The sequence below is a fragment of the Novosphingobium sp. SG919 genome (genome assembly GCF_012932495.1).
Lineage (GTDB): Bacteria > Pseudomonadota > Alphaproteobacteria > Sphingomonadales > Sphingomonadaceae > Novosphingobium > Novosphingobium rhizosphaerae.
The window spans coordinates 2,063,244-2,178,586 of the sequence record NZ_JABCNG010000001.1; the positions used below are offsets into that span (position 1 = coordinate 2,063,244).

General features: G+C 65.6%; 100 protein-coding genes and 1 pseudogene (2 of these 101 cut by a window edge). 40 read left to right on the forward strand and 61 right to left on the reverse strand.

Features of this window, described 5'->3' with window-relative positions:
- Both FHT19_RS09180 and FHT19_RS09185 read left to right on the forward strand, forming a co-directional pair.
- Positions 1–1,435, forward strand: partial view of a TonB-dependent receptor gene (locus tag FHT19_RS09180; protein ID WP_169474677.1) — the 3' portion only. It extends 1,004 nt beyond the left edge of the window; 1,435 of the gene's 2,439 nt are visible here — the last part of the coding sequence; its start codon lies beyond the left edge, outside the window; it ends in the stop codon at positions 1,433–1,435.
- Between the two features lie 101 nt (positions 1,436–1,536).
- A complete protein-coding gene (locus FHT19_RS09185) occupies positions 1,537–3,030 on the forward strand; it encodes an aldehyde dehydrogenase family protein (RefSeq protein WP_211184736.1) in 1,494 nt (497 codons plus the stop codon).
- Between the two features lie 13 nt (positions 3,031–3,043).
- On the opposite strand, the gene FHT19_RS09190 is transcribed toward FHT19_RS09185, so the two are convergent.
- The 5 genes from FHT19_RS09190 to FHT19_RS09210 form a co-directional block, all read right to left on the reverse strand.
- Complete coding sequence (locus FHT19_RS09190) at positions 3,044–6,637, reverse strand: ABC transporter permease subunit (RefSeq protein ID WP_169474678.1); 3,594 nt, start codon at positions 6,635–6,637, stop codon at positions 3,044–3,046.
- A gap of 19 nt (positions 6,638–6,656) precedes the next feature.
- Positions 6,657–7,550, reverse strand: a complete 894-nt coding sequence (locus FHT19_RS09195; protein ID WP_169474679.1) for an ABC transporter ATP-binding protein — start codon at positions 7,548–7,550, stop codon at positions 6,657–6,659.
- 162 nt (positions 7,551–7,712) lie between these two features.
- Positions 7,713–8,303 (reverse strand): TetR/AcrR family transcriptional regulator, encoded by a 591-nt coding sequence (locus FHT19_RS09200; RefSeq protein WP_169474680.1) that lies wholly within the window; start codon positions 8,301–8,303, stop codon positions 7,713–7,715.
- Entirely contained in the window at positions 8,303–9,706 is a 1,404-nt protein-coding gene (locus FHT19_RS09205; protein WP_169474681.1) for an efflux transporter outer membrane subunit, read from the reverse strand. Before FHT19_RS09205 ends, FHT19_RS09200 begins: the two co-directional genes overlap by 1 nt.
- A gap of 13 nt (positions 9,707–9,719) precedes the next feature.
- Positions 9,720–11,318 carry a DHA2 family efflux MFS transporter permease subunit gene (locus FHT19_RS09210; protein ID WP_248290348.1) on the reverse strand — a complete coding sequence of 533 codons (1,599 nt, stop codon included), beginning with the start codon at positions 11,316–11,318 and terminating at the stop codon, positions 9,720–9,722.
- A 106-nt stretch (positions 11,319–11,424) separates the two neighbouring features.
- Between FHT19_RS09210 and FHT19_RS09215 the strand changes: the two genes are divergently transcribed.
- The gene (locus FHT19_RS09215; RefSeq protein ID WP_248290349.1) at positions 11,425–12,588 is read left to right on the forward strand and encodes an HlyD family secretion protein; all 1,164 of its coding nucleotides are present in this window, start codon (positions 11,425–11,427) and stop codon (positions 12,586–12,588) included.
- Positions 12,589–12,610: 22 nt separating this feature from the next.
- Complete coding sequence (locus FHT19_RS09220) at positions 12,611–13,417, forward strand: SDR family oxidoreductase (protein WP_348981747.1); 807 nt, start codon at positions 12,611–12,613, stop codon at positions 13,415–13,417.
- A gap of 75 nt (positions 13,418–13,492) precedes the next feature.
- On the opposite strand, the gene FHT19_RS09225 is transcribed toward FHT19_RS09220, so the two are convergent.
- A complete protein-coding gene (locus FHT19_RS09225) occupies positions 13,493–14,113 on the reverse strand; it encodes a LysE/ArgO family amino acid transporter (protein WP_168555232.1) in 621 nt (206 codons plus the stop codon).
- 75 nt (positions 14,114–14,188) lie between these two features.
- Between FHT19_RS09225 and FHT19_RS09230 the strand changes: the two genes are divergently transcribed.
- Complete coding sequence (locus FHT19_RS09230) at positions 14,189–15,106, forward strand: LysR family transcriptional regulator ArgP (protein ID WP_169474683.1); 918 nt, start codon at positions 14,189–14,191, stop codon at positions 15,104–15,106.
- Here the strand turns inward: FHT19_RS09230 and FHT19_RS09235 are convergent.
- Positions 15,103–15,660 carry a DNA-3-methyladenine glycosylase I gene (locus tag FHT19_RS09235; protein ID WP_169475023.1) on the reverse strand — a complete coding sequence of 186 codons (558 nt, stop codon included), beginning with the start codon at positions 15,658–15,660 and terminating at the stop codon, positions 15,103–15,105. The two genes, FHT19_RS09230 and FHT19_RS09235, sit on opposite strands and share 4 nt — an antisense overlap.
- A gap of 301 nt (positions 15,661–15,961) precedes the next feature.
- Between FHT19_RS09235 and FHT19_RS09240 the strand changes: the two genes are divergently transcribed.
- Positions 15,962–17,140 (forward strand): MFS transporter, encoded by a 1,179-nt coding sequence (locus FHT19_RS09240; protein WP_169474684.1) that lies wholly within the window; start codon positions 15,962–15,964, stop codon positions 17,138–17,140.
- A gap of 56 nt (positions 17,141–17,196) precedes the next feature.
- On the opposite strand, the gene FHT19_RS09245 is transcribed toward FHT19_RS09240, so the two are convergent.
- Together FHT19_RS09245 and FHT19_RS09250 are read right to left on the reverse strand one after the other, a co-directional pair.
- Positions 17,197–17,880 carry a TetR/AcrR family transcriptional regulator gene (locus FHT19_RS09245; protein WP_169474685.1) on the reverse strand — a complete coding sequence of 228 codons (684 nt, stop codon included), beginning with the start codon at positions 17,878–17,880 and terminating at the stop codon, positions 17,197–17,199.
- A 147-nt stretch (positions 17,881–18,027) separates the two neighbouring features.
- Positions 18,028–20,235 (reverse strand): TonB-dependent receptor, encoded by a 2,208-nt coding sequence (locus tag FHT19_RS09250; RefSeq protein WP_169474686.1) that lies wholly within the window; start codon positions 20,233–20,235, stop codon positions 18,028–18,030.
- A 385-nt stretch (positions 20,236–20,620) separates the two neighbouring features.
- Here FHT19_RS09250 and FHT19_RS09255 point away from each other — a divergent pair, with 385 nt between their 5' ends.
- The 4 genes from FHT19_RS09255 to dld are packed head-to-tail and all read left to right on the forward strand — an operon-like array spanning position 20,621 to position 24,681.
- Positions 20,621–21,475 (forward strand): fumarylacetoacetate hydrolase family protein, encoded by an 855-nt coding sequence (locus tag FHT19_RS09255; RefSeq protein ID WP_169474687.1) that lies wholly within the window; start codon positions 20,621–20,623, stop codon positions 21,473–21,475.
- 4 nt (positions 21,476–21,479) lie between these two features.
- On the forward strand, positions 21,480–22,211 hold the full coding sequence (locus FHT19_RS09260) for an SDR family oxidoreductase (RefSeq protein WP_169474688.1): 732 nt from the start codon (positions 21,480–21,482) through the stop codon (positions 22,209–22,211).
- Positions 22,208–22,972: an SDR family NAD(P)-dependent oxidoreductase gene (locus FHT19_RS09265; protein WP_211184735.1), complete on the forward strand. Its 765-nt coding sequence runs from the start codon at positions 22,208–22,210 to the stop codon at positions 22,970–22,972. Before FHT19_RS09260 ends, FHT19_RS09265 begins: the two co-directional genes overlap by 4 nt.
- Before the next feature lie 38 nt (positions 22,973–23,010).
- A complete protein-coding gene (dld, locus tag FHT19_RS09270) occupies positions 23,011–24,681 on the forward strand; it encodes a D-lactate dehydrogenase (RefSeq protein WP_348982486.1) in 1,671 nt (556 codons plus the stop codon).
- Positions 24,682–24,765: 84 nt separating this feature from the next.
- On the opposite strand, the gene FHT19_RS09275 is transcribed toward dld, so the two are convergent.
- Positions 24,766–25,431, reverse strand: a complete 666-nt coding sequence (locus tag FHT19_RS09275; protein WP_248290350.1) for a TetR/AcrR family transcriptional regulator — start codon at positions 25,429–25,431, stop codon at positions 24,766–24,768.
- A 292-nt stretch (positions 25,432–25,723) separates the two neighbouring features.
- Between FHT19_RS09275 and FHT19_RS09280 the strand changes: the two genes are divergently transcribed.
- On the forward strand, positions 25,724–26,638 hold the full coding sequence (locus FHT19_RS09280) for a DUF1080 domain-containing protein (RefSeq protein ID WP_169474689.1): 915 nt from the start codon (positions 25,724–25,726) through the stop codon (positions 26,636–26,638).
- 118 nt (positions 26,639–26,756) lie between these two features.
- Here FHT19_RS09280 and FHT19_RS09285 read toward each other — a convergent pair whose 3' ends face one another.
- Positions 26,757–27,164: a DUF6379 domain-containing protein gene (locus FHT19_RS09285; protein WP_169474690.1), complete on the reverse strand. Its 408-nt coding sequence runs from the start codon at positions 27,162–27,164 to the stop codon at positions 26,757–26,759.
- Positions 27,165–27,202: 38 nt separating this feature from the next.
- A complete protein-coding gene (locus FHT19_RS09290; RefSeq protein ID WP_168555240.1) occupies positions 27,203–28,108 on the reverse strand; it encodes a TIM barrel protein in 906 nt (301 codons plus the stop codon).
- A gap of 215 nt (positions 28,109–28,323) precedes the next feature.
- Here FHT19_RS09290 and FHT19_RS09295 point away from each other — a divergent pair, with 215 nt between their 5' ends.
- Genes FHT19_RS09295 through FHT19_RS09310 form a run of 4 tightly spaced genes read left to right on the forward strand, consistent with a single transcriptional unit; the run spans position 28,324 to position 31,721 of the window.
- Positions 28,324–28,830: a heme-degrading domain-containing protein gene (locus FHT19_RS09295; RefSeq protein WP_169474691.1), complete on the forward strand. Its 507-nt coding sequence runs from the start codon at positions 28,324–28,326 to the stop codon at positions 28,828–28,830.
- Positions 28,827–29,852 carry a Gfo/Idh/MocA family oxidoreductase gene (locus FHT19_RS09300; RefSeq protein WP_169474692.1) on the forward strand — a complete coding sequence of 342 codons (1,026 nt, stop codon included), beginning with the start codon at positions 28,827–28,829 and terminating at the stop codon, positions 29,850–29,852. The genes FHT19_RS09295 and FHT19_RS09300 overlap by 4 nt, the downstream gene beginning before the upstream one ends.
- 22 nt (positions 29,853–29,874) lie before the next feature.
- Positions 29,875–30,918, forward strand: a complete 1,044-nt coding sequence (locus tag FHT19_RS09305; protein ID WP_169474693.1) for a Gfo/Idh/MocA family oxidoreductase — start codon at positions 29,875–29,877, stop codon at positions 30,916–30,918.
- Positions 30,915–31,721, forward strand: coding sequence for a hypothetical protein (locus FHT19_RS09310; protein ID WP_169474694.1), 807 nt, complete (start codon positions 30,915–30,917; stop codon positions 31,719–31,721). The genes FHT19_RS09305 and FHT19_RS09310 overlap by 4 nt, the downstream gene beginning before the upstream one ends.
- 58 nt (positions 31,722–31,779) lie before the next feature.
- On the opposite strand, the gene FHT19_RS09315 is transcribed toward FHT19_RS09310, so the two are convergent.
- The 4 genes from FHT19_RS09315 to FHT19_RS09330 form a co-directional block, all read right to left on the reverse strand.
- Positions 31,780–32,310 (reverse strand): hypothetical protein, encoded by a 531-nt coding sequence (locus FHT19_RS09315; protein ID WP_169474695.1) that lies wholly within the window; start codon positions 32,308–32,310, stop codon positions 31,780–31,782.
- Between the two features lie 38 nt (positions 32,311–32,348).
- Entirely contained in the window at positions 32,349–33,764 is a 1,416-nt protein-coding gene (locus tag FHT19_RS09320; RefSeq protein ID WP_282435864.1) for an NAD-dependent succinate-semialdehyde dehydrogenase, read from the reverse strand.
- A gap of 65 nt (positions 33,765–33,829) precedes the next feature.
- Positions 33,830–34,840 (reverse strand): dihydrodipicolinate synthase family protein, encoded by a 1,011-nt coding sequence (locus FHT19_RS09325; protein ID WP_169474697.1) that lies wholly within the window; start codon positions 34,838–34,840, stop codon positions 33,830–33,832.
- Between the two features lie 13 nt (positions 34,841–34,853).
- Entirely contained in the window at positions 34,854–35,855 is a 1,002-nt protein-coding gene (locus FHT19_RS09330) for an ornithine cyclodeaminase family protein (protein ID WP_169474698.1), read from the reverse strand.
- 146 nt (positions 35,856–36,001) lie between these two features.
- Between FHT19_RS09330 and FHT19_RS09335 the strand changes: the two genes are divergently transcribed.
- A complete protein-coding gene (locus FHT19_RS09335; RefSeq protein WP_168555250.1) occupies positions 36,002–36,667 on the forward strand; it encodes an FCD domain-containing protein in 666 nt (221 codons plus the stop codon).
- Positions 36,668–36,743: 76 nt separating this feature from the next.
- On the opposite strand, the gene FHT19_RS09340 is transcribed toward FHT19_RS09335, so the two are convergent.
- The 3 genes from FHT19_RS09340 to FHT19_RS09350 form a co-directional block, all read right to left on the reverse strand.
- Positions 36,744–38,456 carry a tannase/feruloyl esterase family alpha/beta hydrolase gene (locus FHT19_RS09340; RefSeq protein ID WP_169474699.1) on the reverse strand — a complete coding sequence of 571 codons (1,713 nt, stop codon included), beginning with the start codon at positions 38,454–38,456 and terminating at the stop codon, positions 36,744–36,746.
- A gap of 35 nt (positions 38,457–38,491) precedes the next feature.
- Positions 38,492–39,691, reverse strand: coding sequence for an MFS transporter (locus FHT19_RS09345; protein WP_169474700.1), 1,200 nt, complete (start codon positions 39,689–39,691; stop codon positions 38,492–38,494).
- 72 nt (positions 39,692–39,763) lie between these two features.
- On the reverse strand, positions 39,764–42,235 hold the full coding sequence (locus FHT19_RS09350; RefSeq protein WP_169474701.1) for a TonB-dependent receptor: 2,472 nt from the start codon (positions 42,233–42,235) through the stop codon (positions 39,764–39,766).
- 171 nt (positions 42,236–42,406) lie between these two features.
- Here FHT19_RS09350 and FHT19_RS09355 point away from each other — a divergent pair, with 171 nt between their 5' ends.
- A complete protein-coding gene (locus FHT19_RS09355) occupies positions 42,407–43,039 on the forward strand; it encodes a response regulator transcription factor (protein WP_169474702.1) in 633 nt (210 codons plus the stop codon).
- A 21-nt stretch (positions 43,040–43,060) separates the two neighbouring features.
- Here FHT19_RS09355 and FHT19_RS09360 read toward each other — a convergent pair whose 3' ends face one another.
- The 4 genes from FHT19_RS09360 to FHT19_RS09375 form a co-directional block, all read right to left on the reverse strand.
- Positions 43,061–46,435 (reverse strand): ATP-binding protein, encoded by a 3,375-nt coding sequence (locus FHT19_RS09360; protein ID WP_169474703.1) that lies wholly within the window; start codon positions 46,433–46,435, stop codon positions 43,061–43,063.
- 182 nt (positions 46,436–46,617) lie between these two features.
- Positions 46,618–47,598 (reverse strand): nitronate monooxygenase family protein, encoded by a 981-nt coding sequence (locus FHT19_RS09365; protein ID WP_169474704.1) that lies wholly within the window; start codon positions 47,596–47,598, stop codon positions 46,618–46,620.
- Positions 47,598–48,758, reverse strand: coding sequence for an acetyl-CoA C-acetyltransferase (locus FHT19_RS09370; RefSeq protein ID WP_169474705.1), 1,161 nt, complete (start codon positions 48,756–48,758; stop codon positions 47,598–47,600). Before FHT19_RS09370 ends, FHT19_RS09365 begins: the two co-directional genes overlap by 1 nt.
- Positions 48,759–48,818: 60 nt before the next feature.
- On the reverse strand, positions 48,819–49,595 hold the full coding sequence (locus FHT19_RS09375) for an enoyl-CoA hydratase-related protein (protein WP_169474706.1): 777 nt from the start codon (positions 49,593–49,595) through the stop codon (positions 48,819–48,821).
- Between the two features lie 119 nt (positions 49,596–49,714).
- Here FHT19_RS09375 and FHT19_RS09380 point away from each other — a divergent pair, with 119 nt between their 5' ends.
- Complete coding sequence (locus tag FHT19_RS09380; protein WP_169474707.1) at positions 49,715–49,858, forward strand: hypothetical protein; 144 nt, start codon at positions 49,715–49,717, stop codon at positions 49,856–49,858.
- Positions 49,859–49,933: 75 nt separating this feature from the next.
- Positions 49,934–51,460: an acyl-CoA synthetase gene (locus FHT19_RS09385; protein ID WP_169474708.1), complete on the forward strand. Its 1,527-nt coding sequence runs from the start codon at positions 49,934–49,936 to the stop codon at positions 51,458–51,460.
- A gap of 16 nt (positions 51,461–51,476) precedes the next feature.
- Here the strand turns inward: FHT19_RS09385 and FHT19_RS09390 are convergent, their stop codons facing one another.
- Genes FHT19_RS09390 through FHT19_RS09405 form a run of 4 tightly spaced genes read right to left on the reverse strand, consistent with a single transcriptional unit; the run spans position 51,477 to position 56,924 of the window.
- Positions 51,477–52,583, reverse strand: a complete 1,107-nt coding sequence (locus FHT19_RS09390; RefSeq protein ID WP_169474709.1) for an NAD(P)-dependent alcohol dehydrogenase — start codon at positions 52,581–52,583, stop codon at positions 51,477–51,479.
- Positions 52,584–52,597: 14 nt separating this feature from the next.
- Complete coding sequence (locus FHT19_RS09395) at positions 52,598–53,458, reverse strand: AraC family transcriptional regulator (protein ID WP_168555262.1); 861 nt, start codon at positions 53,456–53,458, stop codon at positions 52,598–52,600.
- Positions 53,459–53,469: 11 nt separating this feature from the next.
- A complete protein-coding gene (locus FHT19_RS09400) occupies positions 53,470–54,699 on the reverse strand; it encodes a cytochrome P450 (RefSeq protein ID WP_169474710.1) in 1,230 nt (409 codons plus the stop codon).
- 2 nt (positions 54,700–54,701) lie between these two features.
- A complete protein-coding gene (locus tag FHT19_RS09405) occupies positions 54,702–56,924 on the reverse strand; it encodes a TonB-dependent receptor (RefSeq protein WP_248290352.1) in 2,223 nt (740 codons plus the stop codon).
- A 255-nt stretch (positions 56,925–57,179) separates the two neighbouring features.
- Between FHT19_RS09405 and FHT19_RS09410 the strand changes: the two genes are divergently transcribed.
- The gene (locus FHT19_RS09410) at positions 57,180–58,610 is read left to right on the forward strand and encodes an aldehyde dehydrogenase family protein (protein WP_169474712.1); all 1,431 of its coding nucleotides are present in this window, start codon (positions 57,180–57,182) and stop codon (positions 58,608–58,610) included.
- A gap of 97 nt (positions 58,611–58,707) precedes the next feature.
- Here the strand turns inward: FHT19_RS09410 and FHT19_RS09415 are convergent, their stop codons facing one another.
- The gene (locus FHT19_RS09415; RefSeq protein ID WP_248290353.1) at positions 58,708–59,046 is read right to left on the reverse strand and encodes a hypothetical protein; all 339 of its coding nucleotides are present in this window, start codon (positions 59,044–59,046) and stop codon (positions 58,708–58,710) included.
- Between the two features lie 369 nt (positions 59,047–59,415).
- Between FHT19_RS09415 and FHT19_RS09420 the strand changes: the two genes are divergently transcribed.
- From FHT19_RS09420 to FHT19_RS09445, 6 genes are all read left to right on the forward strand, one after another.
- Positions 59,416–62,241: a TonB-dependent receptor gene (locus FHT19_RS09420; RefSeq protein WP_169474714.1), complete on the forward strand. Its 2,826-nt coding sequence runs from the start codon at positions 59,416–59,418 to the stop codon at positions 62,239–62,241.
- A 143-nt stretch (positions 62,242–62,384) separates the two neighbouring features.
- The gene (locus tag FHT19_RS09425; RefSeq protein WP_169474715.1) at positions 62,385–63,275 is read left to right on the forward strand and encodes a LysR family transcriptional regulator; all 891 of its coding nucleotides are present in this window, start codon (positions 62,385–62,387) and stop codon (positions 63,273–63,275) included.
- A complete protein-coding gene (locus tag FHT19_RS09430; RefSeq protein ID WP_169474716.1) occupies positions 63,275–64,603 on the forward strand; it encodes a citrate:proton symporter in 1,329 nt (442 codons plus the stop codon). The genes FHT19_RS09425 and FHT19_RS09430 overlap by 1 nt, the downstream gene beginning before the upstream one ends.
- Before the next feature lie 11 nt (positions 64,604–64,614).
- Complete coding sequence (locus tag FHT19_RS09435) at positions 64,615–65,940, forward strand: acyclic terpene utilization AtuA family protein (protein ID WP_169474717.1); 1,326 nt, start codon at positions 64,615–64,617, stop codon at positions 65,938–65,940.
- Positions 65,940–66,248, forward strand: a complete 309-nt coding sequence (locus FHT19_RS09440; RefSeq protein WP_168555271.1) for a hypothetical protein — start codon at positions 65,940–65,942, stop codon at positions 66,246–66,248. Before FHT19_RS09435 ends, FHT19_RS09440 begins: the two co-directional genes overlap by 1 nt.
- Positions 66,241–68,214: an alpha/beta hydrolase domain-containing protein gene (locus FHT19_RS09445; RefSeq protein WP_169474718.1), complete on the forward strand. Its 1,974-nt coding sequence runs from the start codon at positions 66,241–66,243 to the stop codon at positions 68,212–68,214. Before FHT19_RS09440 ends, FHT19_RS09445 begins: the two co-directional genes overlap by 8 nt.
- Before the next feature lie 141 nt (positions 68,215–68,355).
- Here FHT19_RS09445 and FHT19_RS09450 read toward each other — a convergent pair whose 3' ends face one another.
- Positions 68,356–70,125 carry a tannase/feruloyl esterase family alpha/beta hydrolase gene (locus FHT19_RS09450; RefSeq protein ID WP_169474719.1) on the reverse strand — a complete coding sequence of 590 codons (1,770 nt, stop codon included), beginning with the start codon at positions 70,123–70,125 and terminating at the stop codon, positions 68,356–68,358.
- A 107-nt stretch (positions 70,126–70,232) separates the two neighbouring features.
- Between FHT19_RS09450 and FHT19_RS09455 the strand changes: the two genes are divergently transcribed.
- Positions 70,233–70,661: a MarR family transcriptional regulator gene (locus tag FHT19_RS09455; protein WP_169474720.1), complete on the forward strand. Its 429-nt coding sequence runs from the start codon at positions 70,233–70,235 to the stop codon at positions 70,659–70,661.
- A gap of 47 nt (positions 70,662–70,708) precedes the next feature.
- Here the strand turns inward: FHT19_RS09455 and FHT19_RS09460 are convergent, their stop codons facing one another.
- The 4 genes from FHT19_RS09460 to FHT19_RS09475 all read right to left on the reverse strand — a co-directional run bounded on the left by FHT19_RS09460 (position 70,709) and on the right by FHT19_RS09475 (position 75,570).
- Positions 70,709–72,994 (reverse strand): TonB-dependent receptor, encoded by a 2,286-nt coding sequence (locus tag FHT19_RS09460; RefSeq protein WP_168555275.1) that lies wholly within the window; start codon positions 72,992–72,994, stop codon positions 70,709–70,711.
- Between the two features lie 161 nt (positions 72,995–73,155).
- Positions 73,156–73,998, reverse strand: coding sequence for a sigma-70 family RNA polymerase sigma factor (locus tag FHT19_RS09465; RefSeq protein ID WP_169474721.1), 843 nt, complete (start codon positions 73,996–73,998; stop codon positions 73,156–73,158).
- Positions 73,995–74,447 (reverse strand): carboxymuconolactone decarboxylase family protein, encoded by a 453-nt coding sequence (locus FHT19_RS09470; protein ID WP_169474722.1) that lies wholly within the window; start codon positions 74,445–74,447, stop codon positions 73,995–73,997. The genes FHT19_RS09465 and FHT19_RS09470 overlap by 4 nt, the downstream gene beginning before the upstream one ends.
- A gap of 211 nt (positions 74,448–74,658) precedes the next feature.
- A complete protein-coding gene (locus tag FHT19_RS09475; RefSeq protein WP_169474723.1) occupies positions 74,659–75,570 on the reverse strand; it encodes a LysR substrate-binding domain-containing protein in 912 nt (303 codons plus the stop codon).
- Positions 75,571–75,692: 122 nt separating this feature from the next.
- On the opposite strand from FHT19_RS09475, the gene FHT19_RS09480 reads away from it, so the two are divergent.
- Positions 75,693–76,388, forward strand: a complete 696-nt coding sequence (locus tag FHT19_RS09480; RefSeq protein WP_169474724.1) for an SDR family oxidoreductase — start codon at positions 75,693–75,695, stop codon at positions 76,386–76,388.
- 142 nt (positions 76,389–76,530) lie between these two features.
- Here the strand turns inward: FHT19_RS09480 and FHT19_RS09485 are convergent, their stop codons facing one another.
- Positions 76,531–77,562, reverse strand: coding sequence for an aldehyde reductase (locus tag FHT19_RS09485; protein ID WP_169474725.1), 1,032 nt, complete (start codon positions 77,560–77,562; stop codon positions 76,531–76,533).
- Between the two features lie 97 nt (positions 77,563–77,659).
- Between FHT19_RS09485 and FHT19_RS09490 the strand changes: the two genes are divergently transcribed.
- The gene (locus tag FHT19_RS09490) at positions 77,660–78,589 is read left to right on the forward strand and encodes an AraC family transcriptional regulator (RefSeq protein ID WP_211184734.1); all 930 of its coding nucleotides are present in this window, start codon (positions 77,660–77,662) and stop codon (positions 78,587–78,589) included.
- 108 nt (positions 78,590–78,697) lie between these two features.
- Here FHT19_RS09490 and FHT19_RS09495 read toward each other — a convergent pair whose 3' ends face one another.
- From FHT19_RS09495 to FHT19_RS09515, 5 genes are all read right to left on the reverse strand, one after another.
- A complete protein-coding gene (locus FHT19_RS09495; protein WP_169474727.1) occupies positions 78,698–79,450 on the reverse strand; it encodes a DNA-binding domain-containing protein in 753 nt (250 codons plus the stop codon).
- Complete coding sequence (locus FHT19_RS09500) at positions 79,447–80,274, reverse strand: DUF692 domain-containing protein (RefSeq protein ID WP_248290354.1); 828 nt, start codon at positions 80,272–80,274, stop codon at positions 79,447–79,449. Before FHT19_RS09500 ends, FHT19_RS09495 begins: the two co-directional genes overlap by 4 nt.
- Positions 80,275–80,350: 76 nt before the next feature.
- A complete protein-coding gene (locus tag FHT19_RS09505; RefSeq protein WP_169474728.1) occupies positions 80,351–80,617 on the reverse strand; it encodes a hypothetical protein in 267 nt (88 codons plus the stop codon).
- A gap of 84 nt (positions 80,618–80,701) precedes the next feature.
- Complete coding sequence (locus FHT19_RS09510) at positions 80,702–81,343, reverse strand: DUF1109 domain-containing protein (protein WP_169474729.1); 642 nt, start codon at positions 81,341–81,343, stop codon at positions 80,702–80,704.
- 1 nt (position 81,344) lies between these two features.
- On the reverse strand, positions 81,345–81,881 hold the full coding sequence (locus FHT19_RS09515; RefSeq protein ID WP_169474730.1) for a sigma-70 family RNA polymerase sigma factor: 537 nt from the start codon (positions 81,879–81,881) through the stop codon (positions 81,345–81,347).
- Between the two features lie 178 nt (positions 81,882–82,059).
- Between FHT19_RS09515 and FHT19_RS09520 the strand changes: the two genes are divergently transcribed.
- From FHT19_RS09520 to FHT19_RS09530, 3 genes and pseudogenes are all read left to right on the forward strand, one after another.
- Positions 82,060–82,326, forward strand: a complete 267-nt coding sequence (locus FHT19_RS09520; RefSeq protein WP_169474731.1) for a DUF2282 domain-containing protein — start codon at positions 82,060–82,062, stop codon at positions 82,324–82,326.
- 73 nt (positions 82,327–82,399) lie between these two features.
- On the forward strand, positions 82,400–82,861 hold the full coding sequence (locus tag FHT19_RS09525) for a DoxX family protein (protein ID WP_169474732.1): 462 nt from the start codon (positions 82,400–82,402) through the stop codon (positions 82,859–82,861).
- Between the two features lie 35 nt (positions 82,862–82,896).
- A pseudogene (locus FHT19_RS09530) lies at positions 82,897–83,097 on the forward strand (IS3 family transposase); the annotation flags it as partial.
- A gap of 17 nt (positions 83,098–83,114) precedes the next feature.
- Here FHT19_RS09530 and FHT19_RS09535 read toward each other — a convergent pair.
- From FHT19_RS09535 to FHT19_RS09545, 3 genes are read right to left on the reverse strand one after another with little or no spacing between them, the layout of a single operon-like run.
- Positions 83,115–84,176, reverse strand: a complete 1,062-nt coding sequence (locus tag FHT19_RS09535; RefSeq protein ID WP_248290355.1) for a hypothetical protein — start codon at positions 84,174–84,176, stop codon at positions 83,115–83,117.
- Entirely contained in the window at positions 84,092–84,565 is a 474-nt protein-coding gene (locus tag FHT19_RS09540; protein WP_169474733.1) for a DUF2269 domain-containing protein, read from the reverse strand. The genes FHT19_RS09535 and FHT19_RS09540 overlap by 85 nt, the downstream gene beginning before the upstream one ends.
- Positions 84,558–85,778 carry an SDR family oxidoreductase gene (locus tag FHT19_RS09545; RefSeq protein ID WP_169474734.1) on the reverse strand — a complete coding sequence of 407 codons (1,221 nt, stop codon included), beginning with the start codon at positions 85,776–85,778 and terminating at the stop codon, positions 84,558–84,560. The genes FHT19_RS09540 and FHT19_RS09545 overlap by 8 nt, the downstream gene beginning before the upstream one ends.
- 268 nt (positions 85,779–86,046) lie before the next feature.
- Here FHT19_RS09545 and FHT19_RS09550 point away from each other — a divergent pair, with 268 nt between their 5' ends.
- On the forward strand, positions 86,047–87,783 hold the full coding sequence (locus tag FHT19_RS09550) for a sensor histidine kinase (RefSeq protein ID WP_248290356.1): 1,737 nt from the start codon (positions 86,047–86,049) through the stop codon (positions 87,781–87,783).
- Positions 87,780–89,105 (forward strand): sigma-54 dependent transcriptional regulator, encoded by a 1,326-nt coding sequence (locus FHT19_RS09555; protein ID WP_169474735.1) that lies wholly within the window; start codon positions 87,780–87,782, stop codon positions 89,103–89,105. The genes FHT19_RS09550 and FHT19_RS09555 overlap by 4 nt, the downstream gene beginning before the upstream one ends.
- Positions 89,106–89,367: 262 nt before the next feature.
- Here the strand turns inward: FHT19_RS09555 and rlmJ are convergent, their stop codons facing one another.
- Both rlmJ and FHT19_RS09565 read right to left on the reverse strand, forming a co-directional pair.
- Entirely contained in the window at positions 89,368–90,198 is an 831-nt protein-coding gene (gene rlmJ / locus FHT19_RS09560) for a 23S rRNA (adenine(2030)-N(6))-methyltransferase RlmJ (protein ID WP_169474736.1), read from the reverse strand.
- Between the two features lie 334 nt (positions 90,199–90,532).
- Positions 90,533–91,096, reverse strand: coding sequence for a MarR family transcriptional regulator (locus tag FHT19_RS09565; RefSeq protein WP_169474737.1), 564 nt, complete (start codon positions 91,094–91,096; stop codon positions 90,533–90,535).
- A gap of 150 nt (positions 91,097–91,246) precedes the next feature.
- Between FHT19_RS09565 and FHT19_RS09570 the strand changes: the two genes are divergently transcribed.
- The 6 genes from FHT19_RS09570 to FHT19_RS09595 all read left to right on the forward strand — a co-directional run bounded on the left by FHT19_RS09570 (position 91,247) and on the right by FHT19_RS09595 (position 100,217).
- Entirely contained in the window at positions 91,247–91,744 is a 498-nt protein-coding gene (locus FHT19_RS09570; RefSeq protein WP_168555283.1) for a DUF3237 family protein, read from the forward strand.
- A 26-nt stretch (positions 91,745–91,770) separates the two neighbouring features.
- Positions 91,771–93,417, forward strand: coding sequence for a CocE/NonD family hydrolase (locus FHT19_RS09575; protein ID WP_169474738.1), 1,647 nt, complete (start codon positions 91,771–91,773; stop codon positions 93,415–93,417).
- A gap of 2 nt (positions 93,418–93,419) precedes the next feature.
- Entirely contained in the window at positions 93,420–93,914 is a 495-nt protein-coding gene (locus FHT19_RS09580; protein ID WP_169474739.1) for a DUF3237 domain-containing protein, read from the forward strand.
- A 96-nt stretch (positions 93,915–94,010) separates the two neighbouring features.
- Complete coding sequence (locus FHT19_RS09585) at positions 94,011–96,938, forward strand: TonB-dependent receptor (protein WP_169474740.1); 2,928 nt, start codon at positions 94,011–94,013, stop codon at positions 96,936–96,938.
- A gap of 67 nt (positions 96,939–97,005) precedes the next feature.
- On the forward strand, positions 97,006–98,604 hold the full coding sequence (locus FHT19_RS09590; RefSeq protein WP_169474741.1) for a carboxylesterase family protein: 1,599 nt from the start codon (positions 97,006–97,008) through the stop codon (positions 98,602–98,604).
- Positions 98,605–98,636: 32 nt separating this feature from the next.
- Positions 98,637–100,217, forward strand: coding sequence for a tannase/feruloyl esterase family alpha/beta hydrolase (locus FHT19_RS09595; RefSeq protein WP_169474742.1), 1,581 nt, complete (start codon positions 98,637–98,639; stop codon positions 100,215–100,217).
- Here FHT19_RS09595 and FHT19_RS09600 read toward each other — a convergent pair.
- From FHT19_RS09600 to FHT19_RS09680, 17 genes are all read right to left on the reverse strand, one after another.
- On the reverse strand, positions 100,181–100,597 hold the full coding sequence (locus FHT19_RS09600) for a nuclear transport factor 2 family protein (protein WP_169474743.1): 417 nt from the start codon (positions 100,595–100,597) through the stop codon (positions 100,181–100,183). The two genes, FHT19_RS09595 and FHT19_RS09600, sit on opposite strands and share 37 nt — an antisense overlap.
- Entirely contained in the window at positions 100,594–100,992 is a 399-nt protein-coding gene (locus FHT19_RS09605) for a nuclear transport factor 2 family protein (protein ID WP_169474744.1), read from the reverse strand. The genes FHT19_RS09600 and FHT19_RS09605 overlap by 4 nt, the downstream gene beginning before the upstream one ends.
- Positions 100,989–102,374, reverse strand: a complete 1,386-nt coding sequence (locus tag FHT19_RS09610; RefSeq protein WP_169474745.1) for an MFS transporter — start codon at positions 102,372–102,374, stop codon at positions 100,989–100,991. The genes FHT19_RS09605 and FHT19_RS09610 overlap by 4 nt, the downstream gene beginning before the upstream one ends.
- 165 nt (positions 102,375–102,539) lie before the next feature.
- Positions 102,540–104,069: a carboxylesterase/lipase family protein gene (locus FHT19_RS09615; protein ID WP_169474746.1), complete on the reverse strand. Its 1,530-nt coding sequence runs from the start codon at positions 104,067–104,069 to the stop codon at positions 102,540–102,542.
- A gap of 74 nt (positions 104,070–104,143) precedes the next feature.
- Entirely contained in the window at positions 104,144–105,262 is a 1,119-nt protein-coding gene (locus tag FHT19_RS09620; protein ID WP_211184814.1) for an NAD(P)-dependent alcohol dehydrogenase, read from the reverse strand.
- 51 nt (positions 105,263–105,313) lie between these two features.
- On the reverse strand, positions 105,314–106,771 hold the full coding sequence (locus tag FHT19_RS09625) for a benzaldehyde dehydrogenase (protein WP_169474747.1): 1,458 nt from the start codon (positions 106,769–106,771) through the stop codon (positions 105,314–105,316).
- A gap of 1 nt (position 106,772) precedes the next feature.
- Positions 106,773–107,570 carry a 3-oxoadipate enol-lactonase gene (pcaD, locus tag FHT19_RS09630; RefSeq protein ID WP_169474748.1) on the reverse strand — a complete coding sequence of 266 codons (798 nt, stop codon included), beginning with the start codon at positions 107,568–107,570 and terminating at the stop codon, positions 106,773–106,775.
- Positions 107,567–108,769: a 3-oxoadipyl-CoA thiolase gene (gene pcaF / locus FHT19_RS09635; RefSeq protein ID WP_169474749.1), complete on the reverse strand. Its 1,203-nt coding sequence runs from the start codon at positions 108,767–108,769 to the stop codon at positions 107,567–107,569. Before pcaF ends, pcaD begins: the two co-directional genes overlap by 4 nt.
- Positions 108,766–109,440, reverse strand: coding sequence for a 3-oxoacid CoA-transferase subunit B (locus FHT19_RS09640; protein WP_169474750.1), 675 nt, complete (start codon positions 109,438–109,440; stop codon positions 108,766–108,768). The genes pcaF and FHT19_RS09640 overlap by 4 nt, the downstream gene beginning before the upstream one ends.
- Positions 109,440–110,150, reverse strand: coding sequence for a CoA transferase subunit A (locus tag FHT19_RS09645; protein WP_169474751.1), 711 nt, complete (start codon positions 110,148–110,150; stop codon positions 109,440–109,442). Before FHT19_RS09645 ends, FHT19_RS09640 begins: the two co-directional genes overlap by 1 nt.
- 11 nt (positions 110,151–110,161) lie before the next feature.
- A complete protein-coding gene (gene benD / locus FHT19_RS09650) occupies positions 110,162–110,938 on the reverse strand; it encodes a benzoate diol dehydrogenase BenD (protein ID WP_169474752.1) in 777 nt (258 codons plus the stop codon).
- Positions 110,935–111,957, reverse strand: coding sequence for a benzoate 1,2-dioxygenase electron transfer component BenC (gene benC, locus FHT19_RS09655; RefSeq protein WP_169474753.1), 1,023 nt, complete (start codon positions 111,955–111,957; stop codon positions 110,935–110,937). Before benC ends, benD begins: the two co-directional genes overlap by 4 nt.
- A 28-nt stretch (positions 111,958–111,985) precedes the next feature.
- A complete protein-coding gene (benB, locus tag FHT19_RS09660; RefSeq protein WP_169474754.1) occupies positions 111,986–112,492 on the reverse strand; it encodes a benzoate 1,2-dioxygenase small subunit in 507 nt (168 codons plus the stop codon).
- Entirely contained in the window at positions 112,489–113,877 is a 1,389-nt protein-coding gene (locus FHT19_RS09665) for a Rieske 2Fe-2S domain-containing protein (RefSeq protein ID WP_169474755.1), read from the reverse strand. The genes benB and FHT19_RS09665 overlap by 4 nt, the downstream gene beginning before the upstream one ends.
- Before the next feature lie 13 nt (positions 113,878–113,890).
- Positions 113,891–114,796: a dioxygenase gene (locus tag FHT19_RS09670; RefSeq protein ID WP_169474756.1), complete on the reverse strand. Its 906-nt coding sequence runs from the start codon at positions 114,794–114,796 to the stop codon at positions 113,891–113,893.
- 52 nt (positions 114,797–114,848) lie between these two features.
- A complete protein-coding gene (catC, locus tag FHT19_RS09675; protein WP_169474757.1) occupies positions 114,849–115,139 on the reverse strand; it encodes a muconolactone Delta-isomerase in 291 nt (96 codons plus the stop codon).
- A protein-coding gene (locus FHT19_RS09680) for a muconate/chloromuconate family cycloisomerase (protein ID WP_348981744.1) crosses the window boundary here: on the reverse strand, positions 115,139–115,343 show its 3' end. Its footprint extends 956 nt past the window's final position; only the last 205 of its 1,161 coding nucleotides appear in the window; its start codon lies beyond the right edge, outside the window — the gene reads right to left on this strand; its stop codon occupies positions 115,139–115,141. The genes catC and FHT19_RS09680 overlap by 1 nt, the downstream gene beginning before the upstream one ends.

A 115,343-nucleotide genomic window follows, 5' to 3' on the forward strand; every position in this document is an offset into this window, starting at 1 on the left:
CACCTCGTACGCGAACTATACGAGCGGCGGCAATTACACCTCCGGCCTGCCCAAGGTGTACCCCTTCACCCTGTTTCCCAACCTCCAGGTTGCGCCGGGCGGTTTTTCCACCAGCCCCAAAAGCGCGGTGAAAAGCTGGGGCGCGGTGGGCACGATCGACTATGCGCTGTCCGACGCACTCTCGATCAAGTCGATCACCGGCTACCGCTCGGCCAAGGGCACCAGCGGCATCGATCTTGATGGCTCTCCACTGGCGATCCTGCTCCAGGAATTCGGTTATGAACACCGTCAGTTCACCCAGGAACTGCGCCTCTCGGCCAAGTTCGGCAGCCTCGCCGACCTGACGCTGGGCGGCTACTATTACGATGCGCGCGACCATCTCACCGGGCGGGCGCAGATCCCCAACGTGGCCTTCGACTTCCGCACCGACGATCCCGTCAGCAACGTCAGCAAGTCGGTGTTCGGGCATCTCGAACTGCACCCGATCGCAGACCTGACGGTGATTGGCGGCCTGCGCTATACCAATGACCGCAAGACCTACACATTCGGTCGCCGCAATCCCGACGGCAGCGCAATTTCCCCGGCCAATTTCCCGCTCAACATCCTGCTGCTCGGCCTCGACGGGGCTAGCTCCACCTTCCGCGGCGAGCGGGTCGACTATCGTATCGGCGTCAACTACCGCTGGAGCCCGGAATTGATGACCTATGCCCAGGTCTCAACCGGCTACAAGGGCGGCGGCATCAATCCCCGCCCCTATTTCGCCAGCCAGGTGCAGCCCTTCAACCCAGAAACGCTGACGACCTACGAAGCGGGCTTCAAGTCGGATCTGCTGGGTCGTGCGCTGCGCCTTAACGGCGCTGTGTTCTATAACGATTACAAGAATATGCAGATCCAGTTGCAGGTCTGCCCGGCCTTCACCGATCCATTTCCGTGCGCGGCGATCGGCAATGCCGGCAATGCCCACGTCAAGGGTGTCGAACTGGAAGCCACCTTGCGCCCGGTGCGCGGCCTGACGATCGATGGCAACGTCGGCTATCTCGACTTCCAGTATGCCTCGGTCAATGCCAACACCGGCATCAGCCGCAGCATGAAGGCCCCGTTCAACAACAAGTGGCAGGCGTCCGGCTCGGTCCAGTACCAGGCAGACCTCGGCAGCGCGGGCACGCTGACCCCGCGCCTCGATTGGACCTACCAGTCGAGCTTCTATTACAACGCGGTCAACACGCCGCTCGATCTCGTCGCCGGGCGCAGCCTGTTCAACGCCCGCCTGACTTACGAAGATGCCCGCAAGGCCTGGTCGGCAAGCCTTGGCGTCACCAACCTCGGCAACAAGTTCTATTACCTCGGCACCAGCTACAACGCCACGTACGGCGTTGCGAGCGGCGCCGTGGGCCGGCCGCGCGAATGGTCGCTGACCTTGCGCCGCACGTTCTGACCGGGCGGGGAGACGCGGGCGGGGTATCGACACCGCCGGCCTCCAGCCCGCGTTTCGCGTCATCTCCCAGCCTCGATTCCGATACGCAAGGAATGCCCGACATGCCCCATGCTCCCGTCCTGCCGCACCTGCGCCATCCCCATCACCTGTTTATCGACGGTGCGTGGCGCGAGCCCAGCGGCCGGGAGCAGACGCACGTGGTCTCGCCCACCACGGGCGCGGTGATTGCCACGCTGGCAAGCGGCGATGCCGACGATATCGCCGCCGCTGTCGACGCCGCACGGGCCGCTTTCGATCACGGCCCCTGGCCGCACCTCTCCCCAGCAGAGCGGGCCGCGTACTTGCGGCGGATGGGCGATTTGCTGCGCGCGCGCATCCCTGACCTCGCCAATGCCTGGATCGAGCAGATCGGCGCACTTGCCGGGGTCGCGCCGCTTGTGGTGGGCGGTGGCGTCGCCTGGTTCGACAGCTATGCCGACTTGGCCGACCGCTATGCCTGGAGCGAGACGCGCGCCCTGGCCGATGCGCCGGGCACAGCCCTGGTGGTGCGCGAGCCGGTCGGCGTCGTTGCCGCGATCGCGCCGTGGAACAATCCGTTCGGGATCATGGCGGGCAAGATCGCCCCGGCCCTGCTCGCCGGGTGCACCTTGGTGATGAAGCCCGCGCCCGAAACGCCGATCGAAGCCTGGATCATCGCCGAAGCCGCGCAAGACGCCGGCCTGCCGCCAGGCGTGCTCAACCTCGTCGTTGCCGATCGCGCCGCGTCCGACGGCCTCGTGCGCCATCCGGGCATCGACAAAGTGAGCTTCACCGGTTCCGTCGCGGCCGGCACGCACATTGCCGCGGTCTGTGGCGCGCGCATGGCGCGCTGCACGACGGAGCTGGGTGGCAAATCGGCTGCCATCGTGCTCGACGATTTCCCGATCGAGACGGCGGCGCGCACGCTCGCGCGCACTATCACCATGTCGGCGGGGCAAATCTGCGCCGTGCTGAGCCGCGCGATCGTGCCCGAAGCCCACCGTGCGGCCTTCGTCGCTGCGGCGGCGGACGAAATGCGCCGCGTGCGCATCGGCCACCCGCGCGATGCCGCGGCCGAGATGGGCCCGCTGGCCATGGTCCGCCAACGCGAGCGGGTCGAGGCCTTCGTTGCCCAGGCGATCGCCGAAGGTGCCACGTTGGCCACCGGCGGCGCGCGCCCCGCCCACCTGCCCGATGGCGCCTATTACGAACCCACGCTGCTGACCGATGTCGGCCCCGCCAATATCGCCGCGCGCGAGGAAATCTTCGGCCCGGTGCTCACCGTCTTGGGCTATGACACGCTCGATCAGGCGATCGCGCTGGCCAATGCCACGCCCTATGGCATCTACGGCACGGTCTTCACCCACGATCCGGCGGCTTTTTCCCGCGTGGCGCGCGGCGTGCGCAGCGGCACCCTTACCCAGAACGCCTTTCGCTTCGACAGTGCCCTGCCCTTCGGCGGCTTCAAGCTGTCTGGCTGCGGGCGCGAGGGCGGGAAGGAAGGGCTAGACAGCTTTACCGAATACAAGGCGGTCATTCCCGCTGCAGCAGCACCGGCCGGTCATTCGGTGCTGTAACGCGGTTTGCGCTTCAGCCGCCGGTCACGGCCACCACGTTGTCGTCGCTCTTGCGATCGATAAAGGTGTTGTAGGGATCGACCCCGGCATAGGCCGGCTTGCGACGACTGGTCAGCACGATCGTGGCGGTACCATCGCGCAGGCGATGCCGTTCCATGGCAATGACGTCGGCCGCCCCAAACGCACCCTCGCCCGGCTGCGCGGCGAACAGCCCGACGTCGACATCCTGGTTGAGCGGCGTGGGCGTGCTTGCCCCCTTGCCATCGTCGCGTGCCATGCTCGCCGTCAGCGTCAGCGTAGTCTGCCAGGTCCCGTCGGGCAGGCGGCGGGTCACGGCGCGATCGGCCTTGAAATCCCACACCGTGATGGTTTCCAGCAAGTCGTGCACCAGCGCATGTTCCTGCGCGGTACGGGCCAGCGCATGGAAGCCGCGCACAAGGTCCATCGAGGTGGCATAAGGTGGCCCCTGGAAGCGATAGCGTGCGAGGATCTGCCGAAGCATGCCGTTGACCCGCGCTTCGCCCAGCCGATCCTGCAGCAGGTAGAGCGCCACGGCACCTTTGCGATAGTGGATGTAGGGCTGGTCCTCCACCCGCGCCAGCGGCACTTCCTCCACCGCTTCGCGCCCGCGCGAGGCAAGGTAGCGATCAAGCTCGTAGCGCAGGAAGCGGCGGATCTTGTCGGGCCCGTACAACTGCTTCATGACCATCAGCGCCGAATACTGCGCCAGCGTCTCCACCATCATCGTGCCGCCCTGCATCTCGGCGCTGATTTCCTGGTGGCCCCAGTACTGGTGCGACAGCTCGTGCGCAGCGACATAGGTGGCGTAGTCGATCTTGTCGGGATCGCTGAAGTCACCCAGAAAACCGATCGATTCCGAGAACGGCATGGTGCCGGCAAAGGCCTGGGCAAAGCTGGCATAGCCCGGAAATTCCACGATGCGGGCATAGCCGAACTGATAGGGGCCGAATTCGCGGCGATAGTACCCGAGCGCCACGCGCGCGGCGCGCTGCAGCCGGTCCACGTTATAGGCGTGGCGCGGATCGAAATAGATCGAGACTTGCACGCCATCGGCATCGCGCTTATCCACGCCATAGCGGGCAGACTGGATCGACCAGAAGTTGAGGATCGGAACGCGCGAGACGAAGCGCGCGGTGCGCCATCCGCCCTGCACCGTATCGGCAACCTTGTCACCGGGCGCCAGCGGCACCTGGTCCGCCGCTGTGGTCACCGTGATGTCGCTGGTCACCCAACTGGCGTTCGACAGGTAATTGAAATGCCGCGCGCCCTGATCTTCCAACTTGGCCATGCGATGCTCACCGGGCAGGCCATGTTCGCGGCGCTTGACCGGATCACTCAACATCGCCGCCCGCTGGATGCCGATCGTGGGCGCGATCTGCGTGGAATCGAGGAACGTGCCGTTGGCAAGCAGGCGGGTATCGTCGCCCAGCGGATTGAGGCCCGGCTGCCAGCGCTGCACCTTGAAATGCATCAGCGTCGTCTGCCCCGGGCGCAGCGGATGGTCGAACGTGAAGAAGCGCACCTGGCGGCGGTCGTCATCGTGGGCGGCGCGGGCACCGTCGATCGTCAGTGCGAGCACGTCGCGGTCGTGCTGGGGCAGCATCAGGTGCACGGTGCTGAGCGGCGCACCGGTGGCATTGACCAGGGCATATGTCCCTTCGGCTTCCATCCGCGGCTGCGCCGGATCGATCGTGACCTTGAGCGTGACATGCGTGACGCTCGGTTCGGGCGCATGCTCATAGCGGGCGTAGAGCTTTTCGAGATCGGCGGCGTCGATCTCCTGCTGCGCACCGTTCTCGTAGTGGTTGCGAACGTCCATCTGGTAATAGAGCCAGGCCCCCGTGGCGGCCATGCCTGCCAGTGCGGCAAGGATCAGCACCCCGGCCGGGCTACGCAGCCGGCGCAGCGCCTGGCGGCTGCGCACGCCGACGCCATCGTTGGCACCGCGTGGCCACAGCAGGTGCGCCGCGGCCATCAGCGCCACGAGCAGAAAGCCCCAATAAAGGCGCAGCCACCAGTTGGTCACCCAGCCCACCCGCGCACCGTTCATATCGGTCAGCGGGTTGGGCACGCTCGACGCGTATTGGTAGAGCGGATGGTCCCAATGCATCGCCGACGCCACGATGCCGAAGACGAACCACACCAGCAGCAAGCCCCAGCCAACATACTTGCTGGGCGAAACGACCTGCAGGAACACGGCAAGGCCGGCGAGCAGCACCATGTCCATCGCCGTCGGCACAAGGTACCACCACAGATACTGCCCAGGTTCGATCGCCGTGAAGCCGCTTGCCAATTGCACGCCGATGCCGACCAAGGCCCCCAGCGCCACGGTGACCACCATGACCAGTGCGAGCGCCAGCACCTTGGGCAGCAGCAAGGCCCAGCTTGGCAAGGCGCTGGCATCGATGATCGCGCTGATCCGGCGCTCGCGATCGCGCCAGACGAGTTCGCCTGCATAGAACGCGGCGATCACGATCGGGCCGAGCGTGAACGCGCCGCGCAGCGCCGTGATCTGCAGGAAAGTCGCCGGGTAGCTTTTGCTACCATAGAGGCTGTCGCTCAGGCTGAGTGCGGCAAGCGCGTTGATCGCCCCCACCGCCACCAGCACCAGGAAGGCCGGACTGCGCAGGATCATCCGCGCTTCGAACGCGATGCGTGCGAACAGACGCGGCCAGCGCGCGCGGGCCTGGTCGGGATCGGGCAAGCGCGCGACCCGGCTTGGCGTCGCCACGGCGAGCTTGCGCGCGCGTTTCGCCTCGCGCCGCAACTGGCGCTTGCTGGCGGCAGGCGCGGTAAAGCTGAAACGCCACCACGCCGTGGCAAGCGCCGCGATCGTCACGGCCAGCCAGATCGCACGGTTTTCGAGAAACAGCGTGGAGAACGGAAAAGGCCGTGTGTTGATTTCGGCCAGGGTCCAGTACCGGGTTTCAAGCGAGATGGCGACGACGCCGAACGGATCGGTAAGCGCCGCCAGCGTGCGCAGGTCGGGATGGCTCGACAGGATGCCGCGCGTCACGCCCCAGATCAGCAGGCTGGCAACCACTGCAACATACGTCGCCATTATCGAGCGCGTGAGCGTCGCCACCGCGAAGAAAAACGCGGCGCACAACAGCAACGTGGGCATCGCCACGATCACAAAGGGCCGCAAATAGGCGTCGATCCGGTTGGGACCGATCGTTTCAGGGTCCAGCCAGGGCATCAGCGAACCCACGAAGCTGCCCAATGGCACCGCCGCGAAAACCAGCAGAGAGACCAGGTAAGCGCCAGCGAAACGGCCCAGCAGATAGTCGGCCTTGCGCACCGGCGTGGCGCGGACCAGGGGGCCAAAGCCGCTGTCATCATCCCTGACGATCACGTTCGCGACAAAGGCCGTCGTCGCAAACAGCGCGAAAATGGTCATCACGCCCTGGGTCATCGCCAGCGACAGCGTGCCGTTTTGCCAAGCGTTGTCGGGCGTGCCGCCGATCGTCAACTGGCTCGATGCCATGGCGCCATAGGCCAGCAGGAAGAACAGGGCAAACACCACCCAGAACACCGGGCTGCGCAGCTGATAGCGGATCTCGAAGGCGGCGATGCGGCCGAGCATGGCGGTGCCCCTTACTGGTTCAGGCGCCGACGGCCGGCGCGGCGGTGCGCGCAGCAAGCAGGGCGGAGAAATAGACGTCCTCGAGCCCACCGGGAACAGCCACGAAGCCGTCGCCAGGGGTGGTCTCGGCAATCACGTGCACGACCGTGCGCCCGCCGCGCAGGCGGGTGGAAATCACGCGATGTTCGGCACTGACCGCGGCGAGGTCAGCCCGGTCGATCGCGCGTTCCCACACCTGGCCGGACAGCGCAGCGATCAACGTGGCCGGCGCGCCTTCGAGCAGTATCTGCCCCTGGCCCAGGATCGCCATGCGCGGGCAAAGGTCGGTGACATCGTCGACGATATGGGTCGAAAGGATCACCACCACGTTCTCGCCGATCTCGGCCAGGAGGTTGAGGAAGCGATTGCGCTCTTCGGGATCGAGCCCGGCGGTCGGTTCATCGACGATGACGAGCCGAGGATTGCCGATCAGCGCCTGGGCAATGCCGAAGCGCTGACGCATCCCGCCGGAATAGCCGGCCACCGCCTTGCGCCGCACATCCCACAGATTGACTTGCGCAAGCAGCGTTTCGACCGTGTCCCGCCGTTCGCCGCGCCCGGCGATGCCCTTGAGCACCGCCATGTGGTCGAGCAGATCATAGGCGCTTACGCGCGGATAGACGCCAAAGTCCTGCGGCAGGTAGCCAAGCTGGCTGCGGATCGCCTGGGGATCGGCGATCACGTCGATGCCGTCGAACGTGATGCGCCCGCTGCTGGGGATCTGCAGCGTGGCAACCGTGCGCATCAGGGTAGACTTGCCGGCGCCGTTGGGGCCGAGCAGCCCGAACATGCCCTTGGGAATTGTCAGCGTGACGCCGTCGAGCGCACGGGTGCCGTTGCCATAGACGTGCGAAACCCCCTGAAGTTCGAGCATGTTCTCAAGTGCCTCGCTGCCATGGTCGGACGAGCGCAGGCTAGGCGGCAGGCAGCGCGATGGCAAACGCGGCTCGACGAACGCCTTTTGACGGGCGGTTCGGGCCGCAACGCCACGCGCAATCGTGCGTCCTTGAGCTTTGCGAGACCAAGCCCGCGATCATCACAGCGCGGTCGGCAAGCCGATCCGCCGCTTGAGCTGCTCTCGCGAAGCGCGCAACGCAATCGATGCCGTCTCGTCGTCCAGCGTTCGGGCCAGGGTCATGGCGCCGACCATCTCGGCCAGGACCGAGGCCGCCAGCACGTCCGGTTCGGGCGCGCCAAGCCCGGCCAGGGCCTTTGCCAGCGCGGCGCGAAACGCGGCGATGCCTTGGGCAAAACGCTGGCGAGCGGCCTCCGGCATGCGGCTCGATTCACCCCCCAGGCTGGGGATCGGGCAGCCCACATCGGTCCGCCGCCGCGCTTCCTCGGAAAGGTAATAGTCGATGAGCAACGACAGGCCCCTCGCCGGCTCGTTCCCGGTGAGATATCGTCTTACCATCGCATCGCTATCGCCAAACATCCGGTCCACCGCATGGGCAACCAGATCGTCACGGTTTTCGAAATGCGCATAAAAGCCGCCATGCGTCAGCCCTGCGCGCTTCATCAGCGCGGCAACGCCGATCCCGTCGGCACCCTTTTCGCGCATCGCCTTTGCCGCTTCATCCAGGATGCGCGCGCGCGTGCGCTCCTTGGGCGTCATGGTCTCGCTCATCAGCTTCGTGGCTCCCATCCTCCGCCCAACGCACGAACGGCCGAAACGGATGCGCGCGCTGCCTGGGCGCGTGCCTCCGCAAGGTGGTCGGCGGCATCCAACAGCGCGCGGTCGGCATCCAGTACGTCGATCAAGGCCAGCGCGCCACCCTCGTAACCCTGCCGCGCCTGATCGCGCGAACGGGTCAGCGATGCAACCTGCTGCTGGCGCAACGCGATTTCCGCCCGCGTTTCGGCAAGGCGGGTGATCGCGGTTTCCACCTCCTCGGTCGCCTTGAGCACCGAGCCGCGAAGCTGCGCCAGCGCCTCGGCCTCTTTGCCGCGTGCCTGCGCCACTTCCGCATCGACACGGCCGAAATCGAACAGGCGCCACCGCAGCGCCGCGCCGCCGCTCGCCTGCAGGGCATTGCCGGCAAACAGGCCGCCGGTGCCGATACTGGCAAAGCCGAGCAGGCCGTTGAGGGACAGACGCGGGTAATAGTCGGCCATGGCCGCCCCGGTCCGGGCGCTGCTCGCGGCCAGATGCCGTTCGGCTGCCACCAGATCGGGGCGCCGGCGCATCAATTCACCCGGGATCGCGCTGCCGCTGGGATCGGGCGCATCGGGCACGGGCTTCGCCGCAGCCACATGCAGCAGGTCCGATCCGGCCTGCTGGCCGGTCAACACGTCGAGGCGGTTGATCTGGCCGGCGATCGCCGCGCGTAGCGGCGCCAGCGTCGCCTCCAATCCAGCGCTTTCGCCCAAGACCCGCTGGTGTTCGCGTTCGGCAACCAGGCCCTGCGCCGCCTGTTGGCCCAGAAGGTCGGCCAACCGGCGTTCGGTCGAAAGTTCGTGCGAGACGACATCGTACCGGGCCTGCAACCCACGCAACTGCAGATAGGCATCGGCCGTTTCTGCAGCAACGCTCAGGCGCACGGCGTCCTCGCTTGCCGCCGCGGCGGCAAAGTCGGCCCGCGCCGCCTCGCGCCCGCGCCGCAAGCCGCCGAACAGGTCGATTTCCCACGATGCCTGCGGGCCCACGGTATACAGAGAATAGTCGCGCGGCAGGTCCAAGCGACTGGACACCGCGCCAACGGGCGTGCGCAGCGACTGGCGCGTGCGTTCGGCCGAGGCGGCAAGGCCTGCCTGGGGCAGCAGCGCCGCACCACTTTCCTGCACGGCGGCGTGCGCCTGGCTCACCCGCGCGGCCGCGGCGGCCACATCGAGATTTTGCGCCAGCGCCATCTCGATCAGGGAATCGAGCACAGGATCGCCGAAACGGCGCCACCATTGCGCATCCGCCGCGGCGATGGGCACAGGCGCATGATAGGCAGGGGACAGGGCAATCTTGGGAGGAACATAATCCCGGCCGGCGGTGCAACCAGAAAGGGCCGAGACGGCAAGCAGGATAGCGGCAAGGCGCATGGCAAAGAACTCCTCAGTGCGCCAGATCGGGCGACGGCGGCGTGGCATTGGTGGGTGGGCGGCAGAACGGCACCATCACCAGCGCGGCGATGAACATCCAGGCGAGCAGCCGGAAGACGTCGTTGAAAGCGATGGTCAACGCCTCGCGGCCAACGATTTGGGCAAACAGATCTTGTGCCATCGCCAGGGCCTGGTGCGGATCGGGGGTGGCTTGCGCCAGGCGCCGCGCGATGCCCGCCACCATGTCCGACGCCGCGCCGGGCTGATGGCCAAGCGCTTCGCCGATCCGGCTTGACGCGATGCGGGCATGGTCACGCAGCAGGGTATTGACCACGGCAATGCCGATGGCGCCGCCCAGATTGCGCATCAGGTTGAACAGGCCAGAGGCATAGCGCAGTTCGGCTGGCTGGAAGCCCGACAGCGCCATGCTCACGCTGGGCACGATGCACAGCATCAGGGCAAGGCCACGCACGGCTTGCGGGAAAAACAGCTCCCAGAACCCCCACGCGCTGGTCATGTTGGACGTGAGCCACAGGCTTGCGGCGAACAGCGACAAGCCAACCGTGATCATCCAGCGCATGTCGACCCGCTGGCTGAGATAGGCGCTGACGACCACGCTCAACAGCTGCGTCACGCCCACCACGAACACCGTGGTGCCGATCTGCAGCGAATCGTATCCGCGGATGCGTGCCAAGTAGACCGGCACCAGATAGATCGCCGAATACATGCCGATGCCGATCACGAAATTGAACGTGCAGGCGAAGGCGAAGGTCGGCCGGCGGAACGGCTGCAACCGCACCAGCGGATTGCCGGACCGGAAGGAACGCTCAAGAAACAAGACGAAAGCGACGGCCGAGCACCAGCCGGCGATGGCAATGGTGGGATCGCCGAACCAGTCCTTGCGTGGTCCTTCCTCCAGCACATATTCAAGGCCGGCAAGGAACACCGCCATCGCCACAAAATGGCTCCAGTCGATCCGGCCGAACATCGATGGATTGGCCCGATCCACGCGAAGAATCTGCCAGGCCAGCAATGTCACCACGATGCCGGGGATGATGTTGATGAAGAACAGCCATCGCCAGTCGAGCGCCTGGGTGATCGCGCCGCCGGCACTGGGCCCCAACGTTGGCGCCAGCACGCTGACGGTGCCCAGGATGGCCGGGATCAGCGCCCGTTGCGCGCCGCTGAAGATCGTGAACCCCACCGCGAAGACCAACGGCACCATCGCCCCGCCGGTAAACCCCTGCAGCGCGCGGAAGGCGATCATCGATTCCATGTTCCACGACAGCCCGCACATGAGGCTGGAGAAGGTGAACATCCCCGCCGACATGACAAACAGCCAGCGGGTCGACATCGCCCCGGCAAGATAGCCCGACAGCGGGATCATCACGAGTTCGGCCATCAGATAGGCTGTCTGCACCCAGCTCACTTCATCCGGGCCGGCAGCGAGCCCTGCCTGCACGTCGCTGAGCGAGGCAGACACGATCTGGATATCGAACAGCGCCATGAACTGGCCGAACGCCATCACTCCAAAGATCAGGAACTTGCGCGCCGTCGGCATCGCCGAAGGGTCTGCCGACCAGTCCTGACCAAGCTCCATCAGCCATCCCACGAACCCGCTTCCTTTCCGATCGCCGAAATATGACTCGACATATGATGAACGTCATACAATATGATGTTCATCATATACGCAAGCAATCTCTGCAAGGAGGCGCGCGGTGAGCGCAAAGCCAATGGATGAACAATCGGAAGGACAGCGGCAAAGCGAAGGCTTGCCGCCAGCTGCGCAGAGTGCCGGCGCGCCCGCGAAGGCGCAACGCCGAGGGCCCGGCGGCCGCACGTTGCTGGTTTCGGCACTGGCGCTGGCGGCAGCGGCAGGCGGCGCCCTGTGGATCATGGCGCGTCCATCGGTCGAAGCGACCGACGATGCTTATGTCGCGGCCGATTCAACCACGGTGGCGCCGAAAGTTCGCGGCCTGGTTGGCGCCGTGTTCGTGCGCGACAACCAGGTCGTGCACGTCGGTGATCCCCTCGTGCGGATCGATTCGGAAGAATTCGATGCCAAGGCGGCGAGCGGGCGTGCCGATCTGGCGGATGCGGAAGCCGATGTCGCCGCAGCGCGCGCGGCGCTCGTCAGCCTTGACGCAGAAGAGCGGTTGGCCGCAGCGCAGGTTACCGCGGCGCGCACCACGATCCGTTCGACCGCCGCCGAGGCTGAGCGCGCGGAAACCGATCGCCAACGCTATGACGCCCTGGTTGCCACAGGTGCTGTCGCACGCCGCGATGCCGAGACCTATCGTGCCACGGCGATCGACGGCGCGCAGGCGGCCGCCCGTGCCAAGGCACTGCTGGCCGTGTCGCGGCAGCAGGCGAGCGTGACAGCGGCACGCCGCCCCACCTTGCTCGCCGCGCTCGAAAAGGCGCAGGCAACACGACAGCGCGCGATCGCCGCACTCGATCTCGCGCGTCAGGATCAAGCCCATACGATCATCCGCGCCGCTGTCGATGGCGTGGTGGGCAATCGCCAGGTCCACGTTGGGGATTATGTTCAGCCCGGATCGCGTCTGCTCACGCTGGTGCCCATGAACGCCCTTTATGTGACGGCGAACTTCAAGGAAACACAGACCCGCGACATGCGGGCCGGGCAACGCGCGACGATCAGCGTCGACGCGCTCGACCATGCGCTCTCCGGCCGTGTCGAAAGCTTTGCACCGGGCACCGGCTCCAGTTTCTCGCTGCTGCCGTTCGAACCCGGCACCGGCAACTTCACCAAGATCGTCCAGCGGGTGCCGGTGCGCATCCGCTTCGACCCCGGGCAAGCCGCCAGCCCGGTGCTGCGGCCCGGCCTGTCCGTCACCGCCAAAGTCCGACTGTCCAACTGACTCGCTTTACAGGAGAATGACCATGTCCCTCGGAACAGCTCTCATCACCGGCGCATCCACCGGCATCGGCGCCATCTATGCCGACCGCCTCGCCCGCCGTGGCCACGATCTCGTCCTCGTCGCGCGCGACGTCACCCGGCTTGAAGCGCTGGCAGCGCGCCTGCGTTCGGAAACCGGCGCCCGTGTCGACGTGCTGCCCGCCGATCTGAGCGATCGATCGCAACTCGCCAAGGTCGAGGCGCGCATCGCCTCGGACGAAACGCTCACATTGCTGGTCAACAACGCCGGCATTTCGCTTGAAGGCACGCTGATCGACACGCCCGCGGTGACGATCGAGCACCTGATAGCCATCAACGTAACCGCGCCAACCCTGCTTGCCGGCGCAGCGGTGCGGGCATTTGCCCCGCGCGGTGCGGGCGGGATCATCAATCTTTCGTCGGTGCTCGCCCTCGCGCCGGAAATGTTCGACGGCACCTATAGCGCAACCAAGGCCTTCATCCTGAACCTGACCCAGGGCCTGGCGAAGGAAGTTGCCGACAAGGGAATCCGCGTGCAGGCCGTCCTGCCGGGGGCAACCCGTACCGAAATCTGGGCGCGGTCGGGCAAGGACATCGATTCCTTCCCCGCCGAATGGGTGATGGACGCCAGCGACCTTGTCGATGCGGCGCTGCTGGGCTTCGATCGTGGCGAGACAGTCACCATTCCGCCGCTCGCCGACGAGGCAAAGTGGCACGCGATGCAGGAAGCGCGGCTCGCCATGGCGTCCGAACTTTCCCGCCGCGATGTGGCACCGCGCTATCGCGTATCCGCAGAAAGCGCGGCGGTATAAAAACGGCGCAAGGCCGCGGCACGGGGGCGCAGGCCGCCTTCGGCCGCGGTAGCCCAACGTGCCAATCCCGTGCCGTCAGTGGAAGGCGGTCACGACCAGCATCGCGGCCATGGCCAGCATGGTCATGCCGACAATGGCATCCAGCACGCGCCATGCGGCGGGCCGGGCAAAAAGCGGCGCCAGCAGCCGCGCGCCATAGCCCAGCAGGGCAAACCAGCAGGCACTGGCCGAGGCCGCCCCGGCAATGAAGAATGGCCGCAGGGGAGCGGGATGGGTCGCCCCTGCCGCACCCATCAACAAGACCGTGTCGAGGTAGACGTGCGGGTTGAGGAACGTGAACCCGGCAAGCGTGGACAACACCTTGCCCAGAGACTGCGCGCTTCCCGCGTCCACCGAAACCGCCTCGCCCTGCGCCATGCGGCGAAAGGCGAGAAGGCCGTACCAACCCAGGAACATCGCCCCGCCCAGCGAGAGAATGCGCGTCAGTTGCGGCATGGATTTGAGAAAGGCTGCAACGCCGCTGACGCCCACGGCGATCAGCGACGCATCGGCCGCAATGCAGAAACCAACCACTGCAAGCACGTGGCGCCGCAGCAATCCCTGCCGCAGCACAAACAGATTCTGGGCTCCAATGGCAACGATCAGGGCTGCGCAGAGCGCGAAGCCGGCGGAATAGGTGGCGATGATGCTGTTCATGGCAGGCGCTATGGCCAAGTCTCAATCTTAAGAGAAACTTGATCTCCTTATCCAAATGAAGCTATGCTTCATCACATGCTCGACTATGCGGCGCTCTCGGTCGTGGCGGCGGTGGTGCGCGAAGGTACGTTCGAACGCGCCGCCGCCGCGCTCCACATCTCGCCTTCGGCCGTTTCGCAGCGGGTGCGGGCGCTGGAAGAACGGCTGGGCGCGATCCTTGTGCAGCGTAGCCAGCCATGCCAGCCCACCGCGCTCGGGCGACGTTTGTGTGCCCATTTCGAGGCCGTGCGCCTGCTCGAAACCGACCTGCTCCCCGACATGGGCGCCCCGCAGACGTCTGCCTCGCCGCCCGTCACGCTCAAGATCGCGGTCAATTCGGATAGTCTGGCCAGTTGGATGGCCCCTGCCATCGTCGGATTCTCCCGCGAAACCGGCCTTCTGGTCGAACTCGTCGTGGATGACGAGGCGCACACCGCCGATCGTCTGCGCGGCGGGGATGTTGTGGCCGCGATCACATCGGAAAGCGCACCCGTGCAGGGATGCCGCACCACCCGCTTGGGCGCCTTGCGCTACCTTGCCTGCGCCAGCCCTGATTTCGTCACGCGCCATTTTCCCACCGGCGTGACCGCACAAGCGCTCCTGCATGCCCCGGTGATGCGCTTTGACCGGCGCGATGATTTGCAGGCGCGCTGGGCGATGGACCATGTCGGGGCGCCCGTGGGCAACCAGGTGCACTGGATCCCATCGACCCGCGCGTTCCTCGATCTGGCGCTGCGCGGCCTGGCCTGGGGCATGCAGCCAGCCGTCCTCGCCCTCCCTCACCTCGATCAAGGCACGCTGGTGGAACTGGTGCCGTCCACCCCGATCGGTGTCACGCTCTACTGGACGGTTGCCCGGCTGCATGCGGCAGCGCTTCGCAAATTGACCGAAGCAGTCCGGCATGCGGCCGGGACCGTGCTGGAAGATGCTGCCGGGTCCGGCGCCCCGGCCTAGCAGGCATTCCGCTGCGGGCAATCGATGGCATGATCGTTGACCATGCCGACGGCCTGCATGAAAGCGTAGACCGTCACCGCGCCCACGAACTTGAAGCCACGTTGCTTGAGCGCTTTGGACAGCGCGAGCGAGGTGGGATCGCTCGCCGGGACCGTCAAGCCATCGCCCAGTCGCGGCACGCCATTGACGTGGGACCAAACGAATTGCGCAAAATCCTCGCCCTGCTGAGCCATGCGCAGATAGGCGCGGGCGTTGCCGATCGTCGCCTCGATCTTGGCCCGCGCCCGAATGATGCCCGCATCCTGCATCAGCACGGCGATCTTGGCCTCATCATATGCGGCCACGACCTCCGGCACAAAACCCTCGAAAGCCCGCCGGAATCCCTCGCGTCGGTGCAGGATCGTGCGCCACGAGAGGCCTGCCTGAAAGCCTTCAAGCATGAGCATTTCCCACAGCGCGCGGGATTCGTGCAGCGGGATGCCCCACTCCGTATCGTGATAGGCGGCCATCACCGGATCGCCATCGGCCCAGGTGCAGCGTGCAAGGGCGGTCATTTTTCTGCGCAAACCTTCCAAGATGCATTTCGCCGTCGTGGCCCGGATCGACCACCAGCCGGCCAACTGTAATCCGCCGCACCTGATTGCGCCAGTCAAGCGATCCGCCATTCGTGGCCTCCCAAGAGCCTGGCACGGCAGCGATCCAAGTCGGCACTTGCCTGCAAACTTATCAATGATTAGATAGCGCCAATCAACAAGCACCGTCCCGCGCCAGACAGGGCCGGCGGAGAGAGGAATGCCATGGGCCTTTGCCCGCCACCGCCAGCACCAGCGCTAACGTATAAGGAGATCGGCGTTCATGGCCGCGCCTGAAACCAATCCACCGCCCGCAGCCGGAGTGGCGCAAGGCGTCATCGTCATCCTTGCGGGTTTCCTGCCGATCCTGGCCATCGTGGCGCTGACGCCGGCGGTGCCGCAGATGGTTGCCCATTTCGCGCAGGTGCCCGGCGCCAGCACGCTCGTGCCTCTTGCCGTTACCGCCCCCGGGTTGATGACCGCGCTGTTCTCGCCGCTGATGGGCTGGTGTGCCGATCGCCTGGGCCGTCGCAGCTTGCTGATCTGGGCCACGGCGATCTACGGGGTTTTGGGGATTGCGCCGTTCTTTCTCGACAGCCTGACCGCGATCTTTGCCACCCGGCTGGCCCTGGGCATATGCGAGGCGGCGATCCTGACCGTCACCAACACGCTGATCGCGGATTACTATCCCGAAGCGGGGCGGCGGAATTGGTTGACCGCGCAAGCAGCGTTCGGGCCGGTGTTCGGCGTTTCGGTTTTGATCGGTTCGGGTGCCCTGGCTGCGGTGAACTGGCACTGGTCGTTCATGATATACGTCGTCGCGCTGCCGATGGCCGTTGCGATGGCGATCTGGCTGTTCGAACCCGCGCACAAGCGCCAGGAACAAGGCGCCAAGCCGGCGCCCTTCCCCGCCCGCCACGCGGCCGCATTCGGCGCCGTCACGCTGTTTTCGGCCTCGCTCTATTATGTCTATATCGTTCAGATCGGGCTCGCTTTCGAAGGGATCGGCCTGCGCGCTGCAGACAAAATGGGCATGCTGGTCGGGCTGGCCAATATCGGGGTGTTCCTGGGCGGGCTGGCCTTCAAGCCGCTGTCGCAACGCTTGAATGCGGCTGGGCAGGTCGCGGCGTTTCTCGCCTTTGTCGGCGCAGGGATGATCGGCATCGGCCTTGCAGGCAGCGTGCCGGTCATGACCACCTTTGCCACCATCCAGCAATTCGGGGCCGGCATTCTGATCCCCGCGCTCGTGTTGTGGGCGATGAAGGATGTGCCCTCGCACCACCGCGGGCGCGTGATGGGCATTTGGAGCGCCTGCTTTTTCCTGGGCCAGTTCACCAGCCCTCTCGCCGTCTCGATAGTGCGGTTGACCGGCCTTTCGATCGGTGGGGCGTTTGCAGCGTTGGGCGGGACGGCAATCGCCGCGGGGGTTATCGCTGCGGTCAAAGCCCGCCGCAACGCCTGATCGCGGGGGCACGGGCGCTGGCGAAAGCAAGTAAGCGTCCCGGCACCCGTGCCCGATTATTGCGCGCAAGACAGGAATGAAAGCGCCATCAGGGCCAGATCCTTCTTGTACACCATCCACTGCTGCGGCTGATGGTCTTCGCGCGCGCTGCCCAGCCCCAGTTGCCGGCACAGCACGGCATAAATCGCACGATAGATCGTGCCGGCCTTTTCCTCTGCCCGGTTGCCACCGAAGCGATCGCGATACGCCAGCAGGGCTTGCACCGCCCGCTGCGCGGCGCGTTCGGCCTGGGCCTTGCCAATGGCGCTGATCACGGGATCATGTTCGGCCCGGTCCATGCACAGGCGCAAGATCCGGGCGTGCCGCTGCAGGACCTGGGAATAGGATTCGATGAACGCCGAGAGAAACCCGGCAAGATCCACGCTATCCCGGCAGAGTTGCGCCATCATCGCCGCTTCTTCCTGCTCGACCACAATCAGCCGACGCTGCATGGCCGCGCGGATGAGATCGACCTTGGTCGGAAAGCGAAGATAGATCGAGCCGACGGAAACACCACCGATCCGGCACACTTCGAGCAAGGTGAACGCCTCGCTCTGATGGTCCGTCATCAGGCGGTCGGTGGCATCGAGCATCCGTTCCAGCGAGGCAGCACTGCGTTTCTGGCGCGCGACGTGATCCTGCCTGGGCGCACAGCCGCTCGCGCAAGGGACATCGGGATCGGGGACAAGATCGAAGCTCATGCGCCTGCCCCCGAAGATTGCCTGACCGACATCACCACACCTTCCCTTCGCCCCGGCGCGGCAACGCGATGGGCAATGCCTGGCGCCCGGTTCCCGGCACAGACATGCCCGCTACCATGGCAACCATGGTAGCGGGCGCTGCCGGGATCAGTAGCTATAGGCAATACGCAGGCCATACGTGCGCGGCGGCATGAACTGATAGGCGTTGATGTAAGGCGTTGCCGTGAAATTGCGCTGGGCATTGGCGAACACCACCTTGTCGGTGAAGTTGCGCACGAACGCGGTTACGGTCAGGCCCTTGGCTGCAGGGGCATAAGTCAGCGACAGGTTGCCCATGGCAAAGTCCGCCTGGCGGGTATCGGCGTTGTTGAACACGTCGAAGTAGTAGTCCGAGCTAAACTTGCCATCGATCCGCGGCGTCAACGAACCCGCGCCACCCATGTCGATCTTGTATTCAAGCCCGGCGGATACGGAAAGCGCTGGCGCATTGGGCAGGCGATTGCCGATCACGTTGCGCGACACGCTGCCGCCGGTCGCCGGGTCGGTGGTCAAAATGGCCGCCGTGCCGCAGCCGAAGCGGGTGTGGAGATACGTGCCATTGAGATCCAGGCGCAGGCCGCCGCGGGCAACGACAAGCTGGGCTTCCGCGCCATAGATCTTGGCATTGCCCACGTTGAAGACCCCGCTGCCGCTTGAAACCGCCGGCGTCGCCTGCGAAGCCTGGTAGCCGGTATACGTCTGGTAGAACACGTCGGCATTGAAAGTGACCGCGCCGCCAAGGAAGCGGTTCTTGGTCCCCAGTTCCCACGCCGTCACGTTTTCCGGGCCATAATCCACCGAAGGCGCCGAGCCGTTGGAATTGAACCCGCCCGACTTGTAGCCGGTGGAGAACTTCCCATAGACCATGTTGGTATTGGTGGGCGTCCAATCGAAACCAGCCAGGTAGGTCGGCTTGGATTGCGAGACATAGCCGTTGCCCAGGCCATAGTACGTGGGCAAGGTCCCCACGCAGGGCACGAATGGCCAGACAAATGCGGGGATGCCCGCGATATCGCACCGCAGCGCCGATTGGCCGGTGCGCTGCTTGACGTCGTGGGTGTAGCGAACGCCCGCCGTCAGGTGCAATTGCTCGGTCACGCGGTAATTCGCCTGGCCGAACACGGCATCGGACTTGGTCTTGATGGCATAGTCGAATGCGATCAGATCCTGCCCGGCATATGTCCCGCTCAGTTCCCGCAAGCCGTTGCGCAGCGTGTTGGCTTCCTGGAAGTGGAAGAAGCCCACTTGAACCGCCAGCGGGTTGGTCTGCGGCGTGGCAAGCCGCACCTCGTGGTTCCAGGTTCGGGGCGCTTCGGCCTGATAGAACGTGGCCCGCGACGTTGCCGACCCGCTGGCATCCAGCTTGTGGCGCCAGTCCTGCGCATCATAGCCACCGGCATATGTCAGCGTGGAATCGAGCGGCAGACCGCTGAGCGTGAATTCCCACCGCACGCGATTGCCGATCAGGCGATTTGAAGTGGGCACGTAATTGGCAAAAGTGCGCGCGTCATAGTTGGTCAAGACCGTCCCCACCGCGCCGGACAAGGCAACGTCACCGACGTCGTCGATATTGTCGTGCTGGTATTGGATCAGGCCCTCGAAATTGGCAAAGGGCTGAAACGCCAGCGTGGCGCGCCCCGAAAGCGTCGCATCGTCATCGCCGCGCCCGCCCAGCACGGTCAGATTGCGATAGCCATCGTGGCGATGCGAAATGCCGGCAAAGCGCAGCTGGATTTTGTCGCTCACCGGAAGGTCCACCCCGGCGTCCACGTTGATCGCACCGAAATTGCCGGCTTCGATCGCCACGTCGCCACCCAGCGTCTTGCCCGGCTTGCGCGTGATCAGGCTGATCAGGCCACCGGTCGAATTGCGCCCGAACAGCGTGCCTTGCGGCCCTTTCAGCACTTCCACGCGCTGCAAGTCGTACATCGACGTGTTGATCGAATAGGACCGGTTGGTGAAAAAGCCATCGCGCGCAATCGGCACCGATGGGTCACCGATTTCCGTCACGTCGGTCGATGCGATGCCGCGCACGGCAACATAACCAGTGCCGTTGCGGGCCGTGAAGTTCACGCTGGGATCGATCCGCTGCAAGGCGGCCACGCTCGTCACGCCAGCGGCCGCCAGTTGATCGCCGTTGTACACGGTCAGCGCGATCGGGGTTTTCTGGGCGCTCGAGGCAACGCGGTTGGCGGTGACGATGATGTCACCCGTCGGCACGGATCCGCTGCCATCGGCCGGCGCTTCCTCGGCATGGCCAGCCATACCCCAAAGACACGCGGCGCCAGCCATCAGCTTGATCAAAGACCTGTCCACAAACCCCTCCCTAGGTTGAATTTATCGGTTCGCCGCCGAGGCCCGGAACCAGGCCGCGGCGACCACGGGCGGACTAAGGGCCGGCGGGCAACCTGCAGGAAATCCGAAGACTGCAGGATCGCGTCGCGAGGAATCACCGTGTCCGCGCTTTCATAATTAATCGTCGATTAGATTTGATGTCCAGACGCGTCAAGTGCCATTGCGGCAGAGCGCTCCGGACGCTTCTGTTCGCCACGAGCGCCCGCTCCCAACAAAAGAAGAAAGCGCCTTTATCTCACCACGGCTTTTGGCTATGCGCCACGCCTGATCATTGATTAGATACGTTCAATAGGCGCAAGACCGGCGCCCCGCCGCTCAGCCTAGCGACCCCATCGCGGAGATCACCATGAAATTGGTTCGGTTCGGCCCCTTAGGCCAGGAAAGGCCCGGCATCGTCGACCGGGAAGGCGCGCTGCGGGACCTTGCGGCCCATGTCCCCGACATCACCCCTGATGTGCTTTCCCGCGCGAGCCTGGAATGGCTTAGCCAACTCGACATGGCATCGCTGCCGATCGTTCCGGGCACGCCGCGCCTGGGCAAGCCACTGGTCGGCACGCAACAGTTTATCGCCATCGGCCTCAACTATTCCGACCATGCCGAGGAATCGAACATGCCGATCCCTGCCGAACCGGTCGTGTTCACCAAGGCGGTGTCCTGCATCCAGGGCCCGAACGACGAGGTGCGCCGTCCGCGCAATTCGGAAAAGATGGATTGGGAAGTCGAACTGGGCATCGTGATCGGCTCGCGCGCGTCCTACGTCGATCCCGCGCAGGCGCTCGACCACGTTGCCGGCTATCTGCTGTGCGACGATCTGTCGGAGCGGGCGTTCCAGCTTGAGCGCGGCGGATCGTGGGACAAGGGCAAGGGCTGCGAAACATTTGGCCCGATCGGCCCATGGCTGGTCACGGCAGACGAAGTGGGCGATCCCCAGCAACTGGGCATGTGGCTCGACGTCAACGGGCAGCGCATGCAGACCGGCAACACCGCGAAGATGATTTTCGATTGCGCCACAATCGTGAGTTATCTCAGCCAGTTCATGGTGCTTCAACCCGGTGATATCATCACCACCGGAACCCCGCCGGGCGTGGGACTGGGCAAGCAGCCCCCCGTCTACCTGCAGGAAGGCGATGTGATCGAACTGGGCATCGACAAGCTCGGTACCCAGAAGCACAAGGTCATCGCCTGGAACGAGGGGCGCTGAGGCGATGGCCGGGCGCCTGGCAGGAAAGACCTGCTTCGTCACCGGGGCGGCGCAGGGCATCGGCCGCGCCATCGCAGATCGCTTCGCCGCCGAAGGCGCGCGGGTTGCGGCCGCCGACTTGCGCTTTTCCGAAAGCTTCGCCTCGCCGGCGATCACCGCCATGCCACTCGATGTCACCGATGACCGCGCGGTAGTACAGGCGGCGGCCGAATGGCCCGATTGCGCAGTGCTCGTCAACTGCGTCGGCTATGTCGCCAATGGGTCGATCCTAGACTGCTCGATGGCCGACTTCGCGCGCAGCGTGGATCTCAACGTGACGTCGATGGTGCGCACCATCCAGGCATTCCTGCCACGCATGCTGCAAAGGCGCGAGGGTTCGATCATCAACATCGCCTCGGTGGTATCCTCGGTGATGGCCGCTCCCAATCGCTGTGCCTATGCCACCACCAAGGCTGCGGTGATCGGCCTGACCATGGCCGTCGCGCGCGATTTCATCGCCGATGGCATCCGTTGCAACGCGATCAGCCCCGGCACGGTGGAATCGCCCTCGCTGCTTGACCGGTTTGCCGCAACCGGCGATGCCGAAGCGGCGCGCAGCGCCTTCGTGGCGCGCCAGCCGATGGGGCGCCTGGGCGAGGCAGCCGAAATCGCGGCCGCGGCCGTCCTGCTCGCCAGCAACGAGGCCCGCTTCATGTCGGGTAGCAACATGGTCATCGATGGAGGAATGAGCCTGTGAGCAAACCCCTGGCCCTGTTGACCGGCGGCAGCACCGGGATCGGCCACCATCTCGTCACGGCATTGGCCGAGGCCGGCTATGCCGTGGCGTTCAGCTACCGCGCGTCGCCCGCACCGGCCGAGGCCCTGGCACAAGACCTTGTTGCCCGTGGCCATGCCGCACGCGCCCTGGCCTGCGACGTGGGCGACAAGGTGCAAGTGGAAGCGTTCGTTGGCGCCGCCATCGCCTGGGCTGGGCAGCCGCCCAGTCTCCTGGTCAACAACGCCGGAATCCAGGCCTGGGCGCCGCTGCTCGATCTTGCCGAGGAACAGTGGGACGATGTGCTGCGCACCAATCTCAAGGGCTGCTTCCTCCACACCCAGGTCGTCGGCCGCATCATGGCCGAGGCCGGCCAAGGTGGCGCGATCGTCAATATCGGCTCGGGCTGCAACAAGCTCGCCTTCCCCAACCTGGTGTCGTACACCGCCTCCAAGGGCGGAATCGAGCAATTCACCAAGTCCGCAGCGGTCGAGCTGGGCCGCTATGGCATCACCGTCAATTGCGTGGCGCCCGGCGCGATCGCGACCGAGCGAACCGCCGAGGAAGCGCCCGACTACGCCGCGAGTTGGGCGCCGATAACACCGCTGGGCCGTGTCGGCACGCCCGAGGATATCGCCGGGCCGGTGCTGTTCTTCGCCGGCCCGGGCGCGCGGTATGTTACCGGCCAGACCCTGTGGGTCGACGGCGGGGTGTTCTCGCGCGCCGCCTGGCCCTATTCCTGAGGCGCGAACCGCCCCGCCGAGACTGCCGGAGATCGATCATCTCGCTTGTTCATTCGCTGCGCGCCATCGTCGGGCGACGGCACGTCCTGACCGGGCGCAGCCGCACGCGCCGCTATGATACCGGTTTTCGCCATGGTGGCGGCGAGGTGCTGGCGGTGGTGCGCCCCGGCACCCCGCTCGAACAGTACGATGCGTTCTGCGCCTGCATCGCCGCGGGCGTGATCGTCATCGTCCAGGCCGCCAACACCGGGCTCACCGGCGGTTCGACACCCGATGGCCAATACGATCGCCCCGTGGTGATCATCAACACCATGCGGATCAAGGGCGTCCATGTGGTGCGCGGCGGCGCGCAAGTCGTCTGCCTGGCCGGATCCACCTTGTTCGAACTCGAACGGGCGCTGGCGCCCCTTGGGCGGGAGCCACATTCGGTGATCGGTTCCTCGTGCCTGGGCGCTTCCGTGGTGGGCGGGGTCTGCAACAATTCTGGCGGAGCGCTGGTGCAGCGTGGCCCGGCCTACACCGAATATGCCCTGTTTGCGCGCGTGACCGCGGATCGCCGGGTCGAGTTGGTCAATCACCTTGGCATCGCGCTGGGCACCGATCCGCGTGCCGTCCTCGAAACCCTGGCCAGGGGCGAACTGACCGACGACCTTGTGCGTGACGAAGGCCGCGCGGCGTCCGCGCGCGGCTATGCCGAAACGGTGCGGGCCATCGATGCCCCCACGCCGGCACGCTTCAACGCCGATCCGCGCCACCTGTTCGAAGCATCGGGCAGCGCCGGCAAAGTCATGGTCCTGGCCGTGCGGCTCGATACCTTTGTGCAGCAAGCCGATGCCGCCACGTTCTACATCGGCACCAACGATCCAGACGAGTTGGAAACGCTGCGCGGGCGTATCCTCGCCGAATGCGCCGACCTGCCGGTTTCGGGCGAATATATCCACCGTGATGCCTTCGATGTCGCCGAGCGATACGGCAAGGATATCTTCGTCGCGATCGAGCGGCTCGGCACCGACCGCCTGCCCGCGCTGTTCGCGCTCAAGGCAGCCGTCGATGGCTGGGCGCGGCGCATGCGCATCCTGCCCGATCACCTGTCGGATAAATTGATGCAGGGGATCAGCCGCCTGCTGCCCCAGCATCTTCCCCCGCGGATGCGTGCTTGGCGCGACCGCTACGAGCATCATCTCATCCTCAAGATGGCCGGACCAGGCATTGCCGAGGCGCGTGCCGTGCTCGACACCATGTTCCCCAGCGCCACGGGGGCAATGTTCGCCTGCACGCCGCTGGAAGCGCGCAAGGCGTTCCTGCACCGCTTCGCCGTGGCAGGCGCCGCGATCCGCTATCGGATCATGCATGCCCGCCACTGCGGCGAGATCATCGCGCTCGATATCGCGCTGCGCCGCAACGATCGCCAGTGGCGCGAGGAATTGCCGGCGCAAATCGCCGATAGCATCGAAATCGCGCTCTATTACGGGCACTTCTTCTGCCACGTGTTCCATCAGGACTACATCTTGAAGCAGGGGGTGGACCCACTGGAAACCGAACACCGCATGTGGGCCGTGCTCGACGCGCGCGGGGCGGAATACCCAGCCGAACACAACGTCGGCCATCTCTATCATGCCAAGCCCGCGCTGGCCGCCCACTATGCCGCGCTCGACCCCGGCAACCATCTCAATCCGGGCATCGGGCACACCTGCCGAACCGCCTGCTAATCGGCCGATTTCTCATTTGATTTAAGGCTGTCCGGCCATGCGAGGAGCTGCCCCTGTCGCGTCGGTCCTCTTGCCAAGCCGCGCTCAGGAATGCGTTGACGTTGGCAAACCGTCGGAAAGCGCGGACAGCAGGCAGCGATCCACCAGTGCCTCGGCAATATCAACCGAGGGCAGCGTGCGCGGATCATGGGGACGGATCACCCCTTTGCGGCGCATCGTGGCAAAGCCATAGATGCCCGACCAGAACGCCACGCTGCGCACATCGGCCTCCGCATCCGCAATGCCGGGCAATGCCGCCACGATCTGGCTACGCAGCGCATCGTGGCCCATCAGCTGGAACTCGAGCAGGCCGGGATCGAGCGTCGGCATGGTCAACTCGCTCTCGTACATCAAGTCGATCAGGTTTGGATTGTCGTCGGCAAACTTGATGAACAACACCCCCATGCGGCGCAGCTTTTCCTCGGGCGCCATCTTGCTGGCAACGACGATCGTAGTGCCCGCCAGCATGTCGCGAAATCCTTCCTTGGCCAGTGCCAGCAGGAACGAGCGACGATCGGGAAAGTGATAGTACGGGGCGCCGGGTGATACGCCCACTTGTTGGGCCAAAGTGCGTATCGACAGGTTGATGTGGCCGTTTTGCTTCACATATTCGCGCCCGACATTGAGGAGATCGTTTCTCAAATCTTCCCGATGATACGGCTTTTTCTCGCTCATGGCGTCCCTCTGAATTTTCCGGTCCTTACCTATCATCAAACGCCGGCAATGCCAGCGACCATCTGATCACGGCATAGCCCCATGCCGCGCAAGTCGCGGAAATTGGCCCCTTGCCCGCAATGTAATCACTGATTAAACCGAGGGTCCGCCGGGAGAGATTGCCTTACGCCACCGGCGCCCGCCCCGACCGCCGCCCTGCCGGGCCATTAGCCGTCCGATGATGACAGGACCCTATTCGATGTTCCGATCACACCGCCTCCGCTCCGTCGCTCCGCTCGCCCTCGGCCTTGCCCAGATTGCGGCGTCGCCTCCGGCTGCGGCGCAATCCATGGCCCCGGATGGCTCCACCCCCGAACAGCAGGCGATTGTGGCCAAGGACAAGCCGTTTCGGGCACAACCACTCACGCTGGTCAGCATTCCCAAGCCCGCCGGCCGCCGCATTGCATTGTTCAACGGGCGCAATCTCGATGGGTGGGATTCCTGGCTCGGCGTGCCCCAACCGATGATGACCTATGCCTTCACCAAGGACCGCCCGATCGGCCTCAACCGCGACGCCACCGGCGTTTTCAGCGTGGTGCAGGAAGACGGGCGCCCGGCGCTGCGCGTCAGCGGCAAGATCTTTGGCGCCTTGATCACCAAGGGCGACTATCACGCCTATCACCTGCATGCCGAATTCAAGTGGGGCACCTGGCAGCTCGGCACGATCCCGCGCAACAATGGCATTCTCTATCACGCCCATGGCCAGCAGGGCTCGTTCCTCAAGACCTGGAGCCCCTCGATCGAATTCGAACTCGTGCCACAGCACTTTGGCATGCTGTTGACCCCCGGCGATTCGAGCAAGGCAACCTCGTTCAATGATATCTTCTGGAACGTCAGCGCCCGCTCGACGGTCGGCAGCGATCGCACGATCCCCTATCCGTGGCGTCGCTTCATGCCTGATGGCACGCCGGCCGAGGTGGGCAACGTCGCTTTCGATGTCGATGCCGCTTCCGACGCGGAACGCCCGCTGGGGCAGTGGAACACGATCGACCTCTACGTCGTCGGCGATGCCGCCGTGCACGTGGTCAACGGTGTCCCGGTTCTCGCGGCCACCGGCATGCGCACCCGCGCCACACCCGGTTCTCCCGCCCAGCCCCTCACGCACGGGCGCATCCAGTTGCAGTCTGAAGGCGCCGAAGCATTCTTTCGCAACGTCACGATCGAGCCGATCCGCCACCTGCCACGCGTGATCGCCAAGCGCTGACAACGGCGGCACCGAAACAGAGAGGGGCTGGACATCGCGCGATGTCCAGCCCCTCTCTGTTTTCCGACGCCGTGTGCGGCCAACCCCCGGGCCCTGCAGTGCCCAGGGGCCAAGGCGGTCAGGGCAGGACGATCGTCAGCAGGCGGTTCCAAGGCATCGTGTGCGGCTGCAACTTGGGCGGGAAATAGGGATAGCGTACCCGGCAGCCCACGTAGACCTGGTGGATACCCGGTTCGAGACCGCCGGGCCGGGGCACGATGATCGTGGCAGGATCGCCCAGTTCCCAGCGCACGTCGGACGCCGCGCGCAGTTCTTCGAGCGAAAAGGTCTGCCCGTTCAGCGCGAACAGGTTGTTTTCATACCCAAAGCGTTCCCCGTCGACCGCCACGTCGACCCCGTCGAGCAGCGAGATGCGGAAGCCGCGGTAGTTGGGCGTGCGGATGCGGATTTCAAAGCCTTCGCGCGCATCGACGGGACCATAGTTCCTGAATCCCGTGCTCTGGATCGGCGCTTGTTCAAGCAACATGTGTGATTTCCTGTTATCTGGAGCGATGGATCGAGCGATCAGGCCAGGCGGCCTTCGTCGAAATCCTTTTCGAGCTTGCGCATCAGCAACTGTTGCCGGCGAACCTGGTCGATCGCGACCCACGGATCGCGCACGCCTTCGTATTCGCTCGACAAGTAGCCGGAATACCCGGCGCGCTTGAGCGCCGAGATGACCTTGGGCAGCGGGATATGCTCATCCTCCAGATCATCGTTGATATGGTGGAACTTGGCCTGGATGAACGCCACGTACTGGATGATATCGAGCAGTTCCTCGGGATTGACCTTGATGCCGTTCAGAAAGGCGGTGTCGAATTCGCGCATCTCGGGCGTTTCCTGCGGCCAGAACGGCAGCGGGCGATCCTGGAAAATGCCGAAATCGATCAGCAGCGCGAAATTCTTCGTGCCGGTGCGCTCGATGAACTGGATATAGTTCTGCGTCACGCGATGGCTGATCGGCGTAGGTGCATGAATTTCCGGGCAGATCACGATGTCGAGCTTGTGCGCCAGATCCAGCACGCGTTCGACCGCGCCTTCCCAGATCGGATCGGGATCGAGATCGGACGTCACCACGCCGAACTTCGGGCGCAGGAACTTGAAGCCCAGGCGATGGGCAAGCGTGAGGTCGCGCTCCAGTTCCCCCGCGCCTTCCTCGACCGTGAGATTGCGTTCAAGATGCAGGCGCGTGTCCACCCAGGAACACATGTTGGTCGGTTCGAGCTGGTATTGGTCGAGCAGTCGAAACCAGGTGTCGAGCCATTGGCTCGACGGTTCGGGGTAGCCTTTCACATGCGCTTCGCCCAGTATCTCGATCCCGGTTGCACCGGTCCCGGCAACGGCATCAAAGCCTTCCTCAAGCCCCATGATCGTGCCGAAGTCATCGGTGTAACTGTAAAGCGAAACGCCATATTTGAACGAGGCTGTCATCATCAACTCCCTGGGCCCGTGTCGAGCCCCGTGTTCCCTGGTCCCGCTCCATGCCGATGGACGGGTGACCCTGAGCGTCATTTAATCGGCGATCAAATTTACTGCAAGGCTTTTGAATCCAACGAACGCAGCAGGATCCTGGACAAACCAGTTGCATTCAATCAATGATCAGATAACGGCTGCCCGGACCGGGACGGGTACCAAGGGGACCAAGCATGGACGAGCCACACCACGATAGCGACCTGGCCATCGCGCGGATCGAAGCAGAAGTCGCGGCGCTCGAACTGGCGCATTTCGACCTGGACGATGCCTGGTGGCTGGGCTGCTATCTGCGCGAGCGCGCCGCGCGCGAAAACCTGCCCATCGCCATCGAGATCCGCCGTGGCGTGGCCACGCTGTTCGCCTGCCTCCTGCCCGGCGCCTCGGCCGACAACAGCGAATGGCTTCGCCGCAAGCTGGCGCTGGTGATGCGTTTCGAACGCTGCACGTATGCCCTGGGCCTCACCTTCCGGCGCGAGCCCGGCCTGTTCGAACGCCATGGTCTCGATCTGCGGGATCACATCGCGGACGGCGGCGGCGTGCCGATCCGCCTTGCCGGCACTGGAACGATCGGCGCGCTGGGCATCAGCGGGCTGCCGCAGGAAGACGATCATCGCCTGGCGATCGAGGCGCTTGGCGCGCTGCGCGCCCATCAGGCCAGCTGCGAAAGGACCATGGCATGAGCACGGTTCGTTGGGGCATCCTTGGCCCCGGCACGATCGCCCGCGAATTCTTCCGCAGTGCCGCTGCCTGCGCGTCAGGCGCAGTCGTCGCAGTCGCATCGCGTTCGCCCGATCACGAGCGGCTCGGGCGCGCGTTTCCCGGCGCTCGGGTGTTCGACGATTACGAGGAACTCCTCGCCGATCCTGGCATCGATGCGATCTATATCGCAACGCCCCACCCTTTCCACGCGCGCTGGGCCATCGCCGCTGCCGCGAAGGGCAAGCACGTGCTGAGCGAAAAGCCGATGGCGATGAACGGGGCGGAAGCCCGCGCAATGGTTACGGCTGCCCGCGCCAACGATACGTTCCTGGCCGAAGCCTACATGTACCGCCACCACCCGCTCACCACGTTCCTGCTCGATCTTGTACGCGGCGGCACGATCGGTGACGTCGTCCTGATCAAGTCCAGCTTTGGCTTTGCCCATCCCACCGGCGGCGCCGATCATCGCCTGTTCGCCAAGGACCTGGGCGGCGGGGCGATCCTCGACGTCGGCGGCTACCCGGTGACGATGGCCTGCCTGATTGCCGGCTATCGCGAGGCCGACCGCGCCGTGCAGCCGGTTTCCCTCAGTGCGGAGGGGCTGATCGGCCCGACCGGGGTGGACGAAGTATCCAGCGCCCTGCTGCGCTTTGCCAATGGTATCGTCGCGCAGGTTTCGTGCTCGATCGCACTCGTTCAGGACAACGTGCTTTCGATCATCGGCACCCGTGGCCGTCTCGAAGTGGACGACTTCTGGTTCGGCACAGGGGTGACCGGCGGCACCAAGATCGTGCGGCACGTGGCCAACGATGGCACCATCGAGGAATTGCCGCTGACCGAACCGCGCGATCTTTACAGTTTCCAGTTCGATGCCTGCAACGCCGCGATCACCGCAGGCCGCCGTGAACTGTCCTATCCGCAGTTGGACCTGGCCAGCAGCATCGCCACGGCCGACATCCTCGATCAGTGGCTGGCGGCCGTTCACGGCACCGCCGCGACATAGACGCGGCCCTCGGAGGAAAGCCATGTCAAGAATACTGGGTGTCGGGATTATCGGCACCGGGCCGGTCACCCAGGGGCTTCATCTGCCCACCCTGTTGCGCCTGCGCGACCGGTTTCGCGTGGCTCACATCGCCGGCCGCACCGCATCGACCACCGCGCATGTCGCCGCGTGGCACGGCGCGCGGGCCGGTACCGACGTGGACGCCCTGCTGGCCGATCCGGCGGTTGAGGTGGTCGCGATCAATTCGCCGTCCGACCTTCATGCCGACCATGCGATCGCCGCGCTGGAGGCAGGCAAGGCGGTGCTGGTGGAAAAGCCGCTCGCCACCTCCGCTGGCGACGCGCAACGTATTCTCGACTGCGCGCGGCGCACCGGTGGCCATGTCCAGGTCGGCACGATGCATGTCTACGATCCGGCATGGCAGGCGGCACTGGCACGGCATCGCGATCACATGGCGGCGGCCACGATGATCCGCTCCACCATCGTGCTGCCGCCCAATCCCTTGTTCGAAGACTGGTCCGGCCAGATTATCGGCCGCAAGGGCTATCCGCCGCCGTTCGATCTCTCTGTGGCGCCGGTGCGGGCGGCGATCATGCGCGCCACGATCATCGGGCTGGCGGTGCACGAACTGCCGCTGATCCGGGAAATCGTGCCGGACTGGGGCGATCTGCGCGTGCTGTCGGCCCGGCCGCTGCCCCCCTTCGCCTACGATATCCATCTCGCCGTCGGCGGGCGCCTGGTCCAGTTGACCGCAACGCTTCACACCCACCGCTGGTCGGAATGGTCGATGGCCTTTCTTGGCGCGGACGCTGAAGTGCGCGTGGATTTCACCCCATCGTATGTGCCCGCGGGATCGGGCCGGGTTACGCTGGTTTCTGAAAGTGGGACGGCGATCGTTCCGCCGGTCACGGCCAATGGCTATCTCGCCCAATGGGTCCAGCTTCACGACGTGGTCTGCGCTGGCGCCGCGCCGCTGCACGGCCTCGCCGCAGCGGTCGACGACATCGACCTGGCCCTGACCTTGGCCGACCGGTGCAGCGCCTGGGCCATGGAGCACGCCGCATGACAGCTTACCACCCCATTCTCGTCGGTGCCGACACCGGAACCGACCACGTCCTGGCGACCGTTATTGCCAGCCTGCCCGACACGCTGGCCCTGGCCGCAAATGGGCAACCTCCACAGGCACGGGCGATCAGCGGCGGCGGTGACTGGTGCGCGGCTGTCCTGGCCGCGCTTGCCCATGGCACCCGGGGCATCGTGCTCGATCGCCCCCGCCCGGCACCGGCCACTGCAATCGCGCAGGTCCGCGCGGCCGCCCAGGCACAAGGTGCAACGGTCGTTGTGCGCGGCCAATGGTCGTCGCACGCCACGGTCGCGCAGTTGCGCTCGGCCGCCGGTGCGGACGAGGCACCGGTCCTGATCGATTGCATGACGACCGGCCGCTCTGCCCGGTCGCACGCGCTGGCCCTGTTCGACCAGTTGCACTTTGTCACGACGCTTGTGGGCCCGGTGGAGCACGTGGTGACCGAGAGCGCCATGCCCAATGCCACGATCGCGCGTGGACGGCTTGCCGGCGCCGGTGCCCAGATCGCATTCACGGCGGTCGAAACGCCCGGCCAGCTGACCTGCGACCTGCGCATACACAGCCTGGATCGCATGCGCCGGATCGTGCTTCCCGATAGCAGCGAATGGGACCCGGCCCTGGCCGTGGTCGCCACGCGCGAGGGGGAGCTATCGCTTCCCGCGCATTACGAAAGCGCCGATCGCGCGGCCTGGCTGCGTCTTGCCGGCCTGATCGACAGCGCCGGCGGCAACACCGATGATCTCGCCACCCTCGCCCAGATCGCGCGCCATATCGAGGCGACTTGACGATCGCGCCCATCGCCGCCTCAGCCGCCCTGGTCGGGGCGGCCCGGGCCATACCCGGTCAGTAATTGAACGCGTTGTACGAGTTGCACTTGAAGATCGACGTGACCGAGTTTAGCAGGACGGCCAGCTTGCCGATCTGCACCGACGGTGACGTCGCCATATAGACGATATCCAGGTCGCGCATCTGGAAGTTTTGCGCCAGCAGCATGCCTTCGGCCGATCGGAAGTCCACATGGTAGACCACTGGCACGGTGTCGCCCAGGGTCAGGTAGTCGGGCAGCGGTGCGGTCCGCAGGCGCGCCGCGATATCCGCGCGTTCGTACCGCAAGACATAGACGCCATAAGGGTCGGCCTGCCGATCGGCGAGGCCGCCGCCATTGCAGATCGCCTCGGCCAAAGTCAGCCGCGCCTTGCCGAAGAACACCTCGCTCTGCTTGTTGGTGCCGCCCAGCATGACCACGCTTTGCGGTTCGTGGTCCAGGGTGACAAGATCGCCGGGACGCAGGAAAATGTTCTGCGTCGGATCGCGCGGCACGGCGGCCATGCACAGCGACCGTACCTGGCCGCCGCGCGTCAATTGCACAAGCATGTCGCGCGCCTTGCCGGTGGTGCCCGAACGCCAATCGCTCAGAGGCCGCCCAGCGCGACGTATTTCGTCTCCAGGTATTCCTCGATGCCAACTTGCGCGCCTTCCCGGCCGAGCCCGGAAGCCTTGACCCCGCCGAACGGGGCGACTTCGGTGGAGATCAAGCCTTCGTTTACCCCAACCATGCCGAATTCGAGCGCCTCCACGACACGGAAAATGAGGCCGACGTCGCGCGCGCAGACATAGGCAGCAAGGCCAAAGGGCGTATCGTTGGCCAAGGCCAAGGCCTCGTCCTCGGTTTCGAAGCGGAACACCGGGGCGACCGGCCCGAAGGTTTCCTCGCCGAATATCCTGGCTTCGCGTGGCACATCGGCCAGCACGGTGGGCTCGAAGAAATTGCCGCCCAGCCGGTGGCGCTTGCCGCCTGCGGCCACGCTCGCCCCCCTGGCAACGGCGTCGGCAATGTGCTCCTCCACTTTGGCAAGCGCGGCTTCGTCGATCAGCGGGCCGATGGCGGCATCGGGTTGCGTTCCAGCGGCCACTTTGAGCCGCGCGGTCTCCTCTGCCAACCGCGCGACAAATGCGTCGTGAATCCCAGCCTGCACCAGGAAGCGGTTTGCACCGATGCACGATTGGCCACTGTTGCGATACTTGGCCACCAGCGCCGCCTTGATGGCGCCTTCCAGGTCGGCATCGTCAAACACGATGAACGGCGCGTTGCCGCCCAGTTCCATGCTGGTCCGCTTGATCGAAGGCGCGCACTGTTGCAGCAGTTTCGCGCCGATTTCGGTCGATCCGGTGAACGACAGCTTGCGCACGAGCGGGCTGGCGGTCAATTCCGCACCGATCGCGCCTGCACTGCCGGTGACGATGTTGCACACCCCGGCCGGCAGTCCCGCGCGCTCGGCCAGCACACCCAGCGCCAGCGCGGTAAGCGGCGTCTGGCTGGCCGGCTTGATCACGCCCGTGCATCCGGCAGCCCAGCCCGGCCCCGCCTTGCGCGTGATCATCGCGGCAGGGAAATTCCACGGCGTAATCGCGGCAAAGACGCCCACTGGCGCCTTCTGCACCAAGATGCGGCGGCCGTGCAGGTTCTGCGGGATGACCTGCCCGTTGACCCGCTTCGCTTCTTCGGAAAACCACTCGATGAAACTGGCTGCATAGAGAACCTCGCCCCGCCCCTCGGCCAGGGGCTTGCCCTGCTCCGAGGTGATGAGCAGCGCCAAGTCATCGATGTTCGCGATCATCAGATCGAACAGCCGGCGCAGGATGGCCGCGCGATCCTTGGCCAGCGCCGCACGCCACGCGGGCAGCGCACGCGCCGCCGCATCGATCGCGCGCCGCGTTTCGGCCGCGCCACCCTTGGGCACGCGGGCGATCAGCGCGCCGGTGGCGGGATTGCGCACCTCGATCGTCTCGCCACAGTCGGCGCCGATCCACTGGCCATCCACCAGCATCGCCTGCCGCAGGAGCGTGGCATCCTTGAGCGGCAGCACAGTGAGCTTGTCCATAAGGGCTCCTTTCACGCCGGGTTCCGGCCGATGAAGAACAGCGCGTCGGCATCGGCGGTGGGATGCAGCCCCGCCGCTTCCTGCCCCCGCCGAAGCGCGACCATGTCGCGCTGATAGACGCGCGCGGTGGGGTGGCGCAGTGGCCCGCCGTTGTAACCCTGCAGCCAGCCTTCATACTTCCACATCATGCGGTTGATCAGGCCGTTGCCGGCCTGCGGCACGCTGGCAAACGCCTTGCGCGCGGGATCGATGCGATGAAATTCGGCGGTCGCCTCGTCAAAGCGCCGGGCTTGCAGCAACGCGAACACCCGCGGGAGCACCGGGCCGAAAAAGGCCGAGAAGTTGGTGCCGCAGAACGGCACGTCGATCAGTTGGGCCAGCGGGATGAATTCGTGCTCCATCGGGAAAGAGATCACGACTTCATCATGGAACGCGCGGTGAACCTCGATCGGCCCCATGATGTGGGGCATCCCGCCTTCGGCCTTGATCGCCACCACGTTCGGGCAATCGTCGACCAGGCGGCGCAGCAGGTCTATCGGCATGTCGAGCGGGCTGAACCGGCCAAACCCCCAGGTGGGAATGGGGAACAGCATCACGGCCATGTCCACCGCATCGCAGAACACCTTGGTATAGGCGTAAACTTCTTCCAGCGATTGCGGATAGAAATATGGCGGATAGCCGAGCAGAACCAGTTCCGCGCCGGCGGCCTGGGCCAGCAAGGCGGCCTCGATATTGTCTTCAAGGGTGTTGAACACCGCATGATGCACCACGAAGATGCGCCCGGCGGCCTGCTCCACCATCACTTCCACGAAGCGACGGTATTCCGCCATTGTCATCGCCACTTCCGAACAGGCCAGGGTGCCGACGAAGCCGTGCGCGATGGTCTGTTCCACATCGTGCCGCACGGCGGCCTCGTTGAGGCGCTTGAAATCGCCGGTCATCGTGGGGATGACCACGTTGGCAACGCCAAGCATCTTGTCGCGCGCCCAGGCGCGGGCGTCGGAGCGGGTATAGCTGGGCATGGAGACCGTCCTCTTACTTGCTCTTGTCCACCGGGCGGACCGGAGCGGGAATGGAAGTGCCAAGACCGGCAGCACGGGCCCGATCGACGCAGAGCGCGGCGATGGCGAGGTCTTGGATGGCGGCGCCGACCGACTTGTAGAGCACGATCTGGTCTGGCGCCGTGCGCCCCGGATGCGTGCCTGATATCACGGCCTCGAGGCTCACCAGCTTGTCGGCAAATGCCACGCCCGCCTGGCTGGCCGCGATCATGTCGCCAGTGTCATCTGCCACTTCTTCGACCATGTCGGCGACGATCAGGTCCGCCCGGGCGATTGCCTCGGGATCGAGTTCGCGCTGCTCGGGCAGGGTCGATCCAATCGAGATCACGGTCATGCCCGGCCGCAGCCAGTTGCCCAGCACGGTTGGGCTTTCATCGCGCGATCGTGCCGCGCAGAGGACCAGGTCGGCCTGCGCCACAGCCGCCTCGGCACTTTCCGCAGCCGTCACCGCGATGCCCTTTTCCGCCATGCTTCGGCAAAACGTGGCGCGGCTCGTTTCGCGCGGGCTGAACACCTGCGCCGCGCCCAGCGCGCCGGAACGCGCCAGGGCTTCAAGATGCGTGCGCGCTTCGAAACCCGAACCGATCACCGCCACGCGCGGCGCAACCTCGCGGCACAGCCGCCGTGCCGCCAACGCAGACGTTGCCGCGGTGCGCAGCCCCGTCACGGAAGCGCCGTCGAGCAATGCCGTCAATGCCATGGTCGCCCCGTCGAACAGCGGGATGAGATAGGACGCGGCCTGTGCCGTCATCGACGCGGCGATCAGCTTTGCGCCGATCACCCTCTGGCCAGGCAGCACGCCCGACAGCGTACGCAGCCACAAGCCATTGCCGCGCGCCATCGTCCGCGGTGGAAACTGGGCCGCGGCCACGGACGCGCCATAGGCAGCCGCCAAGGCATCGACCCCTGCCGCCCAGTCAAACGCCAAACGGACATCGGCGTCCGAAAGCAGCAGGGTTTGCGGCACTGGCGGCATGAAGCGATCCTTTCGTGGTGCCGGCCACACCCGAGTCCAGACCGGTTTGATCAGGCGTATATCCGTGATTGATGCGTGTCAATTTTCATATTGATTGGATATCGTGCAGCGGCCGGCTGTGATACGGCGTGGCTACGGAGGATTTCTTGGCCGAAGACGAAGACCTTGCCCGCTTGCGCGCGTTGCTGGATGAAACAGCCGCGCGGGGTGAAGAACGGCTGCCGCCCGAACCGCGCCTGGGCGAAACGCTGGGCGTCTCGCGCGGGCGGCTGCGCACGTTGTTGCGTCGGCTGGAGGAGGAAGGCGCGATCTGGCGCCATGTCGGCAAGGGCACTTTCATCGGGCCGCGCCAGATGGTGGAAGTGCGCGATTTCGCAGCGTCATTCAGCGTGGGGGATATCCTGGGCGCGCGCCTGATCCTGGAGCCGCAACTGGCCGCCGAAGCCGCCATCCACGCCACCGACGAAGATCTGGCTGCGATGGACGCCTGCCTTGCCGACATGGCCGAGCCACCCAGCTTCCTTCACTGGAAGCGGCTGGATGAACGGCTGCACCGCGAAATCGCCAAGGCGGCGCACAATGTCCTTCTGGTGCTGCTGTACGATACGCTGCGCACGCAGATGAAAGCCACGCTCGATCGGCGATTGGAACAGGTTTTCGGCGCGGAACCAGGCCCCAAGACCGACACCGACGCGCACCATGCCCACGTTGTGGCGGCCATCCGCCAGCATGACCCTGCGGAAGCAGAACGGGCGATGCGCGAGCACCTGGTGGCCGTGCGCCGCCACCTTTTCGGGGTGCGCCAAGTCTAGCGCCCAGCCCCCAGGCGGGCAGAGGGGACATCCGCCGTCGCGGTAAGGCCGCAAGCGCATTCCCCCCATGCCGGTCTCAATCCGTTGGCTTTGACGGAGCGGCGGGCAAGGCCGGCGCAAACGAACTGGCACGATCGATTGATCCGTGGCCGATGTAGCGGGCCACGCGGGGAAAGGGGAACACGGGACGGCTGCGCGGCGCCAGCGCGGGGGAAGACGCTTGCGGCGCAGGCGGCGGCATGGCCGGGCCACCGGCTTGCGGCAAACCACCTTCCCCCCGACGGAGGCCCGCCGGTGGCATGGGCTGCCCATCTTGCGTGGGTGAACTGCGATGCGCCACCAGCCGGTCCGGCGCAGCGCCGCCCTCCACCCACGCCATCAGCGCGGCAAGGAGCGGGAACGTGTTCGGCCCATCTCCGCCCGAGCAGTGCCCCATGCCGGGAAACAGGAACAGGCGGGCAAACGCATCGCGCCGATCGGGCCCCATCGCCGCACCGACCTGTTCGAAATAGTCGATGCTGTTGAGCGGACTGATATGCGGGTCCGCCCAGCCATGCCAGAGGATCAACTTGCCCCGGCGCGCCGCGAACGCGTCAAGGCGTGGATCATCGGCGTCGTAAAGCGCACGGGCTGCCTGTTCGTTGCGCTGCGTCTCGGCCGTGAACGGGAAGGTCTGCGGGGTGAAGCCCGGACTGGCGCCAGGCGCGAAGATCAGGTGATTGATGGCCTGCCCGGCGATCATCGCACTCAACAGCGGCGCGCCAGGCGCTGCCGGCACGAAGACGCCGGCCCAGCCAAGTTCGCTGCCCGGCATCAGCGGGCCAACTTCAAGGGTTTGACCCTCTGCCGTGCGGGCGCCGGCATAGATGGCGCGCGCCGTTTCGATCTTGGCAAGGGTCAGGCAGCGGCCGGGCTGGTAGGCGCCCTTGCACAGCAGGACGCCAGGATCGACGCGGCAGGTGCGTGGATCGGTGATCTGGCCATCGACCAAGCCGTCAAGCCCATCGCAGGCGGCCAGTGCGGCGCGATGCAGCGGGGCCAAGTCTGCGGCAAGCAGGATGGGCTGCCCGTCTGCCGCCGTGTTGGCGCGGGCCAGCCAGGCGTGATGGAACGAATTCTGCACGGAGAAATGCAGCGCCGGGGCTCCAGCGGCGATACCGTCGAAATCCTGCGGGAAACGCTGCGCTTCCATCAGCGCTTCGCGCCCGCCGTCAGAACAGCCGGAAAAGTAGGAATAGCGGGGCGGCTGGCCATAGAACGCCGTGGTCAATGCCTTGGCGACCAGCGCGGTGAGATGCACGCCCCGCCAGGCGAAATCCTCGCGCTGCTGCGGGTTGGCGCCCCAGGCGGCATCCATGCCCTGGTGGCCCATGTCGGTGCTGGCAAGCACGATGGCGTCATCGGTCACCGGCACGCAGCCATCCGCCTTGCCGGCATCGATGCGCAGGTTTCCGCAAAGCCCGCCGCAGCCGGTCTGGAGATAGCGCTGGGTCCAGCCCGACAGGGGCAGGCGCACCTCGAAGCGGATAGCGGGCGCGACCGTGCCCGATACCCGGCAATAGGGATGCGTGCCGGTAACGACCTCGGCGGTCTGCGTGGTCGCACCGGCCACGCGGGTGAGATCGACCTTGGCCAGCGCCGCACAATCGATCGCCGGCGCCACGGGCGCCAGTTTGGCAAGGCCGGGCGCAGCCGGCTGTGCTTTGGCCGGAACAGCCGCCGTTGCCGGCGCTGCGGCGGTCAGAAACGCCAGCACGAACGCCAGCAGCACGAAACATCGCTTCAACATGGGAACAGTCCTTTGCGAGCGCGCGGGAATGAAAGTCATGGTCGGTCCTCGCGGATGGCCAGGGCACATAGACCGGTGATCAGCATCGGCAGGCAGAACATGCCGAAGATCGCCACGAGCGGAAGGCCGAGCCCGATCGCCCAGCCCCCGATCATCGGCCCCAGCAGCGCGCCGCCGCGGCCGATCCCCATGGCCCAGCCGATGCCGGTGGCGCGCACGGGCGCCGAATAGACCGTGGCGGCCAGGGGATAGTTGCAATTGACGCCGCCCTGGAGCGTGATGCCGATCAGGAAGCAGACGGTGAGCACGCCGGCGAGCGGCATGGCCATGGCCCCGAACACCACGAAGAGCACGCTGGCGCCGCACAGCATCGCGAACATCAGCCACCTGAGGTTCCAGCGCGTGGCAAGGAAGCTGAGCGCGATCGTGCCGACGAAAGCACCGGCATTGTAGATGGCGCTGGCAATGATCGCATCGGTGGGGGCAAGGCCGGCCTGGATGGCAAGCTTGGTGATCCAGCTGGCAATGAAATAGAGCGCCATGAAGCCGTTGATCGTGCACAGCCACAAAAGCATCGTGTTGCGCCGCCGCGGGCCGCCAAGCGCCGCTGCAATCCCAACCTGGGCGGTTTCACGGCGCCCCAATTCCTCGCTGCCGCGCGGCGCCTCTGGAAGCGCATACCAGCACACCGGGAGCAACAGCAGGCTCACCAGCCCGGCGCCAATGAACATCGCCTGCCAACCGTGGAGCGGCAGGAGCCGGGCCACCACGAAGCCGGCCAGCGTTGCCCCCACCGGGTAGCCCGCCTGGGGCACGCCGGTGGCCACGTGGCGCATCGCATCGGGCGCGAACCCGGCCGAAAGCGCGGTGATGCTGGCCAGCACCGCGCCGATGCCAATACCCACGAAAATCCGCGCCAGCGCCAGCGTGACGATGCCGGTGGCCAGCCCGCTCGCCATCATCGCGGCGGCCATCAGCATCAGCGCGAAGAGCACCACCGGCCGCCGCCCGACGCGATCGGCCAGCGGCGCGACCGCCAGCCCGCCGATCGCCATGCCTACCAGGCCCGCGCTGAACACCACCGCCAGCGCGGGGGCACCAACGCCAAAGGCCCGCTGGAGCGCAGGGGCGACGTAGGTGAGAACGAAGACGTTGACGCCGTCCACCATGTTGAGGGCAAAGCACAGCCACATCACGGCGATGCCGCGGGTGGACCAGGTCTGGGTTGTGGCCATGGGTGGCACGGGTTCCGTTTACATGAGTTTTGTGCTGCGGGGCCGGGTCAGGCGATGCCCCGCGGCCATCGATCAGAACTTCACGCCAAGGCGCACGCCATACAGCCGAGGCAGCGAGGTGGAGAAGTTCACCGACCCGACCGGGAAGGCGGTGCCATCGGCTTCCGGCGCGGCGACGCTGCCGGTAAAGCCACCGTAGGTTCCGTTGTAGCCGTTGGGTCCGAATGTCTTCTGCAGCTTGTTTTCGATGTTCTCGACGAAAAGCTGCACGGTCAGTCCGTCGTCCTGCGTCGCATAGGTGATGCTGGCGTCGCTGCGGGTGAACGGGCTCTGGCGGTATTGCACGGCATTGGCATAGTCGCTGAGCAGGTAGGAGGTGCTGTACTTGCTTGCCGCGCGCAGCCGCACTTGCGCCCCGTTGGCAAGATCGATCGTGTGCGTCAGCGCCCCGTTGAGCGTGAAGGCCGGCAAGTTGGGCAGCGCATAACCAGACCAGTCTGCAAAGACGCCCGTAAGATATCCGAGGTAGCCGGTCTTCAGGGAGCGGATGCGCGAGTGAGCATAGGCCGCGCCAATGTTGACCGCGGTGTTGCGGTCGACCTGGTAGCGCAGTTCGTTCTCCCAGCCATAAATTTCGACCGGCGCCAACTGGGTATAGAGCACGCCGGTAACACCCGCGGCGCCCACGAACAGCGCCAGGCCGTTGATCTGGTCCTTGGCATAGTCGTAGTAATAGGCGCTGGAGGTAAAGGTCAGCCCGCGCGCGGGGCGCCCCTTGTAGCCGATCTCGTAAGCGGTCATCGACTCCGGGCCATAGGGCACAACCGAAGCGCCGGTGGCAGGGTCATAATCGTTGAAACCACCCGCCTTGAACCCCGTAGCGACCGAGACGTAGAACAGGTCGTTCGGAGTTACCTGGTAGTTGAGCCCGACTTTCCAGGTCACCTTGTGGTCTTTCTCGCTGCCGCTGTTGGCCCCGCCGATGCAGTCGTTGGGATAAGTGCACGCCGGGTTGCTGGCGGTGGCGACGTTGACCGCGAACGTGCCGACGCGGGCGTTCTCGTTGTTGCTGTAGCGCAGCCCGCCGATCGCGCTGAAGCGGTCGGACAAGTGCACGGTCGCCTGGCCAAACACGCCGTAGGACTTGTGCGTGGTGGTGTTGACGGGATCGATCGCCGTCAGCCAGGTCGACGTGTCGGTCCAGGTATCGACCGGCACTTTCCAGTTGTGGTCGCTCTCGTGGATCTTCTCGTAATAGTAGTTCACGCCGGCCACGTAATCGATCACGCCCGGTTCGGCGTTGGAGATGCGCGCTTCCACCTGCGAAGTGGCGAAGCGGCCGGTATACTGGTCGAGCAGGAACACACCCGGCGCATCGGCGCTGCCGGTGTCATAGGGGTTGGCGTTGCCGGTCACCTGGTTGCGCGCGCTGAAATGCTGATAGCTGCCCAGCACGTCGAACTGCACCCCGCCGGCGCGGGCGGTGACCTGCCCGTTGACGTTGACGAAGTCGTTATCCTGATAGGCCGGGATCGGATTGGGGATGATCTCGAACGCCTTCTGCCCGCCGGCCTCGAGATTGGACAGCAGCGCGTTGCCCGGGCCAACGCCGCCGATATGACCGGCGGTGGTGACCAGCGTGGCGCTGAAATCATCGCCGGGCTTGAGCAGAACCGAGAAACGCCCGGTGCGGTCCTTCTGGTCGCCCTTGGCCGGCTGGCCCGCTGCGGACAGGCGCGTCGTGCCGGTGGCGCCGCTGACGGTGGTGTCCACCGGGCGGAGGTAGCCATCGCGATCGTTCATGTTGCCCGCAATGTGCACCGCCAGGATAGGGGTGATCGGAATGTTGATGGCCGCCTCGGCCCGGCGGGTGTCGTAATTGCCGGCTTCCACCCTGGCATAGCCTTCGAACCGGTCGAGCACCGGCTTGCGCGTGATTACGTTGATGGCGCCGCCGGTGGAGCTGCGCCCGTAAAGCGTGCCCTGTGGCCCGCGCAGCACTTCGACGCGGTCGATGTCGAAGAAGGCAACCCCCTGCTCCTGGCCGCGGCCGATGAACGCGCCATCGATGTTGAACGCGATGCCCAACTCACCCTTGGAAGTCTGGTCGCTGCTGGTCACGCCGCGGATGGTGACGTTGGTGCCGAACGAACCGTTGCCCACAACCACGCCGGGCACCAGGTTCTGCACATCGTTGACCGAATTTACGCCCACGGTGCGCAGATCCGCGCCGCCCAGGACCGCGATCGCCGCCGGCACCTTGAGCGAGGTTTCGGCACGCTTGAACGCGGTGACGACGATATCGGGCCCGGCAACGTCGGGCGAAGCCGAAGCGCCGGTGGCGGATGGCGCCACGGCCGAAGGCGCCGGCGAGGCGCCCTGGCTCGGTGCCTGGGCCTGTGCCGCAGGGGCAAGCATCAAGGCCATTGTCATCGCCAGGCCGGACAGGCCGGTGCGCAGCGGCAGTCCGGCGGCGCATCTATCGGATTTGGACCGGGCACGGCTCATCGTTTCCGCAAACGCGGGCTTCCGCCATTCGGACATCGCTCACTCCCTATTGATTTTCTTCATTGCAGCCGCAGCGGCGGCCCCGGCCTGTCGCTTAGCTTGCCCGGCAGGCAAAAGCGCCTAGACATAGGTCGAGCCGGCCACCGCTTGCCCGCCCGCACCAAGGCCGAGTAGGCTTGGCGCCCAAGCAACAATGGACCTTACGCAATGCACAGCGGGCCCGAACCAGCCCCCGATCAGTCTGCGGCAACCATTCGCCTGCGTGTCCTGCTGGTTGATGACCACCCGCTGTTCCGCCAGGCGCTGGCCGCAACGGTGATGCAGATCGCGCCGGGTCTGGAAATCGAGCAATACGACACGCTGGGCGCCGCGCGGCAGGCGCTTTCTCCCGATGATCGCGACGTTTTGGTGCTGCTCGATCTCAAGCTGCCCGATAGCCAGGGCGTGGCCGGGCTGCTCGGCCTCAAAGCCCACGCGCCCGCAGCGACCGTAGCGATCGTTTCGGCCACCGACGATGCCGAGACCGTGCTCACTGCCCGCGCCTGCGGGGCGGCAGGGTTCCTGTCAAAGGCGGCGGGCGTGGAGGAGCTTTCGGCCGCGCTTGAAAGCCTGTTTGCCGGCGATGCGTGGTTCGTCTCGCTTGATAGCGATGCCGCGCGCGATCCCCTTACCCCGACGCAGGGGCGCATCCTCGACGGGGTGCAGCGCGGGCTGATGAACAAGCAGATCGCCTACGAACTCGGCCTCACCGAAGCGACGATCAAGTATCACCTTACCGGATTGTTCCGCAAATTCGGGGTCCAGACCCGCGCGCAACTGCTGGCGGCGATGCGCGACTGAGCGCCGCGCCACGGCCCCTTGTCAGCCGGCCGCGGCGGGGGCGTGGCGCACCAGCAACGCTTGCAGCGCCAGTGGCGGGGTCGGCTTGTCGAGCAGCACGATGCCTTCGGCCTCGAGGGTTTCGACCCAGCTTTCATCGGCCGTCGCGGTGACGAGAATGCGCAGCGGGCAGCGCCCGGCAAGCGTGCGCAGCAGGTCAAGCCCGTTGCCTTCGTCCAGCAGGTAATCGGCAATGGCCGCGTCCCATGCCCCGTTGGCCGGCACTTCGGCGAGCGTTCGGCACCGGGTCACCACCCCGCCCCAGCGCTCGATCAGCGCGCTCATGGCGATGAGGATGTCGGCGTCATCGTCAAGACACAGCACGCGGATGCCGGCAAGATCGGCCATCGCCGGAACCGACACCGCAACGCGCGGCGCGGCCGGCGTCAATGGCACATGCAAGGCAAAGACGCTGCCAGCCCCTTTCCGCGAATGGACATCCAGCGGATGCCCCAAGGCGCCAGCGATCCGCGCCACGATGGCCAGGCCCAGACCTGTGCCTTCGGCCAGGCTCTGCCCCTCGGGCAGGCGGCTGAACTCGCGGAAAGCCAGCGGCAGCTCGCTCTCGGCCATGCCCACACCGCTATCGCGCACCTCGATCCGCAGCATCGCGCCGCGCCGGCGTGCCAGCATGACGATCCGCCCATGCGGAGTATAGCGCAGCGCATTGACCAGAAGATTCTGCAGGATCGAGCGCAGCAGGTCGCGGTCGCTGCGCACCCAGTGCCGGGTGGGCAGGACAACCAACTGCAGCCCGCGCGCCGCGGCCACCGGCGCAAACTCGGCCGCAAGCGCATGGATCACGGCGTTGACGTCGACCGCCTCCTGGCGCGGTTGCAAGGCGCCCAGTTCCAGCCGCGAGAGCGTTAGCAGCGCCTGGAGCATGCGGTGCGCGCCTTCCACCGCCTGGTCCGCCTTTTCCAGCAAATCGCGCTGCTCGGCACCGCTGACGCCCAACGTGGCGTTGCCGATGAACAGGCGCGCGGCATGCATGGGTTGCACCAGATCGTGGCTGGCCGCAGCCACGAAACGGCGCTGCGCCCGGGTCGCCTGCTCGGCCGCGCGGCGTGCTTCTTCCAGCGCGCTGTTGGCATGCGTCAACGCCCGCGTGCGCTCGTCCACGCGCTTCTCAAGCGCCGATCGATCCTGGGTCAGGATCGCCTGGGCCCGCTTGATCTCGGTCACGTCGTCCACCGTCAGCAGCACGTCGCCCCCGGCGATCACCTTGCGGGAGACGGCCAGAACACGCCCGTCGGCACGATTGATCTCGGTCTTGGCCTGCATCGCCGGGCCTTGCATCTGCGCAAGGCCGGCGGCCGCAAGCAGCCCGCCATGGCTGCGCCCCACGGCCACGGTATCGGGCGGAATTCCCATCAGGGCCATGTACTGCGCGTTCCACACCACAAGCTGGCCTTCCGCGTCGAGCACGCAGACCCCCTGCGGCAGGCTTTCCAGCGTGGTCTGCAGCAGTTCTCGGCTGAACTGCACGGCGTGGCTGGCCTCATCGAGAATTCGCCCGATCTCTTCGGCATCCCGGCCGCCTTGGGCCATGGCGATCGCCACCACGTTGCGCGCCGAGGGCGCCCCGATCACGCCGGCCAGCACGCGCTCGGCAACGCGGACCAGCGCGGGCGAAACCGGCGCCGCATCGGGCGCAATCGCGCGGCGGGACTGCGCGTGGAAATCGGCCAGCGTGCGCTGGGTCTCGGCCACGCCAATGAACTGTTCGAGCAGCCGGCGCAAGTCACCCACGCTCGCGCCGATGTCATGGCCACCGCGCTCGTCCACCGCCACGGGATCGAGCACGAACCGGTTGGCCTGGATTTCGTCGATCAGGCGCGGCCGCGCGCCCAGGGAAAAAGCGATGAAGCACGCGGTGTTGATCAGCAGGCTGGCGAAGATGGCAAGGTTGACGAACGGCGCCTGCGCCACCGGCCACATGCCGCTGCCGCCCCCCGACGCCGGCCCGGCTGCCGTGGTGAACGCAGGGATGGCGATCGTGCCCAGCCAGACCAGGATGCCCGCCGCCACCCCGGCAATGGCGCCGCGCGCGTGGGCGCGACGCCAGTATATCCCGCCGATCAGCGGCGGAACCAGCTGCGCCGACGCGGTCAGCGCGGTAAGGCCAAGCTCGGTCGGGCTCTGGATGTCGCGAATGCCAAGGTAATAGAACCAGGCCAGGGCGGCCAGCAGCACCACGGTGACCCGGCGCACGGCAACGACCACGGCGCCGATCGCCTGGTCCGCACGCCATCGGCGCAACTGGCCCGCCAGGATCGGCAGGATTACCTCGTTGGACACCATGGCCGAAATAGCCGTGAGTTCGACCACCACCATCGCCCCGCCCGCCGACAGGCCGCCGAGCAGCGCCAGCGCCGACACGACACTTTCCTGGCGCTGCATCGGAATGGCGAGCAGTTGCAAGTAGGGCGCCACGCCCGTGCCACCCAGGCCGGCGCGGATGCCCATCGCAATCGTCAGCGTGGCGAGCACCCAAAGCGCGAAATAGGCCGGAACCACCCGCCGCGCCCACCGAATGTCTTCGGCGCGCTCCAATGTCACAAAGCCCAGGTGAAACTGGCGCGGCAGCGTAAAGGCGGTGATCGTGCACAAGGCGGTGAGCGTGGCAAAGCTTGGCAGCGCGGCCGCCTGCAAGGGCGGCAGCATGCCCGACAGATGCTGCGTCGCCGCCGTCGTGCCGCCCGCGACAGCGCCGGCCATCAGCACGACGACCAGGGCTGCCACCGCACCAAGACCGGCAAGCTTCACCAGCGATTCCACCGCGATCATGCTGACGAAGCCGCGGCTGTGCTGGGTCAGGCTGGGCCGCCGCGTGCCAAATGCCATCGCCAAAACCACCAGCACCACCACGATCGCCAGCGCACTTGCGCCTTCGCTGTCACGGCGGGCGGAGGCAAAGCCCCATACATCGGCCAGCACCTTGAGTTGCAGGGCGATGTAGGGGAGCGCCGCGAGCGTTGCCACGAGCGAGGCAAGAATGCCCAACGCCCGGCTCTTGCCAAAGCGCGCGGCGAGGAAATCTGCCAGGGAGCCGACATTTTCCTGCTTGGCGAGCAGCGCGATACGGCGCCACACCGGTGCCAGCAGCGTCAACGCCAGGACCGGGCCAAGCGCATTGGCGACGAACAGCCAGCTTCCCTCGCTGGCATCGCCCACGGCGCCGAAATAGGTCCAGGCGGAACACAACGTGGCGAGCGACAACCCATAGCGCATCCCGCGCCATCGCCCCGACGCGCCCGCGGCGGATGCCGGCCGCCGGTCTGCCCGCCAGCCGATCACGCTCAACACGCCAACATAGACCGCGATGGTCGCCAGAATGGGGGCAAAGTCGGTCAAGCGCGCAAGAGCCTTGGCAAGGGAACAACCCCAACCATGCACTGCGTGGCCGGGCCGGAGCAAGCGCCGGCGAGTCTAGGCCCGATGAAAGGCGTTGCCCGCCTTGCTGCAACATGGCCCGCGTTGCCCCTGCGGCACCAGCAGCGGCGTGACACCATGTTGCAGGCTGTGCAGGGTGCCCGCTATCGCGCCGCGAACGCGGCCAGCCGCCCCGCAATCAGCGTTTCTGCCTCTGCCACGATCCGCTCGATCAGATCGCGGCACGAGGGCACATCATGGATCAGCCCCTGGACTTGTCCCGCCCAGATCAGCCCGGCATCGAGGTCACCGCTTTCCAGTGCCGTTCGCCCGCGCGCGCCGGATACCAGGGGGCGAATGTCTTCGAACACCGCGTCAGGATCGCGCGAGCGCGCGATCACCGCGTCAGACACGCTGTTCTTGGCCACCCGCCCGGTATTGCCAAAGCGGCGGAAGATCAGGTTGGTCGCGCGCTCGTCATTGGCGACGAGGAAGCGCTTCACCGTCTCGTGGATCGGCGCTTCGACCGTTGCGCAAAAACGGGTACCCATGTTGATGCCCTCGGCCCCCAGCGCCAGCGCCGCGACCAATCCGCGCCCGTCGGCAAAGCCGCCACTTGCCAGCATCGGCACGCGCACCTGGTTGGCGGCGGCCGGGATCAGCACCAGGCCCGGCACGTCATCCTCGCCCGGATGCCCGGCGCATTCGAACCCGTCGATAGAGATTGCGTCGGCCCCCATCCGCTCGGCCGACAGGGCATGGCGGACGGCCGTGCATTTGTGGATCACGGTGATGCCATGCGCCTTGAATGCTGCGACATGCTCATGCGGGCGGTGGCCGGCGGTCTCGACGATCGTAACGCCGCTCTCGATGATCGCCTGGCGATAGGCGGCATAGGGCGGTGGCGAAACCGAGGGCAGGATGGTGAGGTTCACGCCGAACGGGCGATCGGTCATTGCCCGGCAGCGATCGATTTCGCGCCGCAGGTCGTCAGGGGTGGGCTGGGTCAACGCGGTGAGCATGCCCAGCGCTCCCGCGTTCGATACGGCAGCGGCAAGCTCTGCCCGCCCCACCCACATCATGCCGCCCTGGACGATGGGATGCTCGATGCCGAGCAGCTCGGTGATCCGCGTGCGCAGCGCCATCACAGTGCCTCGAGGATCGTGACGTTGGCGATGCCGCCGCCTTCGCACATGGTCTGCAGTCCGTAGCGCTTGCCCCGGGCGCGCAGCCCGTGGATCAGCGTGGCCATCAGCTTGGTCCCGCTGGCGCCAAGCGGATGGCCGAGCGCGATCGCCCCACCGTTGACATTAAGGCGCGCGGGATCGCCGCCGACATGCTTTAGCCAGGCAAGCGGCACGGGCGCGAACGCTTCGTTCACTTCGTACAAGTCGATCGCGTCGATCGAGAGCCCCGCCTTGCGCAGCGCCCGATCGGTGGCAAACAGCGGCTCTTCAAGCATGATCACCGGATCGCCGGCGGTAACGGTAAGGTCAACGATCCGCGCGATCGGGGTCAACCCATGCGCTTTAAGCGCGCGCGCGCTCACCACCAGCACGCCGCTGGCGCCATCGCAGATCTGGCTGGCATTGGCGGCAGAGATCACGCCGCCTTCCTGCAGCAGCCGCACCGCGCCAATCCCCTCCAGCGTCGCGTCGAACCGAATGCCCTCATCGCGCAGATGCGGTTCGCCATCGACCAGCACGGGCACGATCTCGTCGGCAAAGGCTCCCGCTTCGGTGGCGGCCGCCGCGCGGCGATGGCTTTCCAGTGCATAGCGATCGAGCGTCTCGCGATCGAAGCCGTGCTTGCGCGCGATCATCTCGGCGCCATGGAACTGGCTGAACTCGGTTACGCCAAAACGCGCGGCGACGGCAGGGCTGACAGGGCCGATGCCGATGCCCTCACGCTGGTGGAACGCCAGGTTGGAGAACATCGGCACCCGCGTCATGCTCTCGGCCCCGGCGGCAATGACAATATCCTGCGTACCCGACATCACCGCCTGGGCCGCGAAATGCACGGCCTGTTGCGACGATCCGCATTGCCGATCGATCGTCACCGCCGGCACGCTGACCGGCAGCTTGGATGCGAGCACGGCGTTGCGGGCGAACGCAAAGGCCTGCTCACCCGCTTGGGTAACACAACCCAGGATCACATCGTCGACCGCCGCCGGATCGATGCCGCTGCGATCAACCAGTGCGTTGAGCACAGTGGCGGCCAGATCGGCGGGATGCACCCCTGCCAGGCGGCCGTTGCGGCGGCCGCCAGCGGTGCGAACGGCTTCTACGATATAGGCTTCAGCCATGCTCAAACTCCCTGAAAATTCGATTTGCGGCCCGTGGCGATGCTGGCGCCACGGCGATGGTCAGCAGCCCTTCCACACGGGCGCGCGCTTTTCGGCAAAGGCCGCCGGGCCTTCTGCCGCGTCTTGCGACAACAGCATCGCTTCCAGCGCGGGGTAAGACCATTGTTCGGCCATGGCCCGCTCGGCCGGCGTATCCAGCCCGCGCAGCACCGCGTCCTTGGTCGCCCGCACGGCCATTGGGCTGCAGGCCAGAATGTCTGCCGCCCATTGCCGGGCGAGCGCGAGCACGTCTCCGTCCGTCACCGCGTTGACAAAGCCCAGCCGCATCCCTTCCTCGGCCGATACCCGCCGGCCGGTGAGCATCATGCCCATCGCCTGCTTCAGGCCGATCGCGCGTGGCAGCCGCTGCATACCACCGGCAAGCGCGGCCAGCCCCACGCGCGGCTCGGGCAAGGCAAACACCGCGCGCGATTGCGCGACGATGATATCGCAGGCCAGCGCGATCTCGAACCCGCCGCCCATGGCCACCCCGTTCACCGCCGCGATCACCGGCTTGGCCAGGTCGAACCGCGCGGTAAGGCCGGCAAAGCCGCTGGGCGGCGTTGCCATGCCACCGCCCGATGCCTGCTGCTTCAGGTCATGGCCGGCGCAGAAGGCCTTTTCACCCGCGCCGGTGATGATCGCCACCCATTGGTCGGGATCGGCAGCGAACGCATCGAACGCTGCCGCCAACTCCTCGTGTGCCGCAGCATGCAGCGCGTTGTGCGCCTCGGGCCGGGCAAGGGTAATGATCGTAAGGGGTCCGTCACGCTCGACGGTAATGCTTGGGCCGGTCACAGACGTTCCTTCCTGGTGCGCTTGATCGCCTTGCACGCGAAGCTTGCCGAACAGCGCGGGCGCACTGCCTTCTGCTGCGCAGGCCGCGTCGCAGGGTGAAACCGCGCTTGCGCCAACGCGTGGACATCATCGCGGATCTGCCGCTGCGGTTCGTTGGGGATCACGTGGCCTCTCCATTGGCATCCGTTGCCCGGATTGCGATGAAATGGGGAATAGCGAACAACGGGCGGTTGGGCTTTGCCCGGGCGGTGCGCGGATTTTGACATTTCTTGCGCGCCGGTTGCTGCCCGCCCCACGCGCGTGGTTCCTCGCCAGCACAAGAGCAAAGGAGAGGAAACATGCACCCGGCCGATCATGCCGCGCGCAACCCGCACAAGGCCGCCCTGGTGCTGGCCGAAACCGGCGAGACGATCTGTTTCGGCACGCTGGAGGCGCTGTCCAACCAGAGCGCATGGCAATTGCGGGCACTGGGGCTGCGGCGGGGCGACGTTGTCGCCACCTTGTTCGCCAACGCACCCGAAGTGTTCGTGTTCGGCTGGGCCGCGCAACGATCGGGGCTGTACCAGACGGCGATCTCGAACAAGCTGAGCCCGCGCGACATCGCCTATATCCTGCGCGATTGCGGCGCGAAGCTGTTGGTGGTTTCAGCCGAGCATGCCGAACTTGCCCAGGCGGCGCTGGCCGACCTGCCGAACCTTGCCGCCTATCGCTGGACCGGCGCCGACGATCGGCTGGGCGACTGGCAGGCCGCAGCCGCGCGACTGCCCGAAACCCGGATCGCCGATGAAAGCGCCGGGACCGACCTGCTCTATTCCTCGGGCACCACGGGCCGCCCCAAAGGCGTGATGCCGGCGCTGCCCGATGGGCCGATCGGCGCCGAAACGCCGCTGATGCGGATGGGCGCCACGCTTTATGGGATGGACCAGCACACCGTCTATCTCTCCACCTCGCCGCTTTATCATGCTGCGCCGTTGCGCTGGGCCATGGCGGTGCAGCAATTGGGCGGAACGGTTGTGGTGATGGAAAGGTTCGATACCCAAGCGACCCTGCGCCTGATCGAACGCTACCGGATCACCCACGCCACGTTCGTCCCCACCCATTTCGTGCGAATGCTCAAGCTGCCCGATGCGGTGCGCGCCGCGCATGATCTCTCTTCCCTGCGCGCCGTGGTCCATGCCGCCGCGCCCTGCCCCGTGCCCGTCAAGCGCGCGATGATCGATTGGCTCGGCCCGATCGTGCACGAATACTATTCCGGCACCGAATGCTGCGGGATCACCGCCCTGTCCTGCGAGGAATGGCTTCAAAAGCCTGGCTCCGTCGGCCGTGCCGTGCTGGGGCAGTTGCACGTTCTCGATGAAGCGGGACAAGAGCTGCCGCCAGGCGCGATCGGCTCGGTCTATTTCAGCGACGGGCCGACGTTCGAATATCTCAACGACCCGGAAAAGACGGCGGAAGCGCATGACGCGCGCGGTTGGGCGACACTGGGCGACATCGGCCATGTCGATCGTGACGGCTTCCTGTTCCTTTCGGATCGCAAGAGCTTCATGATCATTTCGGGCGGGGTGAACATCTATCCGCAGGAAATCGAAAACCTGCTCGTCACCCATCCCGCCGTCGCCGACGTGGCCGTAATCGGGGTCCCGTGCGAGGAAATGGGCGAATTGGTGCTCGCCGTGGTCCAGCCGGCCCATTCCATATCCGCCGACGCTGCACTTGCCGAGGAACTGCGCGCTTTTGCCCGGCGCGAGCTGGGCTCGGTCAAGACCCCGCGCCGGATCGATTTTACCGATGCCCTGCCGCGCGAGCCCACCGGCAAGCTGTTCAAGCGCCTGCTGCGCGAGCGCTACGCGCCCCCCAACGGTTGAAGGGCGCGCGCCAAGCTTAGGGGATCAGCACGACCTTGACGCAATCGCCCCGCTTCTGCGCCAGAACAGCCTCGTTGATCGCGGCGAGCGGAAAGGTCTTTACCAGCCGGTCGAACGGAAATTGCCCGGCCCGGTGTGCCGCGATCAGTTCGGGAATGAAGCGCTGCGGGTCGCTGTCGCCCTCCATGATCCCGACGATGCGCTGGCCATAAGTGATCATACCGGCCAGGTTGATCGCCAGGGTGTCTTCTGCGCGCGCGGGCACGCCGACGAGCCCAAGCATCCCCCGCGCGGTAAGCGCTCCCAGCACGGCCTCGATCGCCTCCACCCGGCCGCTGGTGTCGAAGGCGAAGTCCACTCCGTGCGGCAGCAGTGCACGCAGCGCGGCAGTCACGTCTTGGGTGGCGGGATCGATCGTGTGCGTCGCGCCGAGTTCGCGCGCGAGTTGCCGCCGCCCGGCCACGGGCTCGATCAGCACGATCTGCGAACAGCCCTGGATCACCGCGCCCATCACTGCCGCCAGGCCGACCGGTCCCCCGCCGACGATGGCGATCGTCGATCCGGCCGGACAGGCCATCGAGCGCATCACGCCCCCAGCCCCGGTCTGGAATCCGCAACCAAGCGGCCCGAGGATTTCCAGCGGCGCTTCCTGATCGTCGATCTTGACGACATTGCCCGCGCGCACGATCGCGTGCCCGGCAAAGCTCGACTGGCCGAAGAAGTGCGAAGAAACCGCCTCATCGCCGCAGGCATAGGCCTTGGAGCCGTCCTCAAGCCGCATTCCGGCGTAGTTGAGCGGGGGAAATTCGCGGCAATAGCTGGGCAGTCCTTCATCGCAGCGCGGGCAGTGGCCGCAGCTGGAAAAACCCAGCACCACGCGATCCCCGCGCTGCAAGCCGCTGACGCCCTCGCCCACCATCTCCACGATCCCGGCGCCCTCGTGGCCTAGCACGGCCGGCAACGGATAGGGCACGAACTGGTCGCGGAACACGAGATCGGTATGGCACAGCCCAACCCCGACAATGCGCACCATCACTTCGCCCGCGCGCGGGGCATCCACGGCCACCGTCTCGATCGAAAATGCGCCATGGGGCTCACGGGCGACGGCAGCGATAGTCTGCATCAGGTTCCTCGAAGCTATTGCGGGGGATGTCGCCAACTGCTCGGGGTCTGGCCGGCATATTGGCGGAAGGCGCGGGTGAAGTGGCTCTGGCTGGTAAAGCCGGTCATGTCGGCGACCTGGGCCACCGACAGGTCGGACTGCCCCAGCAGGTCGCGCGCTCGGTCGAGCCGCGCTTTCATGACATATTGGTGGGGAGACACACCGGTCGCGCGCTTGAACACGCGGCAGAAGTGCGATGGCGTCAGCCCGGCCTTGGCAGCCAGCGCTTCCAGGCTGTGCTCGGCTTCCGGGCGCGCCAGGATGTCGTTCATGATCTGATGGATGCGATAGGCGGAAAAATCCGCGCTGGGAAACGCGCCTTCGTTGCTCAATGCCGAACCGCGCAGTGTGTGCGCCTTGAGCGCATCGAGCAGCGTGCCGATATAAGCAGTGCGCTCGGGCGTGGGCGCGCCGTAGAGTTCGCCCAGGATCTGCCGGGTCAACGCTATGCCCAGCGGATCGGCAAAGGCGAAGCGCATCTCGCGAAACTGGCTGAAAGCCTGCTCCTGCTGCAACTGCGACAGGGGAACGGAAACGGTGACCACATCCAGTTCCCCGTCGATCCGCCAGCCGGTGCGGCAGCCCGCCGGCACGATCGTTGCGCAACCAGGGATCGAGCGCGCCGCGCTCCAGTGGTCGGCTTCCCACAACCGGGTATCGGGCTTGCCGCCGACATGGACCACGAACACCGGATCGACGAGCGCGGGCAATTCGTAACTGCCGATGAACTGGCGCCACCGCGCGAACTGCCACGCACCGATGTTCACGCTGCGATCGGGTGCGCGCCCGATCGTGTCGGCGATGATCGTCTCGTTCGTCGTCTGCCGGTTGCCCATCGCGCCTCTCCTCAGGCAGGCCGCAGATTGACGTCGAGGTTCTTGAGGCCGTTGATGAAGTTCGACCGGAACCGTCGCGGCGGCGCTTGCACTTCGAAAGAGGTAACACGATCGGCCAGCATGTCGAAGGCCACGCGCAACTGCATCTCGGCCAGTCGCGAACCGACGCAGACATGCTGACCCGATCCGAAACCGACGTGTGCGGCGCCGCGTCGCGCCACCAGGAAGCGGTCGGGCTCGGCAAACACCTGCTCGTCGCGATTGCCCGATATGTACCACAGGACAACCTTGTCGCCCTTCGCCACCTTCTGCCCGCCGATGACCGTATCTGCCATGGCGGTGCGGCGCATGTGCATCACCGGGCTGGCAAAGCGCACCATCTCGGCCGTCGCGGTCTTGAGCAGGTCGCGATCTGTGCGGATCGCCTGCCACTGGTCGGGATGGGCGGAAAAGGCGGCCACGCTGTGGCTGAGCGAATTGCGCGTCGTCTCGTTGCCGCCCACCAGCACCAGGATGAGATTGCCGACGAAATCGCGGAACGGCACCGGCACGCCGTCGACCTCCGCATTGGCAAGCAGCGACGCGATGTCCGGCGTCGGCTCGGCACGGCGGGCGTCGAACAAGTCCTGGGCGAAAGCGAAGAACTCGCCCAGGGTGGCCGCCATGGCACCGGGGCTCTGGCGGAACTCCGGATCGTCCTCGCCCACGAACGCGTTGGTCCAGTCATAGAGTTTGGGCCAGAGGTCACCCGAAACGCCCAGCAGTTCTGCCAGCGTCATCAGCGGCAGTGGCGCCGACAGCAGCGGAACGAGATTGACCGGCTCCCCCAGCGGGATCGCATCGATCAGCCGCGCCACCCGCTCGCGGATGCGGGCCTCGATATCTCCCAGCCGCCCGGGCGCCAGGGCGGGCATGATGAACTTGCGATAGCGGGTGTGGAGCGGCGGATCGCGCGAGATGAAGGGCACCCCGATCGCGGATTCGCCAGCGCCCGTCAGCCCCACTTCGTTCTCGTTGAAAATGCGGTGGCCACCGTTTTCGTAAGCCGACGAAAACAGCTGCGGCTGGCGCGAAACCTCCACGATGTCGGTATGGCGCAGCACCGACCAGAAGCCGGCACCGTCGGCCTCGGGCGTCCAGTGGACCGGATCGTCCCGGCGCAGCGCGGCAAAAATGTCCCAGGGAACACCGGCCTCGTAAAGGCCGGGATCCTTCAGGTCGGTGCGAATGGCCGTGCTCATCGTCAGAAGCCCACCCGGATGGACGCGCCGTAAGTGCGCGGCATGGCCGGAACCAGGAAGTTGTAGGGAAAGCCCGCCCCGCGCAGGTCGAGCCCATAGGCATACGTGCGGGCGTTCAGCAGGTTGTTGGCAAAGGCCTTGATCGTGAAGCGGTCGATCGTAAGCGCGGCGGTGAGGTTCACCTTGGCATAGCCTTCCTGCTGCAATTCGCTGTTGCGCTGCGCCGTGCCCACGGCGTTCACCGCATTGAACGGCGAGAAGTATTGCCGCGAGAAATAGGCGACGTTGGGCGACACGATCAGTCCGGTGCTGCCGTTGCGGAACACTGTCACGTCAGCGCCCGCCTGCGCGGTGAAACGCGGCGCGAACGGCAGGTCGTTGCCCGCCAGATTGGTGCTTTGGAGCGTCAGTTCCTTGTACGTGGCGTGAAGATACCCGGCCGCCAGGTTGAGGACCAGGCCTGGCCCCACCCGCAGCCGCGCTTCACCTTCGGCGCCATAGACTTCGGCCTTGGGCGCGTTGACCAGGTAGGACACGGGCCCCGGCCGCGTGTCCTGCACCTGCTGGTTGCGATAATCGTAATAGAAGCCGGCCATGGACAGCGTCAGCGCATTGCCGAAATAGCGCCCCTTGAGACCGACTTCATAGGCGTTGACCCGTTCGGGCTCGATGTAGTTGATCCCCGCCGAAGAAGTATAGCCACCGCCGTTGAACGCGCCGGAACGATAGCCACGGTTGTAGCTGGCATAGACCAGCGTGCCGTTGTCGAACGTATAGCCCAGCGAGACACGCCCGGTGAGCGCGTTGTTGCGGCCATCCAACTGATAGCGCGCCGCCGCGTTATAGGCACAGGTCCCCGGCACCGTCGGGCAGGGCACGGTTGTTGCCAGCGGCGTCTGCGTCCCGCCGATATCGCCGGCAAACAGATAGGCGTAGCCATCGCGGTACTGGCTGCGGTCCCAGGTGTAGCGCGCGCCAAGCGTGAGGGTGAGCTTGGGCGTCAGGGCATAGTCGCCCTGTGCAAAGATGGCGTAAGAGCGGCGCACCTGGCGATAGTGCTGGAAGAAGCCGCCATTGATCGTTGGTGCGATCGCCTGGCCTATGTTGAACGTGTTGTCGGTGATCGTCTCGTCCCAGCCATAGAAGCCACCGCCCACCAGCTTGAGCTTGCCGGCATCATAATTGAGGCGCGCTTCCTCGCTGAATTGCTGGAATTTCGACTGCCAGTTGATGTCGAGCACGTCGAGCGGGGAACCATCGGCCGCCTGCTGCAGGTTCTGCTTGCCGCCATCGCGCGAGGTGATCGAGGTAAAGGTGAGCGCGGGCGAGAAGCTGTAGGCGATCGTGGCCGAGGCGCCATAGGCCTCGGTCTTGTTCAGGCCGATGCGGTTCTCGTTGACCTGGAAGAAATCGAGCCCGCTGCGGTAGGGCTGCAACCCCTGTACCGCCGCCTGGCTGCCGCGATCGCGCCCGCCATAGACTTTGAGCTTGATATCGAGCGGCCCGTTGCCCGGGCGCATGCGCAGCGTCAGGCGGCCCTGCAGCGTATCTTGCGAATTGGCGTCGCGCCCGCCGGGATAGACATTCTGGATCTGGCCGTCGCCCTTGGCATAATTGCCGGCGATCCGCACACCCAGTTCGTCCTGCACCATCGTCGCTTCGACCGCAGCCTGCGCGGTGAAGGTGTTGAAATTGCCATAGCCGACCTCGCCATAGCCCTGGTTGCCACGCAGCGTGGGGGTCTTGGTGATGAAGTTGATGGCGCCGCCCGTCGTGTTGCGCCCGAACAGCGTGCCTTGCGGCCCGCGCAGCACTTCCACGCGTTCCATGTCGAACAGGCCCATGCCGTGCGCGGTGCGGCTGGCGAGATAGATATCGTCGACATAGACGCCGATCGGCGACGCCTGGTTGGAGTTGTATTCGTTGGCCACGCTGATGCCACGCAGCGAGAAGTTGGGCTGGGTCGAGCCATAGGGGCTGCTGACCTGCAGGTTGGGCACGGCGGTTGCCAGGCTGGCGGAATTGGTAATTCCCTTGCTGCTCAGCGTGTCTCCGCCAATTGCCGAAATCGCGATCGGCACGCGCAGGATGGATTCCGCGCGCCGCTGCGCCGTGACGATGATCTCGCCCTCGCCGGCTATCCCGCTGGTTGCTGCCGGCGCCGCCTGATCCGGCGTGGCAGGCGCGCTGTTGGCATCTGTGGTGGACTGCGCAAATGCCGACATGGGAAGTGTCGACGCGCCCCCCGCTAGCAGCGCAGCGATGATCCTGGCTTTCATGGTGCCTCTCCGTCTGTTTCAAGGCTCTGTCCCGGCCTTTTCCAGTTGACGGTGTAGCGCAGCATTTCGCGCAGCGCGTTGCACCGACTTGCCGCGCTTTTTGACATTTCTTGCGCACCGCACGGCAGGCATCGGGCGATCTGATACGCCCCCGGCAAGAGCGCGACCGCAGGGCATCGCGCCGACCAAACGGAGAGCGAAATGGAGTTCGAAGCGTCTTTTTCGATGACCATCGGCGGCCGGGCAGTGACCGGCAAACATGGCTTCGACGTGGTCAATCCAGCAACCGAAGCAGCGATCGCCCGCGCCCCGGATGCGTCACGTGACGAACTCGATGCCGCGGTCGCGGCGGCACGGTCTGCCTTTCCGGGCTGGGCGGCCACCGCGATCGACACCCGCGGCGCGCTGCTCGTGCAACTGGCCGATGCGCTGGTGGCGGAAATCGACGGTTTTGCAAGGCTGCTGACTGCCGAGCAAGGCAAGCCGCATGCCGACGCCCGGACCGAGATCCTCGCCTCGGCCTATTGGCTGAAGGGGGCGGCCAGCCTGGCGCTGCCGGCCACCGTCAACGAGGACAGCCCGGAACGCCATAGCGAGACGCGGCACGTTCCCATCGGCGTCGTGGGCGCCATCGCGCCCTGGAATTACCCGATGGTGCTGGCGATGTTCAAGCTCGGCCCGGCGCTGCGCGCAGGCAACACCGTGGTGCTCAAACCTTCGCCGTTCACCCCGCTGACGACGCTGAAATTCGGTGAGCTGGCCGCACGCATTCTGCCGGCCGGCGTGCTCAACACCATCAGCGGGGGCGATCAGCTCGGCCCCTGGCTGACCGAGCATCCCGGCATCGACAAGGTGAGTTTCACCGGCTCCAGCGCAACCGGCCGCCGGGTGATGCAGAGCGCTTCGGCCACGCTCAAGCGCGTCACGCTGGAACTGGGCGGCAACGATCCCGCGATCGTGCTGCCCGATGCCGATGTGGAGGCGCTGGCCGAGCCGCTGTTCTGGGCGGCGTTTGCCAACAACGGCCAGGTCTGCATCGCCACCAAGCGGATGTACGTGCACGAGCGGGTCTATGATCGGCTCAAGCAGGCACTGGTCGCTTATGCCCGCACGGTGAAAGTCGGCAACGGCGCCGAGCAGGGAACGCAGCTTGGCCCGGTCAACAACGCGGTGCAATTTCGCCGCGTGCGCGACCTGATCGCCGATGCACGCACACAGGGCTACCAATTCCTGACCGGCGGCGAACCGCACGCCGGGCCGGGCTATTTCGTGCCGGTGACGATCCTGGACAATCCGCCCGAAGCAAGCCGGATTGTCCAGGAAGAGCAGTTCGGCCCCATCCTGCCGCTGCTCAAGTTCAGCGACGTGGACGAGGTCATCGCCCGCGCCAATGCAAGCGAGTATGGCCTGGGCGCCTCGGTCTGGGGCACCGACGAGGACGCTGCGCTGGCCGTGGCGCAGCAGATCGCGAGCGGAACGGTGTGGATCAACGAGACCCAGCATCTCAGCCCGCTCGCGGCCTTTGGCGGCATGAAGCAATCGGGCCTGGGTGTCGAAGGCGGCACCGAAGGGCTGCTTGAATACACCAATGCCCAGACCCTGGTTCGCCGCCGGAAGGCAAGCGACTGCTAGGCGGCGTGGGCAAATTCTTCGACCCTCCGGGGCGGGCCGTATCGCCCCGGGGCAACCGCCGGCGCCCGGCAAGCTCTGGCCATTTGGCCAGCAAAGCTCAGATGGATTGGATGGTATAGGCGAACCAGGCTTGTTCCGCGTGGTCGTAAAGCTGTAGCACCTGGCTCTCCGCCGTCAGTGTATAGTGGCTGGACGAGCCGCGATCGTACCCACGGGCCGTGTTGCCATCGATTTCGAGCGAAACGAATGCATCGTCGCCAGCATCGTGCAACTCGGGAAGGGTGCCGCCGAATTTGGCCGAACGATCGCCGTCTTGGCCTTGGAGGCGGCCGCCCCGAACCTCTGCCGCGATTTGCAGGTCCTGCCCGGTCGTATGGTCGTGGACACCTGCCACCTTCTTTTCGAAGATGAAGGCGTAGGCTGCGGCGGCGATCATCGCGCGAGTGTGCGGTAGCATTCCCACCAAGTGGGAGCGGCGGCGCCAAGATGCAAGCGGGCTACTTGCCCGCAACGCCTTTTGCGAGAACGATCTTTCCCGCAGATGCCTGGAGCATCACCGTTCTGGGCGCCGCGCACCGCATGGCCGTTGGATCGCCATGATCGGCGGCGCTGGCCGGCCGGTGCGGCGTCTTATAATTTCAGGTTATAAGATGATCCGTTCATTATATTTCACTTGATCACGCTGCCGCGCCATTCCGCCCCCACAACAAAACACCACCATGGTGGAGAGGGCAACGAGGCGAGCCAGCCTTACGGGCTGCTGCGGCGGCGACACCTCTTCGGCGATGGTGACCTGGAGGTGTACATGAAGGGCTTTTCAACGATCCGGTGCAATCTGCTCGTCGGTTCTGCGCTGGCGATCTGCGTGATGGGCGGACAAGGCACGGCGCAGGCGCAATCGGCTCCGCCCGCGGATCAGCCGGCGCCGGCCGAACCCAAACCGCAAGAGATTGTGGTGACGGGTTCCTACCTCGGCAACATTCGCCAGGAAAACCGCGCGTCGCCCATTCTTGCGGTGGACAACGCCGCCATCGCGCGCACCGGCTCATCCTCGATCGGCGATCTCACCCGCTTCATTCCGCAAAACGTCGGCAGCACCGGGGGTTTGCAGGATCTTTCCAAGGGCGGCGCCGATACGCGCGATACCCGCTCTGCCAACTTGCGTGGTCTTGGCGCCGGCTCCACCCTGGTTCTGCTCAATGGCCGCCGCGTGACCCCGCAGGGCGGCGACGATTACGTCAACCTCAACAGCCTTACCCCCGACATCGCGATCCAGCGGGTCGAAGTGCTGCTCGACGGGGCTTCGTCAACTTATGGCGCCGATGCGGTGGCTGGCGTTTTCAACGTGTTGACCGACACCCGGTTCACCGGCCTGAAGGCCAGCGCCCAGTTCACCAGCGTGGCGAAATCGCCGGCGTGGAACGCGCAGGCCATGCTGGGCGTAGGCAACGATCGCTTCCACACCGTCCTTTCCGGCTCCTATCGGTTTCAGGACAATCTCCAGAATTCCGATCGCGCGGTCACCAATTTCTTCAACCCCACGGCGGCCGGCTATCCCGGTAGCTATCTGCTGACCGGCCGCCCGCTTACCGCCACCGGGGGCCATGTGGTGATCAACGGCAACGATTACACCGCGCTTTACGATGCCAACAAATCGGCCACCGGCACGCTCAAGGTGGTGGACCCCAATTGCGGCGCGGATGGCACCAACAGCGTCTATTCCCCCGCCAGTGGGGCCACGTTCGGCCTGGGCAACTGCCTCTACAATTTCCAGCCCAAGAACCCGATCCGGCCGCGCGCGCGCAGCATCAACATCCACAACGACACGACGTTCGAAATCAACGACGCCAACACCCTGTTTGCCGAAATCAGCTATTACCACCAGGATTCCCAGCGGTTTGGCGTGCCGTCCTATGCGCAGAATGCCGGCAATGCGACGATGCCCGCGTCCAATCCCTACAATCCGTTTGGCGTGGACGTGCTGTTCTATGGCCGTGTCATCGGTGCCCAGGGCTTTCCGGGTGGCTACGAATATCGCGTGATGCGCGACACAGTGAACCAGCAGCATTATGTGGCTGGGGCGCGCGGCAACCTGATCGGGCGATGGAAGTACCTGGCCACCGGCACCTACTCCGCCTCGCAGACCATCGCGCGCGATCGCGATACCGACATGAACCTGTTCCAGGCCGCCCTGCGCGGCTATGGCGGCCCGAACTGCAACACCAATTTCCTCGGTGGTGGCAGCGGCGCCGTGGCCGGACAGGGCAGTTGCCTCTATTACAGCCCGTTCCAGGCCAACCTTGCGCAGATGGATCCCTCGCTGATCCACAATCTGCAAAGCGACGTCTTCACCGATTTCAAGCGCGAATACTACATTGCCGAAGCGGTGGTGAACGGCCCGCTGGCCAGCATCGCCGGCCACGAGATCAACGTGGCGCTGGGCGCGCAATATCGCCGCGAGAAATCGACCACCACGTATTCCGACCTGCTGCTTTCGGGCTATGGCGGCTTTCTGGGCAAGCATCTCAACACCGCGTTCTCGCGCGAAGTGAAAAGCGTGTTTGCCGAAGCGAACTACCAGCCGATCGACAGCCTCACGCTCAACCTGGCGGCGCGATACGAAGACGCCGGCGGCTATAGCAAGGCCGTGCCCAAGGTGGCGGCCAATTGGCGCCCGACCGAATGGTTCTCGCTGCGCGGATCGTACAGCAAGGCGTTCCAGGCGCCCACGCTGGCCAACGGTTCGGCCTCGTTGATCGGCACCAACGTGGTCAATGTCACCGACCCGGTCGATGGCACCACCTCGTTCCGCACGATCCAGACTTATGGCAATCCCGATCTCAAGCCGCAGTCGTCCACGGTCTACAACATCGGCGCCACATTCGTGCCAAAGCGCGGCGCGCGCTTCTCGATCGATTACTGGAAGTATCAGTTCAACAACCAGATTTCGACGCAGAACCCGCAGCAGGTGGTCAACACCGCGCCCAACGGCAGCGCGGTGATCCGCGATCCGCTGACCGGCACGCTGCAATCGGTGATCGTGACCAGCTTCAACGCGCCCAGCGGCACCAAGACCGCCGGCCTCGATCTCCAGGGCCAGTATGCGTTCGATGCCGGCCCCGTCCAACTGACGCTGCGGGACACGCTGACCTATCTCCTGGCCTATGACGTCGATACCGGCGTGCTGCTGCGCGATGCCAACGGCAAAGTGACGGGATCGGTCGTCTATGATGGCGTAGGCTATCGCAATGCCTTCACCCAATCGCCCACGTCATCCTCGGCCGCGCCACGCTGGCGCAGCGTGGCCGGCATTGACGCCGGGTATGGCCCTCACACGCTGTCCCTCACCTGGCGCTACACCGCCGGCGTTAAGGACGATTACGGGCAAAGCCTCAACACCTCGGGCAGCGGCGCGGTGGTGCCGACCGTCGCCACCAGTGTCAGCGCCTTTTCCGTGTTCGACGCGCAATATAGCCTGAATTTCGGCAAGGAAGATCGCTATGCGCTCACGCTCGGCGTGATCAACATGTTCAACACCGCGCCCGGATTTGCCAAGTACAACGGCTACCTGCCCTCGATCGCCGATCCGTTCGGACGGCAGGTCTATGCGCGCATCGCGGCCAAGTTCTGACGATGGGTGGCGGGCTTGAGCGCAGCATTCCAGCCGGGGCCGGCGCCTTTGCCGCCTGCCTGCTGGACGACGCGCGCAGCGCCCGCCACCATGCGCCCGCCGCACGATCGCCCGTGCGGTTCCCTCTGGCGCACAGGTTCCGCATGCCCCGCACCCCCAGCCTTTCCACGTTGCGCCAGTTCCGCATCCTGGCCCAGGCGGCCAACTTCAGCCGTGCGGCAGAACTCGTGCATGTGTCACAGCCGGCCCTTTCGCGCACCATTCGCCTGCTGGAAGAAGATCTCGGCGCGCGGCTGTTTGATCGCAACCGCCGCCATGTTGCCCTCACGCCGGCTGGCGAAGACCTGCTGCGGCTGACCGAGCGCCTGATCGCCGATTTCGACGACGCGTTCGATCAACTGGGCCAAACGCTGTCGGGCCAGCGCGGCCGGATCGCCCTGGGCGTGCTGCCGTCCTATGCGGTGGGCGACCTGCCCGGCGTGCTCAGCCGTTTTCGCGATGCCTGGCCCGGTGTCGATGTCACGGTGCGCGAGGGGCTCGCGGGCACGATCTATCAGAACTTGCGCGAAAGGCTGATCGATCTGGCGGTGATGACTCCGCCCGACGACGCCGGGGAGGATTTCACGTTCGTGCCGCTGTTCACCGATCCCTGCGCGTTGGTCTGCCGCGCCGGAGAAGCACCGGCCGATCCCGGCTGGCACAGCTTTGCCGATGCCCCCTTCATCGCCATGGCGCCCACCAGCAGCGTGCGCCAGATCACCGATGCGGCCCTGGCCCGCGCCGGGCTCGCCCCGCGCCCGCTCTATGAATGTGCACAGCCCGCCACGCTGGGTGCCTTCATCGCCGCGGGTCTGGGGATCAGCGCACTGCCGCTCTCGTGCCGTCCCATGGTGGGGGCGCATGATCTGGAATGGCATCGCCTGAATGACAGCCGGGCCGAACGGGTGATCGGCATTGCCCATCTGTCGGGCCGCAGCCCCTCCCCCGCCGCCCAGAACATGCTGAGCCTGCTGACCGCCAAGGGAGCATGCTGATGCCGGTCGCAGCCGTCCTGCCCGTGGGGGTTCTGGCGCTGGGGGCGCTAGCCATCGTCGGCGTGATGCTGGCGGTCATTCTCACCAACCGGCTTTCCCCGCTCGCGGCAATGATCCTGGTGCCGGTGATCGGCGCGATCCTGCTGGGCCAGGGGGCCGGCGTTCCGGGCTGGATCATCGCGGGCGTGACCAAGATCGCGCCGGTGGCCGGCATGTTCGTCTTTGCCATCCTGTTCTTCGGCGTGGTCAGCGATGCCGGACTGCTGGCGCCACTGGTAGGCGCGGTCTTGCGCCTGGTGGGGCGCAAGCCGTCGCGCATTACCATGGGCACCGCGCTTTTGGCCTTGCTGATCCATCTCGATGGGTCGGGCGCGGTATGCTTCCTGATCACGGTGCCGGCCATGCTACCGCTTTACGACCAGCTCGGCATGGACCGCCGCATTCTGGCCTGCTGCGCCTCGCTGGCTGCCGGCGTCAATTTCCTGCCGTGGACGGGGCCCACCTTGCGCGCCAGCGCCGCGCTGCATCTTACCCCGGCCCAGATTTTCACGCCAATGCTTCCGGTCCAGCTGGTCGGCCTCGTCTTCGTGTTTGCTGCGGCATGGTGGATGGGACGACGCGAGGAACGGCGCCTGGCCGCCTTGCCTGGCGCGTCGGCGGCGCCCGATGCCGTGCCGACTGCCCCGGCGACCGCGGACCCGCTGCACCGCCCGCGCCTGTTCTGGCTCAACCTGGCGATTACGCTCGCGGTCATTGCCCTGATGGTCACCGGCGTGGCTGAGCCGGCCGTCGTCTTCATGGTCGCTTTCGCCCTGGTCCTGACGATCAACTATCCGCGAGCCGAAGAGCAGCGTCTGCGGATCGAGGCGCATGCCCGCCCCGCCATGATGATGGCCGGCGTCCTGTTCGCAGCGGGCGCGTTTACCGGCATCATGAACGGCGCCGGGCTGATCCATGCCCTGGCCCAATCCAGCGTCGCGCTGGTTCCCGAGGGCATGGGGCGAAGCATCCCGCTGCTGGTCGCGCTCACCGCCATGCCGCTCAGCGTCGTGTTCGATCCCGACAGTTTCTATTTCGGCGTCCTGCCGGTGGTGGCGCAAGTGGCCGGCCATTTCGGCGTGCCCAGCGTGCAGGTGGCCCAGGCCGCGCTGCTCGGCATGCACACGGTCGGCTTTCCGATCAGCCCGTTGACCCCGGCCACCTTCCTGGTGGCAGGCCTGAGCCGCATCGAACTGGGCGCGCACCAGCGCTTTGCCTTTCCCTGGCTGCTTTGCGCCACCCTGGTGATGACCGTGGCGGCGCTGGCCATCGGCCTGATCGGCATATGAGTGAGAAAAGCATGAGAAGTATACGCATCGGTGCCGGGGCCGGCTTTGCCGGAGACCGGATCGAGCCGGCCGTCGAATTGGTCGAACGGGGCGAACTGGATTACCTCTGCTTCGAATGCCTGGCCGAACGCACCATCGCACTGGCGCAGCTTGCGCGGCGGCACGATCCGTCCGCCGGCTATGATCCCCGGCTGGCGCGGCGTATGCGTGCGGTGCTGGGCCCAGCCATGGCCCGCGGCGTGCGTATCGTGTCCAACATGGGGGCGGCCAATCCCTTGGCCGCCATGAACGCCGCGCTCGACGTGGCGCGCGAGATGGGCCTGGGCGGCATTCGCATGGCGGCCGTGCTGGGAGACGATGTCCTGACCAGCATTGTGGGCGAGGACCACCCGCTGATCGACCGCGAAGGTTCCCTGGCCGATCTGCAGCCCATTTCGGCCAATGCCTATCTCGGCGCCTTTCCCATCGCGCGTGCCCTGGCCGAAGGCGCGCAGGTGATCTTCACCGGCAGGGTGTGCGATCCTGCGTTGTTCCTGGCGCCGATGATCCATGCGTTCGGCTGGGCCGAAGACGATTGGACTAGGTTGGCGCGAGGGACGGTGGTTGGCCACTTGCTGGAATGCGCCGGGCAACTGACCGGAGGGTACTTTGCCGATCCGGGTTACAACGACGTGCCCGGCCTGGCGCGGCTGGGCTTTCCGTTGGCCGAAGTGGGCGAAGACGGCAATGCCGTGCTTACCAAGGTGGCCGGCACGGGCGGGCAACTGACGCTCGCCAATGCGCGAGAGCAGGCGATGTACGAAATCCTCGATCCCGCCCGCTATCTGCAGGCCGATGTTGTCGCCGATTTCACCACGCTCCAACTGGCGCAGGCCGGGCCCGATCGCATTGCGGTTTCCGGGGTCACCGGCCATCCGCGGCCCGAAACCCTCAAGGTATCCGTCGGCTATGAGGACGGCTTCGTCGGCGAAGGGCAGATCGCATATGCCGGGCCGGGCGCGGCGGCGCGTGGGCAACTGGCGCTCGATATCGTGGCAGAGCGGCTGGCCTTGCTGGGCCTGCCGCTCGATGAAGTCCGCTACGACCTCATCGGTGTGAACTCCGCCAATGTCACTGGCCGGGCGCCAGATCCGGCCGAAGTGCGCGCGCGCGTTGCCGCTCGCTGCGCGGACCGCGCCATCGCGGCGGAAATCGGCGCGGAAGTGGAGGCGCTCTATCTCAACGGGCCCTCGGGCGGCGGCGGCGTGACCACGACGCTGCGCGAAGTGGTGGCTGTTGCCTCCATCCTCATCGGGCGCGAGACGGTGACGCCTTCCATTGTCCACGGGGTCAGCTGATGCAGCTGCGTGACCTCGCCCATGCCCGCACCGGCGACAAGGGCGACACTTCCCAGATCTGCGTCTTCGTGCGCGACGCTGCCCAGTTCGCGCGGCTCGAAAGGCTGCTGAGCGCCGAACGGGTGGCCGCGCACCTTGCAACGCTGCGACCCCTGCGGATCGAGCGCTTCGTGCTGCCCAATCTGGGCGCGGTGAATTTCGTGTTGCACGGGGTGCTCTCGGGCGGCGTCACGCGCTCGCTGGCGCTCGATGCCCACGGCAAGACGCTGGGCGCGCAACTGCTGGATATGGAGATCGACGATGCGTAGCGCCCTTCTGCTCGGCGGTGCCCTGCTGGCCCTTGCCTCGGGCGCGCAGGCGCGGGTCACGGCCATCCATGTCGCGACACGCACGCCCGCTCCGCTCACACCGGGAGAGCGCCCTTACGAGATCATCACCGGCACGTTCGAGGGCGATGTTTCGCCCCAGCGCGATGCGATCATCACCGATATCGCGCAAGCGCCACGCCAGCCGAATGGCCGGGTGGCCTATAGCGCCACCTTTGCCATCGCCCGGCCGCTCAAGGGCGGCAGCGGCGTGCTGTTCTACGATGTTCCCAATCGTGGCAATGGCAAGGTTGGCCCGGACGAAGATGGCCACATCCGCGTGATCAGCGGTTGGCAGGGCGATCTCGCCCCGGCGCCGGGCGTACAGACGGCCACCGTGCCCACGGCCAAGGGCCTCACCGGCCTGGCCCTTGCCCGCGCCACCGATCTGACAGGCAGCACTTGGGGGCTGACCGGCGGCATTGGCCGCCCGGTGCCGCGCCCCCTGCCCGTTGATCTCGACCCGGCCCATGCCCGGCTTTATCGCCAGGGCAGCGATGCCGCCCCGTTGCAGCCGATTCCGCCGGATCAATGGGCATTTGCCGATTGCCGCGCCGCGCCCTTCCCCGGCACGCCCGATCCGGCGCGCATCTGCCTCAAAGGTGGGTTCGATGCCGGCCAGGCCTATACCCTGGTCTACCAGGCGCGTGACCCGCTGGTGCTGGGCATCGGCTTTGCCGCCACGCGAGATCTTGTCGCCTTCCTGCGCCATGCCCGAACCGATGACCATGGCACGCCCAATCCGCTGGCCGGGCAAGTTCGCTGGAGCGTGGTCAGCGGCACGTCGCAATCGGGAAATTTCGTCAAGAGTTTCATCAACCTCGGTTTCAACCAGGATGAAACCGGCGCGCGGGTATTCGATGGCGCCAACCCCAATATCGCCGCGCGGCAGGTGCCGCTCAACTTGCGCTTTGCCGTGCCCGGCGGGGCGGCCACCCTTTTCGAGCCAGGCAGCGAGGGCACCCTGTGGTGGACGCGGTATGCCGATACCTTGCGCGGGCGTGGGCGACACAACCTGCTCGACCGCTGCTCCGCCACACACACCTGCCCCAAGATCATGGAGACGTTCGGTTCTACCGAGCTGTGGGGGCTGCGGCTTTCTCCGGCGCTGGTCGGCACTGATGCGCGGGCGGACGTGCCGATTGCGGCCAACGTGCGCCGCTATTACTTTCCCGGCGTTACCCATGGCGGCTCCTACACCGGGGGCATTTCGCTCGATGGTGACAAGCCCTGGCCTGGGGCACCGGTCTGTGTGCTGCCCAACAATCCCAACCCCTCGCTGCCCACCATGCGCGCGCTGCTCAAGCGCCTGGTGCAATGGGTCAGCACCGGCCGGCCCCCGCCACCCAGCCAGTATCCCACGTTGGCCCACGGCGATCTCGTCGCGCCAACGGCCGCCACTATGGGCTGGCCAGCCATCCCCGGTGCGCCGGTGCCGGACGGCAAGTTGAACGAACTGCTCGATTACGATTATGGCCCCGGTTTCGATTATCCCGATCTATCCGGGGTGATCACCCGGCAACCTCCGGCCATTCGCCGCACCATTCGCTCGTTGGTGCCGCGCGTGGATGGCGATGGCAACGAATTGGGCGGTGGGGTGCCTTCGGTCCAGCACCTGGTGCCACTGGGCACGTATCTTGGCTGGAACGTGCTGGCCCATGGCTATGGCGCAGGGGGCCCATGCGGGTTTGCCGGTGGTTTCATTCCGTTCGCAGTCACCCGCGCCGAACGCCTGGCCAAAGGGGATCCGCGCCGCTCTCTCGAAGAACGCTATGGCACGCACGCCGGGTTCGTCGCGCGGATCAAGGCCGTGGCCGCAAGGCGCGTAAAGGAAGGCTGGCTGCTGCCTGACGATGCCGCGCGCCTGGTGGCCGAAGCCGAGACCAGCCCAGTCCTGCGCAAGCCTTGAACGGACCCGATCAGGTCCGCACGCGCCCATCGGCGCCACGAACGACATGTTGGCCTCGTTGGCGGTGGACAGGCAATCGATGAGGCCACCGCCATGTTCGGCCACCCGCGCGGCATAGCGGGCGAACAGTGCGCTACCGCCTCACTCCCGACAAACAGACGACGATGCGCTTTCGCCGTCGCCGGCCCGCGCATGGGGCCATTGCGGATAGGGGCACAACAGGCGGGTTCGGCCCGGCCATGGGCTGTCTTCGCCCGCCGTGGCCGTGATTGCCTTGGGTGCCACACCCTTTTCCCGCCAGGCGACCAGCGATGAGAAGATGTCAAAGCGATCGGTGGCGGGGCCACCGCGGCCGTGGTTCATGCCCGGCACCGCGTAGAAGCGGATGAACCGTGCGGACTTGCCATGTTCGTGCCGATCCACGGCCGCCAGCCAGCGGATCGTATCGAGCACGGAAAAGACCGGGTCGCTCACGCCATGGAACAGGATGATCTTGCCGCCGCGACGGTAGAACGGCGAAAGATCAGTGGCATCGGCGTGCATGAAATCCACAGGCGCTTCGTGCAGCGCCCCCCATGGCACATGCGCGGCGCGATAGGCCTCGTCGATGTCCGCGCCAAGCGCATAGCGGGTGAGCGACGTGACATTATCGGCCACATCGAGCGGCGGGGAGCGGAATACCGCCGAATTGCTGGGCGCACCAAGGCGCAGCAACGCGCCGTTGTTGATGGGAGAGGCATAGGAACCCATTTTCCAGATGCGCCATCCTTGGGTTACGCCATTTGCCGTCTTTGCGCCGATGCCGGCATCCCACGCCCAGTCGGAATAGATTGCCTTGCCATCGCGGGTGTGCGGCCCACCCATCACCTGGCGTAGCGCCGCGACCTGCATGGGCAGCAGGCAATCGGGCGTCTTTTGCGCCGGGTCATCGCCATGGCACGTGACCTTGGCGAGTTCGGGCACGACACGCGCCGTGGTGCAGGCGGTGAAGTGCTCGATCATGCCATCGGTGCGCCCGTCCAGGCTATCGCAGGCCTTGAGGATCGCCCCTTGCGCCAACAGGATGTCATCGTCGCTCATCGCCTTGTTGACGAGCGGCAGGCCATCGTGGCCGACCTGGCCCATGGCCTTGGCCACGGCAGCAAAGGCCTGTCCATCCCAAAGCTGTGCGATGGAAGCGTGGGCAAGGTGGAAACCTGGATACCCGATCAAGGCGGCATCGAATTCCTGCGGGAACCGCTGCACCGCCATCATCGCTTCCTGGCCACCCTTGGAACCGCCGACGAAATAGGTGAACGCAGGCGCGCGGCGATAGTAGGCACGGATCAGCGCCTTGCCCGCCTTCACCACGGGGCCGATATAGCCAAAGCCATAGTTGTGGCGCGCTTGCGCATCGTGGCCGAACGTCACCACGCCCTGGCGCGCGGGATCGGTGTTGACCGCATTGTCATGCCCGGAATCCGAAGAGACGACGGCATAGCCCTGCCCCAGCGCGGTTACGCCTGGCTGGCTGGAAAAGCCGCCCGCCGCATCGCCAAGGTTGCCGTTAGACCCGCCACCCCCTTGAAACACGAAGCGGCCGTTCCACCCCGCCGGCAAGCGCACGTGGAACTTGATGGCGTAGGTCTGCCCATTGGCGCCAGCGCGCTCCTGCATCTTGCCGATCACTTCGCAATGGGCGGGCATGGCCGGCGTGGATGACGCAGGCCGGCCTTCTTCTGCGGGGCGCGCTTGCGCAGGCGTCGCCTCGCGAAAGGCGGCAAGCGACAGCGTGGTGGACGCATCGGGAAAGGCCACCCTGGACAAGGCGGCGCAATCCTGCGCGGACGAAACGGGCGCGGCCTGCGTGGGGCTGGCCCAGGCCAGCAGCGTTGCCAGTGTCAGCGGGCCCATTGCCAGATCGTGCTTCATCGCCGCTCCTTCGCTCTGTTCTTGATCGCTATTGGGTTATGCTAAATAACACGGTCCGCGCAGGGCAACCGCCGGCGCCCCTCTTGCCCAGGCCGCATCAGATCGAGATGGACATTTCCATGGACAATCCGTTCCTCGCCTATCCCGGCTATCTTCTGCGCCGCGCGGCGAGCAGCCGCCTGGCCCAGTTGTCGCAGCATCTCGAACCCATGGGCGTGGGCGTTTCGGAAGGCTCGATCCTGGTTCTGATCGGCCGCAATCCGGGCCTGTCGCAGGCGGAATGCGGGCGTTTGCTGTCGATCAAGCGCCCCAACCTCAACCCCATCATCCGCCGCTTCGTGGAACGCGGCCTGGTGGTGACCAGCCCCGGCCGCGGGCGCATCCAGACGTTGAACCTCAGCCCCGCGGGCAAGGAACTGGCCACCCGCATCGTGGCTGAATTCTCTGCCCACGAGGCGCGCATCTATGCTTCGGTGCCAGAGCATCTGCGTGCCGAACTGGTTCCCTTGCTCCGGGCGCTGTGGTGCCCGCCTTGATCGGCTGCGCCGACAGGGCATGAGCCCTGCCGGAACAGGCCAAGCCATCAGAACGTCTTGCTGAGGCGCACGCCATATTCGCGCGGCGCGCCATAGAGTTCGTTCTTGCCGTTCTGCCCGGCCACGTAAAACTTGTTGGCCAGGTTGGTGCCATAGACCTCAGCCTTGAAGGTCCCCATGTCGAGCGTGATGCTGCCCTGGAGCAGGCCACGCGCGGCAATCAGGTCGGTAGAGGCCTGGTAGGTGGGATAAGCCCACTGCGAACCGATATAGGCATAGCCCAGGCGCGGGGTCAGCGTGCGATCCCCACCCAGTTCGATGCGATAGGCTGCCGAAACGTTCCACGTCCACTTCGGACTATAGAGGTTGGGCCCACCCGCGGTGCTGGTGATCACATAGTTGAAGCAGCCCGTGCCCACCGTGCCGGGGGTGCCGGCCGGGTTGCACTGCGGCGTGTTGACGCCCGCCGGGATCGCCCACTTGTTGACCAGCGACAGCGCGCTGAGCGAACTGTCAACAAAAGACAGGCCACCATCGACCGACAGGGCATCGAACTTGCCCTGGAAGCTGGCCTCGAAGCCCTTGATATCGGAATTGGCGAGGTTGACCACGCCGCTCTGCCCCGACAGCGGGTTGATCACGTCCATCTGGAAGTTGTTATACTTCATGTAGAACGCGCCGATCTGCGTCTTCACGCGGCGACCGAACAGGGTGGACTTCCAGCCCGCTTCGTAATCCCACACCGTTTCCGGGGCGAACGTGCCGCCCGGCGGATTGATGCCGCCATTCTTATAGCCGCGCGCGGCAAACACAAAGAGCAGGTTGTCGGCATCGGGCTTGAAGTTGAGCGCCAGCTTACCGGTCATACGGCCATCGCCTTCGCTGCCGGTCTGCGGCACCAGCACGGTGGCGCCCACCGGCGGGGTGGACAGGACCTGGTCGATGGTGGAGCCGGCCGCCGCGCGATAGACCGCGCCAAAGCCATCGACGTGGAAATGCGAATAGCGAAGGCCGGCATCGACCGAGAACTTGGGCGCGATCTGGTAGCTGGCCTGGCCGAACACGCCGAGCAGGACCTTGTTGGTCATTGGCTGGGGCAGCGTGGTGAACGCCCCATTGGTGCTGTTCCAGTTGCGCAGATCGATCTTGTTGCGCTGGGCATAGCCACCCAGCACATACTTGAACGCCCCACTATCGGGCGAGATGATGTTGATTTCCTGGCTATAGACCCGCTCGCGCACGTTGTTGGCGCCAACCACCTGGTTCTGCACTTTGCCCAGCGCGGCGAGCGCCGGATACGTGGACCAGTTGGTGGGATTGATCGAGCTGGCGTCGGTTTCGGTCACCGCCGAGAGGCGCTTGTTCTGGTAAGCGGTAACCGAGCGCACGGTCAGCCCGCCGTCGAACTGGTATTTCGCTTCCAGCACCGTGGCGAACGCGCGCTCGAAATTGGCGATCGGCGAGTCGTAGCTAACCGTCCAAGGGGTGTTGGTGCGGCCCACGACATAGGGATTGTTGGCCAGCGTGGTGTTGATCGGCTGCAGTGCGAAGCCGCCGGTGCGGCGCTGCACCGCTTCTACTTTCAGGTTGGCCTGGAACCCGCCGGTCTTGAACAGCGCCTGCACGCGGCCGTCGATCTCGTTGAGCCGCTCCGGCTGGTTCTTGGCCGGCCCGACATCCTTGAACCAGGCATCGTGGCGGTTGAACAGGCCAGAAGCGCGGATGGCGAAATTGTCGCCCACCGGCAGGTTCAGCGCCCCGTTGATGCCGGCATTGTTGTAATTGCCATAGTTGGCTGCGGCATAGCCACCCAGCTTGCCCAGTTGCGGGCGCTGCGTGGTGAGATAGACGGCGCCACCGGTCGAGTTGGCGCCCGAAAGCGTGCCCTGCGGTCCGCGCAGCACTTCGGCCCCGGCCATGTCATAGAACTGGCCGTTGGACACGATCGGCGTCTGGAACACGCCGTCGATATACGTGGCAACGCCGTTGGTCACCTGGGGCGAGGCAGAAGCCAGGCCGATACCGCGGATGTTGAAGCTGTCGGTGATACCCGAGCGCGAAATGGTGATGCCCGGGGCGGCAGTCTGCAGATCGAGTGCGCGGCTCACGCGCTTTTCGGCCAGCGCTTCACCCGAAAGCGCAGTAACCGCGATGTTGACGTTCTGAACGCTTTCGCGCCGGCGCTGCGCGGTCACCACGATGTCTTTCACGCCCGGCTCGGTCGCGACGGCGGCCGGCTCTGTCGTTTCCGCCGCGAAAGCCGTGATTGATGAAAGGGCCGAGCTGCTCAGCAGCGCAAAAGCCACCAAAGGTTTCACTCGAAATCCGGTCATATTCCCTCTCCACACCTGCAGCGCGTTTCGCGCCTTCAAGTTATGTTATATAACATATGATGAAGCTGATCCAGTGGCCTGTTGTGGCGCACGAAAGAGATTTTCATCTGTGGCTGCGCGGCAACACCTGCGGGTGGAAACCCGGCAGCGGCGGCCACCGCTCAATGCACGCGCAGCAGCTTGTCCGGGTTGCGGATGACGTAGATCGCCTGGATCTCTCGACCCACGACCAGCAGCGCGGTGGTTTGCAGCAAGCCGTCAGGTTCCCTGGTAATGAACCCCGGCAGCCCATTGATCACGGTAAAGCGCACGAGTTCCGAAGGGGCACGGCGCAACCGCGCCAAGGCCATCTGCGCGCGCAGATATTCGCTCGCGCCGTGCAGCACACGCGCCACCGACGGGCGCTTCCCACCGCCATCGGAATGGAACTGCACGTCCTGCGCGAGCAGAGCGCTCAATCGCGCCACGTCGCCTTTCTGGGATGCTTCGAAAAAGGCGATCGCGATGGCCTTGCCTTGGCCGTGATCGATCGGAAAACGTGGGCGGGCATCGCGCACGTGCATCCGGGCACGCCGGGCGAGTTGGCGGCAAGCCGGCTCGTCCCGGTCGAGGATGAGGGCGACTTCCTCGAAGCTTTCCCCAAACACGTCGTGCAGCAGGAACGCCGCCCGTTCCAGCGGGGAAAGCCGTTCGAGCGCCAGCAGCAGAGGCAAGGTCACATCGTCGTCCAGCGCTTCGTCCACGGTCGGCTCGGGCAACCACGGCCCGATATAGCGCTCGCGCTGAACGCGCGCCGATTTCAGGTGATCAAGGCACAGCCGTGTGACGATCCGGCGCAGGAAGGCTGCCGGCGTGGCCACCTGGCCATGGTCCACGGCCTGCCAGCGCAGGTAGGCTTCCTGCACCACGTCCTCGGCATCGGCCATCGTGCCCAGCATGCGGTAGGCAACGCGCAGCAGGGTGGCCCGCTGCGCGTCGAAGATCTGGCCAACCGTTTGGCTCATTGCCAGCCCAGTTCGGGTGCATAGACGTTGAAGCCCACCGCCAGGCGATTCCAGCCGTTGATGACGTTGATGGCCAGCGTCAACTGCACCTGCTCGGCGGGCGTGAACTGCGCCGCCAAGGCGGCATGAACGGCATCGGGCGCCCTGCTGGTGGCGATCTGCGTCATGTGTTCCGTCCAGTCCAGCGCAGCGCGTTCACGGGCGCTATAGCACGGTGCCTCGCGCCATGTAGCCACGAGGTGGATGCGCTGCTCGCTCTCGCCTGCCTTGCGCGCGTCGAATGTGTGCATGTTCAGGCAATTGGCGCAGCCGTTGATCTGCGACGCGCGGATTTTCACCAGTTCGAGCAGCGACTTTTCCAATCCGCATTCCGCAACCTTCAGGGAAAAGGCAAACCACGCTTTGAAAACGTCGGGCGAAGCGGTGTAGAGATCGAGACGTGGGGTCATGATGGACATCCTTTCAGAGGGGGGATGCCGTCATGACGAGCCTGATCCGCGGTTTGTGACATGGCGCACCAAATTTTCATGCGAGCCAAGCAGGTTCGGTGCGAAGCCGGCTTATCCGGCCGCGCGCCAAGGCGGCGCCCGTGCCCGCAGGCGCAAGCCAGGCTGGCGGCGTTCCGCTGCGCATGGAGCGGCAGGCCTCGCCATAGGAGTGTCAGGACTTAAGCGTTTCCTGGCACGTGGCCATGATCGTCTGGCGAAACCAGCGATGAGCCGGGTCAACATCAAGGCGGGGGTGCCACATGGTGCTGATCGTCAGTTCCGGCGTCGACACTGGCAGCGCGAAGCCCCGAAGCCCTCTGGCGGCGCCCTGTCCGTCACGAAGGCAACTGCGTGGCACAAGCGCGACCAGGTCAGTGTCACGCGCGATATTCAACGCATCGATAAAGCTTGGCACGATTGCCGCGATCTCGCGTCGCAAGCCGATCGCGTGCAGGGCATCGTCCACCGGCCCACGTGAAGCGCCGCGCCGTGAAGCGACCACATGCCGACAGGCCGCGTAGATTGGCGGCGTGATCGGGGCATCGAACAGGGCATGATCGGTTCGGGCCGCGCCGATGAAGCAGTCACGAAAGATCAACTGGCTGCGCATTTCAGGTGCTGACGAGCCGGTCGTCCCGATCTCCAGGTCCACTTGCCCATCGCGCAACGGTGCCGCCGCCTTGTTGGGCTTGGGGGCAAAGCGCAGGCGCACGCGCGGGGCGGCCTTGGTCACCGCCACGACCAGCGCCGCCGCGAACATGGCCACAAAGCCTTCGTTGGAGCGGATGGTGAAAGTGCGCTCCAGCAGCGCTGGGTCGATCGAGCCGGTCGTCGGGCCGAGAACCGCCCGCGCCTCTTGCGCCAGCAGGTGCACGCGCGTGGCCAGTTGCTCGGCATGGGGCGTCGGCACCAGCACACGCCCGGCCTGGACCAGCAGCGGATCGCCCGTCGCCAGGCGCAACCGGCTGAGCGTGCGGCTCATGGCCGATACGCTCAACCCGAGGCGCCTGGCCGCCCCCGTCACGCTGCGTTCCGCCAGCAGCACATCGAGCGCAGTGAGCAAGTTGAGATCGATCGGCGCCATGCCTCAGCTTTAGCGGCCACTGGCGCAGCGTTCAACGCAACCATGCTTTGCATGGCGCGCGTCTGGCGCAACCCGCCGCCAAGGCCCACAACCGTCAAAGGAAACAGTACGGGAACTTTGGTATGGAAGCGGGAACGATCCTCCTCGCGGGCGCGTCGCGCGGCCTAGGCCTGGCGATGGCCGATGCGTTCATCCAGAAGGGTTGGCACGTGATCGGCACCGTGCGGGACGATGGCAGGACCGCCCTCCACGATGTGGCCGACGCCCACCCCGATCAGGTCACTATCGAACGGTTGGACATCACGGTGCCCGAGCAACTGGCCCGCTTGCACGCCAAGCTGGCGGGGCAGGCGCTCGATATCCTCTTCGTCAACGCCGGCATCGCCAGCGGGCGGGCCGACGAAACGATAGCCGAGGTGTCAACAGACGAATTCGTGCGCGTGATGGTCACCAACACGCTCGGCGTGATGCGTGCGGTGGAGGCGTTTGAGGATCTGGTCCGTCCCGGCGGGGTTATCGGCGTCATGTCCTCTGGCCAGGGCAGCATCGCCAACAACACCAAGGGCAGCTTCGAAGTCTATCGCGCCAGCAAGGCCGCGCTCAACCAGTCCATGCGCAGCTTTGCCGCCCGCCGGGCTGGCGACCCACGCGCGATGGTGCTCATGGCACCAGGCTGGATTCGCACCGATATGGGCGGGCCCAATGCCACGTTCAGCATCGAGGAAACGATCCCCCAACTCGTTGCGACGCTCATCGCGCAGCAGGGCACGCCCGGCCTGCGCTTCATCGACCGACACGGGGCGCGCGTACCGTGGTGATCGCGGGGCCCTCTCTCTAAGAACCGACAATGCCTGACTACGGCCAAAGCGTGGCGCCAGGACTGCAACGAAACCCGCCCCCACCCATCGCTGGGTTTCAGGGTATGACCCTAGGCACCGTGGACGAATTCCACAGGGCCGCCTAGGGGTTGAGCAGCTTCAACCGCACGAGGCTTTCGGCGCTCGCCAGGATGGCTTCTTCCCGCGAGCGTGGCGACCAGCCGAGCAATCGCTTGGCCTTGGCCCCGCTTGCATTCATGTTGATGCCCAGATGCGGCGCCACATTCTTCATCACCGGATTGAAGAGAGCCATCGTACGGATCAGCCAATTGGGCAAAACGCGGGTCGACACGCTGGCCGCCGACTGACCCATGCGCGCTTTCAAAAGCCTGGCGATATCCACCATCCACAGGCTTTCCCCTGATGTCGCCAGGAAACGCTCGCCCTTGGCCGCCGGATCGATCATCGCGCGCACGTGCAGATCGGCCACGTCGCGGACATCGACAACACAAGTGTTGACCTTGGGGCAGCCTGGCTGACCATCGAGCATGCTCTTGATAAGCCGGATTGAATGCGAATAGTCCGGCCCCAGCGCCGGGCCCAGAACGGTGGCGGGATTGACCGTGGCCAGTTCAAGCCCATTGCCTTCCTGCTTGATGAAGTCCCACGCGGCACGCTCTGCCAGCGTCTTGGACCGCTGATAGTGGGCCACCTTGCCCGACAGATCGCTCCAATCCGTCTCGTCAAACGGGCGGCGGTGGTTGGGTGCATGGCCCATGCCGATTGCGCCAAACGCCGAGGTGAGCACCACGCGCTTGACCCCCGCATCGCGCGCCGCGCGCAAGACGCGCAAATTGCCTTCCACTGCTGGCCGAACCCAATCTTCCTCATGCGTCTGGGTTCCAGACGGCGTGGGGGAAGCCCCATGGAGCGCATAAGTGCAGCCCGCCGCTGCCTCTGCCCAGCCAGCGTCGGCGGTCAGGTCGGCAACGATGAATGACAGTCGATCGCCCGGTTCAACACCGCCCGTCCTGAGATTGGCGAGGACTTCGTCACGGCGCGCCAACGAACGCAGGGTCGTCTTCACCCGGAATCCAGCGCCCAGCAGCGCAATGATGCAATGCTGGGCGATGAACCCCGTGCCACCGGTTACGAGCACTTGCTTTTCCGTCATTGCCGTTTCTCCATACTGGCGGTGCCGGCGTAGATAAGACAGACATTGCGGACGGAGAATGCTTCAAAGTCCGGCATTCATGTGCGATAGTACGGAAATGCGCGTTGATCCCTTCTCCGACATTCTCAAACTGGCGAAAGCGGAAAGCCTGGTGACCGGCGGCTTCACCGCAGGCGGCCGCTGGGCCATTCGCTTTCCGGCACCCAAGACGATCAAGTTCTTCGCTGTGGTGAAAGGCAATTGCTGGGTTACGCTCGATGGCGAAGCACCGATCCATTTCGAAACCGGCGACGTCGGGCTTTTGTCCGCCCCGCGCGCCTTCGTGCTCGCCAGCGATCCCGATGCTCCCGCGCTCGATGCGATGGACCTGTTCTCGGGCGCCGGCAGGACCGAAGCGCAACTCGGCGATGGCGGGGATTTTGCCCATATCGGTGGCCACGTCCTGCTCGACCCCGGAAACGGGCCGTTGCTCGGCAGTATGTTGCCGCCATGGATCCATGTTCGGGGCAAGCAGACTCAAGCGGCAAAATTCCGCTGGCTGCTCGACCGTTTGAATGATGAACGGCGCTCGGCACTGCCGGGAGCGGGGCTTGCGGCAGGGCAACTGGCGCAGCTTCTCTTCATCGAAGTCATGCGCGCGCACATCGGCAGCCCCCATGCGGATCGCGCAGGCTTGCTGCGGGCATTGGCCGACCCCCGCCTGATCCCGGCCATCCGCCTGATTCATGGCGATCCAACGCGGCCCTGGCAGTTGACCGATCTTGCGGAAGCCTGCGCCATGTCGCGCACGACGTTTGCCGAGCGCTTTCGCACCGTTGCGGGCGTCACCCCCCTCTCGTATTTGACGCAATGGCGCATGCGCCTTGCCGAACAGGCGCTGCGGGAGACAAGGGACAGACCCGTTGGGCTGATCGCCCAGGCCGTCGGCTACACCTCGGAAAGCGCGTTCAGCAATGCCTTCAAACGGGTGACGGGAACCTCGCCAAGGGCGTACCGAAACGCGTGGAGACCAGCCGCCAAAACCTGAGTCCCCATTTTCAGGTTGGCATCAGGCCAGCTGCGATCGATTTCAAAGCGCAGCCTATGCCGCCGCCGCCCAGCGGCGGCATGGCATAGTCGAGCGCTGCGCCGTGTATCACGCGGCCACGCTATGATCGACCAGGCCATCGGCAACCCAGCGTCCAAGCCAGCCGCCTGCAGTGCGCACGCCCTCGGCCTCGCCCAAGGCACAGGCGAGCTCTCGACAAAGCGCATCGAAGCGCATTCCGTCAAGCAACCGACGGGCAAATTCGCTTTCGAGAGAGTCGAGCGTGCGAAAGCAAGCGATGTGCGCCTGTCGCCAGATCAACACGGTCGTGACCTGGGGCATCAAGCACGGCATGGGAATGTCCTGTGCCGACGTGTGGGCCGACCAGATCGCCGGGGCATTTGTCCGCAACGGCAGCAAGCGGGCGGTTGGTACCCATTTGAGCATGGCCCGGTCCCAATCGATGCTGCCAAGCGCAGCCACCTGCAAAGGGGCAGCATCGTGCCCCACAAATGTCTCGGCCAATCCCAGTTCCAGCGCGGCCAGTTCTGCCACGGCCGGATCATCGGGCCATTGCACGGCGAGGCTTTTGGGAAAGCTCTCCGCATAGTGGTCGAGCGACCAGCTATCGGGGGCGCAAGTATCGATATGGAATGCCGCACAAGCGTGGAAATTCTCTGATCCCAACCACTTCTCGGTGTTTGGAAAGCTTTCCGCCAGGCAGTCCAGCAACGCGGCCCGGTGGTTGTTCTGATAGACCAGGAGGCCCGCCTGCGCATCCGGCGCAAAGCGGGCCGCGGCGCGATCCGAGCCGGTCGCCAGCCAATCGCGAAAATCGGCCTGGAGCGTGCCGAGCGTCATGCTGCCATCCGGCGAGAGGCAAATGCCCGCGCTTGATCCAGTTCTGCCAGCAATTCGGCCAGCGGCGGAATGTTGTCATCGCGCTCGATCATCACCGCAACCGGGCCCACCAACGCCATCACATGCGCAAACAATGCCCAGACTGCGGGCGCGACAGGCTGGTCGTGCGTGTCGATCAACAACGTCTCGCCTTGGCTGTGGCCGGCCAGATGGATCTGCCTGACCCGATCCAGCGGCAGCCCCGCAACATAGGCAATGGGATCCAGGCCGTGATTGATCGCGGAAACGTGGATATTATTCACATCGAGCAGCAGTCCACACCCGGTCCGGTCAGCCACCGTGCGCAGGAACTCCCATTCGCTCATGTCCGACTGCGGATAGGTCATGTAGCTCGACGGATTTTCCATCAACAATTGCCGGCCCAGCGCATCCTGAGCGCGCGCCAGATTGACGCAAACGGTCTCCAGCGCTTCGGCATTATAGGGAAGCGGCAGCAGATCGTGCGAATTGAACCCCGGCGCGCGCGACCAACTGAGGTGATCGGAAACGAACAGCGGCTCGATCTCGTCGGCCAGCGCACGCAGACGGGTGAGATAATCTGGATCGAGCCCGTGGGCCGAGCCCACCGACAGCGATACGCCATGCAACGCCACAGGGTGGCGCTCGCGCACTTGCCGCAGGATGTGCCTTGGCCGCCCGCCCGCAACCATGAAGTTCTCCGAAATCACCTCGACAAAGTCTACCGGGACGGCGGTTTCCAGAAATTCGGCATAGTGCGGCTTGCGCAGGCCAAGGCCGAAGCCGGAAAAGGTGGGTAGTGGCACGATCGCTCTCCTCGCACCTGCGCGCCGCTGCCCGTTGACGCGGGAAGCAGCACGCAGGCCGTTTGCTTCAGCGGGGTTACTTGGGCTCGGTCAGGCTCCCGCCGGCGGCCTTGCAGGCCTTGACTGACAGCGACTTGAAGCCCTGCCCCTTGCAGTCGTTCTGGCCCTTGCAATCGTGATTGCCGGACTTGCAATCCGACGTGCCCTTGCAGCTGTTGACGCCGTAGCAGTGAACCGTGGTTGCGCCGCTGGCGGCCATGGCCGGGGTAGCAACGGCAGCAGCCGAAACGGCGACGATGGCAGCCGAGGCAGCCAGGCTGAGGCTTGCGTTGAAAGTGTTCATCATAATGCTCCTGGGACGTGCATGTGCCGGGTGTGGCACCTGCTATTCGTCGCCGTGACGGGCGCGGTTACAGCAGCGCGAAATTTACCAGCGCAGCAGGCGTGGGCCGACCAGCGCGCCCGCCAGGGCGGCCAGGCCGATGCCGAGCGTGTACCAGGTCAGCACGAAGATCGCGGAAACCTCCGGGCAGTGGAGGCAATAGAGCGTTGCGCCCCAGGCACCGGCCGTCAGCCCCGCCGTTGCACCCGCCGCTCGCAGCCGGGTCGGCGCAAGATGCCGGAACGACCAGAGCAGGCCGCCGAAAATCGGCATCGACAGCAAGAACACCAGCGACGAGCATACGGTCCAGCTGTGGCCGAGCCACATCGCCAGCCACTGTGTCGGTGGTGCTCGGCTCATCTCGAAAAGGCCGATTACGGCAAGCGACAGGACCGGGATGACCATCAGCCACATCCAGCCGAGCTTGCCGCTATCGGGACGGGCAAGGCGTGCCGTCGCCACGACCGCGCAGCTGCCCAGCGAGACCGTATAGCCCCACTTCATCCAGAACGAGTAATGCTGGATGGCCAGGGCCAGCTGCGGGTTCAGCCCCAGCAGCCACACGATCGGCACGAGCGCAAGGATCGCCCCCGCGCCGATCCCGATGGCGAGGCGACGCCCGACGGCATGACGCGGCACGGGTTTCACGTCCTTGGCCAGCGCCTGGATCAGTTCGTCGGTGTTCATCCTAGATCTCGCCTCTGATACGGGCCGCGAGCGCTTTCAAGCCGCGGTGCACCGACACTTTTACGTCTGATTCCCCCATCTTTGCCCGCGCCGCCGCCTCCGAGGTATTGAGACCTTCGAGCCGGGTTGCGCGGATCGCCTGTGACTGCTTGGGTGGCAGCTCATCCAGCAGCCGGTCGACATCCAACCGCGCGTTGCTGGCATCCTCGAACCCTTCGGCGACAAGAATGTCGTCCAGCCCTTCGATCGTGCAGGTGCGGCCGCCGCGCCGAAAATGGTCGACCATCTTGTAGCGCGCGATGGCAAACAGCCAGCCACCGAACGGGCGATCCCGGTCGAACGTTGCCCGGCGCGTGTGCACGGCGATCAGCGTTTCCTGGACAAGGTCGTCGATGTCGTCGCGCCCGTCGCGCATCCGGCGGCGATAGAACGCCTCGAGCACTGGAACGAGCGCGCGCAGCAACTGGGTCTGGCAGGCCGTGTCGCCGTCCAGTCCGCCAATCATCCACGCCTTCAGTTGGGATTCGTCCGCTCGCATGTATGCTCCCGCCCCATGCTTCGCTGCAAGCTGCCCAACGGTTACACGCCCGATCACAAAAAAACGAAAAAAGATTCTGTAACCGGTTCCGCCCAGCCTGCGAATTGCCCCTTGCCGTCCTGGACCGGGTCACCGTCCGGGCGGGCAACACCGCTTTTCCATTCCCAGGAGCTTCATCATGACCATTACCCAAGCCGCCGCCGCCGTCGCGCTGTCTGTCGCGCTGGCCGGAACGAGCGTTCGCGCCGCCGACGCCCCCAAGACGGAGAAATGCTATGGCGTGGCACTCGCCGGCAAGAACGATTGCAAGGCCGGTGCCGGCACCAGCTGTGCCGGAACTTCCGTCAAGGACTACCAGGGCAACGCCTGGAAAGCCGTGAAGATCGGGACCTGCACCGCGATCAAGACCCCGCACGGCATGGGCTCGCTCACCCCGCGCGGCTGATCTGGATTGGCCCGGGCGCCGATGCCAGGCCGTCCGGGTCGCACCGCATGCCCCGTTGCTGGAGGCCAAAACGATGAAAATGCTGATGACTCACTATCAGCGCGCTACCGATCTAGCCGGGCAGCTGTTGCCGGACTGGCTTTTGCTGCTTGTGGCCCGGCTGGGTGCAGCGGCAATTTTCTTCCTGTCCGGTCGGGCCAAGGTCGAAGGGTGGTTCACGATTACCGACGGCACCTTTGACCTTTTCGCCACCGACTATGCCCTGCCGTTCATCCCGCCCCACATTGCCGCCTATGCGGCAACCATTTGCGAACACCTGTTTTCCGCGCTGCTGGTGCTCGGTCTGTTCACCAGAGCCGGGGCGCTTGGCCTGCTCGGCATGACTCTGGTGATCGAGGTGTTCGTCTATCCTGATGCCTGGCCAACGCACCTGAGTTGGGCAGGCCTGCTCCTGCCTTTGCTGGCAAAGGGCGGCGGCCGCGTTTCGCTCGACAGCCTGCTGCGCCACAAGTCCAGGCTGGCGCATGCCAAATAACGGCGATGGCCATTTGAGTAGCCCCTGGTTTTTAGCAGAGGTTCGTCTCCTCGCTCAAAAGCGAGCGCGTCCGGCGCCGGACCTGTAAAACCCGCGACGATGCCCGGCAGGACGTGTTTGATTGCGTCGAAATATTCTACAACCCGGTGCGCAAGCTCGCCAGGATCAGCATGCCGTCCCCCGTCGAGTTCGAACGGCAGCAGATCCTGACAAACAGAAGGCGTCTAGAAAACTAGGGGCTATTCAGTTTGCCTCAGTTCACCTGGCTCGCTGTCCCTTCGGCGCGCTGCTTTATAATAGCCAGAATATTGCTCTGAATGTCGCCCAACAGGATTTCGCCCCAAAGCTGGGCGTATAGATTGACGTGCGTCTTCGCGATGTAATGCGTCCGCAGGGTCAGCAACGTCCGGTTCGCGGCCAAAGGGGTCAGCGTGTAATCGCCGGTATCGATCTTCAGGAATTGCCCGTCCGGTGCAATATGCCGGTCCGTGTAGTCCTGGAGCGAGCTGTTGGTGAAGGCAAACGACCATCCAAGCCGCCGTCCCGGTTGCCATTGGGTGATCCGCTCCTCGAAATTGATGTGATCACCCCAATAGGCGGTGCGGATGGCGCCCACGCCATGCCCACTAATTGTGGTTGCACGCGGACGCGGCAGGCGCAGCATGCTTTGCGTGAAATTCCATTGCCCTTCGTCGCCCCCAATATGCGCGTTGGCTACGGCAAATGGCCAGACTTGCGCAGGCGCAGCCTCGATCACGATCGAGCGGGTGAGCGTGACCGGCTGCTCGGTGATCGGGATCCGGCTTTCCACGCTGCCACACATCAGCGGCAAAAAGAGCAGCGAAGCCTGAAATCGAGCCGGATGAGCCCGCCCTTTGCGCACGCGACGCAGGATGTAGACGCCAAGCCAGCCAAAGGCCAACCAGATGGGTGCCAGCATGACAAGGCAGATGACGCCCTCGCGCAGGAATATTGCCGATCCTGCGCAGACAATCGCGCCGAACACCGGCGGCACTGAAAGGTAAAAGGACCGTGGTCTCTCCAGCGCGGGATCCCCGACATAGCAGATCAAGGCGCAAAGATAGGCTGGCAGAACGGCCAGGAACCACAGGCTGGCAAAGGCCACGCTGTTCGCCTTGCTGGCGTTTATCAGGATATAGGCGCTGAACGCGATGGCCAGTGCCAGCGTGAACCCCGCGAGGATGCGTCCGCGATAGAATGGAGCCTCGGTCATAGTGCAAACTCCGGTTTGGCGACCATCAGCCAGAAGATGGCGATGACGCCGACAAAGGCAGGCCAGCCCAAGGCGAACCACCAGCGCGCCAGGCGATAATAGTGCCGGGGCAATTCGGTCCCGTCTGGCGTGGCTTCGGCGATGCGGCGCATGGCGATCTGAATGGCCACCACCGGCAGCCAGCAAGCCCCCACCAGGATGTAGAGCACGATGGCGGCTACCAGCCATGGCGTGGTCAGCGGAAAGCCGGCCAGATGGGCCAGCCATACACCTGTCACCGGCTGCACAATGACGGCGGGCGTGGTGAACAGCCAATCGGCCAGTTCGACATTGCGGTTCACCACGCGTCGCGCCGCAAGCACACCCGAACGGTTGGCCATCCAGCCGTGAAACGCCGTGCCAAGGCCAGTGCCGAACAGCAGCGTCGAACTGAGGATATGGATGGTTTTGAGAAGCAGGTAATCAGGCACGGGGCTTCTCCATCGCGTTAATGGCGAGAGACAGGCCGAGGACGGCGAGGTTCTTGACCAGGGCTCCAAAGGGATCGCCCCAGAGTTCGGGCGCGATGGCGGCAAGGATCAGGCTGTAGGCAACCATCAGCGCGACCCCCACCAGTGCGGCCCTGCGGCAGCGCAGGATCAAGGCAAGGGCAACCGTCATGTCCGCCAGCGATCCGGCCCAGACGGTGCCAATCGCGGCCTCCCCCGTCAGGCCGAGGCGGGCCAACAAGTGGGTGTTGCTCCCCATGGGCGTGAGCAACAGCGGCACCAACCCACCGGCCAGCCAGACGGCTGCCAAAAGCCCGCGCAGCGCAGGCTCCATCGGCACCAGGCGGGCGGCCAGCACATCGCCCTGCGTCGCCGGATGAGCGGCCAGGAATTGCGCGACAGGTTGCGGCACAAAACCCAGTGCAGTCACGAATGGCTCCACCGGCGCGGCATTTCCTGTATCCAGCATCGTGAGGCTGTCGTGCGTCACCGGGCCGATGCCCAGAGAGGCGACGACCCGCAGCATCCAGCGCGGGACCGGCAGGCTGCTGGCCACGCCAACGCCCAGCCAGTGTCGCAGAATGGCCATCAGGTCCAGGACGCGCATCGGTTGGGGCCCCACCGCATCCACCACCAAGCTCATGGGTAGTGGTCGCTGCAAAAGGCGCCAGATCGCATCCACAAGATCATCGATGGCGATAGGCTGCACCATGCCGCCGCCTATGTCGGGCATGAGCGGCAAGGCGGCCAAGGCGCTGAACAAGGCCGTGCTGCCCCCACCTAGCCCCACCACCAGCGAAGGGCGGACAATGGCCCAGCCCAGGTCCAGCTTGGTCAAGTGCTCGTCCGCTGCGCGCTTGCTGCGGTGATAGGCGGTGGTGCCCTCGCTGGCACCGAGCGCCGAAATTTGAACCACCCGCGCCACGCCCGCACGCGCGGCGCCATCGAACAGGGCGATAGCGCCTCGGGCATGGACGCCATCATAGTCCGCCCCGGCAGCCAAGACGCCTGCGCAATTCACCAGCGCGTCATGGCCACACAACCGCTCGGTCCAGACAGTCGCATCGTCCCGGGCAAGATCGCAGGCAATATCTGCGCCGCGCCGCCCGGCCACCGTCACCGCGCAGCCTTCGGCGCGCAGCCGCCCGGCCAGATGCCCGCCGATGAAGCCACCGCCCACGATCATCACACGCATCGCGGCTTCCTCAATCCATGTTTGGCTGTGGGACACGCCGCCATACGGCTAGGCCCAGTGTAACGGCATGGGCGGGCTGCGAGGCAGCAATCGGGATCAACACGGTTGGCTCCTTTCCCGAGCTGCGGTCGGGATGACCGCGTCATGCCCCCGGCTTCGCAACTGGCATGCCAATTGCGAAGATTGCCGGAAAACCGGGACTTTTGCCGGTGAAGACCTCGTGCGAATGTAAACGACGTAAACGGAAACGCCTGCTATGCTGTCAACGATGGATACAGCCCTTGGCATCATGGCCTATGTCGGCGCGCTGGGCCTGACCGCACTGGCGAGCTTGCTGCTGGCAGGCTTTGTCGCGGCCAAGGCGCGTGGTTTGCCGGGCGCATGGACGCTGGTGATATTCCTGTGCGGAGTGGCGCTGTGGAGCCTGGCCATGGCCGCTCCGGCGATGCTGGGCGCTAGGGCAGCGCCCTTTACGCTGACCGTGATCGCGCTTTCGCCATTGCCAGCTGCAGCCTTCGTGCATCTGGTATTCGCCTTCGCGCTATGCGGTGCGCTGCGACCGGTGGCTTGGACCAGTTATGGCGTCGCGTGCTTGGCAGTGGTCGCAGGCATTTGTCTGGGCGTGGGACGAATCGTACCCTGGCATGGCTTTGCGGGGGCCTTTGAGCCTTCGCTGGCGGGCTGGGGAGTGCTGGGCGTTACGGCGGTGCTGTCGGTGGCGGGCCATGTCCGCCTGTTCCAGACATGGCGTCAACAGAGCGGGCTGCATCGCGATCAGGCCGGCGCTGTGTTCGTGTCGAGCGGGATCGGACTTCTCGCGCTTACCGGCTTTGCCTTCCCCGCGCTGGGGATTGAGGCATATCCCTGGCCGGTGCTGGCGCTGCCGCTCTATTCGCTGGCCCTGGTCTATGCGGTGCTGCGGCATCGTTTCATGGCGGGCGATGTATGGGCGCGGCGGGGCTTGGCGTGGATCCTCCTTCTGGCGGGCGCGGGGGGCGCGGCAGCGCTGATCGCCACTTTGCCACTGGCGCTTGCCGGTCGGCCAGAGGGCTTTGTGGCGACATGGGCGGCCTTGGCGGGCGCCATGGCGCTTGGGCTTCTGGTTATGGCGCCGCTCAAGCGGCTGACCGACCGGCTGGTATTCCCAGGCGCCCAGCTAGATGTGGAGCCATGGCGCGATGCCCTGGCGCAGGTGGCAGACGAGCAGGCGCTGGGCGAACTGGCCAACGCCATGCTGCGCCAGCACCTGGGCCTCGCCGCCGATGGGCCAGGGTTGGCGGTTAAGGGAGAGGCCGTGACGCTGGCCGGATGGGACGATGCACCCGCCGCGCTGCGCCACACCGCCGCCCGCATCGCCGCGCTGGTGGAGGAAGCCGCTCGCCGCCTCGCCAGCGCACAGCGCATGGTGGAAGCAGAGCGCGAAGCGAGGCTCGCGGAACTGGGGGCGTTGGCGGCGACGATCGCGCACGATCTGCGGAACCCATTGGGCATTGTGCAGATGGCAGCCACCGGAGCCCCACCCGAAGTGCGCATGGAGATTGGCGAGCAGGTGGGGCGCATGAACGCGCTCGTCACCGACATTCTGGATTATGCGCGGGCATGGACCATTACGCCGCGCCCCATCGAACTGGCACCTTATCTGTCCGGATTTGGCGTGCCGGTGGATGTGCCCGACGGCATGATGCTCCACGCCGATCCTGCCGCCTTGCGCCGTGCCCTGGCCAATCTGGTGGACAACGCCAGGGCGATGGGCGGTGACTGCACGATCATTGCCGATTGCCGCAGCATCGAGATTTGCGACAACGGCCCCGGCATCGCGCCGGAGATTGCCGAAAGCCTGTTCAAGCCCTTCGTTTCGCGCCGGGCCGGAGGCACGGGCCTCGGCCTCGCCATCGTCCGCCGTATCATGGAGGCGCATGGCGGCACTGCCACGCTGGCCCGGCGCGACGGGTGGACCACCTGTTTTCGCCTGACATTCGGGCCTGATTTGCGAGAGCGCGGATGATCCTGCTGGCCGATGATGAACCCGCCTTTCAGCGCCTGACTGCAGGCTGGTTGCGCACGCAGGGACATGAAGTGACCACGGTGGGCGATGGCGATGCCGCGCAAGCCGTCTTTGCGAAGCAGCGGCCCGATGTCGTGCTGCTCGATCTGGCGATGCCGCCACATCACGATCCGCAAGCGGGCATTGCGCTGATCTCCGCCTTTGCGCCTGCGCCGGTGGTGGTGATGACCGGCCACGCTGATCAGGCACTGGCCATGCAGGCGATCGAGGCGGGCGCCTGGGATTTTCTCGCCAAGCCGGTCGATCCCGATCTGCTCCGGGTCGTCGTCGCCCGCGCGGTAGAACGCGCGAGGCTTGCGCAGGAATTGGCCCTGCTGCGCGCGCGGGATGAAGCCAGCGAGGACATGGGCCTGATCGGGCAATCCCCGCCAATGGTCGCCCTGCGCGCGCTGATCCGCCGCGTCGCCCCTACCAACATGCCGGTCATGGTACTGGGGCCCAGCGGTACCGGCAAGGAACTGGTAGCGCGCGCGATCCACGCTACCTCGCCCCGCGCCAAGGGTCCCTTGGTCCCGGTACATTGCGGGGCGGTGCCGGCGGACTTGCTGGAAAGCGAGTTGTTCGGCCACCTGAAGGGCAGTTTCACCGGTGCCCATGCCGACCGTGCTGGCCTCGTCGAAGTGGCCCATGGCGGTACGCTATTCCTGGATGAGATCGGCGAGATGCCGCCGGCCATGCAGGTCAAGCTGCTGCGCTTCCTGGCCGATGGTACTTATCAGCCGGTTGGCGCACGCGAGATGCGCAAATCGGATGTGCGCATCGTCGCTGCCACCCATCGCGATCTTGCCGCCGCCGTCGCCGATGGCGTGTTCCGCGAGGACCTCTATTATCGGTTGAAAGGCCTGGTGCTGTCCACGCCAAGGCTGGACGAACGCGGGGCGGACAAGGCGTTGCTGGCGCAGATATTCCTTCGCCGCGCAGCACCCGGCATCAGCTTTGGCGCCGCCGCATTGGAGTGGATCGCCCAGCGCACCTGGCCTGGCAACGTGCGTGAATTGCGCGCAGCCGTGGAATGTGCAGCGGCCTTGGCGCAAGGCACTGCGATCAGCGTCGAGGACCTGGCCTTTGCCACCGGTGGAACCGCGCCCGTTACCTTGCCTGCCGCGAATGTGACCCTGGAAGAGGAGGTCGCCGCGTTGGAGCGCCGCCGGATTATTGAATCGCTCGAGCGTACCGGCCACAACCATACCCATACCGCCCGCGACCTCGGCCTCTCGCGTGTCGGCCTGCTGAAGAAAATGGACCGCATGGGATTGCGGTAGGCGCCGCCAAGCACGACACTCATACCCTTAACAAGGCACGCGAACCGGTCGTTTGCTCACCGTCATGGCAGAGCGTTGGCATGCCAAGGCTTGGACCTTCCTACCGTACCCAGCGCTTTGGGCAATCGACTGCGTTGCGGAGAACAGCAGGCCTGCCGCTGTTCACGGGTGAACGACAGCGAGCAAATCTTTCAAGATGCTTTGGGTGCAGCCAGCGGTGCGGCAATCTTCGTTTCGCAGAAGGGGGTGATGAGAGTTTTGTTCAATCGCCCAACCAATCGGTTATGATCTCGCCGCAATGCCCCTCTGGCGCCAGTGCGGCGCGCAGCGCTTCCAGCAGAGGCGGCAGAGCCTGCGTGAAGGCGTAGGGCGGATTGACGATGAAAAGGCCAGCGCCATTGTAGATGCCAGGCAGATCGCGATCGTATAACCAATGCTCCACCGTCAGAAATTTCGGGATGTTGAGCTTGCGCAACTGCTCCTTCCATCGCGAATGAGTGACACGGTCTTTCAGCGGATACCAGATCACCATCACACCATGCGCCCATTTGCGGTAAGCCGCGGTGAGAGTGGCGGTGATCCGCGCGCGTTCGTCCGTCTGCTCATACGGCGGGTCGACCAGCACCACGCCGCGAGGCGTTCGGGGCGGCACCATCGCCAGCCAAAGCTCGTAAGCGTCTCGCTCATGCACGGCAGCGGATGTATCACGCATCGCGCCGCGCAGGGTATTGACGTCCTCGGGATGCTTTTCGTTCAAGATCAGGAGATCCTGCGGGCGCAGCAACTGGGCCAGAATCCGCGGTGAGCCGGGGTAAAGGTGCAGTTCGGACCCTACATTCACCGCCTGAACGGCGGCACGGTAGGGATCCAGCAAGGGGTTCGGGTCGGCAAAGGCCCGTAGCACGCCCTGCGTGGCTTCCCCGGTGCGTTGGGCCTGCTCGCCGTCAAGGTCGTACAACCCACAGCCGGCGTGGACGTCGATCAGCGTCAGCGCACTCTGTTTTTGCTGCAAAGCCCGCACAAGGGCGATCAGCAAGCAGTGCTTCACGACATCGGCGCTATTGCCAGCATGGAAGGAATGGCGATAATTCATTGTAATTCAGTATCCTGACGATCTGCCTCTAAAGGAGTTGCAGGGCGCAGTTGCCGCGTGCGAGGCGATTGAAGTGACCAATCGGGTGCTCCTATAAAGTCAGGCGGAAACCTTCAACGCACTTCTACGCGAGGCCGAAAGCCCGCGTTGGCGATCGTCACCAGAGGCGTAGGAGGCAAGGCTCGATCGGCAGACACCCGGCAGCACAACGGGGTCGGCGCCATGCCGGCCGCTCCGTGCCGATGCTGCTGCCCCCCCCGATCCAGGTCAACATGCGCGCCGGCCAGTTTCAAGCGGCATCGGCGAACGGCACCAGGACCGCGCGCGAACCGCTTCAAGCCTTGAGCGCATCCGGGTTGGACAGCACGATCCGGCGCATCACCGTGCGCAATGCGGTGTCGAGCTGGGCGCGGTCTTCGCTCGACAGATCTTCCAGCCATTCCTCGTACATGTGCGTGCGTTCCTCACGCACCATGGCGTAGATCGCCTTGCCTTCGGGCGTGAGCGAGATCAGGCTGCTCTTGCGGTTGCGCGGATTGGGATCGCGCTGGATCAACTGCCGCGATTCGAGTGCCGCCACGGCACGGCTCACCTCGGAACGATCGACAAACGCCGCCTCGGCAATTTCGGCCGCGCTACACTGCTTCATCAGTTCGACATGCGAGATCACGCGCCATTCCGCCAGCGACATGGCCGCGCGATCGCGCACATGCTGCGAGGTGACGCGGTCGATCATCTTGGCAAGCAGCAGGATGCGGTAGGGCAAGTGGCTCGGCCCGAAAAGCTGCCAGCGGCGCTCTGATGCCGCCAGCATGGCGTGCCCGTCCCCCTCCACGAGCAAACTGTCGCTCGCGAGGAGCGCGTGGCTGGGATTTTCGCTGGCGCTGTCCGTGTCCATGCCGATTGCATAGCCAAAAGATTGTCCCTTGTCATGCCGGACTTGTGGATGTATCAACAACTGACATAGTGAGAAATCAACAACTCACAAAATCACCCAGGAGAGGATCGCTTGGCCGAATCCCAACCCCCTGCGCCGGCACACCCCCCGGTGTCGGCGCCCCCCTTTGCGCCCGACCATCCGTTTGCGCCGCGCTGCGAATTTGCCTTCACCATTTCAATCGATCTGGCGGGCCTGCGCTGGATCGAACCCTCTGCCATTGGCGATACCCGCGCCGCGATCTATGCGGCCAACGGCACAATCGAGGGGCCGCGGCTCAATGGCCGTGTCATCCCCATGTCGGGCGGTGACTTTCCGCTGCAGCGCCCCAACGGCGTGATCGATTTCGATGCGCGCTACTTGCTCGAAGCCGATGATGGCGCGGTTATCTATATGCAGAATCGCGGCTATCGCTGGGCGCGCAGCCCTGAAATCGCGGCGCGCATGGCGCGCAACGAGGATGTGGGCAGCGATGACTACTACATGCGCGTGGCGCCGCGATTCGAAGCGCCCGAGGGGCCGCATGCGTGGATGAGCCAGCACGTGTTCATCGGCGTGGCGGAGAAAATACCCAACGCCAACCGCATCCATTACTTCGTGGTGCTGTGATGGACGCGGCCGCGTTTTCTCCGCTGATGCGCCCCGGCAAGGATCCCCATACCGCGCCGGGCAAGCCCCCCCTGCCCCCGCGCGACCATGCGATCGAGCAGGACGCCGGGCTGGCGATCGAGCGTAACGTGGCGATCCCGCTGCGCGATGGCGTGCGCATCTATGCAGATGTCTATCGCCCGGCAGGGACGACCGGCCTGGCAGACCTGCCCTGCCTGCTATCGTGGAGCCCCTATGGCAAGCACGCCCGCAGCAACCGGGTGTTCTGGCCGCATTCGGGCGTCGATCCTGCTTGGCTTTCGCCACTGACCCCGTTCGAGGGCGCCGATCCTCTCGCCTGGTGCCCACGCGGCTATGCCGTGGCAGTGGTGGATCCACGTGGTGCCTGGCTTTCGGAAGGTGATTTTCACCACAACGGCGCGATGGAGGCGCAGGATTGCGCCGACACCATCGCCTGGCTGGCCGAGCAGCCGTGGTCGAACGGCAAGATCGGGATGACCGGGGTTTCCTACCTCGCCGCGATCCAGTTCTGGGTCGCTGCGCTGGCCCCACCCGCCCTGGCGGCGATCAATCCGTGGGAAGGCTTTACCGACTGGTATCGCGAATTCGCCTATCATGGCGGCATTCTCGAAACCGGGTTCCTGCCCCGCGCATCAGACAACATCGCCTATTCGCTGGGCCAAACCGAAGACACCTGGGCCAATGCCCAGGCCCACCCGCTTTACGATGCCTTCTGGCAAGGCAAGGAAATCGACCTTGGCGCGATCCGCACGCCGGCCTGGGTCGTGGCAAGCTGGTCGGACCACGGGCTGCACACGCGCGGCACGCTTGAAGCGTTCAAGGCCATTGGCAGCCCGCAAAAATGGCTGACCGTGCACGGCCAAAAGAAGTGGGCCAACTATTACCGCCCCGAAAGCCAAGCCGGGCGCGAGGCGTTCTTCGATCACTTCCTGCGCGGCCACGAAACCAGGCTGCCCGCCTGGCCGCGCGTGCGGATCGAAGTGCGCGATCGCCACGATGCCGCCGTGTGGCGCGATGAAGCCGAATGGCCGCTCGCTCGCGCCGTGGCGACACCGCTATGGCTCGGCGCGGATGGAGGGTTGCACGAGGCTGTGCCGGAAGCGCCAGGCAAAACGGCTTATGACGCGCAAACTGGCAGCGCGGTGTTCGAGCATCGCTTTGCCGAAGATACCGAGATCACCGGCCATGCCAGCCTGCGGCTGTGGGTGGAGGCCGACGGCGCCGACGACATGGACCTGTTCGTTGCCCTGCAAAAGCTTGACGCCACAGGTGCGCCGGCAGGGCAGACGTTCTATGCCTTTTTTGAAGACGGCCCGGTTGCCCTGGGCTGGCTACGCGCCAGCCATCGCGCCACCGATCCGGCGCGCAGCACGCCGCTTCAACCGTTTCATTTGCACACCACCGAACAGCGCCTGAAACCCGGCCAGATCGTGCCGATCGATATCGAAATCTGGCCATCGTCCACCCGCTTTGCTGCCGGGGAAAGCCTGCGCCTGGTTATCCAGGGGCGCGACATCCCCGACAAAGGCCTACCCGGCCTGCCCTTTGCGGCCCACGCGCAGACCCGCAACGCCGGGCGCCACGTGCTGCACCTGGGCGCAGCGCACCCGTCGCACCTGCTGCTGCCGGTCGTGCCGGCCAGGGAGGAGTAGCCATGGACAGTGCCGACGATCTTGCGCTCCATGCCGAGCACGCGTTCGATATCCGCATCAATTTCGACAAGCGCTGGGTCTGGCCCATCTCGGGCGGAGCCAGCGCCGGCTACACCTCGGTGGGCGCCGGCTGCACCGTTTCCGGGCCGCGGCTCAACGGCCGGCTGGTTGATTTCAGTGGCGCGGATTGGCCGGTCGTGCGCGCCGATGGCGTGGTCGAACTCAACGCGCACTACATGATCGAGGCTGACGACGGCGCCCATATCTATATCCACAACCGTGGCTATGTGCATGGCCCGCTGCGCCTGCCGGGCATGGCCGAGGACGCGCCGCCAATCCCGCGCTATTTCCGTTGCACCCCCTATTTCCGCGCCCCGATCGGGCCGCACGAATGGCTCAACCGCAGCGTGCTGATCGGTGTCGGCGCGCGGCGACCACACGTGTCGCCCGGCGATCCGCCAGACCATTCGCTGTTTCGCTACTACCTCGTGCGTTGATCGGGGCCGGCCACCGGCCCGCCCCCTTCCGCCCGAGCATCGTCATCATAACCACAACCCCGAACATGCAATCGGGGAACCAGAGAGGACGCCATCATGAAGGGTAAGACTGCCTACGCTTCCGCCCGCCACGCCAGGCTGCTCGCCAGTGCCGCGCTTGGCCTTGCGGCGATGCCATCGCTTGCGTCGGCGCAAGATGCGCCCGCCGCAACACCGGTCCCTGCCGCCGATCGACCCACCAGCGCCGAACGCGCCGAAGAACAGGCGATCATCGTCACTGGCTCGCGCCTTGCCAACAGCTCGTTCAACGCGCCCACCCCGGTCACTACGCTGGGCACCGAGCGCCTGCAAAAGATGGGCGCGACCAACATCGGCGAGGCATTGGCCACCCTCCCCTCGTTCCGCGCGTCATCCTCGCCCTCCAATTCGACGGTGGGGTCCAACATCAGCCCGGTCAATGCTGGCGCCCGCATCGCCGATCTGCGCGGGCTTGGCCAAAGCCGCACGCTGGTGCTGGTCGACAGCCGGCGCTTTGCCCCCAGCACGTCGACCGGCACGGTCGATCTCAACCTCATCCCGACGCTGCTGATCGAGCGGGCCGATATCGTTACCGGCGGCGCCTCGGCGGCCTATGGCTCCGACGCGGTTTCGGGGGTGATCAACATCATCCTCAACAAGCATCTCGAAGGGGTGCGCAGCAATTTCGAATATGGCGTGACCGATCGCGGCGATGGCAACAATTATGTGGCCCAGATCGCCGCCGGCACCAGCTTTGCCGATGGTCGCGGCCATGCCGTGTTTGGTGCCGAATACGACAAGGATCTGGGCGTGGGCGGGTGCTATACCCGCACCAACTGCTCGAACGAAGTCGGCAACCTGACGCAGACCGCCGGCGTCAACGGGCGGCCCGCCAACAACATCGCCTATAACGTACATACCGCGACGCTCACACCCGGCGGGTTGATCACCGGCGTCGTCAACGCCGCCGGCACGCGCTCGGCCGCGCGCGGTGGCCCGCTGGGCGGCTTGCAGTTCGACGCCAATGGCAACGCCGTGCCGTTCTCGTATGGCCAGAATGCCGGCGCTTTGTTCATGGAAGGCGGCACCGGTGCCGGCCTCAACAGCTTCTTCGGCGATCCGGCACTGTCGATCCCGGTCACCCGCTACAACGCCTTCGGCCATTTTGAGTACGAAGCCTCGCCCGCCTTCACCGGCTTTATCGACATGAGCTATGGGCACGTCGCCGGCTATACCAGCGGCCCCGAAGTGCGCGATGGCGGTTTTCCCGGCAATGGCAGCCTGATCAAGATCGACAATCCGTTCCTGCCCGATGCGATCAAGCAGACGATGCAGGCCAACGGCATCACCGGGCTGGTCATCGGCAAGCTGGGTACCGATTTCGGGCAGATGAACAGCGTGTCCAAGCGTGACACATTCCGCATCGTGACGGGGGCCAACGGCAAGCTCGGCGGCAACTGGGCATGGGATGCCTATGTCCAGTATGGCGTGACCGATTATACCCAGTCCACCGTCAACGATCGCATCACCGCCAATTATGCCAAGGCGATCGATGCCGTGGCCGATCCGGTCACGGGCAAACCGATCTGCCGCGTTGCGCTGACCGATCCCAATACCGCATGCCGCCCGCTCGACATTCTCGGCCAGGGCCAGTTTTCGCCCGAGGCCGTAGCCTATGCCTTTGGCACGACTTACCAGCACACCCGGTTCAGCCAGTGGGCAGGTGCCGGCAACGTGCATGGCACGCTGTTCGAAGGCTGGGCCGGGCCGATGACCGTGGCCACTGGGGTAGAAGCACGGCGCGACCAGTTGTCCATCACCGTCGATCCGATCTCGGCGGCCAACGGCTTTTACGTGTATAACGCGACGCCCACGCGCGGCCATGTGACCGTGATCGAAGGTTATGTCGAAGCCGGGCTGCCGCTGCTCAAGGACAGCCCGCTCGGCCGTAGCCTCGACCTCAATGGCGCGATCCGCCGCACCCATTACGACACCGCCAACCTTACCGTATCCAACAGCTTCAACGCCACGACGTGGAAGATCGGCGGCACCTATGCGCCGATCGACGGTGTGCTGCTGCGGGTCACGGAATCCCAGGATATCCGCGCGCCCAACACGGCAGAGCTGTTCACCACCCCGGTAACCGGCGTGGGCGCGCTGTCTGACACCAAGACCGGCTCGCAGGTGTTCGCGACGATCTACACCGGCGGCAACATCAATCTTCACCCGGAAAAGGCGCGCACGTTTACAACCGGGATCACGCTGCAACCTTCAGGCGCGCTGCGCGGGCTGCGGCTGTCGGCGGATTACTACAAGATCAGCATCCGCGATGCGATCGCCACCTTGGGCGCCCAGGTCATCGTCAATACCTGCAACACCACTGGCGCTGCCGATATCTGCGGGCTGGTGACGCGCAACGCCAGCGGTATTCTCCAGTCGGTGTCGGTGCTCTACCTCAATCTCAACCGCCAGGATCTCAAGGGCCTGGATTTCGAAGCCAGCTATCATACCAACCTCGGCGCGGAATCCGCACTCGATCTGCGCGCGCTCGCCACCCACACCATCAAGCTGACGAACAGCGCGGTGCTGATGCCGGGCACGACCACGCCGGTCAACCGCGCTGGCGACAACGGGCTCAACGGGGTGCCATCGTGGGTGGTCGACGGGTTCGCCTCGGTGACACTGCGCCGCCTGACGCTGAACCTGCAAGGGCATTTCATTTCGGGCGGCAAGTACGATGCCTCGCTGATCGGACCGGAAGACCCGGGCTACAACGTCAACCTTGTGAACAGCATCAACATCAACCGCGTGCCGTCCCGATTTTACACCAATATTGGTGCCAGCTTCGATCTGATCAAAAGCGGATCCCGCACGCTTCAGGTCTATGGCAACGTCACCAACCTGTTCGACGTGATGCCGCCGCCATTGTGGAACGGCAATAACAACTCGGTCTATTACGACGTGATCGGCCGCCGCTATCGCGTGGGTGTGCGCTACAACTTCTGACCGATCCAGCCGGTCGCGGCAAACGGGGGCCTGCCGGCAGGCAGGCCCACACCGCCCCTTTTTCGGAGTGCATGCCATTTCCGCCAACGCACCATCGACCACCACCCTGAACCGGCGCACCGTGCTGGGCGGCGCGCTCGCCAGCGGCACGCTATGGGTGGCCCCGTCCATTCGGGCCGCCAATGCCGGCGTGGTGCGCACCACCAGCGGGCTGGTGCGCGGATCGGTCGAACAGGGCGTGCACGTCTTTCGTGGCCTGCCCTATGGCGCAGATACCGGCGGCGCGCGGCGGTTCCTGCCGCCGGCGCCGCCGGCGCAGTGGCCCGGCGTGCGCGACGCGCTGGCGTTTGGCGATCGCTGCCCCCAGCTTGCCCCGCCCGGCGCCCCCGTCGATGCGGGCGTGCGGCAAAGCGAAAACTGCCTGGCCCTCAATGTCTGGACGCCTGGCGTGAACGACGGGCAGCGCCGTCCGGTCATGGTGTGGATCCACGGCGGTGGCTTTGCCCTGGGCGCGGGCGACGCGCCGGTCAACGATGGGCTGCGGCTATGCCAGCGCCGCGATGTGGTGCTGGTTTCGGTCAACCACCGCCTCAACGGATTTGGCTATCTCCATTTCGGCAATCTGGCAAAATCCGGCATGGCGGTGTCCAATGTGGGGCAACTCGATCTTGTCGCCGCGCTGCGCTGGGTGCGCGCCAATATCGCGGCGTTCGGTGGCGATCCCGGGCGTGTCACGATCTTCGGGCAATCGGGTGGTGGTTCAAAGGTCGCTGCGTTGCTCGCGATGCCGTCAGCGCGCGGCCTGTTTCAGCGCGCGATCCTGCAAAGCGGATTTGGCACTTATACCATCGCGCCAGACGATGCGGAGCGCCAGACCCGCGCGATCATGGCCGCCCTCGGCCTGGCGCCAACCGCGCCCGATGCCTTGCGCCAGGTGCCGGCCGATCGCCTGCTCGATGCCATTCGCCAGGTAACGGGCGGAGATCCCACCCGCGGGCCGGGCGTGGTGGCCGATGGCATCGTTGTGCCACACACCCCGTTCGGACCCGGTGCACCGCCTGTCGCGCCAGATGTTCCCCTGCTGATCGGCCATACTGCCACGGAAACGACCGGGCTGTTTCCCCCGCCCCGCGCCTTCACCCTCGATTGGCCCAGCCTGCCGGAGATGCTCCCCGCCACCGTGCATGACGCTGCAGGCCTGATCGCGGGCTTTCGAAGCCTTCACCCTGGGGCAAGCGCCAGCGACACCTATTTCGCCATCACGACCGAGCTTGGCATGGGCCGCAACGCCCGCATCGCGGCCGATCGCCATGCCGCCCTCGGCCGCGCGCCGGTGTTTGCCTATCTGCTCGATTGGCCGGTCATGCCACAGGGTGGCCGCATGCGCAGTCCGCATGGCCTCGACCTGCCGCTGGTGTTCGATACCCTGTCGCGCGCGTCCGGCGCTATTGGCCCGGATTTTGCCGCTGCCCAGCCGCTTGCCGACACGATGAGCGCGGCATGGACGCACTTTGCCCGCCACGGCAATCCCAATGGCGCGGGGGTGCCACATTGGCCAGCCTATCGCCTGCCACAGCGGGAAACCATGGTGTTCGCTGCGATATCAGCCGCTCGCGCCGATCCACTGGGCGCGGAACAGGCCCTGATCGCACGGTATGCAGCATGATGCGCGGCTTCGCACGCGCGCTCGGTCTCTGCTTGAGCCTGCTCTGCAGCGCCCCGGCCAACGCAGCCCCCACTTCCCCGCTCATTGCGCTGCCGGAAAGAACCGCGCAGGCGCCCGTCGTCCCCTGCGCCGCCCTGGTTACCCCCATCACCGCGCGCGCTGGCGCGATTGCCTATCGCGTGATCAGCGCCCGCGAACAGGAAGCCACCTGCCTCGTCACCGGCTATGCCGCGCCGCAAACCCAGTTCGTGTTGCGGCTGCCCTTGTCGGGCTATCGCGGCCGGTTCCTTCAGGGCGGGTGCGGGGGCATGTGCGGCGTGATCGGCGAGACCATCGTCCCGCCCTGCAGCAATGCCCATCTGGCCGATGGAGGCTTTGCCGTCGCTTTTGACAATGGCGGCCATTTCGGGGCGGGCATCGGGGACGCGACCTGGGCCAGTGACCCGGAGTTGCGGATGCAGTTCGCCCACAAGGCCACCCATGCCACGGCCTCGGCCGCCAAGGCGATCGTGACACACTTTTATGGCAAGCCACCCACGGCCAGCTATTTCGTCGGCTGCTCGGGCGGTGGGCGTGAGGCCCTGATGGAAGCGCAACGCTATCCTGATGATTTCGATGGCATCGTCGCCGGTTCTTCGGTCTCCATGCCTGCCGCCATGCAACTGTTCCTGTGGGAAGCGCAGCACGGGCTCGACGCCAGCGGCCATGAGGTGTTCACCACTGCCGCCGTCACCCTGCTCCACCACGCGGTGATCGACCACTGCGATGCGCTCGACGGCATTCCCGATGGCCAGATCGACGATCCACGCCGCTGCGATTTCGATCCGGCCACGCTGCGCTGCCCCGATAGCGGCGACAGCAATTGCCTCACGCCACCACAAGTCAGCGCCGCGCGCGCCTATTACCAAGGGCCTACCGCGTCCGATGGCACCGCACTGTTTCCCGGCGGCGCGCCCTATGGCAGCGAACTGGGCTGGGTCGGCGCGGGCGCGGCCACGCAGACGGGTAAGTTCGCCGCCGAAGCCTTTATCGCCCGGCTGCTCCTGCACGATGGCCTGCCGGACAACTTCGTTTGGCGCGACTGGCGCTTCACCCGCGCCAGCCTTGCTCGGTTGCTCGCCGCAGGGGCGCCGTTCGACGCGACCGATCCCGATCTCACCCGCTTTCACGCCCATGGCGGCAAGCTGATCCTGTGGCAGGGCCTGGCCGATAATGCCGCCGGCGCGCGCGGCATGCTCGACTATTACCAGGCAGTGCGCGACACCATGGGCGGCCTAGCCGCCACCCGCGCGTTTGCCCGGCTATTCCTGGTGCCCGGTGGCTATCACTGTCAGGGCGGCTATGTGCCCTATGAAGAAGACTTGCTGGGGGCAATGGTGCAATGGGTCGAACAGGGTCGTGCGCCCGATGCGGTGCCGGCCATCGCCCGCTTGGCGGATGGCACGTTGCGCGAGCGGCCGCTCTATGCCTATCCCACGGCCACGCACTATCTGGGTGGCGACGTCAACCGCGCGGCGTCATTCGCCCCGGCCCCGCCCGCTTCCGAACCGGCCGATGGCTTTCCCTGGCCGGGCTCTCACGCCAGAACCACGTCCCAAGCCAAGGGGCGATAAGCCCGCTTGAGCACGGCAGCGCGAATGCGGGTGTAATGCGGCCCGACGAAATCATAAAACACCAGGCTGTTGAGATAGCGCCGATCACCGCGCCGCATCGGCCCGGCGGCAAATTCCGGCAAGTCGGTCAGCGCCAGGAACTCGGATTCCAGCTCCGCTGCCAGCACCTGGCCATCGTGAAAGCGTTGCCGCACCGTGATGGTGCGCTGGGTGTGCTGCTTGATCGGGCGATAGAACGCCACGATCGCCGCCCGGCCCACCAGTTCGGTGCCGTTGCCGATCACCAGCCGCACATCGGGGGCATAGAAATCGCACAGCGCATCATAGTCGCTGCGGTTGAATGCATCGATATAGGCAGCGAGGCGCGCCTCGGGATTCATGCCCGGCCTTTGCCGAACCGGGCCGACCGCACACGCACAAAGTGCCCGTCTTCAATATCATAGAGCACGAAGTTCACGCTCTCCCGCCGGTCACCCGCCAGCATCCCGCCAGTCGGCATATCAGGCCAGTCACGCCGCGCCACCAGGCTTGTGCGCAATTCGGCGGCAATGCGGCTGCCATCAGGCGCGCCGACAAACGTCAACAATTCCAGCGATTCATCGAGACGCGCCTTTACCGTGCGATAGAAATCGAGCACCGCGGCGCGCCCAACCACTTGTGCAGCCTGGCCGGCAAAGACCACATCCTGCGCGTAATAGGCGCCAAAGCCGTCAAAATCGTTGCGGTTGAACGCGGCGATATAGCCTTCGAACCAGGCGCGCAGATTGGCACTCACGCCGCCGGCTCCGCCACGAAATAGTCCTGACGCAGGGTGCGCGCGGCCAGCAGGAACATCACCGCGGCAATGAAGAACACGCAGACCGATGCCATCAGGGCGGAACGCAGCCCGCTGGCAGAGGCTGCAGCACAGGCCTGGTGCGCGGCATCGAGCGCCCCCATGCCGGGCCGCGCCGCCGGGCAGCGCGCCAGGTAATCCGCCGCACCATAGGCGCGCGTGGCGAACCAGTCGCTCATCCAGCCCACGAACGTGGGTCCGCCACCATAACCCACCAGGGTGTAGAACATGCCGAATACCGCCGCCCCGGTGGCGCGCATACGGGGCTCCAGCAGGTTCTGGATCATGCCCGTGGTCGGCCCATAATACAGCAGCAGGAAACAGCCCGACACGATCAACAGCACCGTACCGGTGATCGGCGATGCAGCATTGAGCGCGATCCAATAGGAAAATGGCGCGATGAGCAGCCCGATCGCGGCGCCCCAGGCCGGCCACCGTCCATCGCCGCGCCGCGCCAGCCAATCGGTTCCGAACGAGCCGATCAGCAGCCCGCTGCCCAGCGCCAGCGCCGAAATCGTGCCATAGAGCGTGCCGGCCGTGCGCGCCGGCAGATCATAGGCGCGGCTGAGAAAGACAGCCAGGAACTGCGAGATCGAACTCATCCCAAAGCCCGCCAAGGCGCCGCCGGCGATCACGTAGACCAGCGCCGGCTTGCGTCCCACCACCTTGAGAAACGCGCGGAAATCCGGCGCCGGGCGCGGCGTGGCGGCCAAGCCATCGGCAAGCCCGCGACGCGGCTCGCGCAGCAACAGCACGACGAGCAGGCCGATCAGCAGACCCGGCAGGCCCATCACCACGAATGCCGTGCGCCAGCCCCACATTCCAGCCACTGCACCGCCAACCGAGGCGCCGACAAACGTGCCGATCGGCGAGCCGAGCAGGATCAAGCCCATGACCGAGGCGCGCCGCTGCCGGGGAAACAGATCGCCGACCAGCGACGAGGTAGCCGGCTGCGATCCCGCCTCACCCATGCCCACGCCGATGCGGCACAGCATCATCTGGACAAAGCTGCCGGCAGCAGCGCACGCCATGGTCATTCCTGACCAGAACAGGATCGCCGCGGTGATGATGCCCAGCCGAGAACGGCGTTCAGCCAGTCGCCCGATCGGCACGCCCAGCAGCGCATAGAGCACCGCGAACGACAATCCCTGCAGAATGCCAAGCTGGAAGTCGCTGAGCGCCAGGTCGCTCTTGATCGCCTGGGCGGTGACCGCAAAGACCGAGCGATCGGCGAAGTTGAACGTCGCCACCAGGAAACTCATGGCGATGAACGTGCGGCCATACCTCGGCGACAATAGCCGCTCGTCTTCATCGTTGCGCATCGCTCTCCTCCGCACGGCATCGCGCCGCGCTTGTCTCGTGCAGCGCCGCTGCCATGGCAGTCTTGCGCCCTCGCCACCGTTGTGGAGGAAGGTTGGTGATTAATCAATACATATCTCGAACGCCCCGCAGCTCGGCGCCCTTCTGGCGGAAATCATCCTCGTCCGTTATTCCGGCCCGCGATAACGGTTCCACGCGATCCGGCGCACTTGGCGGGGGTCGCTTTCGTCGCGATCGGTGAAAGCGAAGACGTGCGTTGCCCGGCCTGCCTCATTGTATTGGGCCCAACCCGGTGAAATGCCTTGGGCAAAGTCCAGGAAGACCTGCCGGAAGCGCCGGCTTACCTCCCTGGAGCGCCGTTTGCGGAACAAGTCGAGCAGCCCGAGTTCCCCTTCCCCGGTCGTGCCGAACAGCATCGGCAGGTCGAGGCCGTGCGTCGCTTCTCCGAACACCAGCCGAGTGAGTGGCGTGGCGTAATCGAAGCGATAGACCCAGCAATCGCTGAACTGCGCGTGCCCCTCGCCAATCTGGATGGTTGGCAGCCAGAAATTGAGGTCTCCGGCGATGTCCACAGCGGTCCGCCGCGAAGGATACCCCGGATAGGCTGCGGCGATGCGGGTTCGGAGCGCGGGTTCCTCGCTGGCAAACATCGCCTCCAGCCGGTTTACCCGGCTGCACAGCACGGGCAGCGCCTTGTCGAGCATGGCGCCTTCGCGCGACATGGTGCCGATCACCAGGGGGACAGGATGGGCCTTGCCCTCGCGAAACGCGTCAATCGGGTGCTGCGGCAGGAAATCGCCGTCGATCACCGGCGAACTCGGCAGAAAGCCGGGGTATCGATCTGGTGCGATATCGTAGAAAAAGCGTGCCGCCACCGCGTTCAAATCCTGCGCAGGCAGGCGCTTGAGCGCGCGCGCCGCCACGTCCTTTGCCTCTGGATCGACACCCAACAAGGCCAGGAGTTCGCGGGCGAACTGGTTGTGCCGCTGCGGACTGTGGACGCTGATGCCGGCGGCGCTCATGGCGAACACGCGATGGAACAGCCCACGCGCAGCCGGAATGCCCATCAGCGTCACCGCCGACATCGCCCCGGCAGACTGGCCGACAATCGTGACGTTACCGGGATCGCCGCCGAATGCATGGATATTTTCCTGCACCCAGGTGAGCGCCGCCACTTGGTCACGCAAGCCCGGATTGCTGTCGATCGGGTTCTCGTCGGTCGACCAGGCGCTGAAATCCGAAAAGCCGAAAACACCGACGCGGTAGTTGCAGCTGACGAAGACGATATCGCCTTCAGCGACCAGATGCTGCCCGCGATAGAGCGGCGTGCGACTTCCCCCCAGCGAGAAGCCGCCGCCGTAGATCCACACCACCACCGGCCGTGGGCCTTTGCCCGCATCGAGCGGCGCGGAGACGTTGATGGTCAGGCAATCCTCGTCCATCGGCGTCGTGCGCCCCGCGCCGCCGATCGGCTCGAAACCGCGCTTCTGCACCGGCAGCGCACCGAATTCGTGCGCATCGCGGATCCCCTGCCAAGGCTGCGGTAGGCGCGGGCCACGAAACCGCCAGTCGCCAACCGGCGGCGCGGCATAGGGAATGCCGCGCCAGGTGCGAACGCCGCCATCGACGACGCCCCGCACCGTACCCGATCGCGTCTCGATAAGAAGATCAACGGGTTGTGTGGGGTTTAGCGCCATTGTGTCCACCTCTCATCGGTCGCGCTGCGCGGTCGTGGCTGACGAGGCCGCCAGCGGCAGCCCCGTCGCGCCGGTCAGGCCGGCAGCCGAAGGATCGGCTTGATGGTCTTTCCGTTCTCGCTGTCGCTGACCGCCTGGTTGATGTCGGCAAAGTCGTAGAACCTGACCAGCCGATCAAACGGGAAACGGCCCTGGGCGTGAAGCGCGATCAGTTCCGGGATGAAGACCTGCGGCACGGCATCCCCTTCCACGATGCCCATGATCCGCTTGCCCGGCACCATCACCATGTTCACGTCGAACTTGGCCTCGGTGCCAAGCTTGGGCGCGCCGACGATACCGCAGGTGCCCAGGATGGTCAGCGCATCGATCGCCTGGCGCAGTACCTCGGGCCGTCCGCTGCTTTCCAGCGTGAAGTCCGCACCGCCTCCGGTGATTTCCTGGATCGCCGCCACCGGATCGGTTTGCCGGCTGTTGACCACATGGGTGGCGCCCAGTTCCAGGGCCAGTTCCAGCCGGCTTGGCGTCACGTCCACCGCGATGATCTTTGTCGCCCCCGCAACACGGGCGGCCATGATCGCGCTCAACCCCACTGCGCCCGAGCCGAAGGCGGCAAAGCTGGCGCCAGCCGGCACCTTCATCGCGCGCAGCACCGCCCCCGCGCCGGTCTGGATACCGCATCCCAGCGGGCCGAGCAGTTCCAGTGGCGCGTCCTTCGCCACTTTGACGACATTGCGTTCCTGCGCGATGGCAAAGCTGCCGAACGACGACTGGCCGAAGAAATGATCGTGCAGCACATGCCCATGCGCATCGCAAGTGGCGGTGGAGCCATCCTTGCGGCCACCGCCGAAGTTCAGGCCGAAGAAATCGGCGCAATGCGCGGGATGCCCGGACAGGCAGGGATTGCACACGCCGCACGACGCAAAGCTGAGGACGACATGGTCGCCCGGCGCCACCGCCGCAACGCCTGCACCGGTCGCCTCGACCACGCCCGATCCTTCATGGCCGAGCACAGCCGGAAGCGGCACTGGATAATATTGATCACGCACGATGATGTCGGTGTGGCAAACGCCCACCGCGACGATCCGAACCAGCACTTCGCCCGGCCCGGGCGCCGCGATCTTGGCGGTCTCGATTGCAAAGGGAGCGCCTTGTTCGCGAGCGACGGCGGCGGTGATTTCACGCATTTCGGTCATCATCATCTCCTGGGTGTTCTTGGCTTGGCCTTGCTGCGGCGAGGCGGCGGATCAGAACGGATAGGCGGGCGCAGCGGCCTTCACGGTCAGCCACTGCCAATGGGTGAATTCCTCCCAGTTGGCCGGGCCGCCGATCGACGATCCGTTGCCCGACGCACCAACCCCGCCAAAGGGATTGACCACCTCGTCGTTCACGGTCTGGTCGTTGATGTGAACCAGCCCGGCGCGCAGTTGTTCGCCCAGCGCCATGGCGCGGCCAACGTCGTTGGAGATCACGGCTGCGGACAGGCCATATTCGGTGTCGTTGGCCATCGCGATCGCCTTGTCATCGGTATCGAACGGAACCAGCACGGCCACCGGCCCAAAGATTTCCTCGTCGAACGCGGCCATGCCGGGCGTCACGCCTTCCAGCACCGTGGGCGCGAGGCACAGGCCATCGACGGTGCCGCCCGCCGCCACCCGTGCGCCAGCCGCAACGCTGCGATCGAGAATATCGCGCGCATGATCGAGCTGTGCCTGGTTGATCAGCGGGCCGACGGCGACAGCGCCCGACATCGGATCCCCCGCCGGCAGCGCCCGCGCCTTGTCTGCCAGCTGCACGGCAAAGGCATCGAAGATCGCGCGATGGACGAGGATGCGCCCTGCCGTCATGCAGATCTGGCCCTGATGCAGCCAAGCCCCCCAAGCCGCATTGCGCACGGCCAGATCGAGATCGGCATCCTCAAGCACGATCAGCGCATTCTTGCCACCAAGTTCGAGCGAGACCTTCTTCAGGTGCCGGCTTGCGGCCTCGCCCACCTTGCGGCCTGCGGCGGTCGAGCCGGTGAACTGGATCATCGCGACATTGCGATCCTCGCACAGCGCCGCCCCCGCCGCGCCGCCACCCGGCAGCACCGCGAGCACCCCGGCCGGCAACCCGGCCAGTTCGAACAGGCGCGCGATCACATAGCCGCCGCACACCGCTGTGCGCGGATCGGGCTTGAGCACCACCGCGTTGCCCACCGCCAGCGCCGGTGCCACTGCCCGCATCGCGAGGTAGAGTGGGAAGTTGAACGGCGCGATCACCCCGACCACGCCAAGCGGGCGACGGCGGGCAAGGCTCAGCCGACCTGCCTCACTGGGCAGGACCAGGCCTTGCGCCTGATGCGGCATCGCCCCGGCCAGCTCGATCGCCTTGACGGTGATGGACAGCTCGAACTCCGCCTTGGCACGCACCGAGCCGCTTTCGCGCATGATCCAGGTGACGATCGATTCCCAGTGCGCACGCGCCAGCGCCGCCGCCTTGGGGAAGACGCTGGCCCGCACATCGGGAGCGGCCGTGGCCCAGCCGGCTTGCGCGGCGCGGGCTGCCGCCGCCGTGCGGACAACCGTTTCCGCATCGGCAGAGCCCGCACGCCCCAGCACCGCGCCGGTGGCCGGCTCGATCACGTCATAGCTATTGGCAGCCTGCACCCAAGCGCCATCGAACAGGCGACCATCGAGATGCCCATCGTCCAACAAGGTCGTCATATCACTCTCCGCTTGTTTTATTCAGATGATCGAGCAGCGCGGCCGTGAAGGCAGCGGGCTGTTCGAGATTGGACAGGTGCGCCGCGTCCAGGATAACGCCGGTCGCGCCCGCGATTCCCTCGATCAAGGCCCTCGTCTGCTCGGGCGGGGTGGCGGGGTCCTGCGCGCCCCCGATCACCAGCGTGGGCGTTTCGATCAGCCCGAGCAGTGGGCGCAGGTCCATGTCCCGAATGGCAGCGCAACAGCCCGCATAGCCTTGTGGGTCGGTGACATGCAGCGTGGCAAGGATGGCTGCGGTATTGTCCGGATCGGCGCGAAAGGCGGGCGTGAACCAGCGCTCCACCACCGCGTCGGCAATGGCCGCCATGCCCTGGCTGCGCACCGTGGCGATCCGCGCATCCCATGCCGAGGGCGGCCCCATATAGGGCGCGCTGTTGGCGATGACGAGACGGGTGAGCCGCTCGGGCGCATGGACACCCAGCCACTGCCCGGTCATGCCGCCAAGGGACAGGCCACAAAACGCGAACCGGGCAAGCCCGAGCGCGTCGGCCAGTTCCAGAACGTCGCGGCCCAGCCGGTCGAGGCCATAGCCGCCGGGCCAGGCATCGGAGGCGCCGTGGCCGCGCGTGTCATAGCGAATGACGCGGAAGTGCTGCGCGAGAGGCGCCAGTTGCGGCGTCCACATCGCGCGATCGGTGCCCAGCGAATTGGACAGGATCAGCGGCGGCGCCGACGGATCGCCATCACTGGTCCAGGCCAGACGGCAACCATCGCCAAGGGTCAGATGGTGCGGGCTCATACGCGCTCCACCACCAGCGCCAGGCCCTGGCCCACGCCGACGCACAGTGTCGCCAATCCCAGCTTGCCACCGGATTTCTCAAGCTGATGCACCAGTGTCATGGCGAGGCGCGCACCCGACATGCCAAGCGGATGGCCCAGCGCAATGGCACCGCCGTTCGGATTGACGCGGGGATCGTCGTCGGCCAGCCCCAATCCCCGCAGCACCGCCAGCCCTTGCGAGGCAAAGGCCTCGTTCAGTTCGATCGCGTCGATCGCCGCCAGCGACAGGCCCAGCCGGGCAAGAAGCTTGTGCGTTGCCGGCACGGGGCCGATGCCCATGATGCGCGGGGCAACCCCGGCACTCGCCATGCCCAGGATTCGTGCACGCGGCGTCAGGCCATGGTCGCGAACCGCCGCCTCGCTGGCGACGATCATCGCCGCCGCGCCATCGTTCACGCCCGAAGCATTGCCCGCCGTCACCGTGCCATCGGGCCGAACCACCGGGCGCAGCCGTGCCAGCGTGTCGAGCGTGGTATCGGCACGCGGGTGTTCGTCGGTATCGGTGCCCGTCTCGCGGCCCTTTCGGTCGGTGATCGTCATCGGTACGATCTCTTCGGCGAAGAAGCCGGCCGCCTGCGCGGCAGTGGCGCGCTGCTGGCTGCGCAGCGCGAACCGGTCCTGATCCGTGCGGCCGATGCCGAAATCGGCGGCCACGTTCTCGCCCGTCTCCGGCATCGAATCCACGCCATAGCCCGCCCGCATGCGCGGGTTGACGAAGCGCCAGCCGATCGTGGTGTCGTGAATTTCCGCCTGCCGGGAAAATCCGCTTTCCGCCTTGGCCAGGACGAAGGGTGCGCGGCTCATGCTTTCCACGCCCCCCGCGATCAGCAGGTCGGCGTCGCCAGCCAGGACCGCGCGGGCGGCAGTGCCGACTGCGTCGAGGCCCGATGCGCATAGCCGGTTGATCGTGACCCCGCCGACCGTTTCGGGCAGCCCGGCGAGCAGCGCTGCCATGCGCGCCACGTTGCGATTGTCCTCGCCCGCCTGGTTTGCACATCCCAGGATCACATCATCGATCGCCGCCGGATCGAAAGCGCCGCGTTCGACCAATGCCGCGATCGGCACCGCCGCAAGATCATCGGCCCGAACCGAAGACAGCGCGCCGGCATAGCGGCCGATCGGCGTGCGGACCGCATCGCAGAGAAACGCAGCAGTCACAGCAATGCCTCCGCTGCCAATGCGATCTGGAGCGGGGCACCGGTTTTTGCGGTCACTTCCTCTACCGAAATGCCGGGGGCCAGTTCGATCAAGCGCAGCCCGCCCTTTGCGCGATCGACCTTGATCACCCCCAGATCCGTGACGATCAGGTCGACACAGGCCCGCCCCGTCAGCGGCAAGGTGCAACGTTCCAGGATCTTGGGCGTCCCGTCCTTGGCGACGTGGTCCATCACCACCACCACCTGGCGGACACCGGCGACGAGATCCATCGCCCCGCCCATGCCCTTCACCATCTTGCCCGGGATCGTCCAGTTGGCGAGATCGCCATTGGCGGCAACTTCCATCGCGCCCAGCACCGCCATGTTGATATGGCCTCCGCGGATCATGGCAAAGCTGTCTGCCGAAGAGAAGAAGCTCGACGTCGGCAGCGCGGTGACCGTCTGCTTGCCGGCGTTGATCAGGTCGGGATCCTGCTCGCCGGTATAGGGAAACGGGCCAATGCCCAGCATGCCGTTCTCGCTTTGAAGCGTGACGGTGATGCCCTCGGGCACATGGTTGGCAACCAGCGTCGGGATGCCGATCCCCAGGTTGACGTAATAGCCGTCGCGCAGTTCACGCGCCGCGCGCGCTGCCATGGCATCGCGGGTCCAGCCTTTCGCATCGGTGCCCATCAGGCGTGCTCCCTTTCGCGGGTCGTCAGCTTCTCGATCCGTTTCTCGTTGATCGTCGCACGCACGATGCGATCGACATAGATGCCCGGCGTATGGATGCAGTCGGGATCGAAGCTGCCTTCCGGCACGATCTCTTCCACTTCGGCCACCGTCACGCGGCCTGCGGTTGCCATGTTCGGGTTGAAGTTGCGCGCGGTCTTGCGGAACATCAGATTGCCGGCCGGATCGGCGCGCCACGCCTTCACGATCGCAAGGTCTGCGCGCAGCCAGGTTTCGCGCACATATTCCTCGCCCTCGAACGTCTCGACCGGCTTGCCCTCGGCCACCACGGTGCCAACGCCGGTGCGCGTGTAAAAGGCGGGAATGCCCGCCCCGCCGGCGCGAATGCGCTCGGCCAGCGTGCCCTGCGGGTTCAGTTCCAGTTCCAGCTCGCCAGACAGGTATTGCTGCTCGAACAGCTTGTTCTCACCCACATAGGACGAGATCATCTTGCGCACCTGCCGGCTTTCCAGCAGCATCCACAAGCCGAACCCATCGGCACCGGCATTGTTGGAAATGACAGTCAGCTGCCGGACGCCCGATGCCCGGATGACGGGAATGAGGCTTTCGGGATTGCCCGAAAGGCCAAAGCCGCCGGACATGATCGTCATCCCGTCGAACAGCAGGCCCTCCAGGGCCGCGGCCGGGCTGTCATAGATTTTGCTGGTCATGCTTGCGTCCGTTATCCGAGATCGCCGCCCGCGACGGGCAGCACCGTTCCGGTGATGTAGGAAGCCTCGTCCGAGGCGAGGAACAGGATCGGCGCGACCTGCTCCGCGATGGTGCCGTAGCGTTTGAGCAGCGCCGACTGGGTGACCTGCTCGACCACGTCCGCCATCCAGGCCTGCTCTTGCGCGCTATCGCCATCGGGATTGCGCGGCACCCGGCGCGGGGGGGCCTCGGTCCCGCCGGGGGCGGTTGCAACCACGCGAATGTTGTTCGCGGCATATTCCATCGCCAGGCTTTGGGTGAGCGCGTTCACCCCGCCCTTGGCGGCCGAGTAAGGCCCCCGGCGGATGCCGCGCGTGGCGTTGGACGAGATATTGACGATCGTACCGCGCCCCCTGGCAAGGAAATGCGGCAGCGCGGCGTGGCAGCACCACAGCGTTGGCATCAAGGAGCGCCGAATCTCCGCTTCGATCTGCGCGGGTTCGAAGGCATCGAACGGGCGCATGCGGATCGCGCCGCCAACGCCGTTGATGAGGATATCGAACCCGCCGAACCGGGCAACCGCTGCGGCCATCGCCGCCGATGCGCCTTCGTGGGTTTCCACATCGGCAACGAAGGCGGCGGCTTCGCCTTCGGCGGCTGCAGCAACTTCGTCCACGAACGGCGCCCGATCGACGAACAGCACGCGTCCGCCTTCCAGGGCAGCGCGTTCGGCAACGCTGCGGCCGATGCCCTGCGCCGCGCCGGCCACCACCAGAACCTTGCCGGCAAAGCGTGCCTGCGCGCTCATGTCGGCACCGCTTCGGTCGGCGCGAACTTCTCGTAATGGAAATGCGCCGGTGTCAGCCCCCGGTCGCGCAGCGCGGTGCGCACCGCCGCCACCATCGGTGGCGGCCCGCACAGATAGAGATCGCAATTCCCCACATCGAACGGCACGCCGTCAAGGTGATCGGTGACATAGCCATGGCGCGGATGCGCGGCATCAAGGCTGCTGATACATGCGCTCCAGGTGAAGCCCGGCAGCCGCGCCGCCAGTGCGTCAAGCCGATCGGTTTCCACCAGATCGCGCTCTTCGGTCACGCCATAAAGCAGATGGAGCGGCGCATTGCAGCTACGGTCGGCCAGCACTTCCAGCATCGACAGGATCGGGGCAAGCCCGGTGCCGCCGGCCAGCAGCAGGACCGGCCGGGTGACATCGCGCAGGAAGAAGCTGCCCTGCGGGCCGACCATCGACAGCCGATCACCAGGGCGCGCGGTTTCCACCAGCCAGCGGCTCATCCGCCCGCCCGGCACATTGCGGATCAGGAACTGCGCTTCGGCGGCCCCAGGCTTGGAGCTGAACGAATAGGAGCGGGACTCATTCGTGCCGGGCACGAACAGGTTCACGTATTGCCCCGGCAGGAAGGCCAGCGCCTCGGGCCGATCAAGCGCGACGCGCAGCTGGATCGTGCTTTGCGAAACAAGCTCCACCGAGACAACAGTGCCCTCGTGCGCCCTGGGCGCCACCTTGCACGCCTGCGCAGGCACCGGCACGGCAACGATGCAGTCCGACGCGGGCACCATCTGGCAGGTCAGCACCAGCCCCTCGCCCGCTTCGTCGGCGCTCAGCGCTTCCTCGAGATAGTCGTCGCCCATATCGTAGCGGCCCTGCTCGCAGCGGCACTTGCAAGTGCCGCAAACCCCGTCCGAACAGTCCATCGGCAGGTTGACCTTCTGCCGATAGGCGGCGTCGAGCACGGTTTCGCCAGGATTGCAGTCGATGATGCGGGTGGCGCCGTCCTCGAAGGTGAGCGCGATGCGATAGGTCATTCCAGCCTCTCCCGGCCAGCGTCGCGGATCACAGGTGATAAATGTCCACGACCTGGTGAATATAATCGTTTTTCAGCACCACCTTCTTGGCGGTGATCACCGGCCTCTCGCCCGACACGTCGAGCGTGTAGAAGGACGTGCCGAAGAACTGGCTCGTCACCGCATAACGATGGCTGAGCGTGTGCCAGTTAAAGCGCAGATCGACCGCGCCTTCGCGCTCGGCCAGCAGTTCGACATTGGCGATCATGTGGCTGGTGCGCGGCTCGGGCGTGCTCGCGCCCGAACGCTCGGTCTTGATGCGGAAGACGCGGTCTTCCAAGCCCTGCCGGTTGGGATAATAGATCAGCGAGACATGGCGCTGCGGATCTTCGACCAGACGGTCATCGTCATCCCAGGCCGGCATCCAGAACGTTGCGTCCGGCGCATAGCAATCGAGCCATGCGTCCCATTCGCGATCGTCCAGCAGCCGCGCCTCACGGTGCAGGAAGGCAAGCACGTCCTCACGCGCGATCGGGCGTTGCAACGGCGCGGTCATGCCACGGCCCTCAGGCTGGTGGCTGGCGGCACCGCCGCGCCATCGCCGCCCCCGTCGCCTCCCGCTTCGATCGCCGCAAGCAGCGCCTGTGCCCAATATTCGTGCTGGCGCACGAACAGGCCCTCGTCCTCGCTGCGCTCGCCGCTCAGGATCGGGTCCAGCCCCATCGCGCGGGCATTGTCGTCCGGCCCTTCGATCCAGCGCGTGGCGCCGCGGCTCAGGTCGTTCCACAGACTGCCGGCGCCGGCATAGGCGGTCTGGCAAGCGCGGAACTCCTCCAGATCGTCAGGCGTGCCCATGCCGCTGACGTTGAAGAAATCCTCATACTGGCGCAGCCGCAGCGCCCGCTCGGTGGCGCTTTCGCCCTTGGGCGCAAAGCAATAGATCGTGACTTCGGTCTGATCCACGCTGATCGGCCGCACCACCCGGATCTGGGTGGAAAACTGGTCCATCAGATAGACATTGGGATAGAGGCAAAGGTTGCGCGTCTGATCGACGATGAACTTCGCGCGGGCTTCCCCCAGCCGCTGCGCCAGCGCCTCGCGATGGGCATGGATCGGCCGCACTTCAGGGTTGAGCAGTTGCGTCCACAGCAGGATATGTCCGTTTTCAAAGCCATAGACGCCGCCAACGCTTTTCGACCAGCCATTGGCATCGACGGTGCGCGTGCCTTCCTCGTCGTAGTCCCGATGCGCCATGGTGGCGGCATAGTTCCAGTGGACCGTGCTGACGTGATAGCCGTCGGCGCCGTTCTCGATCTGGAGCTTCCAGTTGCCGTTGTAGGCGTAAGTCGAGCTGCCGCGCAGCACTTCGATCCCGTCGGGCGCCTGGTCGACGATCTGGTCGATGATCGTGCGCGTCGCGCCGAGATAGTCGGCAAGCGGCTGCACCTCTGCGCGCAGGCTGCCGAACAGGAAGCCGCGATAGCTTTCAAAGCGCGCGATCCGCGTCAGGTCGTGCGATCCGGCCGTGTCGAAGGCGTCGGGATAGCCGCCGCTCTTGCCGTCCTTCACCTTGAGCAGCCGGCCGGTATTGCTGAACGTCCAGCCGTGGAAGGGACACGTGAAGCTGCCCTTGTTGCCATGCTTGCGACGGCACAACGTGGCGCCGCGATGCGCGCAGGCGTTGATGAACCCGTGCAGTTCCCCGCCCTTGTCGCGCGTGACGACAACCGGGGTGCGCCCGATCCAGGTGGTGAAATAGTCGTTCGGCTCGGGGATCTGGCTTTCATGCGCCAGGTACACCCAATTGCCTTCGAAGATGTGCTTCATCTCCAGATCGAAGAGATCGGGATCGGTGAACACATCGCGGCGGCAGCGGAACAGGCCCGCCTCGGGGTCGTCGACAACCGCGCTGGCGATGCGTTCGGCAAGGGTCGAAGTCACGGTCGGGCTCCTCTCAGGCCAGGGCAGGCTCGGCAGCCGCACGGCTGCGGGCGGAAAGTTGTTCGTCTTCGGCGCCAGCCGCGCGCTGCAGGCTGAAATCGAAGGCGATATAGGCGCTGTCGCCCTGACGCTGCGGCACCGGCAGCAGCCCCTCGCGGGTGCCAAAGGCGAAATCGTCCCTGGCGAAGGGATCGTCGCCGAAGTTGATCTGCGTGGTCAGCGTACGATAGCCCGGCGCCTCGATGAAGAAATGGACGTGGGCCGGGCGATTGCCGTGACGTCCCAGCGCCTGCATCAGCACGTCCGTAGCTCCGCCCGGCGGCACGCTGTAACCGTTGGGCATGCGCGAATGAAAGCTGTAGCGCCCGTCCGGGCCCAGCTTGATGCGGGCGCGGTTGTTGAACGGCGTCTGCTCCCCGGTCGGGTCGAAATGCGAATACCACCCCTTGGAGTTCGCGTGCCAGACATGCAGGATCACGTCGGGAACCGGCTCGCCGTCCGGCCCGGTCACACGCCCGTTCATGTAGAGCGCGCCGGTATCGTCAGGGTCCTTGCTCAGGTTGACATCGCCTTCCACCAGCGGCGCACCGGCGACATAGAGCGGTCCTTCAATGGTGCGCGGCGTACCGCCGGTCAGCCCCGCCTCGGCATCCTTGGCGTCCATGAACAAGTCGAGAAAATGCTCCAGCCCGGTCCCGGCCACGAGCAGGCCGAACTCGTCCGCGCCCTGCTGCAGGAAGGTGACGGCCTGCCAGAATTCGCTTTCGCTCACGTCATGGCGGACGATCACAGCGGCAGCCGCCTCGATGATATCCCGCATGATCGCCTTGACGCGCGGCGAACCGTCAGCGCTGCCGATGCCGGCCGCCGTGTCAAAAAGGGCCTGGACCTCGTGGGTCTTGACGAAACTGTCGTCCATTTTCTCTCTCCTTGTCGTCCGGCGCCTGGGACGCCTGTCGTTTGCTTGCGGATCAGCGGTCGTCGTCGTGCAGCGAGGATGGATGCCGGCAGAGCGGCGTCACGCGGATCGTCATGAAAGGGTAGAGCGGCAAGCCGACCAGCAGATCGTGCAGTTGCGCATTACTCTCGACATCGAAGATGCTGACGTTCGCATAGCGCCCGACCACCCGCCAGATATGGCGCCAGGTGCCTGCCCGCTGCAGTTCCTGGAACCGCGCCTTTTCCGCATCCTTGAGCCGCTGCGCTTCCGTCGGATCGAATCCCAGCGGGATGGCGACGTCCATTTCAACCTGGAACAGCATCAGCCGCGCGCTCCCAGCACATGAAGCGTCGGAGCCGTGCGGTCACGCCGGAAGCGGGCGAGCCGGTCTTCGTCGATGGCAACGCCCAGGCCAGGCCCGTCGGGCACTTGCAGTGCGAAATCGGCATAGACCAATGGCTCCTCGAGAATCTCCTCGGTGAGCAGCAGCGGCCCGAACAGTTCGGTCCCCCAGGCCAGGCGCGGC

Excerpts from the sequence above, each read along its gene's own strand:
- FHT19_RS09205 (WP_169474681.1), bottom strand. The coding sequence starts at position 9,706 with ATGCGCCTTGCCGCTATCCTGCTTGCCGTCTCGGCCCTTTCTGGTTGC.
- FHT19_RS09610 (WP_169474745.1), bottom strand. The coding sequence starts at position 102,374 with ATGCGCAACGATGAAGACGAGCGGCTATTGTCGCCGAGGTATGGCCGC.
- FHT19_RS09315 (WP_169474695.1), bottom strand. The coding sequence starts at position 32,310 with ATGCTTGTGCAATTGACGCGCGGCGGCCAGGTACGGTCGCTGTGCATG.
- FHT19_RS09345 (WP_169474700.1), bottom strand. The coding sequence starts at position 39,691 with ATGGCCACAACCCAGACCTGGTCCACCCGCGGCATCGCCGTGATGTGG.
- FHT19_RS09390 (WP_169474709.1), bottom strand. The coding sequence starts at position 52,583 with ATGCAGACTATCGCTGCCGTCGCCCGTGAGCCCCATGGCGCATTTTCG.
- FHT19_RS09505 (WP_169474728.1), bottom strand. The coding sequence starts at position 80,617 with ATGAACACTTTCAACGCAAGCCTCAGCCTGGCTGCCTCGGCTGCCATC.
- FHT19_RS09395 (WP_168555262.1), bottom strand. The coding sequence starts at position 53,458 with ATGGGCAACCGGCAGACGACGAACGAGACGATCATCGCCGACACGATC.
- catC (WP_169474757.1), bottom strand. The coding sequence starts at position 115,139 with ATGCTGTTCCAGGTTGAAATGGACGTCGCCATCCCGCTGGGATTCGAT.
- rlmJ (WP_169474736.1), bottom strand. The coding sequence starts at position 90,198 with ATGAATTATCGCCATTCCTTCCATGCTGGCAATAGCGCCGATGTCGTG.
- FHT19_RS09425 (WP_169474715.1), top strand. The coding sequence starts at position 62,385 with ATGCCCCGCACCCCCAGCCTTTCCACGTTGCGCCAGTTCCGCATCCTG.
- FHT19_RS09615 (WP_169474746.1), bottom strand. The coding sequence starts at position 104,069 with ATGGCGCTAAACCCCACACAACCCGTTGATCTTCTTATCGAGACGCGA.
- FHT19_RS09225 (WP_168555232.1), bottom strand. The coding sequence starts at position 14,113 with ATGAACAGCATCATCGCCACCTATTCCGCCGGCTTCGCGCTCTGCGCA.
- FHT19_RS09300 (WP_169474692.1), top strand. The coding sequence starts at position 28,827 with ATGAGCACGGTTCGTTGGGGCATCCTTGGCCCCGGCACGATCGCCCGC.
- FHT19_RS09510 (WP_169474729.1), bottom strand. The coding sequence starts at position 81,343 with ATGAACACCGACGAACTGATCCAGGCGCTGGCCAAGGACGTGAAACCC.
- FHT19_RS09480 (WP_169474724.1), top strand. The coding sequence starts at position 75,693 with ATGGAAGCGGGAACGATCCTCCTCGCGGGCGCGTCGCGCGGCCTAGGC.
- FHT19_RS09385 (WP_169474708.1), top strand. The coding sequence starts at position 49,934 with ATGCACCCGGCCGATCATGCCGCGCGCAACCCGCACAAGGCCGCCCTG.
- FHT19_RS09185 (WP_211184736.1), top strand. The coding sequence starts at position 1,537 with ATGCCCCATGCTCCCGTCCTGCCGCACCTGCGCCATCCCCATCACCTG.
- FHT19_RS09450 (WP_169474719.1), bottom strand. The coding sequence starts at position 70,125 with ATGAAGCACGATCTGGCAATGGGCCCGCTGACACTGGCAACGCTGCTG.
- FHT19_RS09645 (WP_169474751.1), bottom strand. The coding sequence starts at position 110,150 with ATGACCAGCAAAATCTATGACAGCCCGGCCGCGGCCCTGGAGGGCCTG.
- FHT19_RS09475 (WP_169474723.1), bottom strand. The coding sequence starts at position 75,570 with ATGGCGCCGATCGATCTCAACTTGCTCACTGCGCTCGATGTGCTGCTG.
- FHT19_RS09515 (WP_169474730.1), bottom strand. The coding sequence starts at position 81,881 with ATGCGAGCGGACGAATCCCAACTGAAGGCGTGGATGATTGGCGGACTG.
- FHT19_RS09670 (WP_169474756.1), bottom strand. The coding sequence starts at position 114,796 with ATGGACGACAGTTTCGTCAAGACCCACGAGGTCCAGGCCCTTTTTGAC.
- FHT19_RS09580 (WP_169474739.1), top strand. The coding sequence starts at position 93,420 with ATGGACAGTGCCGACGATCTTGCGCTCCATGCCGAGCACGCGTTCGAT.
- FHT19_RS09305 (WP_169474693.1), top strand. The coding sequence starts at position 29,875 with ATGTCAAGAATACTGGGTGTCGGGATTATCGGCACCGGGCCGGTCACC.
- FHT19_RS09275 (WP_248290350.1), bottom strand. The coding sequence starts at position 25,431 with ATGATAGGTAAGGACCGGAAAATTCAGAGGGACGCCATGAGCGAGAAA.
- FHT19_RS09285 (WP_169474690.1), bottom strand. The coding sequence starts at position 27,164 with ATGTTGCTTGAACAAGCGCCGATCCAGAGCACGGGATTCAGGAACTAT.
- FHT19_RS09575 (WP_169474738.1), top strand. The coding sequence starts at position 91,771 with ATGCGCCCCGGCAAGGATCCCCATACCGCGCCGGGCAAGCCCCCCCTG.
- FHT19_RS09220 (WP_348981747.1), top strand. The coding sequence starts at position 12,611 with ATGTCCCTCGGAACAGCTCTCATCACCGGCGCATCCACCGGCATCGGC.
- FHT19_RS09400 (WP_169474710.1), bottom strand. The coding sequence starts at position 54,699 with ATGAGCACGGCCATTCGCACCGACCTGAAGGATCCCGGCCTTTACGAG.
- FHT19_RS09435 (WP_169474717.1), top strand. The coding sequence starts at position 64,615 with ATGAGAAGTATACGCATCGGTGCCGGGGCCGGCTTTGCCGGAGACCGG.
- FHT19_RS09490 (WP_211184734.1), top strand. The coding sequence starts at position 77,660 with ATGCGCGTTGATCCCTTCTCCGACATTCTCAAACTGGCGAAAGCGGAA.
- benD (WP_169474752.1), bottom strand. The coding sequence starts at position 110,938 with ATGAGCGCGCAGGCACGCTTTGCCGGCAAGGTTCTGGTGGTGGCCGGC.
- FHT19_RS09585 (WP_169474740.1), top strand. The coding sequence starts at position 94,011 with ATGAAGGGTAAGACTGCCTACGCTTCCGCCCGCCACGCCAGGCTGCTC.
- FHT19_RS09410 (WP_169474712.1), top strand. The coding sequence starts at position 57,180 with ATGGAGTTCGAAGCGTCTTTTTCGATGACCATCGGCGGCCGGGCAGTG.
- FHT19_RS09370 (WP_169474705.1), bottom strand. The coding sequence starts at position 48,758 with ATGGCTGAAGCCTATATCGTAGAAGCCGTTCGCACCGCTGGCGGCCGC.
- FHT19_RS09355 (WP_169474702.1), top strand. The coding sequence starts at position 42,407 with ATGCACAGCGGGCCCGAACCAGCCCCCGATCAGTCTGCGGCAACCATT.
- FHT19_RS09235 (WP_169475023.1), bottom strand. The coding sequence starts at position 15,660 with ATGACCGCCCTTGCACGCTGCACCTGGGCCGATGGCGATCCGGTGATG.
- FHT19_RS09260 (WP_169474688.1), top strand. The coding sequence starts at position 21,480 with ATGGCCGGGCGCCTGGCAGGAAAGACCTGCTTCGTCACCGGGGCGGCG.
- FHT19_RS09295 (WP_169474691.1), top strand. The coding sequence starts at position 28,324 with ATGGACGAGCCACACCACGATAGCGACCTGGCCATCGCGCGGATCGAA.
- FHT19_RS09415 (WP_248290353.1), bottom strand. The coding sequence starts at position 59,046 with ATGATCGCCGCCGCAGCCTACGCCTTCATCTTCGAAAAGAAGGTGGCA.
- FHT19_RS09365 (WP_169474704.1), bottom strand. The coding sequence starts at position 47,598 with ATGGCGCTGCGCACGCGGATCACCGAGCTGCTCGGCATCGAGCATCCC.
- FHT19_RS09245 (WP_169474685.1), bottom strand. The coding sequence starts at position 17,880 with ATGAGCTTCGATCTTGTCCCCGATCCCGATGTCCCTTGCGCGAGCGGC.
- FHT19_RS09325 (WP_169474697.1), bottom strand. The coding sequence starts at position 34,840 with ATGCCCAGCTATACCCGCTCCGACGCCCGCGCCTGGGCGCGCGACAAG.
- FHT19_RS09485 (WP_169474725.1), bottom strand. The coding sequence starts at position 77,562 with ATGACGGAAAAGCAAGTGCTCGTAACCGGTGGCACGGGGTTCATCGCC.
- FHT19_RS09520 (WP_169474731.1), top strand. The coding sequence starts at position 82,060 with ATGACCATTACCCAAGCCGCCGCCGCCGTCGCGCTGTCTGTCGCGCTG.
- FHT19_RS09310 (WP_169474694.1), top strand. The coding sequence starts at position 30,915 with ATGACAGCTTACCACCCCATTCTCGTCGGTGCCGACACCGGAACCGAC.
- FHT19_RS09600 (WP_169474743.1), bottom strand. The coding sequence starts at position 100,597 with ATGAATCCCGAGGCGCGCCTCGCTGCCTATATCGATGCATTCAACCGC.
- FHT19_RS09200 (WP_169474680.1), bottom strand. The coding sequence starts at position 8,303 with ATGAGCGAGACCATGACGCCCAAGGAGCGCACGCGCGCGCGCATCCTG.
- FHT19_RS09625 (WP_169474747.1), bottom strand. The coding sequence starts at position 106,771 with ATGACGACCTTGTTGGACGATGGGCATCTCGATGGTCGCCTGTTCGAT.
- FHT19_RS09470 (WP_169474722.1), bottom strand. The coding sequence starts at position 74,447 with ATGACCCCACGTCTCGATCTCTACACCGCTTCGCCCGACGTTTTCAAA.
- FHT19_RS09565 (WP_169474737.1), bottom strand. The coding sequence starts at position 91,096 with ATGGACACGGACAGCGCCAGCGAAAATCCCAGCCACGCGCTCCTCGCG.
- FHT19_RS09340 (WP_169474699.1), bottom strand. The coding sequence starts at position 38,456 with ATGTTGAAGCGATGTTTCGTGCTGCTGGCGTTCGTGCTGGCGTTTCTG.
- FHT19_RS09280 (WP_169474689.1), top strand. The coding sequence starts at position 25,724 with ATGGCCCCGGATGGCTCCACCCCCGAACAGCAGGCGATTGTGGCCAAG.
- FHT19_RS09350 (WP_169474701.1), bottom strand. The coding sequence starts at position 42,235 with ATGTCCGAATGGCGGAAGCCCGCGTTTGCGGAAACGATGAGCCGTGCC.
- FHT19_RS09465 (WP_169474721.1), bottom strand. The coding sequence starts at position 73,998 with ATGAGCCAAACGGTTGGCCAGATCTTCGACGCGCAGCGGGCCACCCTG.
- FHT19_RS09230 (WP_169474683.1), top strand. The coding sequence starts at position 14,189 with ATGCTCGACTATGCGGCGCTCTCGGTCGTGGCGGCGGTGGTGCGCGAA.
- FHT19_RS09320 (WP_282435864.1), bottom strand. The coding sequence starts at position 33,764 with ATGCTGGTGGATGGCCAGTGGATCGGCGCCGACTGTGGCGAGACGATC.
- FHT19_RS09330 (WP_169474698.1), bottom strand. The coding sequence starts at position 35,855 with ATGCCGCCAGTGCCGCAAACCCTGCTGCTTTCGGACGCCGATGTCCGT.
- FHT19_RS09555 (WP_169474735.1), top strand. The coding sequence starts at position 87,780 with ATGATCCTGCTGGCCGATGATGAACCCGCCTTTCAGCGCCTGACTGCA.
- FHT19_RS09440 (WP_168555271.1), top strand. The coding sequence starts at position 65,940 with ATGCAGCTGCGTGACCTCGCCCATGCCCGCACCGGCGACAAGGGCGAC.
- FHT19_RS09255 (WP_169474687.1), top strand. The coding sequence starts at position 20,621 with ATGAAATTGGTTCGGTTCGGCCCCTTAGGCCAGGAAAGGCCCGGCATC.
- FHT19_RS09195 (WP_169474679.1), bottom strand. The coding sequence starts at position 7,550 with ATGCTCGAACTTCAGGGGGTTTCGCACGTCTATGGCAACGGCACCCGT.
- FHT19_RS09525 (WP_169474732.1), top strand. The coding sequence starts at position 82,400 with ATGAAAATGCTGATGACTCACTATCAGCGCGCTACCGATCTAGCCGGG.
- FHT19_RS09430 (WP_169474716.1), top strand. The coding sequence starts at position 63,275 with ATGCCGGTCGCAGCCGTCCTGCCCGTGGGGGTTCTGGCGCTGGGGGCG.
- benB (WP_169474754.1), bottom strand. The coding sequence starts at position 112,492 with ATGACCGCGCCGTTGCAACGCCCGATCGCGCGTGAGGACGTGCTTGCC.
- FHT19_RS09290 (WP_168555240.1), bottom strand. The coding sequence starts at position 28,108 with ATGACAGCCTCGTTCAAATATGGCGTTTCGCTTTACAGTTACACCGAT.
- FHT19_RS09545 (WP_169474734.1), bottom strand. The coding sequence starts at position 85,778 with ATGCGTGTGATGATCGTGGGCGGTGGCTTCATCGGCGGGCATCTGGCC.
- FHT19_RS09240 (WP_169474684.1), top strand. The coding sequence starts at position 15,962 with ATGGCCGCGCCTGAAACCAATCCACCGCCCGCAGCCGGAGTGGCGCAA.
- FHT19_RS09550 (WP_248290356.1), top strand. The coding sequence starts at position 86,047 with ATGGATACAGCCCTTGGCATCATGGCCTATGTCGGCGCGCTGGGCCTG.
- benC (WP_169474753.1), bottom strand. The coding sequence starts at position 111,957 with ATGACCTATCGCATCGCGCTCACCTTCGAGGACGGCGCCACCCGCATC.
- FHT19_RS09405 (WP_248290352.1), bottom strand. The coding sequence starts at position 56,924 with ATGTCGGCATTTGCGCAGTCCACCACAGATGCCAACAGCGCGCCTGCC.
- FHT19_RS09640 (WP_169474750.1), bottom strand. The coding sequence starts at position 109,440 with ATGGGCACCGATGCGAAAGGCTGGACCCGCGATGCCATGGCAGCGCGC.
- FHT19_RS09455 (WP_169474720.1), top strand. The coding sequence starts at position 70,233 with ATGGACATTTCCATGGACAATCCGTTCCTCGCCTATCCCGGCTATCTT.
- FHT19_RS09190 (WP_169474678.1), bottom strand. The coding sequence starts at position 6,637 with ATGCTCGGCCGCATCGCCGCCTTCGAGATCCGCTATCAGCTGCGCAGC.
- FHT19_RS09495 (WP_169474727.1), bottom strand. The coding sequence starts at position 79,450 with ATGACGCTCGGCACGCTCCAGGCCGATTTTCGCGATTGGCTGGCGACC.
- FHT19_RS09445 (WP_169474718.1), top strand. The coding sequence starts at position 66,241 with ATGCGTAGCGCCCTTCTGCTCGGCGGTGCCCTGCTGGCCCTTGCCTCG.
- FHT19_RS09620 (WP_211184814.1), bottom strand. The coding sequence starts at position 105,262 with ATGACCGAAATGCGTGAAATCACCGCCGCCGTCGCTCGCGAACAAGGC.
- FHT19_RS09420 (WP_169474714.1), top strand. The coding sequence starts at position 59,416 with ATGAAGGGCTTTTCAACGATCCGGTGCAATCTGCTCGTCGGTTCTGCG.
- pcaD (WP_169474748.1), bottom strand. The coding sequence starts at position 107,570 with ATGAGCCCGCACCATCTGACCCTTGGCGATGGTTGCCGTCTGGCCTGG.
- FHT19_RS09460 (WP_168555275.1), bottom strand. The coding sequence starts at position 72,994 with ATGACCGGATTTCGAGTGAAACCTTTGGTGGCTTTTGCGCTGCTGAGC.